This is a genomic window from Achromobacter dolens (assembly GCF_902859745.1).
GTDB classification, from domain to species: Bacteria; Pseudomonadota; Gammaproteobacteria; order Burkholderiales; family Burkholderiaceae_B; genus Achromobacter; species Achromobacter dolens.
Window position 1 is genome coordinate 1 of the sequence record NZ_CADIJW010000015.1, and the last position, 113,476, is coordinate 113,476.

At 65.1% G+C, this 113,476-nt stretch carries 103 protein-coding genes and 1 riboswitch (1 of these 104 cut by a window edge); of the genes, 48 read left to right on the forward strand and 55 right to left on the reverse strand.

Annotated elements, in window-relative coordinates; translation table 11 throughout:
* Positions 1–94: 94 nt before the first annotated feature.
* From HV783_RS13290 to HV783_RS13315, 6 genes are all read right to left on the reverse strand, one after another.
* Complete coding sequence (locus HV783_RS13290) at positions 95–691, reverse strand: hypothetical protein (protein WP_175189288.1); 597 nt, start codon at positions 689–691, stop codon at positions 95–97.
* Between the two features lie 964 nt (positions 692–1,655).
* On the reverse strand, positions 1,656–2,339 hold the full coding sequence (locus HV783_RS13295; RefSeq protein ID WP_175189289.1) for a hypothetical protein: 684 nt from the start codon (positions 2,337–2,339) through the stop codon (positions 1,656–1,658).
* A 277-nt stretch (positions 2,340–2,616) separates the two neighbouring features.
* The gene (locus tag HV783_RS13300) at positions 2,617–2,898 is read right to left on the reverse strand and encodes a hypothetical protein (RefSeq protein WP_175189290.1); all 282 of its coding nucleotides are present in this window, start codon (positions 2,896–2,898) and stop codon (positions 2,617–2,619) included.
* A 666-nt stretch (positions 2,899–3,564) separates the two neighbouring features.
* Positions 3,565–3,864 carry a hypothetical protein gene (locus tag HV783_RS13305; RefSeq protein WP_175189291.1) on the reverse strand — a complete coding sequence of 100 codons (300 nt, stop codon included), beginning with the start codon at positions 3,862–3,864 and terminating at the stop codon, positions 3,565–3,567.
* Positions 3,854–11,677 carry a hemagglutinin repeat-containing protein gene (locus tag HV783_RS13310; protein WP_254603897.1) on the reverse strand — a complete coding sequence of 2,608 codons (7,824 nt, stop codon included), beginning with the start codon at positions 11,675–11,677 and terminating at the stop codon, positions 3,854–3,856. The genes HV783_RS13305 and HV783_RS13310 overlap by 11 nt, the downstream gene beginning before the upstream one ends.
* Positions 11,678–11,748: 71 nt before the next feature.
* Positions 11,749–13,497, reverse strand: coding sequence for a ShlB/FhaC/HecB family hemolysin secretion/activation protein (locus HV783_RS13315; RefSeq protein WP_054500350.1), 1,749 nt, complete (start codon positions 13,495–13,497; stop codon positions 11,749–11,751).
* 274 nt (positions 13,498–13,771) lie between these two features.
* Between HV783_RS13315 and HV783_RS13320 the strand changes: the two genes are divergently transcribed.
* The 3 genes from HV783_RS13320 to HV783_RS13330 all read left to right on the forward strand — a co-directional run bounded on the left by HV783_RS13320 (position 13,772) and on the right by HV783_RS13330 (position 17,863).
* Complete coding sequence (locus HV783_RS13320; protein WP_175189292.1) at positions 13,772–14,533, forward strand: uracil-DNA glycosylase; 762 nt, start codon at positions 13,772–13,774, stop codon at positions 14,531–14,533.
* Between the two features lie 278 nt (positions 14,534–14,811).
* On the forward strand, positions 14,812–16,593 hold the full coding sequence (locus HV783_RS13325; protein ID WP_054500348.1) for a DEAD/DEAH box helicase: 1,782 nt from the start codon (positions 14,812–14,814) through the stop codon (positions 16,591–16,593).
* 88 nt (positions 16,594–16,681) lie between these two features.
* Positions 16,682–17,863, forward strand: coding sequence for a class I SAM-dependent methyltransferase (locus tag HV783_RS13330; protein WP_175189293.1), 1,182 nt, complete (start codon positions 16,682–16,684; stop codon positions 17,861–17,863).
* 9 nt (positions 17,864–17,872) lie between these two features.
* On the opposite strand, the gene HV783_RS13335 is transcribed toward HV783_RS13330, so the two are convergent.
* From HV783_RS13335 to HV783_RS13345, 3 genes are read right to left on the reverse strand one after another with little or no spacing between them, the layout of a single operon-like run.
* Positions 17,873–18,976: a tRNA nucleotidyltransferase/poly(A) polymerase-related protein gene (locus HV783_RS13335; protein ID WP_175189294.1), complete on the reverse strand. Its 1,104-nt coding sequence runs from the start codon at positions 18,974–18,976 to the stop codon at positions 17,873–17,875.
* Positions 18,973–21,120 (reverse strand): lytic transglycosylase domain-containing protein, encoded by a 2,148-nt coding sequence (locus HV783_RS13340; protein ID WP_437341321.1) that lies wholly within the window; start codon positions 21,118–21,120, stop codon positions 18,973–18,975. Before HV783_RS13340 ends, HV783_RS13335 begins: the two co-directional genes overlap by 4 nt.
* Complete coding sequence (locus HV783_RS13345) at positions 21,117–21,278, reverse strand: hypothetical protein (protein WP_155755634.1); 162 nt, start codon at positions 21,276–21,278, stop codon at positions 21,117–21,119. Before HV783_RS13345 ends, HV783_RS13340 begins: the two co-directional genes overlap by 4 nt.
* A gap of 26 nt (positions 21,279–21,304) precedes the next feature.
* Here HV783_RS13345 and HV783_RS13350 point away from each other — a divergent pair, with 26 nt between their 5' ends.
* The 7 genes from HV783_RS13350 to HV783_RS13380 all read left to right on the forward strand — a co-directional run bounded on the left by HV783_RS13350 (position 21,305) and on the right by HV783_RS13380 (position 28,727).
* Positions 21,305–21,979 (forward strand): 5-formyltetrahydrofolate cyclo-ligase, encoded by a 675-nt coding sequence (locus HV783_RS13350; protein ID WP_064528699.1) that lies wholly within the window; start codon positions 21,305–21,307, stop codon positions 21,977–21,979.
* Between the two features lie 428 nt (positions 21,980–22,407).
* Positions 22,408–23,838, forward strand: coding sequence for a circularly permuted type 2 ATP-grasp protein (locus HV783_RS13355; RefSeq protein WP_054500344.1), 1,431 nt, complete (start codon positions 22,408–22,410; stop codon positions 23,836–23,838).
* 2 nt (positions 23,839–23,840) lie between these two features.
* Positions 23,841–24,827 carry an alpha-E domain-containing protein gene (locus HV783_RS13360; protein WP_054500343.1) on the forward strand — a complete coding sequence of 329 codons (987 nt, stop codon included), beginning with the start codon at positions 23,841–23,843 and terminating at the stop codon, positions 24,825–24,827.
* A gap of 13 nt (positions 24,828–24,840) precedes the next feature.
* Positions 24,841–25,644 carry a transglutaminase family protein gene (locus tag HV783_RS13365; protein ID WP_144655974.1) on the forward strand — a complete coding sequence of 268 codons (804 nt, stop codon included), beginning with the start codon at positions 24,841–24,843 and terminating at the stop codon, positions 25,642–25,644.
* A gap of 55 nt (positions 25,645–25,699) precedes the next feature.
* Positions 25,700–26,563: a proteasome-type protease gene (locus HV783_RS13370; RefSeq protein ID WP_064528036.1), complete on the forward strand. Its 864-nt coding sequence runs from the start codon at positions 25,700–25,702 to the stop codon at positions 26,561–26,563.
* A 240-nt stretch (positions 26,564–26,803) separates the two neighbouring features.
* Positions 26,804–27,580, forward strand: coding sequence for a DUF3800 domain-containing protein (locus HV783_RS13375; RefSeq protein ID WP_082401787.1), 777 nt, complete (start codon positions 26,804–26,806; stop codon positions 27,578–27,580).
* A gap of 148 nt (positions 27,581–27,728) precedes the next feature.
* Positions 27,729–28,727: a tripartite tricarboxylate transporter substrate-binding protein gene (locus tag HV783_RS13380; protein ID WP_064528034.1), complete on the forward strand. Its 999-nt coding sequence runs from the start codon at positions 27,729–27,731 to the stop codon at positions 28,725–28,727.
* A gap of 167 nt (positions 28,728–28,894) precedes the next feature.
* Here HV783_RS13380 and metF read toward each other — a convergent pair whose 3' ends face one another.
* From metF to HV783_RS13425, 9 genes are all read right to left on the reverse strand, one after another.
* Positions 28,895–29,737, reverse strand: a complete 843-nt coding sequence (metF, locus tag HV783_RS13385) for a methylenetetrahydrofolate reductase [NAD(P)H] (RefSeq protein WP_020925929.1) — start codon at positions 29,735–29,737, stop codon at positions 28,895–28,897.
* 137 nt (positions 29,738–29,874) lie between these two features.
* Positions 29,875–30,210, reverse strand: a complete 336-nt coding sequence (locus HV783_RS13390; protein WP_006389784.1) for a phage holin family protein — start codon at positions 30,208–30,210, stop codon at positions 29,875–29,877.
* Between the two features lie 120 nt (positions 30,211–30,330).
* A complete protein-coding gene (gene ahcY, locus HV783_RS13395) occupies positions 30,331–31,749 on the reverse strand; it encodes an adenosylhomocysteinase (protein WP_049077027.1) in 1,419 nt (472 codons plus the stop codon).
* Positions 31,750–31,850: 101 nt separating this feature from the next.
* Positions 31,851–31,998: riboswitch (S-adenosyl-L-homocysteine riboswitch) on the reverse strand.
* An 85-nt stretch (positions 31,999–32,083) separates the two neighbouring features.
* Positions 32,084–33,124, reverse strand: coding sequence for a glycosyltransferase family 4 protein (locus HV783_RS13400; RefSeq protein WP_175189295.1), 1,041 nt, complete (start codon positions 33,122–33,124; stop codon positions 32,084–32,086).
* Between the two features lie 79 nt (positions 33,125–33,203).
* A complete protein-coding gene (locus tag HV783_RS13405; protein WP_054500339.1) occupies positions 33,204–33,440 on the reverse strand; it encodes a DUF1289 domain-containing protein in 237 nt (78 codons plus the stop codon).
* A gap of 76 nt (positions 33,441–33,516) precedes the next feature.
* Positions 33,517–34,410, reverse strand: coding sequence for an alpha/beta fold hydrolase (locus HV783_RS13410; protein WP_054500338.1), 894 nt, complete (start codon positions 34,408–34,410; stop codon positions 33,517–33,519).
* Between the two features lie 29 nt (positions 34,411–34,439).
* Complete coding sequence (gene leuD, locus HV783_RS13415) at positions 34,440–35,078, reverse strand: 3-isopropylmalate dehydratase small subunit (RefSeq protein ID WP_175189296.1); 639 nt, start codon at positions 35,076–35,078, stop codon at positions 34,440–34,442.
* On the reverse strand, positions 35,075–36,496 hold the full coding sequence (gene leuC / locus HV783_RS13420; protein WP_175189297.1) for a 3-isopropylmalate dehydratase large subunit: 1,422 nt from the start codon (positions 36,494–36,496) through the stop codon (positions 35,075–35,077). Before leuC ends, leuD begins: the two co-directional genes overlap by 4 nt.
* 63 nt (positions 36,497–36,559) lie before the next feature.
* Complete coding sequence (locus tag HV783_RS13425) at positions 36,560–37,546, reverse strand: tripartite tricarboxylate transporter substrate binding protein (RefSeq protein WP_175189298.1); 987 nt, start codon at positions 37,544–37,546, stop codon at positions 36,560–36,562.
* Between the two features lie 130 nt (positions 37,547–37,676).
* Between HV783_RS13425 and HV783_RS13430 the strand changes: the two genes are divergently transcribed.
* Entirely contained in the window at positions 37,677–38,600 is a 924-nt protein-coding gene (locus tag HV783_RS13430) for a LysR family transcriptional regulator (RefSeq protein ID WP_020925922.1), read from the forward strand.
* An 18-nt stretch (positions 38,601–38,618) separates the two neighbouring features.
* Here the strand turns inward: HV783_RS13430 and HV783_RS13435 are convergent, their stop codons facing one another.
* Genes HV783_RS13435 through HV783_RS13445 form a run of 3 tightly spaced genes read right to left on the reverse strand, consistent with a single transcriptional unit; the run spans position 38,619 to position 41,002 of the window.
* A complete protein-coding gene (locus tag HV783_RS13435; protein ID WP_020925921.1) occupies positions 38,619–39,242 on the reverse strand; it encodes a flavin reductase family protein in 624 nt (207 codons plus the stop codon).
* Between the two features lies 1 nt (position 39,243).
* Positions 39,244–40,008, reverse strand: coding sequence for a GntR family transcriptional regulator (locus HV783_RS13440; RefSeq protein WP_006389774.1), 765 nt, complete (start codon positions 40,006–40,008; stop codon positions 39,244–39,246).
* Between the two features lie 34 nt (positions 40,009–40,042).
* Positions 40,043–41,002 carry a polysaccharide deacetylase family protein gene (locus tag HV783_RS13445; protein ID WP_054500333.1) on the reverse strand — a complete coding sequence of 320 codons (960 nt, stop codon included), beginning with the start codon at positions 41,000–41,002 and terminating at the stop codon, positions 40,043–40,045.
* A 197-nt stretch (positions 41,003–41,199) separates the two neighbouring features.
* Between HV783_RS13445 and HV783_RS13450 the strand changes: the two genes are divergently transcribed.
* From HV783_RS13450 to HV783_RS13460, 3 genes are read left to right on the forward strand one after another with little or no spacing between them, the layout of a single operon-like run.
* A complete protein-coding gene (locus tag HV783_RS13450) occupies positions 41,200–42,390 on the forward strand; it encodes an ABC transporter substrate-binding protein (RefSeq protein ID WP_047993169.1) in 1,191 nt (396 codons plus the stop codon).
* A gap of 18 nt (positions 42,391–42,408) precedes the next feature.
* Entirely contained in the window at positions 42,409–43,287 is an 879-nt protein-coding gene (locus HV783_RS13455; RefSeq protein WP_054500332.1) for a branched-chain amino acid ABC transporter permease, read from the forward strand.
* A complete protein-coding gene (locus HV783_RS13460) occupies positions 43,287–45,776 on the forward strand; it encodes a branched-chain amino acid ABC transporter ATP-binding protein/permease (protein ID WP_175189299.1) in 2,490 nt (829 codons plus the stop codon). The genes HV783_RS13455 and HV783_RS13460 overlap by 1 nt, the downstream gene beginning before the upstream one ends.
* Positions 45,777–45,830: 54 nt before the next feature.
* Here the strand turns inward: HV783_RS13460 and HV783_RS13465 are convergent, their stop codons facing one another.
* Positions 45,831–46,805: an Lrp/AsnC family transcriptional regulator gene (locus HV783_RS13465; RefSeq protein ID WP_254603899.1), complete on the reverse strand. Its 975-nt coding sequence runs from the start codon at positions 46,803–46,805 to the stop codon at positions 45,831–45,833.
* 111 nt (positions 46,806–46,916) lie between these two features.
* Here HV783_RS13465 and HV783_RS13470 point away from each other — a divergent pair, with 111 nt between their 5' ends.
* Both HV783_RS13470 and HV783_RS13475 read left to right on the forward strand, forming a co-directional pair.
* Complete coding sequence (locus tag HV783_RS13470; protein ID WP_054501176.1) at positions 46,917–48,221, forward strand: MFS transporter; 1,305 nt, start codon at positions 46,917–46,919, stop codon at positions 48,219–48,221.
* A gap of 97 nt (positions 48,222–48,318) precedes the next feature.
* Complete coding sequence (locus HV783_RS13475; protein WP_054500329.1) at positions 48,319–49,746, forward strand: amidase; 1,428 nt, start codon at positions 48,319–48,321, stop codon at positions 49,744–49,746.
* A gap of 65 nt (positions 49,747–49,811) precedes the next feature.
* On the opposite strand, the gene metK is transcribed toward HV783_RS13475, so the two are convergent.
* Positions 49,812–50,975, reverse strand: a complete 1,164-nt coding sequence (gene metK, locus HV783_RS13480; RefSeq protein ID WP_049077057.1) for a methionine adenosyltransferase — start codon at positions 50,973–50,975, stop codon at positions 49,812–49,814.
* A gap of 276 nt (positions 50,976–51,251) precedes the next feature.
* Between metK and HV783_RS13485 the strand changes: the two genes are divergently transcribed.
* From HV783_RS13485 to xerC, 5 genes are read left to right on the forward strand one after another with little or no spacing between them, the layout of a single operon-like run.
* The gene (locus HV783_RS13485) at positions 51,252–52,118 is read left to right on the forward strand and encodes a lysophospholipid acyltransferase family protein (RefSeq protein ID WP_054500328.1); all 867 of its coding nucleotides are present in this window, start codon (positions 51,252–51,254) and stop codon (positions 52,116–52,118) included.
* Positions 52,119–52,167: 49 nt separating this feature from the next.
* Positions 52,168–53,058: a lysophospholipid acyltransferase family protein gene (locus HV783_RS13490; RefSeq protein ID WP_054500327.1), complete on the forward strand. Its 891-nt coding sequence runs from the start codon at positions 52,168–52,170 to the stop codon at positions 53,056–53,058.
* A gap of 54 nt (positions 53,059–53,112) precedes the next feature.
* On the forward strand, positions 53,113–54,024 hold the full coding sequence (gene dapF, locus HV783_RS13495) for a diaminopimelate epimerase (protein ID WP_116793400.1): 912 nt from the start codon (positions 53,113–53,115) through the stop codon (positions 54,022–54,024).
* A 4-nt stretch (positions 54,025–54,028) separates the two neighbouring features.
* A complete protein-coding gene (locus HV783_RS13500; protein ID WP_116793399.1) occupies positions 54,029–54,706 on the forward strand; it encodes a DUF484 family protein in 678 nt (225 codons plus the stop codon).
* A 34-nt stretch (positions 54,707–54,740) separates the two neighbouring features.
* Entirely contained in the window at positions 54,741–55,715 is a 975-nt protein-coding gene (gene xerC, locus HV783_RS13505; RefSeq protein ID WP_054500324.1) for a tyrosine recombinase XerC, read from the forward strand.
* Between the two features lie 13 nt (positions 55,716–55,728).
* Here xerC and HV783_RS13510 read toward each other — a convergent pair whose 3' ends face one another.
* Genes HV783_RS13510 through HV783_RS13535 form a run of 6 tightly spaced genes read right to left on the reverse strand, consistent with a single transcriptional unit; the run spans position 55,729 to position 60,225 of the window.
* Positions 55,729–56,832 carry a nickel/cobalt transporter gene (locus HV783_RS13510; protein WP_175189301.1) on the reverse strand — a complete coding sequence of 368 codons (1,104 nt, stop codon included), beginning with the start codon at positions 56,830–56,832 and terminating at the stop codon, positions 55,729–55,731.
* Complete coding sequence (locus HV783_RS13515) at positions 56,823–57,506, reverse strand: DUF1007 family protein (protein WP_054500322.1); 684 nt, start codon at positions 57,504–57,506, stop codon at positions 56,823–56,825. Before HV783_RS13515 ends, HV783_RS13510 begins: the two co-directional genes overlap by 10 nt.
* Positions 57,467–58,414, reverse strand: a complete 948-nt coding sequence (locus tag HV783_RS13520; RefSeq protein ID WP_162876746.1) for a metal ABC transporter substrate-binding protein — start codon at positions 58,412–58,414, stop codon at positions 57,467–57,469. Before HV783_RS13520 ends, HV783_RS13515 begins: the two co-directional genes overlap by 40 nt.
* A gap of 58 nt (positions 58,415–58,472) precedes the next feature.
* Entirely contained in the window at positions 58,473–59,339 is an 867-nt protein-coding gene (locus tag HV783_RS13525) for a metal ABC transporter permease (RefSeq protein WP_054500320.1), read from the reverse strand.
* Positions 59,336–60,058 carry a metal ABC transporter ATP-binding protein gene (locus tag HV783_RS13530; RefSeq protein ID WP_081273351.1) on the reverse strand — a complete coding sequence of 241 codons (723 nt, stop codon included), beginning with the start codon at positions 60,056–60,058 and terminating at the stop codon, positions 59,336–59,338. The genes HV783_RS13525 and HV783_RS13530 overlap by 4 nt, the downstream gene beginning before the upstream one ends.
* Positions 60,055–60,225: a hypothetical protein gene (locus HV783_RS13535; RefSeq protein ID WP_167517671.1), complete on the reverse strand. Its 171-nt coding sequence runs from the start codon at positions 60,223–60,225 to the stop codon at positions 60,055–60,057. The genes HV783_RS13530 and HV783_RS13535 overlap by 4 nt, the downstream gene beginning before the upstream one ends.
* Positions 60,226–60,373: 148 nt before the next feature.
* On the opposite strand from HV783_RS13535, the gene HV783_RS13540 reads away from it, so the two are divergent.
* The 5 genes from HV783_RS13540 to hslU all read left to right on the forward strand — a co-directional run bounded on the left by HV783_RS13540 (position 60,374) and on the right by hslU (position 65,106).
* The gene (locus HV783_RS13540) at positions 60,374–60,877 is read left to right on the forward strand and encodes a Fur family transcriptional regulator (protein ID WP_054501175.1); all 504 of its coding nucleotides are present in this window, start codon (positions 60,374–60,376) and stop codon (positions 60,875–60,877) included.
* Between the two features lie 351 nt (positions 60,878–61,228).
* Positions 61,229–62,359: a CobW family GTP-binding protein gene (locus HV783_RS13545; protein WP_144656004.1), complete on the forward strand. Its 1,131-nt coding sequence runs from the start codon at positions 61,229–61,231 to the stop codon at positions 62,357–62,359.
* A gap of 127 nt (positions 62,360–62,486) precedes the next feature.
* The gene (gene dksA, locus HV783_RS13550; protein ID WP_006389752.1) at positions 62,487–62,951 is read left to right on the forward strand and encodes an RNA polymerase-binding protein DksA; all 465 of its coding nucleotides are present in this window, start codon (positions 62,487–62,489) and stop codon (positions 62,949–62,951) included.
* A 208-nt stretch (positions 62,952–63,159) separates the two neighbouring features.
* Positions 63,160–63,699 carry an ATP-dependent protease subunit HslV gene (hslV, locus tag HV783_RS13555; protein ID WP_006391917.1) on the forward strand — a complete coding sequence of 180 codons (540 nt, stop codon included), beginning with the start codon at positions 63,160–63,162 and terminating at the stop codon, positions 63,697–63,699.
* 72 nt (positions 63,700–63,771) lie between these two features.
* Positions 63,772–65,106 (forward strand): ATP-dependent protease ATPase subunit HslU, encoded by a 1,335-nt coding sequence (gene hslU, locus HV783_RS13560; protein ID WP_144656007.1) that lies wholly within the window; start codon positions 63,772–63,774, stop codon positions 65,104–65,106.
* Positions 65,107–65,261: 155 nt separating this feature from the next.
* Here the strand turns inward: hslU and HV783_RS13565 are convergent, their stop codons facing one another.
* Positions 65,262–65,567 carry a copper-binding protein gene (locus tag HV783_RS13565; protein ID WP_054500316.1) on the reverse strand — a complete coding sequence of 102 codons (306 nt, stop codon included), beginning with the start codon at positions 65,565–65,567 and terminating at the stop codon, positions 65,262–65,264.
* 143 nt (positions 65,568–65,710) lie between these two features.
* Between HV783_RS13565 and HV783_RS13570 the strand changes: the two genes are divergently transcribed.
* The gene (locus HV783_RS13570) at positions 65,711–66,274 is read left to right on the forward strand and encodes a cob(I)yrinic acid a,c-diamide adenosyltransferase (protein WP_064522641.1); all 564 of its coding nucleotides are present in this window, start codon (positions 65,711–65,713) and stop codon (positions 66,272–66,274) included.
* A gap of 134 nt (positions 66,275–66,408) precedes the next feature.
* On the opposite strand, the gene lipA is transcribed toward HV783_RS13570, so the two are convergent.
* Complete coding sequence (gene lipA, locus HV783_RS13575) at positions 66,409–67,416, reverse strand: lipoyl synthase (protein WP_054418514.1); 1,008 nt, start codon at positions 67,414–67,416, stop codon at positions 66,409–66,411.
* Between the two features lie 150 nt (positions 67,417–67,566).
* Here lipA and HV783_RS13580 point away from each other — a divergent pair, with 150 nt between their 5' ends.
* Complete coding sequence (locus tag HV783_RS13580; RefSeq protein ID WP_068981393.1) at positions 67,567–68,379, forward strand: substrate-binding domain-containing protein; 813 nt, start codon at positions 67,567–67,569, stop codon at positions 68,377–68,379.
* 94 nt (positions 68,380–68,473) lie between these two features.
* On the opposite strand, the gene HV783_RS13585 is transcribed toward HV783_RS13580, so the two are convergent.
* From HV783_RS13585 to HV783_RS13630, 10 genes are all read right to left on the reverse strand, one after another.
* Positions 68,474–69,202 (reverse strand): tetratricopeptide repeat protein, encoded by a 729-nt coding sequence (locus HV783_RS13585; protein WP_175189302.1) that lies wholly within the window; start codon positions 69,200–69,202, stop codon positions 68,474–68,476.
* A complete protein-coding gene (gene lipB / locus HV783_RS13590; RefSeq protein WP_175189303.1) occupies positions 69,199–69,837 on the reverse strand; it encodes a lipoyl(octanoyl) transferase LipB in 639 nt (212 codons plus the stop codon). The genes HV783_RS13585 and lipB overlap by 4 nt, the downstream gene beginning before the upstream one ends.
* Before the next feature lie 11 nt (positions 69,838–69,848).
* The gene (locus HV783_RS13595; RefSeq protein ID WP_047993153.1) at positions 69,849–70,121 is read right to left on the reverse strand and encodes a YbeD family protein; all 273 of its coding nucleotides are present in this window, start codon (positions 70,119–70,121) and stop codon (positions 69,849–69,851) included.
* Positions 70,122–70,226: 105 nt separating this feature from the next.
* Positions 70,227–71,093 (reverse strand): D-amino acid aminotransferase, encoded by an 867-nt coding sequence (locus tag HV783_RS13600; protein ID WP_064526746.1) that lies wholly within the window; start codon positions 71,091–71,093, stop codon positions 70,227–70,229.
* A 97-nt stretch (positions 71,094–71,190) separates the two neighbouring features.
* Complete coding sequence (locus HV783_RS13605) at positions 71,191–72,453, reverse strand: D-alanyl-D-alanine carboxypeptidase family protein (RefSeq protein ID WP_144656013.1); 1,263 nt, start codon at positions 72,451–72,453, stop codon at positions 71,191–71,193.
* Positions 72,454–72,606: 153 nt separating this feature from the next.
* Positions 72,607–73,260: an alpha/beta hydrolase gene (locus HV783_RS13610; RefSeq protein WP_054500309.1), complete on the reverse strand. Its 654-nt coding sequence runs from the start codon at positions 73,258–73,260 to the stop codon at positions 72,607–72,609.
* A gap of 34 nt (positions 73,261–73,294) precedes the next feature.
* Positions 73,295–73,894: an ABC-type transport auxiliary lipoprotein family protein gene (locus HV783_RS13615; RefSeq protein WP_175189304.1), complete on the reverse strand. Its 600-nt coding sequence runs from the start codon at positions 73,892–73,894 to the stop codon at positions 73,295–73,297.
* The gene (locus HV783_RS13620) at positions 73,891–74,847 is read right to left on the reverse strand and encodes an MlaD family protein (RefSeq protein ID WP_064526750.1); all 957 of its coding nucleotides are present in this window, start codon (positions 74,845–74,847) and stop codon (positions 73,891–73,893) included. The genes HV783_RS13615 and HV783_RS13620 overlap by 4 nt, the downstream gene beginning before the upstream one ends.
* A complete protein-coding gene (locus tag HV783_RS13625) occupies positions 74,834–75,673 on the reverse strand; it encodes an ABC transporter ATP-binding protein (protein WP_175189305.1) in 840 nt (279 codons plus the stop codon). Before HV783_RS13625 ends, HV783_RS13620 begins: the two co-directional genes overlap by 14 nt.
* Positions 75,673–76,806, reverse strand: coding sequence for an MlaE family ABC transporter permease (locus HV783_RS13630; protein WP_175189306.1), 1,134 nt, complete (start codon positions 76,804–76,806; stop codon positions 75,673–75,675). Before HV783_RS13630 ends, HV783_RS13625 begins: the two co-directional genes overlap by 1 nt.
* A 95-nt stretch (positions 76,807–76,901) precedes the next feature.
* On the opposite strand from HV783_RS13630, the gene HV783_RS13635 reads away from it, so the two are divergent.
* From HV783_RS13635 to HV783_RS13645, 3 genes are read left to right on the forward strand one after another with little or no spacing between them, the layout of a single operon-like run.
* A complete protein-coding gene (locus HV783_RS13635; RefSeq protein WP_054500304.1) occupies positions 76,902–77,756 on the forward strand; it encodes a biotin--[acetyl-CoA-carboxylase] ligase in 855 nt (284 codons plus the stop codon).
* A complete protein-coding gene (locus HV783_RS13640) occupies positions 77,753–78,559 on the forward strand; it encodes a type III pantothenate kinase (RefSeq protein WP_054500303.1) in 807 nt (268 codons plus the stop codon). Before HV783_RS13635 ends, HV783_RS13640 begins: the two co-directional genes overlap by 4 nt.
* Positions 78,560–78,571: 12 nt before the next feature.
* Positions 78,572–78,736: a hypothetical protein gene (locus HV783_RS13645; RefSeq protein ID WP_175189307.1), complete on the forward strand. Its 165-nt coding sequence runs from the start codon at positions 78,572–78,574 to the stop codon at positions 78,734–78,736.
* A 21-nt stretch (positions 78,737–78,757) separates the two neighbouring features.
* Here the strand turns inward: HV783_RS13645 and HV783_RS13650 are convergent, their stop codons facing one another.
* Positions 78,758–80,059: a 3-deoxy-D-manno-octulosonic acid transferase gene (locus HV783_RS13650; RefSeq protein ID WP_175167936.1), complete on the reverse strand. Its 1,302-nt coding sequence runs from the start codon at positions 80,057–80,059 to the stop codon at positions 78,758–78,760.
* Positions 80,059–81,108: a lipopolysaccharide heptosyltransferase I gene (gene waaC / locus HV783_RS13655; protein WP_054500301.1), complete on the reverse strand. Its 1,050-nt coding sequence runs from the start codon at positions 81,106–81,108 to the stop codon at positions 80,059–80,061. Before waaC ends, HV783_RS13650 begins: the two co-directional genes overlap by 1 nt.
* A 123-nt stretch (positions 81,109–81,231) precedes the next feature.
* Between waaC and HV783_RS13660 the strand changes: the two genes are divergently transcribed.
* The 14 genes from HV783_RS13660 to HV783_RS13725 all read left to right on the forward strand — a co-directional run bounded on the left by HV783_RS13660 (position 81,232) and on the right by HV783_RS13725 (position 97,949).
* A complete protein-coding gene (locus tag HV783_RS13660; RefSeq protein ID WP_175133694.1) occupies positions 81,232–82,284 on the forward strand; it encodes a Gfo/Idh/MocA family protein in 1,053 nt (350 codons plus the stop codon).
* A gap of 5 nt (positions 82,285–82,289) precedes the next feature.
* Complete coding sequence (locus HV783_RS13665) at positions 82,290–82,859, forward strand: acyltransferase (protein ID WP_054500299.1); 570 nt, start codon at positions 82,290–82,292, stop codon at positions 82,857–82,859.
* Positions 82,860–82,865: 6 nt separating this feature from the next.
* Positions 82,866–83,966, forward strand: a complete 1,101-nt coding sequence (locus HV783_RS13670; protein WP_175189308.1) for a DegT/DnrJ/EryC1/StrS family aminotransferase — start codon at positions 82,866–82,868, stop codon at positions 83,964–83,966.
* A gap of 82 nt (positions 83,967–84,048) precedes the next feature.
* The gene (locus HV783_RS13675; RefSeq protein WP_175189309.1) at positions 84,049–85,308 is read left to right on the forward strand and encodes a glycosyltransferase family 4 protein; all 1,260 of its coding nucleotides are present in this window, start codon (positions 84,049–84,051) and stop codon (positions 85,306–85,308) included.
* 16 nt (positions 85,309–85,324) lie between these two features.
* Positions 85,325–86,503, forward strand: a complete 1,179-nt coding sequence (locus HV783_RS13680) for a DegT/DnrJ/EryC1/StrS family aminotransferase (protein WP_175189310.1) — start codon at positions 85,325–85,327, stop codon at positions 86,501–86,503.
* Entirely contained in the window at positions 86,500–87,093 is a 594-nt protein-coding gene (locus HV783_RS13685; protein ID WP_175189311.1) for a sugar transferase, read from the forward strand. Before HV783_RS13680 ends, HV783_RS13685 begins: the two co-directional genes overlap by 4 nt.
* 213 nt (positions 87,094–87,306) lie before the next feature.
* Positions 87,307–88,416 (forward strand): glycosyltransferase family 4 protein, encoded by a 1,110-nt coding sequence (locus tag HV783_RS13690; protein WP_175189312.1) that lies wholly within the window; start codon positions 87,307–87,309, stop codon positions 88,414–88,416.
* On the forward strand, positions 88,413–89,114 hold the full coding sequence (locus HV783_RS13695; RefSeq protein ID WP_175189313.1) for a lipid II flippase family protein: 702 nt from the start codon (positions 88,413–88,415) through the stop codon (positions 89,112–89,114). The genes HV783_RS13690 and HV783_RS13695 overlap by 4 nt, the downstream gene beginning before the upstream one ends.
* Positions 89,101–90,510, forward strand: coding sequence for a hypothetical protein (locus HV783_RS13700; protein WP_175189314.1), 1,410 nt, complete (start codon positions 89,101–89,103; stop codon positions 90,508–90,510). The genes HV783_RS13695 and HV783_RS13700 overlap by 14 nt, the downstream gene beginning before the upstream one ends.
* A 92-nt stretch (positions 90,511–90,602) precedes the next feature.
* On the forward strand, positions 90,603–92,507 hold the full coding sequence (locus HV783_RS13705; RefSeq protein WP_175189315.1) for a polysaccharide biosynthesis protein: 1,905 nt from the start codon (positions 90,603–90,605) through the stop codon (positions 92,505–92,507).
* Positions 92,507–93,634 carry a glycosyltransferase gene (locus HV783_RS13710; RefSeq protein WP_254603900.1) on the forward strand — a complete coding sequence of 376 codons (1,128 nt, stop codon included), beginning with the start codon at positions 92,507–92,509 and terminating at the stop codon, positions 93,632–93,634. Before HV783_RS13705 ends, HV783_RS13710 begins: the two co-directional genes overlap by 1 nt.
* Before the next feature lie 170 nt (positions 93,635–93,804).
* Positions 93,805–94,890: a non-hydrolyzing UDP-N-acetylglucosamine 2-epimerase gene (gene wecB, locus HV783_RS13715; RefSeq protein WP_175189316.1), complete on the forward strand. Its 1,086-nt coding sequence runs from the start codon at positions 93,805–93,807 to the stop codon at positions 94,888–94,890.
* Positions 94,891–94,895: 5 nt separating this feature from the next.
* Positions 94,896–96,791, forward strand: a complete 1,896-nt coding sequence (gene asnB / locus HV783_RS13720; protein ID WP_175189317.1) for an asparagine synthase (glutamine-hydrolyzing) — start codon at positions 94,896–94,898, stop codon at positions 96,789–96,791.
* A gap of 12 nt (positions 96,792–96,803) precedes the next feature.
* Positions 96,804–97,949, forward strand: coding sequence for a glycosyltransferase family 4 protein (locus HV783_RS13725; protein ID WP_175189318.1), 1,146 nt, complete (start codon positions 96,804–96,806; stop codon positions 97,947–97,949).
* 97 nt (positions 97,950–98,046) lie between these two features.
* Here the strand turns inward: HV783_RS13725 and asnB (HV783_RS13730) are convergent, their stop codons facing one another.
* The 7 genes from asnB (HV783_RS13730) to HV783_RS13760 are packed head-to-tail and all read right to left on the reverse strand — an operon-like array spanning position 98,047 to position 105,755.
* A complete protein-coding gene (asnB, locus tag HV783_RS13730; protein ID WP_175189319.1) occupies positions 98,047–99,960 on the reverse strand; it encodes an asparagine synthase (glutamine-hydrolyzing) in 1,914 nt (637 codons plus the stop codon).
* 1 nt (position 99,961) lies between these two features.
* Positions 99,962–100,741, reverse strand: a complete 780-nt coding sequence (locus tag HV783_RS13735) for a polysaccharide deacetylase WbmS family protein (RefSeq protein WP_175189320.1) — start codon at positions 100,739–100,741, stop codon at positions 99,962–99,964.
* The gene (locus tag HV783_RS13740) at positions 100,741–102,324 is read right to left on the reverse strand and encodes a glycosyltransferase family 4 protein (protein WP_175189321.1); all 1,584 of its coding nucleotides are present in this window, start codon (positions 102,322–102,324) and stop codon (positions 100,741–100,743) included. The genes HV783_RS13735 and HV783_RS13740 overlap by 1 nt, the downstream gene beginning before the upstream one ends.
* Positions 102,325–102,333: 9 nt before the next feature.
* Complete coding sequence (locus HV783_RS13745; RefSeq protein ID WP_175189322.1) at positions 102,334–103,125, reverse strand: hypothetical protein; 792 nt, start codon at positions 103,123–103,125, stop codon at positions 102,334–102,336.
* A 20-nt stretch (positions 103,126–103,145) separates the two neighbouring features.
* Positions 103,146–104,216, reverse strand: coding sequence for a non-hydrolyzing UDP-N-acetylglucosamine 2-epimerase (gene wecB, locus HV783_RS13750; protein ID WP_302477800.1), 1,071 nt, complete (start codon positions 104,214–104,216; stop codon positions 103,146–103,148).
* A gap of 5 nt (positions 104,217–104,221) precedes the next feature.
* On the reverse strand, positions 104,222–104,974 hold the full coding sequence (locus tag HV783_RS13755; RefSeq protein WP_175189324.1) for an ABC transporter ATP-binding protein: 753 nt from the start codon (positions 104,972–104,974) through the stop codon (positions 104,222–104,224).
* A gap of 1 nt (position 104,975) precedes the next feature.
* Positions 104,976–105,755 carry an ABC transporter permease gene (locus HV783_RS13760; RefSeq protein WP_302477801.1) on the reverse strand — a complete coding sequence of 260 codons (780 nt, stop codon included), beginning with the start codon at positions 105,753–105,755 and terminating at the stop codon, positions 104,976–104,978.
* Positions 105,756–106,398: 643 nt separating this feature from the next.
* On the opposite strand from HV783_RS13760, the gene HV783_RS13765 reads away from it, so the two are divergent.
* From HV783_RS13765 to HV783_RS13775, 3 genes are all read left to right on the forward strand, one after another.
* Positions 106,399–106,968: an SRPBCC family protein gene (locus HV783_RS13765; protein ID WP_054500281.1), complete on the forward strand. Its 570-nt coding sequence runs from the start codon at positions 106,399–106,401 to the stop codon at positions 106,966–106,968.
* Between the two features lie 96 nt (positions 106,969–107,064).
* The gene (locus tag HV783_RS13770; protein WP_175189331.1) at positions 107,065–108,423 is read left to right on the forward strand and encodes an MFS transporter; all 1,359 of its coding nucleotides are present in this window, start codon (positions 107,065–107,067) and stop codon (positions 108,421–108,423) included.
* A 13-nt stretch (positions 108,424–108,436) separates the two neighbouring features.
* Complete coding sequence (locus tag HV783_RS13775) at positions 108,437–109,330, forward strand: DMT family transporter (protein ID WP_175189326.1); 894 nt, start codon at positions 108,437–108,439, stop codon at positions 109,328–109,330.
* 27 nt (positions 109,331–109,357) lie between these two features.
* Here HV783_RS13775 and rfbC read toward each other — a convergent pair whose 3' ends face one another.
* The 5 genes from rfbC to HV783_RS13800 all read right to left on the reverse strand — a co-directional run.
* Complete coding sequence (gene rfbC, locus HV783_RS13780; RefSeq protein ID WP_054500278.1) at positions 109,358–109,912, reverse strand: dTDP-4-dehydrorhamnose 3,5-epimerase; 555 nt, start codon at positions 109,910–109,912, stop codon at positions 109,358–109,360.
* Complete coding sequence (gene rfbA / locus HV783_RS13785; protein ID WP_054500277.1) at positions 109,912–110,805, reverse strand: glucose-1-phosphate thymidylyltransferase RfbA; 894 nt, start codon at positions 110,803–110,805, stop codon at positions 109,912–109,914. The genes rfbC and rfbA overlap by 1 nt, the downstream gene beginning before the upstream one ends.
* A complete protein-coding gene (gene rfbB / locus HV783_RS13790; protein WP_175189327.1) occupies positions 110,802–111,854 on the reverse strand; it encodes a dTDP-glucose 4,6-dehydratase in 1,053 nt (350 codons plus the stop codon). The genes rfbA and rfbB overlap by 4 nt, the downstream gene beginning before the upstream one ends.
* Positions 111,855–111,917: 63 nt before the next feature.
* A complete protein-coding gene (gene clsB / locus HV783_RS13795) occupies positions 111,918–113,129 on the reverse strand; it encodes a cardiolipin synthase ClsB (RefSeq protein WP_054500275.1) in 1,212 nt (403 codons plus the stop codon).
* Positions 113,126–113,476, reverse strand: partial view of an endonuclease/exonuclease/phosphatase family protein gene (locus HV783_RS13800; RefSeq protein ID WP_054500274.1) — the 3' end only. The gene runs 516 nt beyond the window's last position; the window shows 351 of its 867 coding nt (coding positions 517–867); the start codon falls outside the window, past its right edge; its stop codon occupies positions 113,126–113,128. The genes clsB and HV783_RS13800 overlap by 4 nt, the downstream gene beginning before the upstream one ends.

The window sequence follows — 113,476 nt, forward strand, 5'->3', positions numbered from 1 at the left end:
TAGCGCGCTCTTGCGCTTGGCCGTCCAGCGTTTGATGTCGTCTTCCATCTTCATGCTCATCGTCAATTCCCTCGATTATGACGTGAGCAGGTTTTCACTGGGTCATTACAGCTTTTCCTTCCGCGTCCTTCAACGCATATTCGATGATGGTCATCGGCATGTAGGAGGCCGTCGCGGAAGTCGCACCGTACCCCACGCTCAAGCGCAATAGCAGTTGCATGTAACCGGGCGTGGGAACCAAGTCATCCGACGTGCTCAATGCCAGGTCATCGCTACCGTGGGGTCGCGCCACACGGGTGATCCTCACCTGTCGGCCATCCTTCTCGAGCTGTTCACCAAGAAGCATGGCAAAGGCCCGGTTGATGCTTTCGTTGGGCAGATTATCGGCAATCAATTTGGAGAACTCTTCGGAACGTCGCTCGGTGCGCGAACCGGCATCCAGTTTGTGCGCCGCATCGGCGGCCATACCCACCAACAAGCCTACTGGCCCCAGAATTCCAAGCAGACCGACCGACTTGGAGCCACCAAGATCTACCACGGCGAATTCGTCCGGGTGATAGAAGATCTCCACCTTCTTACCCGACTGGATTGCCGCCCGATTGGCCTGTTTATCGAGTTCATACTTCGGCGTGGGCTGTTGAACCGCGCATCCGCTAAGAACTAGTACTGCAATAAGAACTGACTTCTTCATCTCTGATTCCCAACCCGGCCACACCCTCACCTACCCGGCGCCACAACGCCAATAACTTACCGGGTATTAGGAATCAATCGATATAGGAAGCGTCTTAGAAAACCTGAGACATTACTAATAAGAATAGCGGAACATAGCGCTAGGTTTTTTTGGTCACCAGCGCCTTAATTTCAAGGGCGCGCAATGGTTTTATGCGGCGACAAGGTCATTAGCAGCGCACCCGCCGAAACTCTAAAGAGTGGCCGCCGATCCTTTTGCACATATTAATTACTTGAAAACATCAGGTATCCGTTCTTTCTGTCTTTCCCAAGACCAACCTTTTGGCTTCTTGTCTGTACGAAACCATTCCTTCCCTCTTGCTATCCAAGCGCTTCTAAACCCTACGATCCCTGCAATGGCGATGTCTTCATAGCCAAATTCCACCCCACAGCAGGAGCATATTTCAAACGTTGGCACATGCCCATCCTCCCCATATTGAGGATAGGGCTGCTCCAAACCACAAACACGGCAAAAATTAGTCGGTTCATTGAGCATTGAAATAATTCAGATTGGTTGGGTAACGAAGTGATCGCATCGGTGGACCTGGCGGCAGACAAGGCGTCCTTGCCCTAAAAATAAATCTCCAAGCTAAAAATTTTTACCTTAGATTTATCTTTTATTATTTTTATATTCTTCTTTGAATGGCCTGACATTTACCATAGCTGCCTTCGCCGCGTACATGCCTACAGATCCAATAATTACTCCAATCAGAGCGAGAAGATAGATATCAAATCTCAGCCCGAGCACGATCAAGACAACTCCCACCCATATCAATAACGCTCGAAACCAACGTCTGAAATTCCCGTCAGCGATGACTGCGTCATAAAGGCTCATCTCGAGACCTTTCTAAATGGAATTAATTTGCATATCCCAACGGGCGGCACGGCGGCCCTCGTAGTACCTTCAAGTTCAGGATAGAAGAAATTCATCTTCCGTAGGCATCGTGAGGCTCTGCCAGTCGCAGCAAGCCGGACTGAGTGCACTGGTAGGGGTAGGCCTCCACGCACCGCTGGCGCATCGTGCGGGCCAATCGATTGGCAAAGTCCGCCGCGATACGCAGCCCATCCTTGGCCGGCCCACGGTTGGAATAGTCACGTAAGGAAATCGGATAGGTATCATCCGCCCAGCCCCGGTACTCGCCTGAAACGGCGTCATACAACCGCACCTTGATGCCGACGGAAGGGCCGTACTGTTGATAGCCGCCGAAACCATTGGGTTCGCCCAATGCAATCACGTACTTTGCACCGATCGTCGCAGCCTCTTCTTTCAAGGTCGATGGACGAGCGGACTTCGGATCAACCTTGCGCAGCCTGAACGTCGCTTTGATACCCGCGGCGTCCATGGCGCCAGGTAGCTCGGCATTCAGCGCATTGCAGACGGCCTCGGCCGCGTATGACGCTGGCAATGCTGTGCCGGCACCAATCCAACCCGTGTCGTCGATTTCCTTCTGATAATTGCAATCGGAGGTGTAGATCAGCACGGGAGTGATGACTTCGCCAGGCTCAGGGTTGGAGGCGAGAGCCTTCGGAGGCGAACCCATGATGAAGGAGCAGCCTGACGTCAACGACAGTGTAGCGAAAGCAACAATCTTTTTTAAATAGGACATCATGGAAACTTTTAATCCAAAACAAGATGGAGAAAATTATTCGTAGCGAAAAATCTAGAGCTTGCACAATTAACATCCAGATCATCCACTCAATCCAGATCCTATTTTTCCAACCGAGGCGTAAATTTTTGAAACCACACCGAGAGTAATTTAAGGAAACCTAATAACACTACTCTCGTTTTTTTAGGCATGCACTTTCACTGACTATTACCGCACTTTCAGCCGACAGCTTCGGCTATCGCAACGGTAGATTCCTCCAGACGCAAAGGCGATAGGCATATCACTCCTCATCCGCCGGTCGCTTCTTCCTCCTCGACTTTAGCCATCCTCGCGGATAGGGTGCAGGGGAGAAAGGGCGAATCTTCAATTGCGCCGCCCGAGCGGAATATCCACCCACCAAGGCCACAACAAAGCCGATGCACCAAACCCAGCCTGTATTCCAAATTTTTATATCTGCAAAAAAAAGAGCGGCACCACATATTGAAAATAAATATATGTATAAGGGCTTAATATTGTCATCACGCATAAAAATTCGACGCATCATTTCCGTAAATTTATTCATAGCTTAATCTGCATATACAGACCCCGGGTACTTCATGAATATGGAATACGTCGCAAACCCATTATTTTTGGGCGACTTGATTTCGTACTGCTCGCGCCCGCGACAGAAGATATTTTTACCCGGTATGGACATATCGACCGCGCCAGTGCTTTCGAAAATTCTCTCATTTCTAGCTTTGACATCAGTAGACCAGTCGGCTGCCGAGAACTTCAAAACCATTTGCACCACCGCCCCCCCGGCTTAACAAATTTATCTTCTGACAAAACTATCCCGTTCTTTAATTTCACTAAATTAGCTAGATCACTCATTTTTTTCGAGATGGCGCTACATCTCTAGGAGCCCTACAGATCAAATAAACCATCAACATCGACCAAAAGATAATCCAAAGGAACATCACGCTGCGCGATATTTTTATTTTCACGGAATCTCCATCTAAACGAAGGTAACCCAACGCCTGTGTCATTCCCATATCCAACACCTGCGCAACACCCAAGAGCAATCGCTCCAGTTTCGACAGATGCCCCCCAAAAAACTCGACTTTCTTCAAGCACAAGAGGGGCAGACGTATCAGCCTTTATCGATCGATCGTTACTTCAGTCGATTTAAGCACTACCAACCGCTCTCTTGCTTAACAACAATGCCATAAAGGATTATCGCCACATACTTCTAATTATCCCCCTCGTCATCCATCCGCTCTTTTTTTCTGGATTTAAGCCATCCCGACGGATAAGGCGCTCGATCAAAGGGACGAATATTCAACTGAGCCGCACGTGCGGAATACCCTCCAATCGAAGCAAAAATAAGACCAAATAAAAAAAACCAACCTGTATTCCACACCTCAAAATCAAGAAAAATAATCGCCACTCCAATCGCTAATAATGAATATCGATAAACGGGAGCAATATTTCCCTCTTTAATAAAACTTCTATAAAGTGCATCAACAATCGAATTGGAATTAATTCGCATATCTCGTTTTCAGGTATTCACCAATTTCATTAAACAGAATAGCTCCATTTGGCGCAATTGCACCAGCTCCTCTCACGGCCAGATCGACGCCCCCCCCAACTGCCGAAGCTTTGAGATTCGGCCTAATCATCTGCTCCAATCCGCCCAATAGCAATCCGCTGATATCGGATCCCTTCGCTGCCCCTTGAAATATCGCAGCGTATGGGCTTGGCACATTCCCGAGCGTACCCGCCATAGCGCCAAACCGGCCATTTGCTTTGGCCAAGTATGCAATTACATCCGCATTCTGGTTGCGACGATCTTCATAGTCAGCGGCGCTCATTACCCTTGCCAAGCCCGCAGCGCATTCAGCGGTTACGCAGTATCGCGAGACGCCAGATGAGGACTTCACCGTGGATCCAGGCGATGCAAAGTTATCCCAGTGGTTCGTGCGATCCGGTTCGAGCCTGTAGTTCAGCCCCGTAGGGATGTCCCGCCCGTTAGCATTGGCCACGATGAATTCCTGTAGCTGCCTGTCAGCTGGCGACGGGACTTCCATCCAGATGTTCCTGCCGTCCTCAGCACGACCGACCAGAACAAAATTGGTGGCCTTGTCGAATATCCCATCGTCGCCTATCACAACAGCTGCAGTTCCTGCATGAGTCTCCCCATCCAGTAACGTCACATCCATCCTGCGCAACTGCGTTTCAATCTGCTCGACAGTCACGTCATATCCTACATTCTTTGCCTCTAGCGCCAATTTCTTAGCAAGTTCTTTTTCGTCGGGATGAAGCTGACGATTGAACATATCCGCAGACAGGGCCGCACCGGCACCGCTGACGCCACCCGCCAAACCACCGGCCGCACCCGCCAGGGCATTCAGGGCGATATTAGCCACCTCCCTCTGAATGGCAGGGGGCAAACCACTCATCGCTTCATCTATTGCATCCTTGAACGCAGCCGAGGCTAAATCACCTGCAATTGTCCCGCTAATCGCGCCTGCAACATTTCCCCCGCCCAGTGCAGCTCCCGCCGCCGCGACAATGGAGTGAACGGCGATTTTTCCAACTTTTCCTTCGCCCCAGATTTCGGGATTGTCCTTCGCGAGTTTTTTGGTTACGTCGCCCGCAATCTGCATCCCCAGCTGCCCAAACGCCTGCTGGAACTCCAGTTGCTCGCGAACCTTGTCCTTATCGAAGATCTTCCCAATACTGCCGTTCGCCCCCTCGGTGTCACGGCTCAGCCCGGCCGTGCTATCCCTACCTGTGTCCTTATCCAAGCGCACCTCGATCGTACCCGCCGACACAGCCGCGCGTGTCGTACCTGATTCACTACCGCTTGTGCTTCCGAAGCTCAAACCCGACGGACCGCCACCCAAGGCATCGCCCTTGTTCGGTTTGTCGAACGCGCCAGACATGCCCAGGTTGATACCGACCGTGGTCGACTTGTAGTCCGCCTTGTTATGCAGGTTGCTGAACCCCAAGGTCTCGGTGGACAGCCAGTTTTTCGTGGCATCCGCGTCGCTAGCGATGACGGCACCGTTCAACTGCGTGTGCTTTCCAACGTAGATGTCGTAACCTCCGGAGCCCGCAAATAGGCCTGTCTGCTCGACCACGCTGTCATAGTTGGACTTGGTCTTGCCAATACTCGCACCAAGATACGCATTGCCCGTCATCGACCCAAAACTGAAACTTGCCCCCGCATTGGCCTGCTTCTGCTTGGCGTCATAACGGTCCGAATCCTGCTGGCTCGCCAAAATCAGGTTGCGACCGATATCGGCGCGGATGCTGTCCGCGCGCGCCTGGGCACCCTCCAGCACGGTGTCCCGGCCAGAAATCAGCGTCAGGTTGTCGCGCGCGCTGACCTGGGTCTCGCGATACGTCGTGCCATTACCTTTGGCGTTGCCGCTTCCGACATAGCCGCTGGCAAAGATATTGATGCCGCCACCGCTACCACTATCAGAGACACCGATGCCGACACCCACCTTCCAGCCGCTGTTCTTGTTGGTGGAGACTTCCGTGGATGTCTGAGCCTGACTTTGCAGCATCAGGTCATTGGTGGCCGCCAGCAGTACATTCTTGCCGGCCAAGTCGCTGCCGATGATGGAGAGATTGCCCGAGCCGGCAACGCCCTTTTCGCCCAAAGCGATGATGGAGATATTCCCGCCCGCCATGACGGAAGAGCCGAAGGCGGTTTCCTGAGTACGCTTCGTTTCGCTGACAGACTTGCTGGAACCAAGGCTGATCTGGATCTGGGCGCTGGCGGCTTCCTTCTGCGCTACCGACGCCTTGTCCGCCTTTGCCGCATCCATCATCCGATTGGCCTGCACTGCCTGATAGGCCGCCTGCCCTACCTTGACCGCGGCCAGCCTGCCGCTCTTGGCGTCGCCCGCTTGCTGCAGGGTGCCCTGAATCTGCTGGGCCGCGCCCAACATGCCGCCTGCCACGCCAATGGTCAGGCCGGACTGCTTGAACTCGTGATACTCATGCTGGCGCGCTTCACCCACGCCGGCAATGATGGCGACGTTGCTGCCGACAATGGAGATATTGCCGTCCTGGGCAAGCAGGTTGCTCGCCATGATGCCGACATCGCGTCCTGCGTCGATGGTGAGGTTGCCGCCGGCACTGCCGATCGTGCTCGCCGAATAGCCACCGCTGGCTCCTTTCATCCAGTCGGTGCGTTCCTGCTTGTTGTAGCCGATGCTGAATCCACCGCCCCCACCAAAACCCGACTTCTTGATCTTCTCGTACTGGTAGTCCTTGTAGGTTTCGTCCTTCGCCAGAACCTGCAGATCTCTGCCAACCGCGATCTCGACATCGCGGTCACCGACGATGTTCGAACCGACGACAGTCATGTCGCGCCCTGCCAGCATCGCGACCGTGTCGCCGCCAAAAGTCGAACTTACGCCTTTGGTCCACTCCGTTTCGCGGATGCGATGCGTCGTCTTGCTGGAAAGGAAGCCTTTGGTCTTGTAGTAGATCTCGTTGTACGTGTATCCGCTGGCATCCCCCGCCAGCACATTGATGTCGCGCCCCGCGCCAACGGCCAATTGCTTTTCCGACGAGACCTGCGCGGCGATGGCGTTGATATCCTGCACAGCCATCAGCGTGAGGTTGCCACCAGCGGCAATCTGCGTACCGATATCTTCCGTCGTACGCATCTCCGACCGGTTCTTCTTGCCGAAGTTGAACGACTCCCCGTAACTCGTGCCGGCGGCAGTCAGGTTGATGTCGTTGCCGGCGCGGATGCTGGCGTCGCCGGTGGCGGCGATGGCCGCGGCCTGCGCGTTGACGTCGCGGCCCGCCTGCACGTTCAACGTGCCGGCATCGACTCGCGCCACCCCGTCAATGATGGTGTTGCTGATGCCGCCGCGAACATTCGATTGCGTGCTGGAAGTCAGGTTGACGTCGCGGCCCGCCGTCAGCGCGACCGCATCGCCCTTGAGCAGCCCCGCCAGGTTGTCGATGTCGTTACGCGCATTCAGGTTGACGGTCTTGCCCTGGATCGTGCCCACGGTGTTGCGCACGTTCTGCGCATCGACCACCAACGCGTTGCGCGCGCCGATCGTGCCGCTGTTGTCCACATCGCCCGTCGCGCTGATCTGCGTGTCACGGCCGGCGATCAGCGTGCCGTCGCCGCGCAGGTCGCCCGGTTTGACGGCCAGGTAGACCTGCGGGGCCAGCACCTTCTGCTGCGTGCCGTCGGGCAGCGTCACGGTCTGCTCCACCATCCAGACGATGTCGCTGGTCAGGTGACGCATCTGCTCTTCGGTCAGCGCGGTGCCCACCGCCAGGCCGAACTTGTTGGCGAAGTCGGCGCCGGCAGACAGCAGCGCCTTGTACTGGGTTTCGTTGTCGGTGTAGTCGCCGACGAAGCGCTGGCCGCTGGCCAGCATGACCTGCTCGGCGACCTGCTTCTGTTCATAAAAGCCGTCGCCCAGGCGCTTGAGGATATGGCCGGGGTCCTGGTTCAGTTTCTCCAGCAGGAAGTCGCTGGACACCACGCTGCGCGAGCCGATGAACTGGCTGTCGGTGGCGATCAGGTAGGGCGCGTTGGGCGCCGTGATGACCTGGTACAGCTTGCTGGTCGGAATGGTCGGCGGCAGCACCACGACGGCGATGGTCTGGTTGCCCGGCAGCGTGATGCGCGTCAGGGTCGCCGGCGGCAGCGCCTGGACGACGGTGCTGGCGCCGGGCGTCTGGCCGGACGGCGCGACCGCGGCGCCGCCCTTCGCGTCGCCCAGGCCGGTCTCGATGCGTTCGGCCAGGACGGTGGCGTTGTAGTCGGAGCGGTTGTACTTGCGGGAGTCGTTCTTCTCGTAGGTGTAGGCCATGGTGCCGACACGATCGACCGTGCGCAGTCCCTCGGCGCCGACGTTGCTCAGCGTGCCGCCCTCGGTCTTCAAGGTACCGCCGGCGAGGATGCGGCTCTTGTCGTTGACGATGTTGCCCGACAGGCGGGCATTGCCGCCGACGATGATCTTGCCCGGATCGCTCTGCGTGATGCGGGTCTCGCGCGTGATCTCGGTCACCTGATAGAAGGTGAAGTCCTTGATCATGCGGCTGTTGCGGAAGTCGGCGTTGAAGGCCTTGATCTTGTCGTTCAGCGTTTCGTACAGCTCCAGGTCGTGATCGTACTGGGCCTGTTGCTGGGCCAGGTCGTCGGGGCAGCGCCAGCCGCAACTGTCGGGCGACGGCGGCCGTCGGATGCCGCTGGGGCGTTCCACTTCGAATACGGACCAGATCTTGGCGTCCGGCTTGTAGAGGAACTGAGCGGGGGTGGTATAGCAATTGCCAGCGTCACCGCCGCCGCAGTCATAGCTCTCGGGAAAGTATGCCGGGCCGATCGGCGCGCTGACACCCGCTCGTCCCTGCTGGTCCTCCTGGATGTTGCTGTAGTCGAACGGCGGCCCATACTGGCTCTCGGGATAGCGTGCCGACGGCATCAGCAGGCGCCGTTCGTCATACTGTCCCATCCAGCTCGGGTCGCGGCCGCAGATGGACTTGACGGTGTTGCAGAACCACATGCCTTCGCCGTCGACGATGTCGGTGGTGCCGTCCAGGCGATAGAACCACTTGGCTTCGCGGCTGACCTCGACGGTTTCGCTGGCGAAGTGCAGGTTACGGTTCTGGATGCTGGCCGCGGCGATGTCGGCGTTGCGCTCGACTTCGATGGTGGCGGACTCGTTGGACAACAGCGCAGCCTGGCCGGCGGCCTTGCCGGTGGCGTCCAGCGTGCCGCCCAGCCGCAGGTCGCCCGCGGCGTAGATCAACGCGTGCTCGCGATTGGTCAGCGTGCCCACGCCCAGGTCCATGTCGCCGCGCGAGGCGATGACGGCATTGGGTTCGTTCTGCAGCAACGGCGTCTTGATGCCGATGCGATCGCCGTAGATGCGGCCGGTGTTGAGAAGATTGCCGGCGTTGATGAGTGTGTAGCCGCCGTCGATCAGGCCGGCGTTGCTCAGCAGGCCGCCGATGATCAGTTCGTTGTTGCGCACCGCGATCAATTCGCCGCCGGCGCGGTTGGTCAGCGTATTGGCGGTGATCTTCAGGTCCTGGCCAGAGTGGATCTTGCCGTCGTTGTCGAGGTTGCCGGTGACCAGCTCCAGCGAGGTGCCGGCGGTCAGGGCGCCGCCGGTGTTGGTGATGCTGCTGAAGGCGAGCTTCGCATTGGCGTCGGACGAGACGTTGCCGCGCGCATTGTCGAGCGCGCCGGTGGACAGGGCCAGGTCCTGGCCAGCGCCGATGCGGCCGGACTGGTTGTCGATGGATCCGGTGTCCAGCATGACCTGCTTGCCCATCACGCCCAGGGCGCCCGCGGCCGTGCTGCCGGCGCCGGCGATGCCGTTGGCGAGGGTGTCGCGGTTCTTCAAGCTGCCGGCGGTCAGCGCCAGCGCGTTGTCGGCCTGGATCAGGCCGGCGCTGTTGTCCAGCGTGCCTTGCGTCTTGAGCGTGAGGCCGCTGGCCGCGACGATGCCGCGAGTGTTGGACAGGCTTTGTGCGCTCAGCGCGGCCTGCCCTTGCGCGGCGATGGTGCCGCCGGCATTGTCGATCGCGCCGACGGTCTTCAGGTCCAATTCGCCACCGCTGGCGACCTTGCCGCCGCTGTTGGCGAGACTTGCCGCGTCGATGCCGACCGTGCCGCCATACAGGCCGCCTGACTGGTTCTGAATCGCGCCGCCGCTGCTGACCGCGAGCTTGGCGTCGGCCTGGGCGATGCCATTGCGATTGTCGAGGCTGGCCGCCTGGATGTCGGTGGCGCCGCCGAGCAGTTTGCCGCCACGGTTGTCGAGCGCGCCGGCCGTCTCGACGCGCAAAGCGTCGTTGGCCTGCACCGATCCCCCCTGGTTGTCGATGCCGTCGGCGCCGCGCAGCGCCACGCTCTGGCCCGAGATCACGCCACCGGCCGCGTTGACCACGGACTTGCCGCGCAGGTCCACCGCGCCGGCGCCGGCCAGCGTGCCGCCGGTGTTGTCGATGGCGCCCGTCACCTGGCCGTCGAGCGCGGCGCCGCTGGTGAGTTTGCCGCCCGTATTGTCCAGGCCGGCCGCGCGCAAGGCCACGGAGCCGCCATAGACCGAGCCGCCGCGATTGGTGACCGCGCCCGTGGCGTCCACGCGCAATGCGCCCCCGGCGACGAACTTGCCGCCCGACAGCCCCAGCGCGTTCGCGGTGATGGTGGCGTCCCCACCGGCCACCAGGGTGCCGGGGTTGAGCAGTTGGTCCACCTGCGCGCTCAAGGCGCCGAGCGGACTGATGGAGCCGTCCGCCTGCAAGCCCGCCGTGAGCGCGCCGCGGTTCTCCAGCCGGCGCGCCACGATGCTGGCGTTGCCAGCCGAGGACATTGCCTGGTTGTTGATGACCTTGGCGGCGTTCAAGCCCAGCGCGCCGCCCGCGGCGACCGTGCCGTCGTTGACGATGTCGCCGGCGCTTTGCACCGCGAGGTTCGTGGCGGCCTGCAGTCGGCCCGAGGGCTGGATCCGGACGTCGCCGTTGGCGCTGACCGTCAGTGTGCCCGTCAGCGCCGCCAGGTTGCCGCCGATGTTCACGCCGACCCCGGCTTCCGTGCCGATCAGGCGAATGCTGTTGGCATACATGCCGCCCAGCGCCGCGACGTCCAGCGCCACGCCGGTGCCCGCGCCGGCGCCGGTGAGGGCCGACACGTCGATGCCGTCATAGCCGACGCGCGCCGCTCCCGCGACCACGTTCAGATTGTTGGCCCAGACTTGGGCATTCAGTTCCAGCGTGCGCGCCATCAGGTCTAGCTGGCTGAGGTTGGCGCCGTACAGGCCCGCGCCTTCGATGCCCAGGCGGCCGCCCGTGATGTCGAAGCCCAGTGCGCCATCCGGACCGATGACCGGCTTGCCGGTGGTCAGCGTGGCGCGGTTGGCGTTCAGGAAGCCGCAGCCGTTGCAGGTGATGCCGGCGGGGTTGGCGACGATCACGTTGGCGCGGTTGCCCGCGACTTCCAGCATGCCCATCAGTTGCGACGGATTGGGCGCCGTCACCTGGTTCAGGATGGTGGCGGCGCGCTGGTTGCCCAGCATCGGGTTGCCCGCGACCTGCCCGGCCAGTTGCGTCTGGCTGGCCGCGCCGCTGTTGTTCAGCACCACCCCCGAGGGGCCGACGTTGAACTGGGTGAAGCGGTTGTTCGAGACGCCGCCGGCCGACGGCGGCGCGATATTGACCACCGGTACGCCGTTGGCCACGCCCACGACGGGCTTCTGGCCCGTCACGCTCTTGTCGACGGAGATGGGCAGGGTCTGCGCCAGGACGGGCGTCCAGATCTGCGTGTACAGGACCAACCAGACAACTGCGGAGCGAAGCTTGGACATGGCGAGGCAACTCTCGGTAAGCGTGAAGCAACTTGTCGGACGGCGGCCGGGGCGCACGGGCCCCGCCCGGTCTAGAACTCGAACATCAGCGTGGCGGCGAAGACCGTGCTTTGGGTCTTCAGGTTGTCGGGCTTTTTCAGCGGCCAGCCGGCCGACAGGTCGTAGCTGGCGTTGACCGCATTGGCGACCCCGGGCACGGCGATGCGGCCGCGCAGGCCCGCGACCGCGCCGACGAGGGTGCGGCTGGTCAGGTACTGCGCCGCCGGGCCGCCAACGCGGCCGGCATCCAGGCCCGTGTAAAGTTGCTGCCCCAGGTTGCCCAGGTTCAGCGACAGGTCATTGCGCAGCGTCCAGCCGTCTTCCGCGGCGAGCGTCATCTGGCCATCGAAGCCGCGCACCGCATAGCGGTTGCCGATGGTGAAGTAATCCGCGGGCACGATGGGCGTCTTGGCGTGCTGGATCTGCCAATTGGCCTGGTAGGCCAGTTGCTGGCCGGCCACCTTGAAGGGCAGGTAGAGGCCGGCGTTGGCCGTCAGGATGGTGCTGCGGCCGTTCCAGTCGGGATCGCCGTAGACGTAGCCGGGCTGGTCGGAGAACTGCGGCAGCGTGCCGCGCACGCCGCCGCCGAGGTCCAGCACCATCTGGTCGATGTATTGGCGGTGGCCGTAGCTGAACTCGTAGCCGACCACGTCGCGCCGCTGCACCTCGATGTCGATGTCGTTGAGGGTGCTGTTGGCACGCTTGCGCAGGAACTTCAGCATGGCGGTGCCCTTGTAGCTGGCGCCGCGGTAGGGCACCACCGACACGCCCGCTTCCACCTGCTTGCTGGTGCCGCCGTAGACGATGGGCTCATCGAAGCCGGCCACGGTCTGGCGGTAGCGCGACTTGCTGGCGCCAGCGAACAGGGTCCAGTAGCCGAACGGGATGCTGTAGTTGATGGAAGCGGCGCGCGAGCCGGCGTCGCTGTTGCGCAGGTCGGCGTTGCTGTTCCAGGAGACCGACAACTGGTCATACAGGAACAGCGGCGAATCCAGCGTGAGACCGGCGTTGACCTGGTTCTTGCCGGTGGACTCCATGCCGGCGTTGTCCCCGCCCACATAGGCGTGCCAGCGCTTGCCCGTGCCGGGCTTGATGATGATGTCGGAGTCGCCCAGTTCAGGGCCGGGCGCGACGTCGATGGAAGCGTCGGCCTGGCCGGCCAGCCGGCGGATGTTTTCCAGCGCCTGGTCGAGGTCGCGCTGGTTGACCTCGCCGCCCGGCCAGGTGGGCAGCGCGGTGCGCCACCAGCCGGGCGCGCCCTCGCTCTTGACCCCGGAGATGCGGCCGGGCACGTAGCGCAGGGTCAGGGTGCCGCTGGCCAGCGATTGCTCCGGCACCAGCACGCGGGCGGTGATCAGGCCGCGGTCGATCAGGCGCGCCATCAGGTGTTCCTGGAGGACGCGCAGGCCCTGCCCGCCGATGCATTGCCCAAGCGTGGTGTCGGCGGCGCGGCGCAAAGCGGTCGGCGGACCGGCGCCATCCCAGACCACCTGGGCGATCGTGAAGCAGGGTGATTCCTCGGGGAAGACGAGCGGCCCCTCGCCGGGAACGGCGGGCGGCGCCGACAGCACGTCCGGCCGTTCGGCGGCGCGGGCCCGCTGGGCATCCAGCTCCTGCTCCTGGCGGCGTTGGATGTCGTTGGCGCGAGAGGCCGCCTCCGCGGGCAAGGACTGGGCCGCCAGGCGAGGCAGGAAGGTCAGGGAGGCGATGGATGAAACGCACAGCGCCAGGCAGGGAAGCAGCCTCTGCCGGAGGCGGCTTCGCGATACGATGGTATGCACTTGTTTCTTATTGAAATTGCCGGTTTCCTTCCATAACGGAGGGAAATCGAATTAATTAAGCGCACATTTCAATTTATGCCAGCTTTTTCACGGATTTTCTGGCGACAATCGAAAATATGCAGCGGCGGAAATGGCGGCCAGACGGTTACATGCCATTACGCTCACAACTTAGCGGGTCCTGCCGCCACTGGCGATGGGAACGGTCTGAAATCGCACGGAAGCCATGCCTTGCCGGCCGGGCTGATGCTGCCCCCGCTGTGCCAAAATCGCGCCCATGCCGATCGATAACCGCCTGATTCCCTCCGCCCTCGCCACCCAGACGGCGCAATTGCCCGCCGCCTGGCAGGCCGCCTTGCAGGCCCCGCGCGTCGCCGCCGCACTGCAGGCCGTGACCGACCATGTGGAAAAGCGCCTGGCCGAAGGCGCGGTGGTGTATCCGGCCGAGCCGTTTCGTGCGCTGCACGGGCTGGCGCCGTCGGATGTGCGGGTGGTGATCCTGGGACAGGATCCCTATCACGGCCCCGGCCAGGCGCAGGGCCTGGCGTTTTCCGTGCCGGACGACTGCAAGCGTCCACCCAGCCTGCGCAACATCTTCAATGAGATCGCCCAGGAATATCCAGGCACGCCGCTGCCGGCGGGCAACGATCTCAGTCCGTGGGCCGACCAGGGCGTACTGCTGCTGAACACCGCGCTGACGGTGGAAGACGGCCAACCGGCGTCGCATGCCAAACGGGGCTGGGAAACGGTGACGGACGCCCTGATCGCGCGGGTCGCGCAGGACCCCTCGCCCAAGGTTTTCATGCTGTGGGGCGCGCATGCCCAGGCCAAGCAGGCGTTGCTCCCGGACAACAGCGGTCATCTGGTCCTGATGTCCAATCACCCCTCTCCGCTGTCGGCCCGGCGTCCGCCCGTGCCATTCCTGGGCTGTGGCCACTTCCTGGCGACCAACCGCTGGCTGGCCGACCAAGGGAAAAACCCTATTGATTGGAGACTGGACAAAAAAATAATTCCCGCACAAGGCGAATTCGGGTTATGATCACCGCACTGCACCAAACGAGTTCGGCATTTACCGCCTTGATTTAGCGGAAATTTCAGCAGTCTGCCGGGCAACCAAGCCCAGCCCCATGCCGAACATCATCGATTCCTGACCTCCTTTCCTTTCGCCCTGCGTTCCAAGCAGCATTACGGGAACGCGCCACGCGCACGGTTGATTCGGTCGGCACGATGCTCCATCAACCGTCGCCTGGATCCGGCCGCCTAATCCCCTGGCCCGACCAAGCACTGCGCCGCATTTGATCGCGGCAAGGGAAAGTAATGTCTTTCGAAACCCTGGGCCTGGCGCCCGCCCTGTTGTCGGCCCTGCAAGACGCTGGCTTCACCACCCCCACCACCGTCCAAGCCTCGGCCATTCCGCAGGCGCTGGCCGGCCACGACCTGATGGTCTCGTCGCAGACCGGTAGCGGCAAGACCGCCGCGTTCATGCTGCCGGCGCTGCACCGCATCGCCCAGACGCCCGCCAACAAGGGCGTCGGCGTGCAGGTGCTGGTGCTGGCCCCGACGCGCGAACTGGCCCTGCAGGTCACCGAGGCCACCGCCACCTATGGCCGCAAGCTGGCCGATCTGCGCACTGCCACCGTCGTCGGCGGCATGCCCTATGGCGCCCAACTGAAGGCGCTGTCGCGCCGCGTCGATGTGCTGGTGGCCACCCCCGGCCGCCTGATCGACCACCTGAATTCGGGTCGCGTCAAACTGAACACCGTGCACACCCTGGTGCTGGACGAAGCCGATCGCATGCTGGACATGGGCTTCATCGAGGACATCGAAACCATCGTTGGCCGCCTGCCCGCCGACCGCCAGACGCTGCTGTTCTCGGCCACGCTGGACGGCACCGTTGCCAAGCTGGCCGCGCGCATGATGCGCGACCCGCAGCGTATCGAAGTCGCCGGCGCCAAGGAAAAGCACACCAACATCACGCAGAGCCTGCTGTACGCGGACGACGCCAGCCACAAGATGCAGTTGCTGGACCACGTCCTGCGCGACGCTTCGCTGGACCAGGCCATCGTCTTCACGTCGACCAAGCGCGGCGCCGACGATCTGGCCGACCACCTGGCCGACCAGGGCTTTGCCGCCGCCGCCCTGCACGGCGACATGAACCAGCGCCAACGCACCCGCACGCTGTCGCAACTGCAACGCGGCCAACTGCGCATCCTGGTCGCCACCGACGTGGCCGCCCGCGGCATCGACGTGCAAGGCATCAGCCACGCCGTCAACTTCGACCTGCCGATGCAGGCCGAGGACTACGTGCACCGTATCGGCCGCACCGGCCGCGCCGGCCGCAACGGCCTGGCGTTCACGCTGGCCACGCATTCCGAGCGCCACAAGGTGCGCCGCATCGAGCACTACATCGGCCAGTCCATCACGCCCGAAGTGATCGCCGGCCTGGAACCCAAGCGCACCCCGCGTCCCTCGACCGGCGGCGCGCCGCGCGGCGGCAAGCCTTTCGGCAAGCGTCCGGGCGGCTTCGGCGGCGGCTACCAGGGTCATCGTGACGGCGGTTCGCGTGAAGGCCGTTCGTTCGGCGGCCCGCGTGGTGAATTCAAGCCGCGCGAAGGCGGTTACCAGGGCGCCCGTGAAGGCGGCGCCGGTGGTTACCAAGGCAACCGCCCGTTCGGCGACCGCCCGGCCCGTTCGTTCGGTGATCGTCCCAGCTTCGGTGATCGTCCCCAGCGCGAAGGCGGCTACCAGGGCAATCGTCCCTTCGGCGACCGCCCCCCGCGTGAAGGCGGTTTCCGTGGCGGCGACCGTGATTCGCGCCCGAGCTTCAGCGACCGCCCCAGCTTCGGCGATCGCCCGCAGCGCGATCCGCGTCCGTTCAACGAGCGCGGCCCGCGTGAAGGCGGCTTCCGTGGCGGCGACCGCGACTCGCGCCCGAGCTTCAGCGATCGCCCCAGCTTCGGCGACCGTCCGCAGCGCGAAGGCGGCTTCCGCGGCGGCGACCGCTCGGAAGGCGGTTTCCGTGACCGTCCCAGCTTCGACAAGCGCCCCGGCGGCCCCGCCAAGCGCTTCAACAAGCCGGCCGGCGCCCGCCGCGGCTAAGCCCTGATCGGCACCCAACAAACCCCGCGCCTGTCGCGGGGTTTGTTTTTTGGGAAAATGCCCTATTCAAGACGCCTTTCCTTCCGCCATGCAACGCCCCGCTCCCGCCAACCTGCCCCCGCTGTCTCCCGCCGCCCAGGCCCATAGCGAAGCCGCCGCCGCGCACCTGCGCGCCGCCATCGCCGCCGCTTCGGGCTGGCTGCCGTTCGATCACTGGATGGCCGAGGCGCTGTATGCGCCGGGGCTGGGTTATTACGCAGCGGGCAACGTCAAGCTGGCCGATCCCGATGCCCAGGCGCCTGCCGGCGACTTCGTCACCGCGCCGCAACTGACTCCGCTGTTCGCCCGCACCCTGGCACGCCAGGCAGCCCAGGTGCTGCGGCAGACCGATACCCAGGCGGTGCTGGAGTTCGGCGCCGGCACCGGCGCGCTGGCCGAAGGCGTGCTGCGCGAATTGGACGCGCTGGGACTGCAGGACACGCAGTACCTGATCCTCGAAGTATCGGCCGACCTGCGCGCGCGCCAGGCCGAGCGGCTGGCGCCATTCGGCGAGCGGGTGCGCTGGCTGGATGCCCTGCCCGACCGTTTCCGCGGCTGCGTGCTGGCCAACGAGGTGCTGGACGCCATGCCGGTGTCGCTGTTCCGCTGGAGCGACGACGACACGGTGCTGGAACGCGGCGTGGCGTGGGACGCCACGCAGGGTTTCGTCTGGGAAGACAGGCCAGCCCCGCCGCGCCTGGCCGAGGCGGTCGCGGCGCGCATGCCGGCGCTGGCCGGCTATGTGTCCGAGATCAACCCGCAGGCCGAAGCGTGGATCGACGCCATGGGCCGCTGGCTGGAACAGGGCGCGGCGCTGCTGATCGACTACGGCTTTCCGCAGGGCGAGTACTACCACCCGCAGCGCGCCGGCGGCACGCTGATGTGCCATCTGCGCCACCACGCGCATGGCGACCCGTTTACCGCGCCGGGGCTGCAGGACATCACGGCGCACGTCGACTTCACCGCCATGGCGGATGCGGCGCAGGCGGCCGGCCTGCAGGTGCTGGGCTATACGTCGCAGGCGCGCTTCCTGATGAACGCTGGCTTGATGGAACTGCTGGCGCAACTGGACCCGAGCGATGCGCGCGCTTACGCGCAGGCGGTGGCGCCGGTGCAGAAGCTGCTGTCGGAAGCCGAGATGGGCGAACTCTTCAAGGTGCTGGCGGTGGGCCGCGGCATCACGCAGCCGCTGATCGGCTTTGCGCGCGGCGACCGGCTCGGCAAACTGTAGGTCTCGGCGTCAGGCGGCGCGCAGCCGCTGCAGGCGCGCCTCGCGCACGCTCTGCTTGATGCGCGCCGGATCGCCGGCGCAGGCGCGGGCGATGGCGCCGGCATCCACGCCCCGCACCGCTTCGGCGCGTTCGCGCCAGGCGTCGATAGCCACCGGGCGCAGCACCGCCACTGTTTCCAACAGATCGAAAAAGCGCTCGGGTTTACGCAGCGCGTCGACGCGCTCCATCAGCGCGAGCTGCGCGTCGGCTTCGTCGGCGCCGGGCGCCTGCGTAGCGTCCAACCCCGTCAACATCTCGGGCAGGAGACGCGCGTAGTCGTTGCATTCGGTGGGCACGCGCAGCCGCCGGCCCAGCGCTTCCCGCTCGGGCGACAGGCGGCACAGCAAGGCATAGCGGCCCGGCAGCGACAGGTTGCGCGCGGCCGCGCGATCGACGTCATCGCCGGTCTCCTCGGAGCCCTGCAACTCGGGCATGACGCGTTCCAGCGCGCCGGACTGCCGCAGCACGTCGAACATGCGCGACGGCGCGGCGGCCATCAGGCCACGCGACACCTCTTTCCAGACGCGCTCGGCCACCAGGGCGTCGGCTTCGCCGGCCTCGACCATGCGGCGGCACAGCGCCAGGGTTTCGGGCGCGACGCTGAAGTCGGCAAAGCGCGCGGCGAAGCGCGCCAGGCGCAGGATGCGCACCGGATCTTCCTCGAAGGCCTCGCCCACGTGGCGGAACACGCGCGCGCACACGTCTGCCGCGCCGCCGAGCGGGTCGACCAGCTCGCCGTCCTGCTTCTGCGCGATGGCGTTGACGGTCAGATCGCGGCGGCGCAGGTCCTCTTCGAGCGTGACGTCGGCGCCGGTGTAGAAGGTGAAGCCCTTGTAGCCGCGGCCCGACTTGCGCTCGGTGCGCGCCAGCGCGTATTCCTCTTTGGTGACCGGGTGCAGGAACACCGGGAAATCGCCACCCACCGGAATGAAGCCGCGCCGCGCCATGTCTTCGGGCGTGGCGCCGACCACCACCCAGTCGTGATCGCCGGGCGTCAGGCCGAGTAGCGCGTCGCGCACCGCGCCGCCCACGATGTAGGCCTGCAAGCCCTGCGTCGCCACATCCCCCGTCATGGCAGGGTGGTGCTTTCCGCGCCCAGCGGCACGACGTTGCCCAGCCGCTCTTTCAGCGACTGCGGCTGGCCGCTGAACATAGCGGCGTAGTAGACCGAGTTGGACATCACGTTCTTGACGTAGGTGCGCGTCTCGTTGAACGGAATGGTCTCGGCGAAGATCGCGCCTTCGACGGGATGGTTGAAGGTGGAACGCCAGTTGTGCGGACGGCGCGGTCCGGCGTTGTAGCCGGCGCTGGCCAGCATCTGCGAGCCGTTCAGGTCGCGCAGCACCATGTTCAGGTAGTTGGTGCCCAGCTCGGTGTTGGTGTCGAAGTCGTTGACGCTGTCGGGCGTGAAGTTGCTCATGCCGATCTTGCCCGCGACCCACTTGGCGGTGGCCGGCATCAGCTGCATCAGGCCGGAGGCGCCGACGTGCGAGCGCGCGTCCATGATGAAGCGCGATTCCTGGCGGATCAGGCCGTAGACCCAGGCGGGGTCGAGCGCGATGGCGTTGGCCTTGGCCGTGACGCGGCCTTCGAACGGCGCGATGAAGCGCTGGCTGAAGTCGAATTCCTTCTCGGTGCGGTCGGATGTGTTGACCACGCGATCGTAGATGTTCTCGGCGCGCGCCAGTTCGGCGGCGGCGAGCAGTTGGCGGTCGGTCATGCCGCGCAGCGCGAAGTTCCATTCGGGCACGGCCTCCTGGCGCCAGCCCAGGCGGAACAACTGTACCGCGCGGCGCAGGCCCGGGTTGGCACGGGCCTCGGCGATCTCGCTGTCCGTGATGGGGGCCGGACGCGGCGGCACGGTGATGCGGCGGCCCAGTTCCTCGGCGGCCAACTGGCCGTAGAAGTCGAAGCGATCGGCGATGGAGGCGTAGGCCGCATTGGCCTGGTCGCGGCGTCCGGTGGCGGCCATGCCGCGCGCCTTCCAGTAGATCCAGGATGGATCCTGCTGTTGCGCGGCAGGCATCTGGTCGATGGACTCGATGACCCACTTCCAGTCGATCTTGGGTTGACGCAGCGCCGCCCGCACCTTCCAGCCGGCGTTGTATTCCGTCATGCGGATATGGCCGGCCTCGTGGTACCAGTCGTCGGCGCGGCTGTCCAGGTTGAGCGCGGCCACCAGCGCGTACTGGCCGCGGATCCAGGCCAGGTTCGACTTGGCCATGGACTTGGCCCACTCGCGCCGCAGGTAGGAATCGGCCACGTTGATATCGGAACGGGCCAGCCGCGCCAGCGCGATGGTGACCAGTTCTTTTTCGTTGCGGCCCACCGGCAGGCGGTCCTGCCGCGTCAGCCAGCGCATCGGGTCCTTGATGAGGACGTCGTAGGTCTTCTGGTCGCGCGGCTCGAACATGTACTGCACGAACTTGCGCGCGTCGGCGGTCTTGTTGGCCTCGATGGCGTCGCGCAACTGCGGTTCGAGTTGATCCCAGCCCAGGACGTTGTCCGCGACCAACTGGTCGTACAGCGACCAGCAGGCGCCGCCTGGCGCGAACACCGCCACGGCCTGCGCGGCCGTGGCGCGCTGGCCGGTCATGTGCTTGGCGTTGAGAATGGCGCACTCGATCTGGGCGTTGCTGTTCTTGACCGGCGCGAGCTTGCGCACCAGGTCGAAATCGCCGCTGCGCGCGGCAGCCAGCAGCCAGTCAGCACGCAAGCGGTCGGCCAGGTAGGCGTCGCCGTTGCCGTTGATGAATTTCTGCAGATCGGTGTTGGGACGCCCGCCCGCGGGCGGGCTCCACAATTGGTAGCGCAACAGCCAGTATTCCGGGTACATGCCGAGCGGATCGGACTTGGCCTGGGGCACCAGGGCTCCCAGCACCGACCACTGCTTGCGGTTCATGGCTTCGCGCGCGGCCACCACGGCGGCGAGCGCCGGCGTATCGGCGGTGGGCGGCAGGCCGGCCAGCACGGCCGGCGGCACGGCGATGGCCGGCTGCGGCGCCTGCGCGGCGGGTTGCGGCTGGGGACTGACGGACGCGGTGCGTTGCTGGGCGTCGACAGGCGCGCAGGCGGCCGTGAACAGCGCCAGCAACGGCAGCCAGCGGCGCAAGCCTGCACGGGTGTCGACCGCGCGCAGGGATTTCCCACCGGTTTTCTGATACCGTCCAGATTGCGGGGCCCGGACCGCCGTCATGGGATTGCGCGCGGCCTTCATGCGCGGACCTTGGCGACGGCTTGCGGATCGGCGCAGTGATAGGCGCAGCGACAGGCGTGGCAATACGCGCGGTTGTCGGCGAGGCCGCCGACGCGGTTGCCCGCGCGCAGGTTCGCGCCGTTATACGTGTTATCGCTGACCCGCATTGTCGCCTTCATTTTTTCACCCCTGTTACAGCTACCGCATGACTACGCAAAATACTCCAGAGGATACCGCAAGCCAGCTACGCACGCGATTGCGGAAACTGCGTGCCGAACTGCCCGAAGATCAGCGCAGCCGCGGCGGCCTGCTGATGCGCGCGCGCCTGTTCACCTGGCTCAACGTGGCCCGCGACGAAGCCGTCCGCGCCGGCCGCGCCGCGCCGCGCACCGTGGCCGCCTTCTGGCCCATGGAAGACGAGCCCGATCTGCGTCCGCTGCTGGAGCAATGGACCGAAAACGGCGTCACGGTGGCGCTGCCGGTGGTGCGTGAACGCAACGCGCCCCTGGCCTTCCTGCCCTGGACGCCGGACGCGGAACTGCGCGCCGGCCCCTACGGCATCCAGGAACCGGTGCACGGCGCCGAGGTGCTGCCCGACGTGCTGCTGGTGCCCACCCTGGGTTACACCGAATCCGCCGACCGCCTGGGGTACGGTGGCGGCTACTACGACCGCACCCTGGCGGCGCTGCGCGACCGCGGCCATGCCTTCACGGCCATCGGCGTCGCCTGGAGCTGTGGCGAGCTGGACGCCGACTACGCGCCGGCCGCGCATGACTTCCGCCTGGACGCCGTCATTACGCCGGATGGCTGGGTGCCACATGTGCCCAATGAGCAACCGGGCCCGGGCGGCACCACGCTGCACCACTACACCCTGCGCTGACGCACCAGTCTCGCCCAAGGGCTTGCACCAAAATAGTGCAAGCCCTATGATCTGCCCCTGATATTGTCGATTGCCGCCGTGCGCGGCGCCCCCGGCAGGCGCCCCCCCCTTCATCGCCTGCCCCCCCCGACGCGGCCCGTCCACCTTGTCATCGTCGGCCCGCAACGCCTGCATTCCGACCCGTTTCACCCCGCGTTACCGCCATTCCCGTCCAAGCGGGGCTTGCCGTCCCGCTTGCGCCCTCGAGCCCGCCGCTCATTCGGAGGGTAGCCATCCGCCGCCGACGAGAGGATATTTACCTCCAGGCGGTATCCCGACAGCGCCAGCGCAAGCTGGCACACGGGTTGCTTATTCATTCAGACCGGCCGCGCAAGGGCCGGCCAACGGCCGCGCGCTAGGGGGCCGTCAGCATCTGCAACGGAGGAGCCATGAAGGACAGATCATCCCGTCCCGCCGCCTACGACGAAATGCGCGACAGCGCCGGCGGCATACGCTCCCACTACCAGGCCTTCGAGCGCTGGCACCAGGAGCAATCGGCGGAAGCCATGGCGGCGCGCCGCCTGGAGGCCGACCTGAGTTTCCGGCGGGTCGGCATCACTTTTTCAGTGGCCGGCGACGCGGCCGGCACCGAACGCCTGATCCCGTTCGACATGATTCCGCGCGTCATCCCCGCCGACGAATGGCGCCGCCTGGAGGCCGGCCTGAAGCAGCGCGTGCGGGCGCTGAACATGTTCATCCACGACATCTACCATGGCCATGACATCGTGCGCGCCGGCGTGGTGCCGGCCGAGCAGGTGTTCCTGAACGCCCAGTACCGCCCCGAGATGCAGGACGTGGACGTGGCCGAGGACATCTACTGCCACATCGCCGGGGTCGACATCGTGCGCGCCGGCGCCGGCGAGTTCTACGTGCTGGAGGACAACCTGCGGGTGCCGTCCGGCGTGTCCTACATGCTGGAGAACCGCAAGATGTCGATGCGGCTGATGCCCGACGCGTTCAGCCGCATCAAGGTCGAACCGGTGGCGCACTACCCCGACCTGCTGCTGGACAACCTGCGCGAAGTGGCGCCGCACGGCGGCGATGATCCCACGGTGGTGGTGCTGACGCCCGGCATGTACAACTCGGCCTACTTCGAGCATGCCTTCCTGGCGCAGCAGATGGGCGTGGAGCTGGTGGAGGGCCAGGATCTTTTTGTCGAACAGAACACGGTCTACATGCGCACCACGCAGGGGCCGCGCAAGGTGGACGTGATCTACCGCCGGCTGGACGACGACTTCCTCGACCCGCTGTCGTTCCGCGCAGACTCGGCGCTCGGCGTGCCCGGCCTGTTGTCGGTGTATCGCGCCGGCCGCGTGACGCTGGCCAATGCCATCGGCACCGGCATCGCCGACGACAAGTCCACCTACCTCTACGTGCCCGACATGATCCGCTTTTATCTGAGCGAGGAGCCGATCCTGTCGAACGTGCCGACCTGGCGCTGCGGCCGTCCCGACGAGCTGTCGCACGTGCTGGCCAACATGCACGAGCTGGTGGTCAAGGAGGTGCATGGCGCCGGCGGCTACGGCATGCTGGTGGGACCATCCGCGACCCACGCCGAGGTCGAGTCGTTCAAGGATCGCGTGCGCGCCAATCCCGCCAACTACATCGCGCAGCCCACGCTGGCCCTGTCCACGGTGCCGACCTACGTTGAATCCGGCGTCGCGCCGCGCCACGTCGACCTGCGCCCCTACGTGCTGTGCGGCAAGGACATCCGTACCGTGCCCGGCGGGCTGTGCCGCGTGGCGCTGACCGAAGGCTCGCTGGTGGTCAACAGCAGCCAGGGCGGCGGCACCAAGGACACCTGGGTTCTGGAGGAATAACGATGCTGAGCCGAACCGCCGACAACCTGTTCTGGATGTGCCGCTACACCGAGCGCGCCGAGAACACCGCCCGCATGCTGGACGTGAACCTGCAGATGTCGCTGCTGCCGCAGGACGCGCAGACCCGCGAGGGCTCGTGGAATGCCGTGCTGCGCATCTCCGAATTGCACCGCCTCTATCACGCCAAGCACGCCGCGATATCACCGCAGGACGTACTGCAGTACATGGTGCGCGATGCAGAGAACCCCTCGTCCATCTACAGTTGCATGCGCGCCGCGCGCGAGAACGCCCGCGCGGTGCGCGGCAGCCTCACCACCGAAGTCTGGGAGACCTACAACACCACCTGGCTGGAACTGCTCAAGCACCTGCACACCGGCCTGCTGGAACGCAACCCGGGCGAGTTCTTCGAGTGGGTCAAGTTCCGCTCGCACCTGGCGCGCGGCGTCACCATCGGCACCATGCTGGAGGACGAGGCGCTGTACTTCCTGCGCATCGGCATGCACCTGGAGCGGGCGGACAACACCGCGCGGATGCTGGATGTGAAGTTCCACGAGCGCGACGGCGACGGCGCGCAGCAACAGCAACAGGAAGGCCGCGGCGAAGGCGGCCCTTCGGGCGCGCTGCAAAGCGAGTTCTACCGCTGGTCTGCGCTGCTCAGCTCGGTGTCCGGGCTGGAGATCTATCGCAAGGTGTACCGCGACGTCATCACGCCGGACCGCGTGGCCGAGCTGCTGATCCTGCATCCCGACATGCCGCGCTCGCTGCTGGCGGCCATGCGGGCGGTATCCGAGGATCTGGCCCGTGTGTCCAACCAGCGCTCGACCGAAACCCAGCGACGCGCCGGCATGCTGTGCGCCGAACTGCAATTCGGCCGCGTCGAGGACATCCTGCGCAGCGGCCTGCACCAGTACCTGGAGCACTTCCTGGACCGCATCAACGACCTGGGCAACCGGATCAGCCAGGACTTCCTGGTGCCGTTGTCGGCATGACAAGGAGACAGGCATGAAACAGATCATCACGCACGTCACGCACTACCGCTATACCGCGCCCGTCACCTACAGCATCCAGACGCTGCGGCTGACGCCGCGCGACGACGAACACCAGCGCGTGCTGCGCTGGCACATCGAGGCGCCCGGCGCGCTCGAACAGCAGGTGGACGCCTACGGCAACATCACCCACACGCTGACGCTGAACCGGCCGCACACGGAAATCGAACTGCGCGTGGTCGGGCAGGTGCTGGTCGACCCGTTGGCGCAAGGCGCGCTGGGCGGTGAGGACAGCCGCCTGCCGGTGCACGCCTATTGCGTGCAGACGCCGCTGACGCAGGCTGACGACACCATCCTCGCCTTCGCCCACGCCGTGCTGCCTGACGGCCTGAACACGCCCGCCGACGTGCTGACACTGGCCACCGCGATCCACGACCGGGTCGCCTACGAGCCCGGCACCACCGACGTCACCACCGCCGCCGGCCAGGTGCTGGCGCTGGGCCATGGCGTCTGCCAGGACCATGCCCACCTGTTCCTGGCCTGCGTGCGCGGCCTGGGCGTGCCGGCCCGCTACGTCAGCGGCTATCTGTACACCACCAACGAACACGCGGCCAGCCACGCCTGGGCCGATGTCTGGCTGGCGGGCACCGGCTGGACCAGCGTGGACGTCACCAACCGCCAATTCGCGTCCGATTGCCACTGCCGCCTGGCGGTGGGGCGCGATTATGATTCCGCCTCGCCCGTGCGCGGCGTGCGCACCGGCGGCGGCGAGGAATCCATGGAGGTCTCGGTGCAGGTGCAGACGGCATTGCAGCAATAGCCCCGCCCGGCCACGCCGCAATACAATGCGGTGTGGTTTTTTCCTTTTTTCGATCATGACCTACTGCGTAGCCGCCCGCCTCGACGCCGGCCTGGTTTTCCTGTCCGACTCCCGCACCAATGCCGGGGTCGACCAGATCAGCGTCTTCCGCAAGATGACCGTCTTCGAACGTCCCGGCGAGCGCATGATGGTGCTGATGACCTCGGGCAATCTGGCCGTCAGCCAGGCCGTGCTGAACGCGCTGGCGCGCCAGCAGGACGAGGGCGGCGAAACCGTCTGGAACGCGCCCGACATGTTCGAGGCCACCCGCCGCGTCGGCGCGGCGGTGCGCGCGGTCTACCACCGTGAAGCGGCGGCCCTGCATGAACAGGGCGTGGACTTCAATGTCAGCCTCATCTTCGGCGGCCAGATCGGCGCCGAGCGCTGCCGGCTGTTCCAGGTGTATTCGGCTGGCAACTTCATCGAGGCCGGCTCCGAATGCCCGTACTTCCAGATCGGTGAAGCCAAGTACGGCAAGCCCATCCTGGACCGCGTGCTGCGCCCTGATACCTCGCTGGACGAAGCCGCCAAGTGCGCGCTGATCTCCATGGATTCGACGCTGCGCTCGAACATCTCGGTCGGCCTGCCGCTGGACCTGCTGGTCTATGACGCCGACGCGCTGCGCGTCACGCACTTCGCCAGCATCGACGAGCACAACGAATATTTCCGCATGATCCGCGGCACCTGGGGCGAACGCTTGCGCCAGGTGTTCGCCGAAATCCCGGATCCGCTCTGGACCCGTCCGGAAGACCCGGGCTCGCTGGTGCCCGCCAGCCGGGAGCACCAGCCGTTGCGTGCCGAACCGGTGGACGTGACACCGCCGGCCTATCCGGCGCCGCAGGTGCTGGCGGAGGATCCGGGGAAGGACCAACCGAACTAGGCGCCTGACAACGCTTTATCAGACCCTGGAGGATGAGTCCTGCTTTTTCGAGGAGCCACGCCTGCAATCGCAGTTTTCCGCCATGATGCTTGCGGGCGCTCTCGAGCCGACTTACACTGATTCCAACGCATGTGAATTCTCATATGCCCACCTTCCGAGGCCCGCACGCAAACCATTGCTGCGGGCTTTCGTGTTTCTGCGGACGAGGGTCTTGGACACCATCCCCCGAGGGCTCGGAACGTGCATTACGTTGTCTATCTCGATGAATTCGGCCATGTTGGCCCTTTCCTTGCCCGCGACCACGCGCACTACAAGACAAGCCCGGTTTTCGGGTTCGGCGGCTTTCTGTTACCGGTCGATGCCGTGCGCGAATTCGCCATCTACTTCTACAGACTCAAATGCCATCTGCTGAGATTTGAACTGGATCGGCAGGATCAACCCGCCCATCGCTGGGAAAAAAAGGGCGCACAGCTCTACACCGTCAAGAACGTGCTCACATACAAGGCGCTGCGGGTATCGACGGGGCGATTACTGAACCAGATTCGCAAGGTGGGAGGCTACGTCATTTATGCAGGGGAATGTAAATCGGCCGATGCGCACGCGGATCGGGCCGCGGATCTTTTCAAGCGCCAACTGCTGCGCTTGATCCGAATCGCAGACCAATTCTGCAGTGCTCGAAACGCCACCTTCCTGGTGATGCTAGACGAACAACAAGCCGGCAATGACTGGCGTGAGCGCAACATGGAAGCGTGCACCCAGGCAATGTTCGAGGACCCGTACGAGAAATGCAGAGCGTTGATCGAGCCCCCCATTCAAGGTGAGAGCTATTTGTTCCAGACTCTGCAATGCGCGGACTGGATCTGCGGCTTGATCGGCCGATTGTGCGCCTACCAGACCACCCCGGATCAATACGAAGACTGGGCGATTTTTCACCGATATTTTGACGGCCGGATACGCAATTCCACGTTTCCCGCCTGCGGCCTCAGCTACCCTGGCGCTGCGACAGGGCGCGACTGACACCGGCTTACCGTACAAACCCGGCTTTCCGCTTCCCTAAACCCGGCTTGTAAAACCACAAATTCTCATCTCGCGGCTGGCGCGCCACACTGGCGCCAGCCCGCCATGCTTCGTCTTGCGGGTTGCCATAACACCATAAGGACGAGACATGACCCCGAATTTCCCGCGCGCCCTGCGGCGCCTGGCCGCGCCACTGCTGGCGCTGGGCTGCCTGGCAGGCGGCCCGGCCACGGCCCAGGACAACTATCCCAACCACGCCATATCGCTGGTCGTGCCGTTCGCGGCGGGCGGCCCCACCGATGTCGTGGCCCGCAGCCTGGGGGCCGCCATGTCCAAGACCCTCGGCCAGAGCATCATCGTCGAGAACCGGCCCGGGGCGGGCGGCACGCTGGCGGCCACGCATGTGGCGCGCGCCGCGCCCGACGGCTACACCTTCCTGATCCACCACAACGGCATGGCGACTGCCCCGGCACTGTACCGCAAGCTGCCATTCAATCCGCTGACCGACTTCGCCTATGTCGGCCAGGTGGCCGACGTGCCCATGACGCTGCTGGGCCGCAAGGATCTGCCGCCCGCCGACATGGTGGAATTCATCAAGTACGCGCGCGCCAACGGCAACAAGATCAACCTGGCCAACGCCGGCCTGGGCGCGGTGTCGCAGCTATGCGGCATGCTGTTGCAGGAAGCGCTGGGCACGCAGTTCACCACCATCCCGTATGCCGGCACCGCCCCCGCGCTGACGGCGCTGCTGGGCGGCCAGGTGGATGTGCTGTGCGACCAGACCACGCAGACCATTCCGCACATCAAGGCGCAGCGGGTCAAGCTATACGGCGTGACCACGCTGGATCGCATCAAGACGCTGCCCGATGCTTCGACGCTGCAGGAAAGCGGGCTGAAGGGCTTCGAGGTCAAGGTCTGGCACGGCGTGTACGCGCCCAAGGGCACCCCGCCGGAAGTGGTGGCGAAGTTCAATGCATCCCTGCGCGCGGCGCTCAAGGACCCCGCCTTCACGCAGAAGATGGCCGAGCTGGGCGCGGAAATCGTGCCCGAGGCCAAGCAGACGCCGGCCGGCCTGCAAAGCTGGCTGCAGTCGGAAGTGGACAAGTGGGGGCCGATCATCCGCAAGGCGGGTGTGTACGCGGACTGAAGCGTCATGCGGGCCGTTGAGGCGTGCTTGCCGTCGCCCCCAAGCCGGCCCGTCGCTGCAACGAGGCGCGCGTGCCGGTCAGGCGCGATGAGACCCTGACGCGCCCGAGAAAAAGGCCGGCAATAGCTGCCGGCCTTTGCGTTACTGCGCGCTGCGCGCCGCGGGGATCACACGCTCAATTCCTTCCACACCGCCAACGGCGCTTCGGCGTGGTTGAGGGTGTAGAAGTGCAGGCCCGGCGCGCCATTGTCCAGCAGGTTCTGGCACAGCTCTGTGACCACATCCACGCCAAAGGCGCGGATCGAGGCCTTGTCGTCGCCGAGTTCGGCCAGGCGCAGGCGGATCCAGCGCGGCACTTCGGCGCCGCACATTTCCGAAAAGCGCAGCAGTTGGGTGTGGTTGGTGATGGGCATGATGCCCGGCACGATCGGCACCCGCACACCCTTGGCCTGGGCGCGGTCGACAAAGTCGAAGTAGGCGTCGGCGTTGAAGAAGTACTGGGTGATGGCGGCATTGGCGCCCGCCTTGACCTTGGCCACGAAGTGATCCAGGTCCGCCGACGGATTGGCGGCCTGCGGGTGCATTTCGGGATAGGCCGCCACTTCGATGTGGAACCAGTCGCCCGTTTCCTCGCGGATGAACGACACCAGCTCGTTGGCATAGCGCAGTTCGCCGGCGTCGCCGCCCATGCCCGAGGGCAGGTCGCCGCGCAAGGCCACCACGCGCCGCACGCCTTCGTTCTTGTAGGCCTGCAGGATGTCCCGCAGGTCCTGGCGCGAGGCGCCGACGCACGACAGGTGCGGCGCCGCGTCGCAGCCCAGGTTACGCAGCGTGCGCACCGCGTCGGCGGTGCCGGCGCGGGTGGAGCCGCCGGCGCCGAACGTCACGCTGACGTACTTGGGCTGGATCGCCAGCATCTGCTTGGCCGCGCGGACCAGCCGCTCCTGGCCAGCCAGGTCGCGAGGCGGAAAGAATTCCAGGCTGAACGCCGGAGAAGTCGAGTCGGACATATCGGATCAGTTATCCATAGCGCCATGCGCATTGCATGAAACAGGTGCCGCCCCCCTCGGGGTGCCGCGGAGCCGGCTTGGCCGGTCCGCTGGCACGCCCCCTTGAGGGGGAGCGCGTAGCGCTCGGGGGTGGGAATTCAGGGGATCAGTTTGGTAAGCAGGCCCGAGATGATGCTGTACAGGATCGCACCGCCCACGGCCCACCAGAACCCGTTGACCTGGAAGCCCTTCAGCACGGAGCCGACGAACCAGAACAACAAGGCGTTGATGACGATGAGGAAGAGACCGAGCGTGACGATCGTGATGGGCAGTGTCAGCAGCACCAGCACCGGCTTGACCAGCATGTTGACCAGGCCCAGCACCAGCGCGGCGATGAGCGCCGAACCGAAGCTGGCCACGGTGATGCCGGGCAGCAAGTAGGCAACGGCCAACAGGGCCACCGCGTTCAGGATCCAGACGAGTATCAATGCCATTGTTCGACCTCCTGTATTGACGCTCCGCGGTCCCGCCATCGCCAGGCGAGACGGGCAAGCCCCGCGGACCGGAAAGCCCGCGCCGACATGGCGCGGCACTTTCCTATTTTGCTACAAGCATCAGTAGCGGTAGTGATTCGGCTTGTAAGGACCTTCGACCGGAACGCTGATGTAGTCGGCCTGGTCCTTGCGCAGCGTGGTCAGGTTCACGCCCAGCTTCTTCAGGTGCAGGCGCGCGACCTTCTCGTCCAGGTGCTTGGGCAGCACGTAGACTTCGCCCGACTTGTAGGCTTCGTTGCGCGTGAACAGTTCGATCTGGGCGATGGTCTGGTTGGCGAACGACGACGACATCACGAACGAGGGGTGGCCGGTGGCGCAACCCAGGTTCACCAGGCGGCCCTGGGCCAGCAGGATGATGCGCTTGCCGTCCGGGAAGATGACGTGGTCGACTTGCGGCTTGATCTCTTCCCACTTGCAGTCGGCCAGGCTGGCGACGTCGATTTCGTTGTCGAAGTGGCCGATGTTGCAGACGATCGCCTGGTCCTTCATGGCGTTCATGTGCTCACGCGTGATGACGTGGAAGTTGCCGGTGGCGGTGACGAAGATGTCGCCGTGGGCGGCGGCTTCTTCCATGGTCACGACCTTGAAGCCTTCCATGGCGGCCTGCAGGGCGCAGATCGGGTCGATTTCGGTGACCCACACCTGGGCGCGCAGGGCGACCAGCGCCTGGGCGCAGCCCTTGCCCACGTCGCCATAGCCAGCGACAACGGCGATCTTGCCGGCGACCATCACGTCGGTGGCGCGCTTGATGCCGTCGACGAGCGATTCGCGGCAGCCGTACAGGTTGTCGAACTTGGACTTGGTGACCGAGTCGTTGACGTTGATGGCGGCGAAGGCCAGCTCGCCCTTCTGCGACATCTGGTACAGGCGGTGCACGCCGGTGGTGGTTTCCTCGGTCACGCCCTTGATCAGGGCAAGGCGCGTCGAGTACCACTTCGGATCACGCTCGAGCGTTTTCTTGATGGCGGCGTACAGCACGCGCTCTTCCTCGCTGCCGGGGTTGGCCAGCACCGAGATGTCCTTCTCGGCCTTGGTGCCCAGGTGCAGCATCAGCGTGGCGTCGCCGCCATCGTCGAGGATCATGTTGGCGTTCTGGCCATTGGGCCATTCGAAGATCTTGTGGGTGTACTGCCAGTATTCTTCCAGCGTTTCGCCCTTGACGGCGAAGACCGGCGTGCCCGACGCGGCGATGGCGGCGGCGGCGTGGTCCTGCGTGGAGAAGATGTTGCACGAGGCCCAGCGCACTTCGGCGCCCAGGGCCACCAGCGTCTCGATCAGCACGCCGGTCTGGATGGTCATGTGCAGGCTGCCGGCGATGCGGGCGCCCTTGAGCGGCTGCTTGGCGGCGAACTCTTCGCGGATGGCCATCAGGCCGGGCATTTCGGTTTCGGCGATGGCCAGCTCGCGGCGGCCCCAGCCTGCCAGCGACAGGTCGGCGACGATGTAGTCGGAGAAGGATTTATCGGTTACAGCGTTCATGGTGTTGTAGGCTCCACGTGAAAAACGAACGGCGCACGATACGGCCGGACAACGCGAAACCACCACGACAATCGAGTGCTCGCCTTTTCCGCCATACGCGACAAAGGTGAGCGCCGTTGCTGTAACGCCACGCATGACGCGACGTTTGAACAAGGATTCCTGAGCCTGGCGAACCGGGTTCCGCGGGTCATGGGCCAGGGCATGGTCCGTGACGGGAACAGCAGGGTCGTCGCAACGCTCCTCAGGATTGCCCAGCATTGTACCGGTTTGGCCTGCCAGGGGAAATGCCCGGCGGGCGGGAGCGGCGGCGGGCCGCGCCGTCCCTGGACACGCCTCAGCCAGTCTGGATCAGCGCTTTGGCCAGTTCCGCGCCGGGCGTCAGCGGCACCAGCGAGGCCAGCAGGTCCGAGGCCACCGCGTCCCAACTGCGCGTCAGGGCGTGCTCGCGCAACGCGTGCCGGTCCAGCGTCGCCGCGCTGCGGCAGGCGTGCGCCAGGTCCTCGTCGAGGATGCCGGTGACACCCTGCGCCACCACCGCGAGCGGCGCCTCGCTGCGGAACGCGGCCACCGGCGTGCCGCAGGCCATGGCCTCCAGCATTACCAGACCAAAGGTATCCGTCCGGCTGGGAAAGACGAACACGTCGGCCCCGCTATAAATGGCCGGTAGCGCGCCATCGCTCTGCATGCCGAGGAACAGGGCTTCGGGAAAGCGCTTTTTCAGCCGCGCCTCGTCGGGGCCTGCGCCGACCACCACCTTGGTGCCGGGCAGGTCCAGCGACAGGAAGGCGTCCAGGTTCTTCTCGCGCGCCACGCGGCCAACCGACAGGAAGACGGGCCGTGGCAGGTCCTGGAACGCCCTCTCGCGGACAGGCTGGAACTTGCGCGGATCGACGCCGCGCGACCACACGCGCAGGTTGGCGAATTCGCGCCGCGCCAGGATGTCGCGCACCGTCGGCGTGGGCACCAGCACGCATTGCGACGGCCGGTGGAACCAGCGCAGGAAGCGCCACGGCAACGCGGCCGGAATACCCATGCGCGCCTGCAGGTAGTCGGGGAACATGGTGTGAAACGAGGTGGTGAAGCGCCAGCCACGCGACAGCGCCATGCGCCGCGCCGCCAGGCCCAGCGGGCCTTCGGTGGCGATATGGAGCGCGTCGGGCACGGTATCGCCCAGGATGCGGCGCAGTTGCCGCCCGGGCTGCAGGCAGAGCCGCAAATCAGGCTCGGAGGGGGCCGGCACGGTGCGGCTGCCCTGGGGATTCACCACGATCAGTTCGTGGCCCCATTCGGTGAGGATCTGCTGCATGGTCGTCCAGGTGCGGACGACGCCATTGACTTGCGGATGCCAGGCATCCGTAACCAGGACGATGCGCATGATGGGGCCGGAAGTGGGCGACAGCGCGATTTAGCCCGCGCCATGTGACACCCTCAAGACCGCGCCCGGCGCGGCCGGCCTAGTTGTTGCGGCGGGGATACCCCTGCGCCTTGATGCGGATCCAGACTTCGCGCTTTTCCTCTTCCGTCATGAAGACCCAGTTGGCCACTTCCATGGCCGTGCGGCCGCAGCCCCGGCAGATATCGTCGAACAGCGTGGAACAAACGGCAACGCAGGGGGAATCCGAGGCCCGGAAGGCGCGCTGGGCGTCCTCCGGTTCAGGCAATTCGGTCAGATCGGCAAAGGAAGCATTCATGGCCGAAGAGTACCACCAGGGTTGCGTCCCCTTTTGGATTTCCCCACCCCCCGCCGTGGCTTGATTGACAGCCTGGCTAGCGCGCGTCCCAGCCAAAAAAATCGGACACCTCGCGCAACAACGCGTCTGGCGTCTCCTCGGCCAGGTAGTGGGCGCCGGGCAGCGATCCGCCGGAGACGTCGTCCGCCACCGCGCGCCACAGTCCCAGTACGTCGAAATTGCGCCCGACCGCGCCGCGCTCGCCCCACAGCACGCGCAGCGGCAGGCGCAGGCGCTCGCCCGCCGCGCGCCCCTGACGGTCGTGCTCCAGGTCGAGCGTGGCCGAGGCGCGGTAGTCCTCGCAGATGCCGGTGGCCCAGCCCGGCAGGCGCGCCGTGCGCTCGTACTCGGCCATCGCCTCGTCGGAAAAATGCGCCAGCCCGCCGGGGCGGCCGCCCATCACCGAACGCAGGTAGAACACCGGATCGCGTTCGATCATGGTCTCGGGCATGGGCGCAGGCTGGATCAGCCAGAACCAGTGGTAGTAGGCCTGGGCGAAAGCGCGGGTGGTGTTCTCGTACATGTCCAGCGTTGGCGCGATGTCCAGCAGCATCATGCGTCCGACCGCCTCCGCGTGGTCCAGGCCCAGTCGGTGCGCTACGCGGGCGCCGCGGTCGTGGGCCAGGATGTCGAAGCGCTCGTGCCCCAGGGCGCGCATCAGCGCCACCATGTCGGCGGCCATGGTGCGCTTGGAATGCGCGGCATGGTCCGGCGTGGCGGCCGGCTTGTCGCTGTCGCCGTAGCCGCGCAGGTCGGCCGCCACGCACGTGTGGCGGCGCGTCAGCTCGGGCCACACCCGGTGCCAGATGGCGTGGGTCTGCGGATGGCCGTGCAGCAACAGCAGTGGCGGCCCCTGGCCGTCGATGCGGGCGGCGATGTGAATACCGTTGACCTCGTGGCGGCGCACGGGAAGATCGAAGAAAGCGGTCATTGCGGTCGGTGCCTCTCAGTCTGTGGCGTTCATTGGCCGAGCCGGTCGCGCACGCGGCGCGCCACGTCTTTCATCCAGGGATGCCGCGCCCAGTGGCCGGCCTCGAAGTGTTCCACATCCGCCAACTGCTGTAACGAGACGCCCACCATGTCCTGTCCCTGCGAGAACATGCGGCGGTGCCGCGCCGGCAAGTCGAAATGCCCGGTCCAGCCGTCGGCGGCCCGCACCGTGCCCGCCAGCGCGTCGATCTCGACGCGGTTGGCGCCGGGGTCGGACACCCGCGCCAAGAGCGCGTCGACATTGGCCGGCGGCAGGCTCACCAGCAGCAGGCCATTATTGAGCGCGTTGAAGTAGAAGATCTCGCCGAAGCTGGCGGCCACGACCGCGCGGATACCGTACTGCATCAGTCCCCAGACGGCATGTTCGCGGCTGGAGCCACAGCCGAAATTGGGCCCGGCCACCAGCACCGAGGCGCCGGCGTAGGCGGGCTGGTTCAGCACGCAGTCCGGACGCGGCGCGCCGTCGGCGTCAAAGCGCAGGTCATAGAGCAGGCCGCGGTCCAGCCCGGCCTTGTCGATGATGCGCAGAAACTGCTTGGGCATGATCTGGTCGGTGTCCAGATTGGAGTACGGCAGGGGCGCGGCGACGCCGCTGATGATCTGGTTCATGACAGGTTCTCCAGGTCGCGCACGTCGACGATGCGGCCGGCCAGCGCCGCCGCGGCGGCCATGGCGGGACTCATCAAGTGGGTACGGCCGGCTCGCCCCTGGCGGCCTTCGAAGTTGCGGTTGGTGGTGGATGCGCAGCGCTCGCCCGGCCGCAGCACGTCGTCGTTCATGGCCAGGCACATGGAACAGCCCGGCTGGCGCCATTCGAAGCCGGCATCGACCAGCGTGGCCGCGATGCCTTCGGCCTCGGCCTGGGCGCGCACCGCGCCCGAGCCCGGCACCACCATGGCGCGGACCCCATCGGCCACCCTGCGGCCGCGCACGACGTCGGCGACCACGCGCAGGTCCTCGATGCGCCCATTGGTGCACGAACCGATGAAGACCCGCTCGATCGGCACCCCGGCGATCGGCGCACCGGGTTGCAGGCCGATGTATTCCACGGCCTTTTCCAGCGCCAGGCGCGCCAGTGCATCCGGCTCGGCCTGGGGATCGGGGACCGTGCCGGTGATCGGCATGGCCTGGTCGGGACTGGTGCCCCAGGTCACGAACGGCGCGATCCGCGCCGCGTCGAAGACATGCTCGGCGTCGAACGCCGCGTCAGCATCCGTGCGCAGGGTGGCCCAATAGGCGCGCGCCTGCGCCAGTTCGCTGGCGTCCAGGTGTCGCGCGCGGGCAGCGACATAGGCGTCGGTGGTGGCGTCCGGCGCGATCAGCGCGGCACGCGCGCCGGCCTCGACGGTCATGTTGCACAGGGTCATGCGGGCTTCGGCCGACAGGCCTTCGATGGCGCTGCCGCAGAATTCCACGGCATGGCCGCGCGCGCCCTGCGCGCCGATGCGGTGGACCACGTAGATCACCAGGTCCTTGGCCGACACGCCCGCGGGCAGGCGGCCGTCGACGCGGATGCGCATGTTGCGCGCGACCCGGTAGACCAGCGTCTGCGTCGCCAGGATGTGCTCGACTTCCGAGGTGCCGATGCCGAAACCCAACGCTCCCAGCGCGCCGTAGGTGGTAGTGTGGCTGTCGCCGCACAGCACCACCATGCCCGGCAGGATCATGCCGTGCTCGGGCGCGATCACGTGTTCGATGCCCTGCAGCGGATCGGTGGTGTCGAACAGCGCGATGTCCTGCTCGTCGCAATTGCGCTTGAGATTGCGGGCCTGGCGCGATGAAGCGTCGTCCGCAATCACGCGCAGCGCGGCCGGCACCGGATGGGTGGGAATGATGTGGTCCACCACCGCCATCTGCTGCGCGGGCCGCAGGACGCGGCGGCCACGAGCGGCCAGGCCGCTGAAGGCCTGCGGACTGGTGTACTCGTTCATGATGTGCAGATCGACGTACAGCAGGATGTGCTCGTCGTCGATGCGGGCCACCTCATGGCCGGCCACCAGTTTGTCGTATAGCGTCATGCCGGGCATGTCGGTGCTTCCTTGCAAAAAGAGACGCGCCCGCGCGGGGCGCGATGAAACCGGTGCAGCCGCTCAGTTGGCCTCGATGCCGGCGTCCTTGACGATGCCGGCCCAGCGCGTGATCTCGCCCTTGACCATGGCATCGGTCTCGGCGGGCGTGGAGACCAGCGGATCGAAGCCCTCGCGGCGCATGCGTTCGGACAGCTCGGGCGATTGCAGCGCCTGCGCCAGCCTGGCGTTGAGTGTGTCCACCACCGCCTGCGGCGTGCCGGCGGGCGCGCTGATCACGAACCAGGTGGTGAAGGCGTAGCCGGGCAGGCCGGACTCGGCGATGGTGGGCACGTCCGGCAGCAGCGGCGAACGCGTGGTGCCGGTGACGCCCAGCGCCTTGAGCTTCTTGCCGTCGACCTGCGGCTTGGCCGCGGACAGCACGGGGAAGCTCATCTGCACCTGGCCGCTGATGGTGTCCACCATGGCCGGACCGCCGCCCTTATAGGGCACGTGCAGCATCTGCGTGCCCGACACCGACTTGAACAGCTCGGCAGCCATGTGGAAGGTGCTGCCGGTGCCGGCCGAGCCGAAGCTCAGCTCATTGGCGGGACGCGCGCGGATGTAGTCGAGCAGTTCCTTGACATTGTTCACCGGCAGCGACGGCGATACCGTCAGCACGTGCTGCGAGGTGCCCACCGTGCCGACCGAGCGCAGGTCGCGCGCGGTGTCGAACGGCATGGAACGGAACAACGCCGGGTTGATCGCCAGCGACATGGTGTTGATGGCCAGCGTGTAGCCGTTCGGCTCGGCGCGGGCCACCGCGGCCATGCCGATATTGCCGGATGCGCCGGCGCGGTTCTCGACGATCACGCTCTGGCCCAGGGTCTTGCCCCAGGCCTCGGAGATCAGGCGGGCGGCGATGTCCACGCTGCCGCCGGGCGCGAACGGCACCATCAGGGTGACGGGCCGCTGGGGAAAGGCGTCGGCCGCGAGGGCCGGCGCCATCCAACAGGAAGCGGCGGCGGCAAGCGCGAGCAGGCTGCGCAATAGATGATGAAGGGTCTTCATGGGTCGGGTCTCCTCTTGGTCGGCCGCCTGAGGCGGCTCTGTATCGGTCAACCCAGTGTATAAGCCCACTCCATTCTTATAATTAGTTAAATACCTAAATCTTTATTAAATCCAATTTATAAATCTGCCCATGGATGCGCTCTCCGACCTGGCCTTCTTCTCGCTGCTGGTCAAGCACGGCAACCTGTCCGCGGCCGCGCGCGAGCTGGGGCTGACGCCGCCAGCGGTCAGCACGCGGCTGGCCAAGCTGGAACAGCGCCTGGGCGTGCGCCTGCTCAATCGCAGCACCCGCCGCGTCAGCGTCACGCAAGAGGGCGAGCTGTATCTGGCGGAAGGCAGCCGCATCCTGGCCGACCTGCAGGCGCTGGAGCGCTCGGTCTCCAGCAGCCGGGCGCAGCCCCAGGGGCTGCTGCGCCTGAACGCCACCTTCGGCTTCGGCCGCGCCTACGTGGCGCCGGCCGTGTCGGATTTCGCCCGTCAGTATCCGGAAGTGGAGGTGCAGTTGCGCCTGACCGACCGGCCCTTGAACCTGATCGAGGAAGGCTTCGACGTGGCGGTGCGTTTCGGCGACCTGCCCGACGCGCGCCTGACGGCCCGCAAGATCGCCTCCAACCGGCGCCTGCTGTGCGCCTCGCCGCGCTACCTGGAGACCTTCGGCGAGCCGCGCGCGCCGGGCGAGCTGCAGCGCCACCGCTGCATCGTGGTGCGCGAGAATGACGTGGCCTACGGCACCTGGCGGCTCGAATCCGGCCAGCGCGCCGAGACCGTGAAGGTGCGCGGCCCGGTCAGCTCCAACGACGGCCAGAGCGCGCTGGAATGGGCCCTGGACGGCCACGGCATCGTGATGAGATCGGAATGGGAGACCGCCGAGCACCTGCGGGCCGGCCGCTTGCGGCAGATCCTGCCGGAATGGTCGACGCCGCCGGCCGACATCCACGTGCTGTATCCAGAGCGCCTGAACCTGCCCGCCAAGACCCTGGCGTTCGTCGATTTCCTGGCGCAGCGCTTCGCCCGCCATCTGCGCGCGCCGGGTTCGCAGGCCGCCGTTTGGTGACGAACGTCCCGCGCGCTGTCAGATCTCGTCGATGGCGGTGCTGGCCGGCATGTCGCCGATGGCATAGCGGTCGCGCGTGGTGACGTAGAAGCTGGCGCCAAAGCGGCCCACCGGAAAATAATCCTGCAGCCGCACGCGCCAGGTGTCCGTGTCGATCAGCCCATCGCGCGCATGCAGCCAGCGCACCTGGCCGATGAAGATCTGGCGGCTGGCGGTTTCCAGGGTCTCGAACAGGGTGCATTCGAACGCCACCGGCGCCTGCACGATGCGCGGCGGCGCCACCCGCTGGCTCGGCGCGGCGTCCAGGCCGGCGTGCGCCAGCTCGCTGACGTCGGCCGGCAGGCGGTCGCCGCAGCGGTGCATTTTCTCGGCCATGGCCTCGTCGGTCAGGTGCACCACGAATTCGCGATCGCGCGCGATGTTGCGCGCGGTGTCCTTCAGGTTGCCGTCCTCGAGCCGGTTGATGCTGACCATGACGATGGGCGGATCCTCGCCCAGCATGTTGAACATGCTGAAGGGCGCGGCATTGACCACGCCGGTTTCGGACAGGGTGGTGATCAGCGCGATCGGCCTTGGCACGATCAGGCTGGCCATCAGCTTGTAACGCTGGTATTCGGTGATTGAATCGAAGTCGATGTCCATGTCAGGCCATTCCCAGCATCTGGGCCAGGGTTTGTGCGGGCTGCGGGCGCTCCAGGCTGATGCGCCGCTCCAGGTCCGCGAGATGGTTGTCGTTGATCTTGACCGCCTCGGCCACCTGCCCCTGCTCCATCAGGTCGACGATCTGCACGTGTTCGCCATGCTCGCAGGCGGCGTTGCCGGGCGGTTCATACAGCGCCACGATCAGCGAGCAGCGCGACACCAGTTCGGCCAGGTAGCCGTGCAGGATGGCGTTGCCCGACAGCTCGCCCAGGCGCACATGGAAGGCGCTGGCCTGGCGCGCCCAGGCTGGCTGGCCGGCGCGGTGCAGCAAGGCATGCTCGTCGCGCAACTGCTTGCGCAGCGAGGCGTAATCGGCCTTGGTCGCGCGCGCGGCCGCCAGCGGCAACAGGGCCGCTTCCAGCGCGCGCCGCGCCTCGAAGATCTGGCGCGTGTCCTCGGGGGTGGGCTCGGCCACCACCGCGCCGCGATTGTGGTGCAGGTCGACCACATGCTCGTGGGCCAGGCGTTGCAGCGCCTTGCGCGCGACCGAGCGCGAAACGCCGAAGATGTCGCACAGCGCCGCCTCGGGCAGCTTGGTGCCGGGCGTCAGCCGCTGGCTCATGACACTTTCATAGACCGCCTCGCAGATGCGGCGCTCCATGTCGGCATCGGGGGCCGTGTCCTCCAGGTGTTCGGACACGGCGGCGGCGGCCCGGCGAGAAGGCGTCGCCCTGGGACGGGATTTGGCGGGATCGCGGGTAGGCATGGCGGACTCGGTGGCAACGAAGGCAAAGGGTCGATCAACGGGAAGATAGTCCGGGCGCCGGTGGCAGCCCATCGACGTGCGCGCAGATCTGGCCCGGCGTGGCGAACCAGATCTCGCCCCGGTCGCGCGCGGCCGCCAGCGGGGCCAGCGCCCGGCGCAGGTGCCGCAGGCGGTAGGGCTGCCCCACGATATACGGATGCAGCGCGATGCCCATCACCAGGGGCTGGCGCTGCGCCTGGAGCCGCATTTCCTCGAACTGGTCGAGAATCATATCGGCAAAATCGCGCGCGTCCATCTTGCGGCCCATGATCATGGGGATGTCGTTCAGCTCCTGCGGGTAAGGAATCGCCCACAGATCGCCGGCGCGCGTGCGCATGCGCGTGGGCTGGTCGTCGTGGCACCAGTTCAAGGTGTAGCGGTAGCCGGTCTCGGCCAGCAGGTCCGGGGTGGCGCGGCTTTCCGAAATCCACGGCGACAGCCAGCCGGCCGGGGCGCTGCCGGCGTGGCGGCCGATGCGATCGCGGCAGTGTTCCAGCAACGCCCGTTCCTCGGTTTCGCCCAGCCCCCCCTGGCGATGCGCGTTGCTGTAGCCGTGGCCGATCAGCTCGTCGCCGCGCGCCAGGCAGGCATCCACCAGCTCAGGACAATGGTCATACAGCGCGGTGTTGATCAGCGCCCCTGCTGGCAGTCCCAACGCGTCGAACAGTTCCAGGCAGCGCCAGGCGCCCACCCGGTTGCCGTACTCGCGCCAGGCGTAATTGAGCACATCCGGATGCGGCGAGGCCGGCCCCAGCTCGGCGCCCAGCCCCTCGCCGAAGGCGAAATGCTCGATGTTGAACCCCAGGTAAACGGCCAGCCGCGCGCCGTTGGGCCAGGCGTAGTCCGCGCGGCCGGTGATGGGCTGGTAGGCGAAACGGTCGTGGCCGGCCAGCGGCGCGGGGGACCAGGGCGCGGCAGGCCCCGTATTAGTGCCTTGAAGCAGGGATGGATTCATTTTGGTGCAAATCCTGATGCATGATTGTGAACAAAAACCCTGTTCTTTTGAAAACAAAAACAGGATCCAACGTCGACAAACCACCGTTTTCCCCCTGGGGCACGCCACCGAAGCGCGGGTGGCATGGATCTTGCATCGGGAACGGCAGCAGCACCTCTCCCATGCAAGATCCATTCCACTTTTCCAGGAGTGCCCCGATGCGCCCGACCCGCCGTTCCTTCATGCTCCGCGCCACTGCCGCCGCCCTGTTCGCGGCCGGCCTGGCCGCGCAACCCGCGCTGGCCGCCGATCCCATCAAGATCGGCCTGATCACCGCCCTGTCGGGTGAATCGGCGCGTGCCGGCGAAGCCTTGACGCGCGGCATGACCATCGCCATCGACGAGATCAACGCCAAGGGCGGCCTGCTGGGCGGGCGCCAGGTGGTGCTGGTGCGGCGCGACGACGAAGGCAACCCCGCCAAGGGCATGGCCGCCGCGCGCGAGCTGATCTACAAGGAAAAGGTTGCCGTGCTGTTCGGCGGCCTGGATACCCCGGTGTCGATGGCGATCGTACCCATCGTCAACCAGGAGAAGGTGCCATTCATGGGCCCTTGGGCCGCCGGCACCGCTATCACGCACAACAAGGGCAACCCCAACTTCGTGTTCCGCGTCTCGGCGATGGACGAGATCGTCGACAGCGCCATGGTGCAGTACGCCCGCAAGACGTTCCAGAGCGCCAAGCCGGGCATGATCCTGGTGAACAACCCCTGGGGCGAATCGAATGAAAAGGGGCTGGACGCCGCGCTCGCCGCCGCCAAGATCACGCCGGCCGGCGTCGAGAAATTCCAGCCCGCCGACCTCGACGTCACGCCGCAACTGAGCCGCCTGAAGGCGGCCGGCGCCGACACGCTGTTCCTGGTGGGCAATGTCGGGCCCTCGGCGCAGGTGGTGAAGTCGCTGGACCGCATGGGCTGGAAAGTGCCAGTGGTATCGCACTGGGGCCCGGCCGGCGGCCGCTTCACCGAATTGGCCGGCCCCAACGCCAAGAACGTGCACTTCGTGCAGACCTACAGCTTCTTCGGCAAACAGGGCCCGGTGGGCGAGAAAGTGATGCAGGCGCTCAAGGCCAAGTATTCCGACATCAAGGGCCCGCAGGACATCACCCCGGCCGTGGGCGTGGCCAATGCCTACGACGGCATGCAACTGGCGGCGCTGGCGATCGCGCAGGCCGGTTCCACCGACGGCGATGCGGTGCGCCAGGGCTTCTACAAGATCGGCAAATACGAAGGCCTGATCAAGACCTACGAGCAGCCCTTCACGCCGGCCTCGCACGACGCCCTGCGCGAAGACGACTACGTGTGGACGCACTTCGTCGACAACCGCATCCTGCCCGTCAAGGGCGCGCAGTAAGCGCGAGGGGAGAGACGCATGCTGTGGATGTCCGCCATCGTCAGCGGCCTGGGCCTGGGTAGCATGTATGGGCTGATGGCCCTGGGCTTCTACCTGACCTACGCCGTATCCGGCACGGTCAACTTCGCCCAGGGCAGCTCCATGATGCTGGGCGCGGTGCTGACCTTTACCTTTGCGCAGACGCTGGGCTGGCCGCTGCTTGCCGCCTTGCCGCTGGCGCTGGCCTTGTGTGCGTTGTATGGCCTGGTGGTCGAGCGGCTGGCGGTCCGACCGTTCGCCAGCCGCGGCTCGAACGCCTGGCTCATGTCGACGGTGGCCTTGGGCATCGTGCTGGACAACCTGGTGATGTTCACCTTCGGCAAGGAGCCGCGCAGCCTGCCGTCTCCGCTGGCGCAAGCGCCGCTGGAAATCGGCGGCCTGGGGTTGGGCGTGTATCCGCTGCAACTGCTGATCCCGCTGGTCGGACTGGCATTGGCCGCCGCCCTGCACGCCTTGTCGCGACGCACGCGCTGGGGCGTGGCACTGTTGGCCGTGGTACAGAATCCCAACGCCGCGCGGCTGATGGGCATCCCGGTGCGGCGCGCCATCATGGCCGCCTTTGCCGTCTCGACGCTGTTCGCGGGCGTGGCCGGCGCGCTGGTCGCGCCGCTGTTCAACGTGCAGGCCGACATGGGCACCCTGTTCGGACTGAAGGCCTTCGTGGTCGCCATCCTGGGCGGCATCACCAGCGCCTGGGGCGTCATGCTCGCCGGCCTGCTGTTCGGCGTGGCCGAAGGGTTGATCACCGTCGCCCTGGGTTCCGGCTATACCCAGATCATCAGCTTTGCGCTGGTCATCGCCATTCTGGCCATGCGGCCCAACGGATTGTTCGGCCGCGCGGCCGTGAGGAAAGTCTGATGGCCCGGCAATCTGCATTCTCTTGGCCGGCGCTGGCCGCATACGCCCTGCTGGCGGTCGTCAGCCTGGCCCTGGCGGCCAGCGTCAACGGCTATTACGTTTTCGTGATCGGCAACGTGGCCTTGCTGGCGCTCGCCGGCATCGGCCTGAACGTGCTGCTGGGCCTGACTGGCCAGATGTCGTTCGGCCATGCCGCGTTCTACGCCATCGGGGCGTACACGGTGGCAATCCTCACCGGCCAGGCGGGCTGGAATTTCTGGCTGGCATGGCCCGTTGCCGCGGCGGTGGCGGGGGTGTTCGGGCTGCTGCTGGCGCTCCCGGCGCTGCGAGTCCAAGGGCCCTACCTGGCGATGATCACGATCGCCTTCGGCTTCATCGTGGAACACACCCTGGTCGAGGGCGGCGATCTCACCGGCGGCCAGAACGGGTTGATGGGCATTGCCCAGCCCGCGCTCGGCGCGCTGGGCGGAGACCGCGGGGTGGCAATGCTCGCGATCGTGACGGTGTTCGCCGCGCTGGCCGGTTATGCGCTGCTGGCGCGCGGCAGTTGGGGCGCGGCCATGCGCGCGGTCAAGGACAGTGAAACGGCCAGTGAATCCATCGGCATCAACCCGCTGGTGGTGAAGGCCGTGGCCTTCATGGTGTCGGCGGCCGTGGTCGGCCTGGCGGGAGGCCTGTATGCGCCGCAGGCCGGCATGATCACGCCGCACAACTTCAACTTCATGCAGTCGATCCTGTTCGTGCTGGCCGTCACCATCGGCGGCGCCGGTTCGCTGGCGGGGCCCCTGCTGGGCGCGGTGGTAGTCGGACTGCTGCCCGAACTGCTGTCGAGCCTGGAGGAATATCGCCTGTTGTTCTTCGGCGCCTTCCTGCTCGTGGTGCTGTGGGCGGCGCCCGAAGGCGCGGCGGGACTGCTGGCCCGCCGGCGGCGACGCGGCCTGACACCGCGTCTGGCCCAACGCCAGGGCGGCCTGGCCGCCAATGGCCGGGCCCGCCGCGCCCTGCGCGCCGACACGCTGACCATGACGTTCGGCGGGGTGCGCGCGGTACAGGGCGTATCGTTTCACGTCGCGCCCGCCGCCATCACTGCGTTGATCGGCCCCAACGGCGCGGGCAAGTCCACCGTCATCAACATGCTCAGCGGCTATTACCAGCCCACCAGCGGCAGCGTCGCGCTGGGCGCCGCGCCGCTGGCCGGCCTGCCGGCCCACCGCGTGGCGCGCGAGGGCATCGCTCGCACCTATCAGACCTCGCAGTTGTTCGACACTTTGAGTGTCGAGGACAACGTCGCACTGGGCCTGTTGCGCGGCCGGCTGGGCGGCCTGCTGGCCGCGCGCCGTTATCTGTCGTCCGATGCGCGCGAGCGGGCCCGCGCCCTGCTGGCCTTTTGCGGATACGAAGGCGACCTGGACACGCCGGCCGCCGATCTTGCGCACGTGGATCGCAGGCTGGTGGAGATTGCCCGCGCGCTGGCCACCGACCCCGACGTCCTGTTGATGGACGAGCCCGCGGCGGGCCTGTCCCGCGAGGACAAGACACGCCTGGCCGCCCTGCTGCGGCGCATTGCCGAGGCCGGCGCCGGCGTACTGCTGGTCGAGCACGACATGGCATTGGTGATGGGCGTCTCGGATCACGTTGTCGCCATCGACGCGGGGCGCGAGTTGGCGCAGGGATCCACGGGCGAGATCCAGCAGTCCGAAGCCGTGCGGCAAGCCTACCTGGGCGACGATGCGGCGCGCCAGGCGCCCACGGCGCGTGCGCGTCCGGTTACCGGCGGCGTCGCGCCGGAAGTGCTGGGCGTGGGCAACCTGACCACCGGCTACGGCGCCAACCCGGTGCTGCATGGCATCGACCTGCAGGTGCGCGAGGGCGAAATGGTCGCGCTGCTGGGCGCCAACGGCGCCGGCAAGTCGACGCTGATGCGCACGCTGGCCGGGCTGCACCGGCCCGTCCAGGGCGGCATGCACCTGCAAGGGCAGGAATTGCAGGGGCTGAGCGCGGACCGCATCGTGGCGCGAGGTCTGGTCCTGGTGCCCGAGGGGCGGCAGGTGTTCCCGGACCTGAGCGTGCTCGACAACATCCGGCTGGGCGCCTTCCTGCATCCGGCCGATCGGGAAGCCCGCGTAGAGGAGATGCTGACGCGCTTTCCACGCCTGCGCGAGCGGCTGCACCAGCGGGCCGGCCTGCTATCCGGCGGCGAACAGCAGATGCTGGCGATCGCCCGAGGGTTGATGTCCAAGCCGGTGATCCTGTTGCTGGACGAGCCGTCCCTGGGCCTGGCGCCGAAGATCATCGACGAATTGTTCGAGGCGCTGGACAGGCTGCGGGCGGAATCGATGACGATCCTGCTGGTGGACCAGATGGCCGCGCTGGCGCTGTCGCTGGCCGACCGCGCCTACGTGCTGGAGTCCGGCCGCGTGGCGGCGCACGGCACGGCGCGGGAAATCGCCGCCGATGGAGCGCTGGCGCGCGCCTACCTCGGCGCGTGAGAATCGACCGGAGCCTGGCGCGGCGCGGGCGCGCCAGGCTCCGCGCCAGAACGCTCAGGCGGACTCGCCGCCCAGCCGCGCGCCCTCGCGCACGATGCCGCAGCGCTTGTAGGCGCGCATCACCACGCCCACTTCGCTGGCCAGCACGCCATCGAGTTCGCCAAGCCTGCGCGTGACCACGTCCCACAAGTTCAGGCTGTCGCGGCACAGCACATGCCAGAACAGTTGCGAAGCGCCGCTGGTGCCGAACAGGCAGCGCGTGTTCGGGTCCAACGCCAGGTGCGCGGCCAGGGCATCGACCGCCTGCGGCCGCACCTGCACGGAGATCACCGCCTCCACCGGAAAGCCCACCAGGGCCGGTTCGACCTCCACGCGGAAGCTCAGCGCGCGCCGCTCGACCAAGTGCTGCAACAGGCGCTGGGCGGTGGGCTCGCTGACGTCGGCATGGGCCGACAACTCAGCCAGGCTGGCGCGGCCGTCGCGCATCAGGTGGGCGACGATGCGCTGTTCAGATTCGGTCAACGCCGCCGGCGGCTGCGCCATCGCGGACTCCGGCCCCTCGGCGGCGGCATCGCCAGCCCGGATGCGCCACTGGCCGGCGCGGCGAAATGGCCGCAGCACCAACCGTGCCTCCACGTGCTCGACCCCGTCGATGGACGGCAGCACGCGCGTCACCACGTCGGGCATGTCGGCCGCGTCCGGCAGCGTCAGTTCCGCCATCAGGTCGGCCGTGCCGGCCAGCGTCACGACCAACTGGGTAATGCCGAGACTCGCCAGGGCCTCGGCCGCTTCGGCCACGCGCCCAGAACGGCAGCGCACCCAGGCGTGCAACACCACGCCGCGGCCCGTGGCCAGCGGGTCGGCCTCCGCAATGACGCGCAGGGCGTCGGCATCCATCAGCCGCTTGATCCGGCGCGCCACCGTGCGCTCGGCGATGCCGGTGGCCGCGCCCAGCTCGCGCCAGGAGGCGCGCGGCTCGGCCTGCAGGGCGATCAGGCAGGCCAAATCGGTGTCATCGAGCGCCGGCATTAGGGGCTTACCCTTACTTGACGTGACTATATTCATTAATCTAACGTTCGCGCATTGATAAAAACACAAAATTAAATGGTCTATTTGACCAAAAATAAAATCGAGGACGTTATGAGCACCCCTTCCGCCACCCTGCGCGCCTCGCAGGGGGCAAACGCCGCGCCCGTGTCGCGCGCCCGCACGATTCTGGCCGGTAGTGTAGGCAATGCGGTGGAATGGTTCGACTGGACCATCTATGCGTCATTCGCCATCTTCTTCTCCAAGCAGTTCTTCCCCGAGGGCAACGAGACCGCCGCGCTGCTGGCGACCTTCGGCATTTTCGCCGTCGGCTTCTTCATGCGCCCGGTCGGCGGCTGGGTGCTTGGCATCTTCTCCGACCGCTACGGCCGCAAGGCCGCCCTGGGCCTGACCATCCTGATGATGGCCGGCGGTTCGCTGATCATCGCCATCACCCCGACCTATGCCACCATCGGCCTGGCCGCCCCGCTGCTGCTGACCGCCGCGCGCCTGCTGCAAGGCCTGTCGCTGGGCGGAGAGTATGCCTCGGCCACGACCTTCCTGGCGGAAATGGCGCCGCCCAACAAGCGCGGTTTTTACTCCAGCTTCGTCTTCTTCAGCGCCGCCGTGGGCATCCTGGCCGCGTCGGCGGTGGGCTGGCTGCTGACTTCGACCCTGACCAAGGCCGAGATGGCCGACTGGGGCTGGCGCATTCCGTTCTTCCTGGGCGCGCTGGGCGGCCTGGCCGGCATGTGGATCCGCCGCGCGGTCCCCGAAACCGAGGCGTTCTCGCACGCCAAGAAAGCCGGCGTCGAAAAACAGCCGCTGCGCACCCTGCTGCGCGAGCACCCGCGTGAGGTGCTGCGCATCGTCGGCTTCTCGATCCTGACGACGTTTGCCTTCTATATCTTCGTGGCGTATGTGCCGACCTACGCCATCCGCCAGGTCAAGGCCGATCCGCAGGTGGCGTTCGCCGCCAACACCGTCGCGCTGATCGTCTTCATGCTGGTGCAGCCCGTGTTCGGCATGCTCTCGGACCGCATCGGCCGCAAGCCGCAGCTGATCTTCTTCGCCGCCGGCTACCTGGTGTTCTTCTACCCGCTCATGACCACGCTGGGTCCGTCATTCGGCTCGATTCTTGCCGTGGAGCTGTTCGGCCTGGTGCTGTATGCCATGTACACGTCGATCGCGCCGGCCATCATGTCCGAGCAGTTTCCCACCAGCGTGCGCGCCGTCGGTATCGGCACGCCCTACAACCTGGTCGTGGCGCTGCTGGGCGGCACCACGCCCTACCTGCTGACCTGGCTGCAAAGCAAGGGCATGGAGCGCTGGTTCTTCTATTACGTGCTGGCCGGCGCCGTCATCACGCTGATCACGTTCATCCGCATGCCCGAGACCCGGGGCCAATCGCTCAAGTAAGACCGGCTGAAACAAGACCGTCCCAGGCGCTGACGCCCGATCTCAACGCTTTCCGGCTCCGCCAGGACCGGAGAGCTTTTCCTTTTTCGTGAGAGCCATGCCAACCCAAGACACCGCCCTGCATTTCCGAGAAGCCCGCGAACTCGCCCGCGCCATCCGCGCGGGAGAACTGAGTTCGCGCCAGGTCACCACCCATTTCCTGGATCGCATTGCCCGCGCGGCCGACCTGGCCGCATACAGCGAGGTGACGGCGGAACGCGCATTGGCCCAGGCCGACGCCGCCGATCGCCTGCTGGCGGCCGGCATTTCGATGGGCCCGCTGCACGGCGTGCCGGTGGCGGTGAAGGACAGCGTGCAATGGGCCGGCACCACCGCCAGCGGCGGCTCGCAGACCCGCCGCGGCGTGGTCAGCGATGAAACCGCCACCGCCGTGCGCGGCCTGGCGGCGCACGGCATGGTGGTCCTGGGCAAGACCCGCATGACTGAATTCGCGTTCGGCCTGTCGGGCCAGAACCCGACCCAGGGCACCGCCCGCAATCCCTGGGACGCGGCCACTCCGCGCGCGCCGGGCGGCTCGTCCAGCGGCGCCGGCGTCGCGGTGGCGGCCGGCCTGGCCCCGCTGGCGCTGGGCGGCGACACGGGCGGCTCGGTGCGCGCCCCCGCGGCGCTCAACGGGGTGGTTGGCTACAAGCCGTCCTCGGGCCTCATCAGCCGCGCCGGCTGCCTGCCGCTGTCCGAGACTCTGGATGTGCTGGGCCCCATCGCCCGCAGCGTGGCCGATGCACGCCTGTTGACGCAGGTGCTGGCCGGTCCGGATATCGACGATGTCGCCACGCTGGACGTCTCCGCCGCCAGCATCGCCGCGCTGCGACGCCCGGCTCCGCGCCGCGGCGGCGCCATCGCGGTGCTGGCGCCTCAGGCCTGGCCCGCGGCATTGGCCGACGAGGGCCTGCGGATCTGGCACGAGGCGCAGGAACGGCTGGACCAGGCCGGCGTCACGCCCTCGACCTGGCATCCGCCGGCGTCGCTGTCGTTCGCGCGCATGGCGGACGACAACTCGCTGGTGCTGGCCTACGAGGCCTACCGCCATTTCGGCCACCTGGCCGAGGACCCGGCGCAGCCGCTCTGGGAAGTCGTGCGCGCGCGCATCGCCGCCGGCGGCCGCATCGCGCCGGCCGACTACGCTGCCGCGCTGCAACGGCGGCAGGCCGACATGGCCACGTTCGCCGCCGCCATGCAGGGGATCGACGCCTTGCTGATGCCGGCCTGCGACCAGGCCGCACAGGCCTTGGACGCTGCCGACGTGCGCCACGCAGGCCTGGGCAGACTGTTGCGTCCCGCCAACTTCCTGGGCGCGGCGGCCATCGCGCTGCCGGCCGGGTTCGACGCCGACGGCATGCCGATGGCGGTGCAATTGCTGGCGCCCGCCGGCGCCGATGCCGCGCTATTGGACTGCGCCGCGGCGCTGGAACGCATCCTGGCGCCAGTCATGCGCACCCCCGACCTCTCGGCCTGGGACCTCTGACCCGGCCAGCGCCGTCCAAAAGAAAACGCCCCTGCATGCAGGGGCGTCTTGCCAGGCGGGGAGGATCAGGCCGACTTCTTCAGGGCCTGGACCTTGTCCGTGGCCTCCCACGAGAACTCCGGCTCGGAACGGCCGAAGTGGCCATACGCGGCGGTCTTGGTGTAGATCGGGCGCAGCAGGTCCAGCATGTTGACGATGCCCTTCGGACGCAGGTCGAAGTGCTCGCGCACCAGCTTGGCGATCTGGTCGTCGGGAATGACGCCGGTGCCTTCGGTGTAGACGGTGATGTTGATGGGCTCGGCCACACCGATGGCGTAGCTGACCTGCACCTGGCACTGGCGCGCCAGGCCGGCGGCCACGATGTTCTTGGCCACGTAGCGGGCAGCGTAGGCGGCCGAACGGTCGACCTTGGACGGATCCTTGCCCGAGAACGCGCCGCCACCGTGCGGGCAAGCGCCGCCGTAGGTGTCGACGATGATCTTGCGGCCGGTCAGGCCGCAGTCACCTTGCGGACCGCCGATGACGAAGCGGCCGGTCGGGTTGACCAGGAACTTGGTCTTGGGCGTGATCAGGCCTTCGGGGAAGCTGGGCTTGATGATGTCTTCGATGACCGCTTCGCGGATCGTCTCTTGCGTGACGTCCGGCGCGTGCTGGGTCGACAGCACCACCGTGTCGACTTCCGCCGGGCGGCCGTCGATATAGCGGAAGGTGACTTGCGACTTGGCGTCGGGACGCAGCCACGGCAGGCGGCCGTCCTTGCGCAGTTCGCTCTGGCGCTGCACCAGGCGGTGCGCGTACCAGATCGGGGCCGGCATCAGATCGGGCGTTTCGTCGCAGGCATAGCCGAACATCAGGCCCTGGTCGCCCGCGCCCTGGTTCAGATAGTCTTCCGAGCTGCGGTCCACGCCCTGGGCGATGTCGGGCGACTGCTTGTCGTAGGCGACCAGCACCGCGCAACCCTTGTAGTCGATGCCGTACTCGGTGTTGTCGTAGCCGATGCGGCGGATCGTGTCGCGCGCGACCTGGATGTAATCGACGTTGGCGGTGGTGGTGATTTCACCTGCCAGCACGACCAGGCCGGTGTTGCACAGGGTTTCCGCCGCCACGCGGGCGTTGGGGTCCTGGGTGAAGATGGCGTCCAGAATCGCGTCGGAAACCTGGTCGGCTACCTTGTCGGGATGGCCTTCGGAAACGGATTCGGAGGTGAAGAGAAAGTCGTTGTTGGCCACAGATGCGTCCTTTGATGTCCGGTACAGCCGGAGCATAGGTTCACGAGGCGCGTTGCACCCCGGACTGCATGGAATACGCTGATCTGGGCGCGACGCTTTAGCGGATTTGGCAAGCGACGCATGACGCGCCGGGATCCTGCCGTCGCCCCGCAAGTTGTCGGTTAACTCGGCGACTGACCGATTTTAAGCGAAAATGCGGTTCTTATGCTTGTGCCGCGGGTGGGGTCTTTCACCCGAGTACCGGCACCACCATGCCCGTAATCACTCATTTGCCGCATGCTGCTCGTCCTGTTTCGCCTGTTCGCTTCCCTGCCCTTGCCCGCCGCGCACGCGCTGGGGCGCCTGCTCGGGCGCATCGCGTATGCGTTTCCCGGCAAGTACCGGCGCCGCCTGCGGGCCAACGCGACGCAGGCCGGCTACCCCGACGCGGCCTTCGCCCGGCGCGCGGCCGGCGAGGCCGGCGCCATGATCCTGGAAATGCCGCGGGTCTGGTTCCGCAATGAACAAAGCCTGGCCAAGGTCGTGTCCGACGACAACGCCGTGGTGGACGCGGCCCGCGCCGAAAACCGCGGCATCCTGTTCCTGACCCCCCACCTGGGCTGTTTCGAGATCACCGCCCGCTACCTGGCGCGCCTGATGCCAATGACGGTGATGTTCCGTCCGCCGCGCAAGGACATCCTGGCGCCGCTGCTGGAAACCGCGCGCAACGGGTCCGCGGTCAACGCCGTGCCGGCCACCATGCAGGGCGTACGGGAATTCGTGCGGGCCCTGCGGCGCGGCGAGTCGGTCGGCATGCTCCCCGACCAGGCCCCGGGCGTCGGCGATGGCGTGTGGGCGCCATTTTTCGGACGCATGGCCTACACCATGACCCTGCCCGGCAAGCTGGCCACCCAGACCGGCGTCCCCATCATCCTCACCGCCGGCGAACGACTGCCGGGCGGCCGCGGCTGGCGCATCCATTATGTGCGGGTGCCCGAGCCGCTGCCGACCGACCCCCAGGCCCAGGCCGCGCTGCTCAACGCCGCCATGGAAACCCTGATCCGCCGCTGCCCGCAGCAGTATCTCTGGAGCTACAACCGCTACAAGACCCCGCGCGGCGCCCCGCCCGCCCCCGTTGACGACGCGGCCCCCGCGCCCCAATGAAGCCGACGCCCGCCCCCGCGCCGCCCTGGTCCAAAGCTCCCACCTGTCCATGAAAGAATCCAAAACGCGCACGCTGGTCAATCTGCTGAAATGGTTCGGCCGCATGCGGCCATCCACGCGGCTACGCATCGGCGCCGCGCTCGGCTGGCTGGCCATGCGCCTGGCCAAATCGCGCACCCGCATCGTGCGCCGCAATCTCGAACTGTGCTTTCCCGAGCAACCCGAGCAAGTGCGCGAGCGCTGGGTGCGCGAACATTTCCGGGCGCTGGCGCAATCCATCGTCGACCGGGGCGTGCTGTGGTACGGCACGCCCGAAGCCATCAAGGACATGGTCACGCAGAGCGGCGCCGAGCGCATCAATGAACTGACCGCGCAGGGCCGAGCGGTGATCCTGCTGGCGCCGCACTTCATCGGCCTGGACGCGGCCGCCACCCGCCTCACCATGGAAGTGCCGAGCGCGGCCACCATGTACACGCCGCAGAGCGACCCGCACATCGACGCGGTGGTGGCCGCCGGCCGCGCCCGCTTCAACGAGGTGTTCCTGGTCAGCCGCAAGGATGGCGTGCGTGAACTGATCCGCCACCTGCGCGCGCCGCGGCCGGTGTACTACCTGCCCGACATGGACTTCGGCCGCCAGGGCGCAGTGTTCGCGCCGTTTTTCGGCGTGCAGGCGGCGACGCTGCTGGCCACCGCGCAACTGGCCAAGAAATGGGACGCGGCGGTATTGCCGATCCTGGACTTCTGGAACCCGGAAACCGGGCGCTATCACGCGGAAGTCCTGCCGCCGCTGGAGAATTTCCCCGGCGACGACTCGCTGGAAGAGGCCACCGCGCGCCTGAACCGCGAACTGGAAGCCTGGGTGCGCCGCTGCCCCAGCCAATACTACTGGGTGCACCGCCGCTTCAAGACCCGGCCGCCGGGCGAACCCAAGATCTACTGACGCGCATCCAGGATCTCCCCCCGGGGCCGCGCCAAGGCGGTTTCCCCGGCCAGAATGGGCGATAATCCCCCCATGAACTGGAACTTCACCAAAATGCATGGCGCGGGCAACGATTTCGTCGTCCTGGACGGGGTCCGCCAGGCCATCGAGATGACGCCCGAGCGCGCCCGCGCGCTGGGCGATCGCCACTTCGGCATCGGCGCCGACCAGATCCTGCTGGTCGAACGCGCCACCCGGCCCGACGCCGACTTCCGCTACCGCATCTTCAACTCCGACGGCAGCGAAGTCGAACACTGCGGCAACGGCGCCCGCTGCTTCGTGCGCTTCGTGCACGAACAGGGCCTGTCCGACCGCAACCCGCTGCGCGCAGAGATCGCCACCGGCATCCTGGTGCTGGACGAGGGTGACGACGAGCAGGTCACGGTCGACATGGGCAGCACCCGCTTCGACCCGGCCGCCTTGCCGTTCGACACCTCCGGGCTCGCCTCCCGCACCGAAGGCCAGGATACCCTGTGGGAGCTGGAACTCGACGTGCCCGCCGGCCTGCCGCGCAGCGTGGCCCTGTCGGCCGTGGCCATCTCCAACCCGCACGCCGTGCAGGTGGTGGACGACGTCGACACCGCGCCCGTCGCCCTCGTCGGTCCGCTGATCGAAAACCACCCGCGCTTCGCCCGCCGCGTCAACGCCGGCTTCATGCAGATCGTCGATCGCCACAACATTCGCCTGCGCGTGCACGAACGCGGCGCCGGCGAGACGCTGGCCTGCGGCACCGGCGCCTGCGCCGCCGTGGCGGCCGGCATCCGCCGCGGCCTGCTCGATTCCCCGGTGCGCGTGCAGACGCGCGGCGGCGTGCTGACCATCGCCTGGAATGGCGATCAGTTGCGCATGACCGGCCCGGCCGAATCCGTCTTCACGGGCCAGGTCGATATCGACAAGCTCGTCTTCTCCATGGCGCTGAACCGATAACCCCATGACCGATACCGCTTTCACCGCCCAGGACATCGCTGCCTTCCTGCAGGAACACCCCGGCTTCTTCGACCAGCACGCCGACGTCTTCGCCACGCTGCAGGTGCCGCATCCGCACGGCTCGCGCGCCATCTCGCTGGGCGAGCGCCAGATCCTCACGCTGCGCGAACGCAATCGCGAACTCGAATGGCGCCTGAACGAGCTGGTGCGCAACGCCACCGCCAACGAAACCATCGGCGGCCACATCTCCAAGTGGTGCTGCCGCCTGCTGTCCGAACCGGATCCGCAATTGGTGCCTGGCGAGATCGCCCTCGGCCTGGCCGAACAATTCGACCTGAACCACGTGGCGTTGCGCCTGTGGAACCTGCCGGAACTGCCCGACACCGGCTACGGCGAACCCGTCAGCCAGGACGTGCGCACCTTCACCGACAGTCTGAAGACGCCTTATTGCGGCACCGACACGGCCTTCGAGGCGGTCGCCTGGCTGGACGCCAAGCCCAAGTCGCTGGCGCTGGTGCCGCTACGCCTGGAAGCCGACGGCGCCAGCGTCGGCCTGCTGGTGCTGGGTTCCGACGACCCCGAACGCTTCACTCCCGAGATGGGCACCGCGTTCCTCGAATCCATCGGCCAGTTGGCCTCGGCCGCGCTGCACCGGTTGAACCCGGCCGCGCCCAAGGCCTGAGCCGACCATGACGGCAGGGGCCCCGGAACTCGCCATGCCAACGCAAGCGCCGGACGCCCCCCTGCCCGATCCGATGGCCGCCTGGCTGCGCCATCTGGAAAGCAATCGCCGCTATTCGCCCCACACGCTGGACGGCTACCGGCGCGAGCTGCGTTTCCTGATCGAACTGGCCGAACGCGCCAAGCTGCCGCTCGACAAGCTCGGCAATGGCCATATCCGCCAGTTCGTTGCCCGGCTGCATGCGCAGGGCCGCGGCCCGCGCAGCCTGGCGCGCACGCTGGCGGCCTGGCGCGGCTTCTATCAATGGTGGGCCCCAGCGATCGGCCTGGCCGGCAACCCGGTGGCTGGCGTGCGCGCGCCCAAGGCGCCGCGCGGCCTGCCCAAGGCCCTGTCGGTGGACCAGACCCAGGCCTTGCTCGACCGCGCTCCGGCCAAGGTGGCCACCGAGCCGGCCGACCTGCGCGACCAGGCCATGTTCGAGCTGCTGTATTCCAGCGGCCTGCGCCTGTCGGAGCTGGTCGGACTGGACCTGCGCTACACGCGCTCGGCCGACCATGAATCGCGCGGCTGGCTCAGCCTGGAAGAGGCCGAGGTGATCGTGCTGGGCAAGGGCGGCAAGCGCCGCTCGGTGCCGGTGGGCCAGGCCGCCCTGGCGGCGCTGCGGCGCTGGATCGACGTACGCGGGCAGTTGGCGCCGCCGGCCGCATCCGCCGACGATGCCGCCGCGCTGTTCCTTGGCGCCCGTGGCCGGCGTATTTCGCCGCGCGTGGTGCAACTGCAACTTGCCCGGATCGCGCAGGCCGCCGGCCTGCCGACCCACGTGCACCCGCACGTGCTGCGCCACAGCTTCGCCAGCCACGTGCTGCAATCGGCGCAGGACCTGCGCGCCGTGCAGGAAATGCTGGGCCACGCCAACATCTCGACCACCCAGATCTATACCCGGCTGGACTTCCAACACCTGGCGCGAGCCTACGACCAGGCCCATCCGCGCGCGGGCCGCAAATCCTGAACGCGGCGGCGCTTCAGCCGCCGCCGGCCAGCATGCCGCCCAACAGCAGCACGCCCAGCGCCAGCACCGCCAGCGCCGCCAAGGCTTCCACCCCGTAACGCAAGCGCGCCGCCGCGACGCCCGACAGGCGCGCGCCCAGCGCATTGGCCGCGCCGCCGGCCGCGACCGCCAGGCAGGCCAGCGCCGCCACCGTCAGGCCCGTGCCCAGGCCCATCGCCAGGGCCGAGGCCACCCCGGCGAGAAAGAATCCCTGAGACAGCGCGAACACCAGCACGATCAGCGCGCCGCTGCAGGGCCGCAGGCCCACCGCGAAGATCGCCGACCAGGCGCGGCGCCAGTTCAACGGTCCCGTCACCTGCTCAGGCGGCGGCACATGGGCATGGCCGCAGCCGCAATCGTCGTGATGGTCATGCGGATGAACGTGCGCGTGGCCACGGACCCCGCCCCGAGAAATCGGCGCCGGCGCCTGGATCGCAATGGCGCGCAAGGCCGCGGCCCCCTTCAGGGCCGGCGCCGCCGCGGCGGGCGACGCGGCCACCGCGGCCACGCGGGCCGGACGCCGCCGCAACAACGGCCGGATCGCCTTGACCCAGACCAGCCACGCGCCCAGCAGGGTCACCAGGCCATACGAGGCCAGCTCCAGCCAGCGCGTGGCCTGGTTCATCGCCGCGGCCGTGGCGTTGAACGCCAACGCCAGCACCGCCACCATGGCGATCGCCACCAGCGCCTGCACCAGCGACGACACCAACGCCAGCAGCGCGCCGTTGCGCGCGGTCTGGCGGTTGGCCAGCACATAGGAGGAAATCACCGCCTTGCCATGGCCCGGGCCGAGCGCATGGAACACGCCGTAGGCGAACGACAGCCCGATCAGCAGCCAGGCGCCGCCATCGGCCTGCCAGGCGCGCACGGCCGCCGTCAACTGCCGGTAGAAATGGGTCTGCCACACCGAGACCTGGCCGAAGAAACCCGCCAGCCAGCCCGGACCGGCAAGGCCGGCGCCGCTCTCCGGCACGCCGAAAGGATGCGCGCCCTGCGCGTCGGCCAGGCCGGCCCATGCCATCGCGGCCAGCGCCACCAGCCACGCCAGCGCGGCCGCGGGACGCCGCCCTACGAGCATTGCACCTCGATGCGATGCGTCAGGCCCTTGGTGATGGCGAAAAGCTCTTCCGGCAGCGCGTCCGGATCGGCCGGGATCGCGGCCAGTTGCTGCATGGTGTTCCAATCCAGTTCCTTGGGCTTGCGGTAAGCCTGCTTGCACGCCGCCGCGCCGGGTCCGTCCAGTGCGACCGCCCCCTTGTCGTCGAAGGCGTAGGCCACGAAGTAGGTCGGGTCGTAGATGTCCACCTGCGCGCCCGCGGCGTCCAGCGCGGCGGGCTCGGCCAGCGGCAGCGTAAACGCCAGTGACAGCCGGCCGGTCTTGGCGTTCCAGGTCACGCGCGCGTCGCGCGGCGCGGCGAACACCGCGCTCTTGCCCGCCACGGTGACCCGCGTGAAGTAATGCGACACCGGTTCGCCCAGCGCCTTCATCCAATCCTGCGCCATGCCTTTCAGGGTGTCCTCGGGCAAGGCCCCGCCCTTGCCCTTCTTGAGACCTTGCGTGGCATAGGCGCCAAACATCTCGTCGAACAGCCAGACCTGCCGCACCGCCGTCACGCGATGCTGCTCGTCCAGGTCGATGACGGCGCGGGCGTCGATCCACATATGCGGGTGCGCGGCGGCGGCGTTGGCCGCCAGCGCTCCCGCCACTGCGATCAGGGCTGCAAGGCCGCGGCGAGTTGACGAACGTTCCATTCAAACATTTCCAGGTAGGTGGCGCCAGGCTGCCCGGGCTTGGACAGGGCGTCGGAATACAGCGTACCACCCACCTTCGCGCCCGTTTCGCGCGCGATCTGCTGCACCAGCCGCGGGCTGGTAATGTTCTCGATGAACACCGCCGGGACCTTCTCGCGCTTGACCTGCTCGATGATGCGGGCCACGTCGCCCGCGGAGGGCTCGGCCTCGGTCGAGACGCCCATCGCCGCGATGAAGCTCACGCCATAGGCATCGCCGAAATAACCGAAGGCGTCATGCGAAGTGACCACCTTGCGGCGCTCCTGCGGAATCGCCGCGAAGGTCTTGCGCACGGCCGCGTCCGCCGCCTGCACGCGGGCGATATAGGCGTCGGCGCGCTTGCGATAGGCGTCGGCACGGGCCGGGTCGGCGGCCGCCAGGCCGTCGGCCACGTTGCGCGCGTAGATGACGCCGTTGGCCAGGTTCTGCCAGGCATGCGGATCGGCGTCGTGGTGGTGATGGCCGCCCCCGTCGTGGGCATGGCCATGATCGTGGTCCTTGTCGCCATGCTGGTCACCGTGCCCGTCGCCATGGCCGGCGAACTTGCGCGGCGTCACGCCCTTTGACGCGACCACGGTCGGCCCGGCGAAGCCGGAGGCCTTGACCAGGCGCGGCAGCCAGGCCTCGAAGTCCAGGCCGTTGACGAACAGCACCTTGGCGGCCGCCAGCTTCTTGGCGTCGGCGGGCGTGGGTTCGTATTCGTGGGCATCGCCGTCCGGGCCCACCAGCGTGCTCACCTGAACGTCGGCGCCGCCGACTTCCTGCACGATGTCGCCCAGGATCGAAAAGCTGGCCACGACCGGCAACGGCTCGGCCGCCTGCGCCGAGCCGAAAGCGGCGGACAGCCACAGGCCGGCCGCGGCCAGCATGACACGGCGGCGCGCCAGCGCCGGGAAGAGGGAAGGCATGGTGAATCTCCTTGAGGGTTCAGGCCCGGCGCGAAACGCGCGGCGCCCGCAGCAGCCCGCCATGCGGACCGCAGACGATGGAAAACAGGTAACAGACGCCGGCGGCCAGGATGATGGCGGGCGAGGCCGGCACATTGAAGTGGTAGGACACCAGCAGGCCGGCGACCGAGGCGGCCACGCCGATGCCGGCGGCCAGCGGCAATTGGCCGGCGGCGGACCGCAACCAGAAGCGGGCCGCGGCGGCCGGCAGCATCATGATGCCGACCACCATCAAGGTGCCCAGCACCTGGAAGCCGGCCACCAGGTTCACCACCACCAGCACCAGGAAGATCATGTGGACCCAGCCGCCGCGGCCGCCGCTGGCGCGCAGGAAAGCCGGATCCAGGCACTCCGCCACCAGCAGGCGGTAGAGCGCGGCCAGCGCCAGCAGCGAAACGCTGGCCGTGATGGAGACCAGCAGCAACGACGCGTCGTCCAGCCCGAGCACCGTGCCGAACAGCACGTGCAGCAGGTCCATGTTCGAGCCGCGCAGCGATACCAGCAACACCCCCAGCCCCAGCGAGATCAGGTAGAAGGCGGCGAAGCTGGCGTCCTCGCGCAGCGGCGTCAGGCGCGCCACCAGTCCGGCCAGCAGGGCCACCACCAGGCCGGTGGCGATGCCGCCCAGCATCATGGCCCACAGCGACAGGCCCGACAGCAGAAAGCCGGCCGCCACGCCCGGCAGGATGGCGTGCGACATGGCATCGCCCATCAGGCTCATACGCCGCAGCACCAGGAACACGCCCAGCGGCGCCGCGCCGAGCGACAGCGAGCACGCGCCGGCCAGCGCGCGCCGCATGAAGCCGTAATCGATGAAGGGCGACACGACCCACTGCAACGCGCTCATGCGTAGGCCCTCGCGTGCCATTGACGCGCCGTCTTCAGGTGGGCGTCGGTCAGGACCGACTGCGTGTCGCCCCAGGCCACCACGGATCCCGACAGCAGCAGGCACTGCGGGAAGTGCTCGCGCACCATGTCCATGTCGTGCAGCACCGCGATCACCGAGCGGCCCTGGCCGTGCAGGCCGCACAGCAACGCCATCAGGTCGTCCGCGGTATGGCTGTCGACGGCGGTGAACGGTTCGTCCAGCAGCAGCACCGGCGCGTCCTGCACCAGCATGCGGGCGAACAGGGTACGCTGCATCTGGCCGCCCGACAGCGTATCCACGCCGCGGCCGGCCATGTCCGCCAGGCCCACGGTTTCCAGCGCCTGCATGCAACGGTCGAGTTCGTCACCACCGTAGCGCCGCCACCCGCCAACCCGGCGCCAGGCGCCCAGGGCCACCAGGTCGAGCACCGTCACGGGAAAGGCGCGGTCCAGTTCGGCGGCCTGCGGCAGCCAGGCCAGCTCGGCGCGGCCGGCGCCGCCGATGCTGACGCGGCCCGACATCGGCCGCAGTACGCCCATGATGCCCTTGACCAGGGTCGATTTGCCCGCGCCATTGGGCCCGATCACGGCGGTCATGGCGCCCGGCTCGAAGCGGCCCGAGACGCCGCGCAGCGCCGCGTGCCCGTGCCACCCGAAGGAGGCGTTGTGCAGCTCGATGGCGACCGGGGCGGCGCTCACCGCGGCCACCAGTCCAGCGCCCAGCCGGTCAGCGCCCACAGCGCGGCGACCGCCACCAGGGCGAAGGCCATCCGGCGCCAGGCGGATACGAGGAAGGCGGAACGGAACGACGCGCGGAGCCGCGGCGCGGCGCCGGGCCGCGGAGGCAGGAGCGAAAAATGGGACATGACGGCGGCAAACGGTAAAACAGCATTATGTTATATCATATCTAAATCGGCTTGAATCGACGGCTTTTGCCCGCACCTGGATGTTTTCTGCTACCTTCCAGGCATCTCGCGCGCGTCGCGCGCGTTCCCTATTCAGATGAAGCCCGCCATGCCCGCTCCGCCCCGTTCCCCCCGCAGTGACACCGTAGGCGCCCAACTCAGCGTCGCCGAGGCGCTGTGCGAACAACGCGGCAGCCGCCTGACCCCCATCCGCCGCAAGGTGCTGGAACTGCTGCTGCGCCATGGCCGCAGCCTCAAGGCCTACGAGCTGCTCGAGGCGATGCGCGAAGTGCATCCGGGCGCCGCGCCTCCCACGGTGTACCGTGCGCTGGACTTCCTGATGGACGAAGGCCTGATCCACCGCCTGGACGCGGTCAACGCCTGGAGCGCCTGCCACGACGTCGGCGGCGCGCCCCATGACCTGCTGGTGGTCTGTACTGGCTGCGGCGCGGTGGCCGAAGTGTCCGACCCCGCCATGAGCCGCCAACTGGCCGAGCGCGTCGCCCAGACGGGCTACGTGCTGGCCACCCACGAGACCGAGATCCGGGCCCTCTGCCCGCAGTGCCAGAAGCAGCAACCGGCCGACGCCGGGCATCACCACCATCATCATTGAGACGCGCGGCTCGGCCCGTCGGATCGGGCCCTGCCCGGCCGCCCTCCACCCGCCCTCATCCGGACCCTTGAAATCCGGAAAATCGCCCCAAAATAGCGATATCGCCCGATACTTGACGGCGTACAGCCGCGATCTGGGCGGCTACGGCCCCCGGGTTGGCCCGGGGTTTGCCCCCTGCCCCCGACTGTGCTGTAATCCTGCGTCCGGCCGCAATCGGCGGCCCTCGCAGCCTGTGGCAGTAACATCGGTCGAGCGATGTCAGGCAGGCAATCGGCACCCGCTGCCGTCCGCCAGCATCCCGCGCTTGACCGCCGTGTCTAACCGCCTTTACTTCACGCAAGCAGCTTCGCCATGAACACCCCGCGCAGTTTGGACAAAATGGTTCCCGTCACCATCCTCACCGGCTTTCTCGGTGCGGGCAAGACCACCCTGCTCAAACGCATCCTGACCGAATTCCACGGCCGCCGCGTCGCCGTGATCGAAAACGAATTCGGACCCGAAAGCATCGACAACGACCTGCTGGTGCAGGACAGCGACGAGGAAATCATCGAGCTGTCCAACGGTTGCGTCTGCTGCACGGTGCGTGGCGACCTGATGCGCACGCTGTCCGACCTGCGCGCCAAGCGCGAGGCCGGCACCTTGAATTTCGAACGCGTCATCCTGGAAACCACCGGCATGGCCAACCCCGGCCCGGTGTGCCAGACGTTCTTCATGGACGACGACATCGCCGAGTACTACCGCCTGGACGCGGTGGTCACGGTGGTCGACGCCAAGCACGGCATGGCGACGCTGGACGAACAACCCGAAGCCCAGAAGCAGGTCGGCTTCGCGGACCGCATCCTGATCTCCAAGAAGGACCTGGTCAACGACGTCGACTACGAAGCGCTGCGCAACCGCCTGCTGCGGATGAATCCGCGCGCGCCCATCACGCCGGTCAACTTCGGCGACGCCGACCTGAAGTCGATCATCGACATCAGCGGCTTCAACCTGAATTCCATCCTGGACATCGACCCGGACTTCCTGGCCGATGAGCATCCCGACGCCGCCCACAGCCATGCCCACGGGCACGGCCACGATCATGACCACGGCCATGACCATCACGGTCACGACCACGACCATGACCACGAGGGCGAATGCGGGGCGCACTGCAATCACGCGCATCATCACCACCCCAAGCACGACGACGAGATCGGCGCCTTCGTGTTCCGTTCGAACAAGCCGTTCGATCCCGCCCGGCTGGAGGAATTCCTGGGCGGCGTGGTGCAGGTCTATGGTCCCGATCTGCTGCGCTACAAGGGCATCCTGTACATGAAGGGCATCAATCGCCGCATGTTGTTCCAGGGTGTGCACATGATGATGGGCGCCGAACCCGGCAAACCGTGGACCGCGGCCGAAAAGCCGTCCACCAAGATGGTCTTCATCGGCCGCAAGCTGCCCCAGGAGATTTTCACCCGGGGCTTGGAGCAGTGCCTGGCGGGGTGATCCCCTTTTTGGATACGTGACGCGGTGCGACGAAGGCAGTACTGTGAGGTACGAATAGCGTAGGCAGCAAGCACACGGACCGGGAAGACAAGCCCGCGCCAGGATCGATTCATAGTGGAGTGTTTTCATGGCTACCAAGGCAGCAACCAAAAAATCAAGCAAGTCGACGAGCGATACGGCGATTGATCTGCCCAGCGAGAAGGAATTGCTGGCCATGCCCGAGTCCGACTACATGAACGAACGCCAACTGGCGTTCTTCAAGGAACGGCTCAAACAACTCGAACAGGACATCCTGGCCAACGCCGGCGAGACCACCGAGCACCTGCGTGAAACGCAGTTCGTGCCCGACCCCGCCGACCGCGCCACCATCGAGGAAGAACACGCTCTCGAGCTGCGCACCCGCGATCGCGAACGCAAGCTGCTCAAGAAGGTGCAACAGTCCATCGCCCGCATCGACAGCGGCGAGTACGGCTGGTGCGAGGAAACCGGCGAACCCATCGGCATCCCGCGCCTGCTGGCCCGCCCCACCGCCACCCTGTCGCTGGAAGCGCAGGAACGGCGCGAAATGCGGCAGAAGCTGTACGGCGACTGATCCGTCCCGTTATTCAAACGCCACATCGAAAGGCTATGCTGGTTTCCGGCATGGCCTTTTTTCATTGCCGGGCCGTCCCAACCTGACGACGCCTCCGAGGAGGCTGATGGCCGAAGATGCCGGGGGGAGGCCGTGGTTTCTTCGTTGGCCGGCAAGCCTTGATTTCGTCCGCATCGCCCCCAGCTAGTCCTTTCAAAGGAAGGAACGCATGGAACAATTTCACGCCACCACCATCGTGTGCGTGCGTCGCGGCAACCGCGTCGCACTGGGCGGCGATGGCCAGGTCACCCTGGGCAACATCGTCATCAAGGGCACGGCGCGCAAGATCCGCCGCCTGTACCACGACAAGATCCTGGCCGGCTTCGCCGGCGCCACCGCCGACGCGTTCACGCTGCAGGAGCGTTTCGAAGCCAAGCTCGAAAAGCACCAGGGCAACCTGATGCGCGCGGCGGTCGAACTGACCCGCGACTGGCGCACCGACCGCGTCCTGCGCCGGCTCGAGGCCATGCTGATCGTGGCTGACGCCGAGCACACGCTGGTGCTGACCGGCAACGGCGACGTGCTCGAGCCCGAGCACGGCCTGGCCGCCATCGGCTCGGGCGGGGCCTATGCCCAGTCCGCCGCCCTGGCGCTGCTGCGCAACACCGACCTGGCGCCCGAGACCATCGTAAAGCAATCGCTCGAGATCGCCGGCGACCTCTGCATCTACACCAACCAGAACCACGTCATCGAGACGCTGGGCGACTGACGCGCCCTCGCGGCGCCAGTCCGGCGCCGCGGCCCGTCCCCCAGCATCGCCCCGCTTCAAGGATCCGCCCTCATGTCCGCCTCCAACATGACGCCCGGAGAGATCGTCTCCGAACTCGACAAGTACATCGTCGGCCAGAACCGCGCCAAGCGCGCGGTGGCGGTGGCCCTGCGCAACCGCTGGCGCCGCCAGCAGGTGGCCGAGCCGCTGCGCCACGAGATCCACCCCAAGAACATCCTGATGATCGGCCCCACCGGCGTGGGCAAGACCGAGATCGCGCGCCGCCTGGCCAAGCTGGCCAACGCGCCGTTCATCAAGATCGAAGCCACCAAGTTCACGGAGGTGGGCTACGTCGGCCGCGACGTCGACACCATCATCCGCGACCTGACCGAATACTCCATCAAGCAGACCCGCGAGCTGGAGATGCGCCGCGTGCGCACCCAGGCCGAGGACGCCGCCGAGGACCGCATCCTCGACGCCCTGGTGCCGCCGCCCCGCGGCGCAACGGGCGAGCCCGAGCGCGGTGAAGACAACAGCGCCCGCCAGACCTTCCGCAAGCGCCTGCGCGAAGGCAAGATCGACGATCTGGAGATCGAAATCGAAGTGGCCCAGGCCGCGCCGCAGATGGACGTCATGACGCCTCCCGGCATGGAGGAAATGGCCGAGCAACTGCGCGGCATGTTCGCCGGCCTGGCGCGCGACAAGAAGAAGTCCAAGAAGATGAAGGTGCGCGAAGCCTTCAAGCTGATCGTCGACGAGGAAGCCGCCAAGCGCATCAACGAGGAAGACCTGCGCACCGTCGCCATCAACAACGTCGAGCAGAACGGCATCGTGTTCCTGGACGAGATCGACAAGATCGCGGCGCGCCAGGAAAGCGGCGGCGCCGACGTCTCGCGCCAGGGCGTGCAGCGCGACCTGCTACCGCTGGTCGAGGGCACCACCGTCAACACGCGCTACGGCATGGTCCGCACCGACCATATCCTGTTCATCGCCTCGGGCGCCTTCCACCTGGCGCGCCCGTCCGACCTGATCCCCGAGCTGCAGGGCCGCTTCCCGATCCGCGTCGAACTGGAATCGCTGACGGCCGAGGACTTCGTGCGCATCCTGGGTGACACCGACGCCTCGCTGACCAAGCAATACACGGCGCTGCTGGCCACCGAGGACGTGCAACTGGAATTCACCGACGAAGGCGTGCGCCGCCTGGCCGAGCTGGCCTACGAGGTCAACGAGACCACCGAGAACATCGGCGCCCGCCGCCTCTATACCGTGATGGAAAAGCTGCTGGACGAACTGTCGTTCGACGCCACCGCCTCCAGCAACAAGACAGTGAAGATCGACGCCGCCTACGTCAACGCGCAGTTGGCCGAAGCCGCCAGCAGCCAGGACCTGGCCCGCTACGTGCTGTGAGGCCCGTGCCCCGGCTCCTGCCGGCGGCATGAACACGAAGGCCCGCCGCGAGCGATCGCGGCGGGCCTTTTTCCGGGACGGCGGCGTCCGCGCCGGACCTGCCGCGGCGGTGCCGGTGGCCATGCGGGCGTCGTATCGACGCCCGCGGCGCGCGTTCAGTTGGTGATCGCGGTCACCACATACTTGCCATCCTTGCGCTCGGCGGTGAAACGCACCTTGTCGCCGGCCTTGATCTTGGCCAGCAGCGCCGGATCGGCGTCGTACACCAGCGTCATGGCCGGCAGGTCAAGCGCCTTGATGGCGTCGTGCTTGATGGTGACCTTGCCCGCGCCCGGGTCCACCCGCCGCACCTCGCCGCTGGCGTCGGCCTGCTGCGCGAACGCCAGCGGCGTGGCCAGCGACACGACGGCCATCGCGGTGGCGACGGCCAGGGGCGTGGTGTATTTGCGGTTGAAAGCCATGCTCTATCCTCCGATTGCCATGAAAGCGCCGCGCCGGTCTTGCCGCGCGCGCCCGCTTTCCACAATGCTAGGATACCGCCCTTGTGCAATAGTTTCCCCGTAATAACGCAACAATCCTGACGGTTGTTTGCAAAGGACATCTCATGGCCAACCGCCTTTCAGTCATCGCTACCCGCACCGGCGACGACGGCAGCACCGGACTGGGGGACGGGTCGCGCGTGCCCAAGGACGCGGCCCGCATCGCCGCGCTGGGCGATGTGGACGAATTGAACAGCGTCATCGGCCTGCTGCTGACCGAGCCCCTGCCGGCCGACGTGGCCGCCGATCTGCTGACGATCCAACACGATTTGTTCGATATGGGCGCCGAATTGTGCATTCCCGGCCATGTCGCGTTGGAAGATGCCCAGGTGGCGCACCTGGACGCGCGGCTGGCGCATTACAACGCGACCCTGCCGCCCTTGCGCGAGTTCATCCTCCCGGGCGGCTCGCGCGCGGCCGCGCAGGCCCATCTGGCGCGCACCGCGTGTCGCCGCGCCGAACGCGCGGTGGTGGCGCTGGCGCGCGAGGAGGCGGTGAATGCGCCGGTGCGGCAATACCTGAACCGGCTGTCGGACCTGATGTTCGTGCTGGCGCGCTACCTGAACCGCGAAGCGGGCCGGCCCGACGTGTTCTGGACCAGCCGCGTGTCGCGGCAGGCCACGGAATGAGAGATGCTCCCCAGCCGCGCCTGCGGCTTGCTGCCTCCAAGGGGACGCTTTCATCTTGAGGATGCCTCGGCGCTGAAAAGAAAAATGCCCCTTCGCGGGGCATTTTCCTTGTTGGCGTTGAGACGGCAGGAGCCTTAGTTGGGCACGCCAGCCGCATGCGCCTGCTCATCGGCGTGGTACGACGAACGCACCATCGCGCCGACCGCGGCATGCGAGAAGCCCATCGCATAGGCTTCGCGCTCGAACATCGCGAAGGTGTCGGGATGCACGTAGCGCAGCACCGGCAGGTGGTGTTCCGACGGCTGCAGGTACTGGCCGATGGTGAGCATGTCGACGTTGTGTTCGCGCATGTCGCGCATCACCTGCAGGATTTCCTCGTCGGTCTCGCCCAGGCCGAGCATCAGGCCCGACTTGGTCGGCACGTTCGGATGCAGCTTCTTGAACTCGGCCAGCAGCTTGAGCGAGTGCATGTAGTCCGAACCCGGGCGGGCCTGCTTGTACAGGCGCGGCACGGTTTCCAGGTTGTGGTTCATCACGTCGGGGGGACCGGCGTTCAGGATGGTCAGGGCGCGGTCCAGGCGGCCGCGGAAGTCCGGCACCAGCACCTCGATGCGGGTGGTGGGCGACAGTTCGCGGATGTGGGTGATGCAGTCGACGAAGTGGCCGGCGCCGCCGTCGCGCAGGTCGTCGCGGTCGACCGAAGTGATCACCACATACGACAGCTTCATCGCGGCGATGGTGCGCGCGAGGTTTTCCGGTTCCTTGGTGTCGAGCGGGTCGGGGCGGCCATGGCCCACATCACAGAACGGGCAGCGGCGGGTGCACTTGTCGCCCATGATCATGAATGTGGCCGTGCCCTTGCCGAAGCATTCGCCGATGTTCGGGCAGGACGCTTCCTCGCACACCGTGTGCAGGTTGTGCTCGCGCAGGATGCGCTTGATGTCGTAGAAGCGCGAACCCGGCTGGGCCGCCTTGACGCGGATCCATTCCGGCTTCTTCAGGCGTTCGGCCGGGATGATCTTGATCGGGATGCGCGCCGTCTTGGCCTGGGATTTCTGTTTCTGCGTCGGATCGTACGCCGTTTCCGCGGGCGCGGCGGCGGCTTCGTTCGAGGGCACAGACGACTCGGCAAGCGTGGACATGGAACACCTTCACGACCGGCGCGCGCGGCGTTGCGGTCTGAGACAAAAGAGGACATTTTACCCCCTGCGCCCAAATCCGCCCCGAATGGCCCGGCGCCGGGCCGCGCCGGGTTATCGTCACGCCTGATGAATCCGTGCCGCCTGCCCCCCATGTCGACCCAGCCGCTCCCCCGCCCCATCGCCCTGATCGCCCCCCGGCTGGACGCCGGGCCGGCCGCCCGCGCCGTGCAAGCCTGCGCCGAACGGCTGGCGCCTGCCGGCTACTACCTGGCCGCCGCTCCGTGGCGTGACGCGGCCCTGCTACCGCTGCTGACCCCGTTGGCGCCGGCCGCCGCGCTGGTGATCGGCCCGCTGGACGATCCGCAGCTACGCGCCGCCGTGGCGGCGCTGGAAATCCCGGTGGTGGAAACCTGGAGTCCGCCGGCCGCCCCGCTGGACAGCCTGATCACGGTCGACAATGCCGAAGCCGGCCGGCAGGCGGCCCGCCATTTCGCCGAAAAGGGCCACGCGCGCATCGCCTGCGTCAGCGCCGACACCCCGTGGGAGCGCGCCCGCCGCGAGGGCTTCATCGGCAGCGCGGCCGCGCTCGGGCTGGATCTGGTCGCCGACATCGTGCAACCCGAGGCGCAGCAACTGAACGATGGCCGCATGGCGTTTCTGCGCCTGCTGGCCACCAATACGATCTTCGATGCGGTGTTCTGCACGTCGGACGTGCTGGCCGCCGCCACGGTGTCGGAGGCCCACAACCGCGACTTGCAGGTGCCACAGGACCTGGCGGTGCTGGGATTCACCGAGGACGGCAGCGCACCGCAATGGGTACAGGGCCTGACGACGCTGGGACTGGACGCGGCCGAGCTGGGCCGCCGCGCGGGCCAGTTGCTGCTGGACCGGCTCGATGGCGAACAGCCGGCCGGCACGCGCCTGACGCTGGACATCGTGTTCGATGCGCGCCTGAGCACATAGCGCGAGCAGACCGGGTGACGGGCGAAGACGCGCTGACGCCAGCGGGAGCGCCTCGCGCGGGCCCTGGCGCCGAGGGCGGGGCATCGCCCGCCTTTCAGGCGCCGGTTTCGTACAGTGCGGGAAAGCCGCAGTCGCGCAACATCGCGTCGGCTTCACGCAGGAAGGCCGGCGTGGAGGTCTCGGGCACGCGCGCCAGCCACTGCACCGCCTCTTCCTTGCGGCCGCGCAACAGCAGCATGCGGCCCAGGTGGAACATGCCGCGGAAGTCGCCGCCCTCGGCGCAGCGCTGGTAGCAGTCGAACGCGCGCTCCAGGTCCTGCTCGACCACGTCGCCCGCTTCGTAGAAGCGGCCCACCACGCCGATGGATTTGACGTGTCCGGCCTGCGCGGCCTGCTGGTACAGCGCCAGCGCCGCGGCGCGGTTTTGCGCCACGCCGCCGCGGCCGCTCTTGAGCATGTGGGCGTAGTTGTACATGCCCCAGTCCAGTCCGCGATCGGCGGCCAGCCGGAACCAGTACGCCGCCACGGTATCGTCCGGCGCGATGCCCCAGCCGTTTTCGTAGCAGCGGCCGATCATGTTGATGGCCATCACGTGATCGGCGTTGGCGGCGCGCTTGAACCAGGCCAATCCTTCGGCCTGGTCCTGGGGCACCCCCACGCCATCGAGCAGCATCTGGCCGAAAATGGTCTGGGCCTCGACCAGGCCCATTTCGGCCGCCGCGCGGATCCAGGCGGCGTACTGCGGCGCCGGCCCGGCGCGCAGGCCGGCAAGCGCTTCAGGGGTGGTCGCGGCCACCTCGGCAGGGGTAAAGCTAGTCTTCATGCGGGCGTCCTTGCCTGGCGCCACAAGCGGGCCAGATTGCGCGCCAGCGCGTCGCCCACTTCCGTGGGCTCGCGCCGCACGCTACAGGAGGCCATGTCGACCGTGCGCAGGCCGGCGTAACCGCAAGGGTTGATGCCCAGGAACGGCGCCAGGTCCATCGCCACGTTCAGCGACACGCCGTGATAGGCGCGGCCGTTGCGAATCTTGATGCCCAGCGCGGCGATCTTGGCCAGGTCGCCGCCCTGGGGATGCGCCACGTACACGCCCGGCGCGCCGGGCTTGCGGCACGCGCCGGGCAGGCCCATTTCATCGAGGGTGTCGATCACCGCCGATTCCAGCAGCGCCACGTACTCCTTCACGTACATGTCGACGCGGCGCAGGTCGAACAAGGCGTAGGCCATCACCTGGCCGGGGCCATGGTACGTGACCTGGCCGCCGCGGTCGCAATGGACGATGGGGATGGCGCCGGGGTTGAGCACGTGCTCGGGCAGGCCCGCCTGGCCCAGCGTGTAGACCGGGGCGTGCTCGCACAGCCAGATCTCATCGGGCGTTTCGGCCGACCGCTGGTCGGTGTACGCCTGCATGTCCCGCCACACGGACAGATAGTCCGCGGGCCGCGCGAGCCACTTGATCACAACCGCCGGCCTTACAGGACGATCGACACCATCGGGTGGCCGTGCAAGGCCTGGTACAGGCTGTCGAGCTGCTCGCGCGAGGTGGCGCGCACCGTGAAGGTCAGGCCCATGTAGTTGCCGCCCTTGCTGGGCCGCATCTCGACCGTGGCGGCATCGAAGCCCGGGTCGAAGCGCAGCACGACCTCGGTCAGCGTCTGCGCGAAGTCGGGATGGTGCTTGCCCATGACCTTGATGGGAAAGTCACTGGGGTACTCGATGAGGGATTCTTCGGGCGGAATATGCATGATGGATGGCCTGGGGCGTCAATCTGTCTATATGGGGGCAGGCATCGTGCAGGCAAGGCCCGCCGCCGGCGCGGGGGGCCGCCGGGGCCGCCCCGCGTGGCCGTTCTAGAGCGCGGCGATGCGGGCATCATAACCCGCGCGCAATTGCGCAAAAACGGGGCCAGGCTTGCCCGAACCCACCGGCCGGCCGTCCAGCGACACGATAGCCAGCACTTCCTTGGTGGCCGAAGACAGCATCAGTTCATCGGCCTGGGCGACCTCGTCCTGGGTGATGCGGCGCGCCTCGAACGGGATACCGGCTTCGGCGGCCAGCTCGCCCATCAGGCCGTAGCGGATGCCTTCCAGGATCAGGTTGTTCTTGGGCGGGGCCAACAGCTTGCCGCCGGAGACCACCCAGATGTTGGTGGACGATCCCTCCGTGAGGAAACCGTCGCGGAACTGCAGCACCTCGTCGACGTGGGCATCGACCGCCTGCTGCTTGGCCAGCACGTTGCCCAGCAGCGACACCGACTTGATCTCGCAGTGCAGCCAGCGCTCGTCGGGGATGGTGATGGCGGACAGCCCCTGCGCGCGGGCCGCGGCCGACGGCGGCGCCCAGGCCGAGACCATGCCGAACACCGTCGGCTTGACCGGCTCGGCCGGGAACTGGTGGTCGCGCTTGGCCACGCCGCGCGTGACCTGCAGGTAGACGATGCAGGTCTCCAGGTTCGAGCGCGCCAGCAACTGCTCGATCAGGTCGATCCAGCCCGCGCGGTCGAACGGCTGGGCGATGCGCAGGGCCGCCAGGCTGCGGTCCAGGCGGTCCAGGTGCTCGGCCATGCGGAACGCATTGCCGCGGTAGACGGGCACCACTTCGTAGATGCCGTCGCCGAAAATGAAGCCGCGATCGAGCACGGAGACCTTGGCCTCGTCGATACGCACAAACTCGCCATTGAGAAACACCTGGCTTTCGCCCGGCACGCCCGGAATCATGAGCCGCTCCTGAGAATCAAATGGATAGGGACGGGCCACCCGGCCCGCCCCTTCTAGGTAAAGCTTACACCCGCGACCGCGCCCGCGGCGCGTCCGCTTACTGGAACCAGCGCTTGACGGTGTCGACCATGCGACCGAAGAAGCCTGCGCGTTCGACGGCGTCCTGCACCACCAGCGGCTCGGTGCGCAGCACCTTGCCGTCCAGCGTGAACTGCAGCGTGCCGACCTGCTGGCCCTTGGTCAGCGGCGCGATCAGGGGATCGGTGCGCTGCGCCACGGGCTTGAGGTCGCCGGCCTTGCCGCGCGGGACCGCGATCGAGACCGGGTTGGGCGGGCCGAGCTTGACGTTCTCGGCCGTGCCTTCCCAGACGCGGGCGTCAATGCCGGGCTGGCTCTTGTCGAACAGCTTGACCGTGTCGAAGTTCTGGAAGCTCCAGTTCAGCAGCTTCAGGCTTTCCTCGGCGCGCGTGGCTTCGCTGTCGGTGCCCACCACCACCACCAGGATGCGGCGGTCGCCGCGCACCGCGGTCGACACCAGGCAGTAGCCGGCCGAATCGGTGTGGCCGGTCTTCATGCCGTCGACCGACGGGTCGGCCCACAGCAGGCGGTTGCGGTTGGGCTGGGTGATCTTGTTGTAGGTGAAGCTCTTTTGCTTGTAGTAGTGGAAGAACTGCGGATGATCGGTGATCAGGTGCGCCGACAACGTGGCCAGGTCGCGCGTGGACGTCATGTGCTGCGGATCGGGCAGCCCGGTGGCGTTCATGAAGTGGGTGTTGCGCATGCCCAGGCGCTCGGCCTCCTGGTTCATGAGCGTGGCGAACGCGGCTTCGCTGCCGCCGACCGCTTCGGCCAGCGCCACCGAGGCGTCGTTGCCGGACTGCACGATCATGCCCTGGTTCAGCTCATCGACAGTGACCGGCTTGCGCGGCTCGATGAACATGCGCGAACCGCCGGTGCGCCAGGCGTGCTCGGACACGGGCACGGTCTGCTCCAGCGTCAGGCGCTTTTCCTCGAGCGCATTGAACACGACGTAGGCCGTCATGATCTTGGTGAGCGAGGCCGGCTCGACCTTCATGTCGGGGTTCGACGCCGCCAGGGTCTGGCCGCTGTTCACGTCGATCACGATCCAGGCCTTGGCCGCGATGGTGGGCGCGGGCACCGCCGACACGTCGCCCACCGGCACCACGCCCGTCGCCGTCGGCGCGGGGGCCGTGGCGCCCGCGGCCGCCGGCGTCGCGGCGGGCGCCTGCTGGGCCCACGCCGGCAGCGACGTCGCGAGCATCGCCGACAACACCGCGCCGGCCAGGGCACGACGCGCAAAGACAACGGGGGAAGGGGTGGAGTGAGACAAATTCTTCATCGGCAACGTGGGTCCAGGAAAGACGCCCGCCGGCGCGGGGCAAGTGGCTGACAATTATAGGCAGTCGATGAGACCCGTCCGGCCCGGGATGGGTTCCTTGGCCATTTAAAACATGCAACTTGATGCAACGCGCCGCCTTGCGCGGCGCGCCGTTCAATCGAGTTTGACCTTCAAGTGGGCCTGCACGAGTTGGCGCAACACGAGCAGCTTGCCGTGGAAAAAGTGCGAGGCGCCAGGAATCACCACCACGGGGATCGAACGCGGGCGGGCCCAGTCCATGGCTTCCGACAGGGGCACGACCTCGTCCTCTTCGCCATGCACCATCAGCGTGTCGCCAGGCACCTGGACCTCGTGCGACTGGAAGCGGTTGACGGCGGGGCCCATCAGCATCAGCGCGCTCGGCAGCACGGCATCGCCCTGCTCGACCAGCGCGGCGTAGGTCTGCGCGGCCACGGCCGTGCCGAACGAAAAGCCGGCCAGCACCCAGGGCGCCTGCGCCAGCTCCGGGTGCAGCTCGCGCATCTGCGCCACGACGGCCAGCATGTCCTGCGTTTCGCCAACGGACTTGTCGAACGCGCCTTCCGACAGGCCGACGCCGCGGAAATTGGGCCGCACCGCCACCAGGCCGTGCTGGACGCAGGCGCGCGACAGCGTGGTCACCACCTTGTTCTCGCGCGCCCCGCCCTGCAGCGGATGCGGATGCAGCACCAGGGCCCAGCCCCGCGGCGGGCCGTCGGGCCAGTCCACCGCGCAGTCGATGCGGCCGGCGGCGCCGGCGAAGGCGTGGGTTTGAGTGCTTGCGGGCATAGGAGAAACTCGTGCTGCGTGGAAAAGAAGGATGTTAACCGGCGGGTCGGGCTGCGGCCTTCGGTTGCGCGGCCAGCCATTGCGCCAGTTGATCGGCGGCGTCGTCGGTGGCCTGGCGCAAGGCGGCCACGCCGCCCGCGGCATCCTGCGTGGGCGCGGGCGCCTGCGTCGTGATACGCAACTGGCCGACCACGGCGCGGCCGTTCAACAGCACCGCCTGCAGCAGCAGACGGCCCTCGCTGGCCGATCCATCGGGCGTGAAGACCTGTTCGAACTGCGACAGATAGACCTGTACCTGCGGCGTCTGGCCGTTGGCGCGCTCGGCCAGCACCGGTCCCTGGCGCGACAGGCGCTCGATCAGGCGCTGGCGCACCAGGTCCGACGGCGACGACGCCCAGCGATAGGTGGCGTAGGCCTGCGGCGCGGCGCTGTCGCCGACTCGCCAGATCACGCCGGTGCTGGACAGCGCCGGCACGGCCGAGAACACCAACGCGATGGGATCGCGCGCCGGCAGTTGGGGCGCCGGGCGGGCGTCCAGGCCCAGATCGAATAGGGCTGGCGGCGCGCCGACGCGGCCCACGCCGCAACCGGCCAGCGCCAGGGTCAGGATCAGAATCGCGCTACGCATCTTCATTTCGGCTGTCTCCCAAAACCGGCGAAGCCGGCCTCGCCCGGCCCGGGCGCCGCCGGCGCCGGTCCGAACAATAACGATTGCGGCGTGTTGTCCACGCGGCGCAAGGTGAAGGTGGCGCCGCGCGCGGCCTCGGTGACACTGGCCGCCATGCCGGTGATGGCCGGCAGCGTCTCGTTGTCCAGGCGCGAGGCGGCATAAGCGATGTCGCTGAGACTGCGCGTCGCCATGGCCAGCGCGCCGTCGGGCGCGTTCAGGCGCGCCAGCGACTGCCGCGCCTGTTGCGCCAGGTCCGCCACTTCGCGCGCGGCGCGGTCGGCCTGGCGCGAGGTGCTGCCCAGCGAATCGACCAGCGGGCCCAGCTTGGCCAGGGCCGGCGCGAGGTCGCGGCTGGCCTCTTTCAGCGACTGGGTGATGTCGGTGGCGTTCTGCAGACTGGCCGTCAGCGCCTGCACATTCTGTTCGCTCAACAGGCGGCGCAGTTGTTCGGTGGCGTCTTCGACATTGGAAATGAGCCGTCCGCCGCGCTGCTCGATGCGATCCAGGAAGCCCGGGCGCAGTGGAATCGCCGCCGGGTTGGCTTCGGTCGACGCCAGGCGCTTGAACGAGCTGCCGTCGTCGCGCAGCTCGACGTTGGCCATGCCGGTCACGCCCTGCACGCCCAGTTCGGCCCAGGTCGATTCGGTGATCGGCGTGTTCGGCGCCACGCCGATGCGGATGCGCACCTGGCCGGGCTTGTCGGGGTTGAGCGCGAGCGACTGCACCTTGCCCACCGGCACCCCTTGATAGCGCACGGTCGACTGCGGATTGAGCCCGCTGACGGCCGTGGCAGAGATGATTTCATAGGTTTGCAGTTTGGTCCGGTCGCGGCCGATCCAGACGGCCACCAGCGCAGCGGCGGCCAGCAGGACCAGCGTGAAGATGCCGGCCATGAGCGCGTGACTACGGTTTTCCATGATGCGTTCCCTTCGGCGCCATGTCCCCGAGCGCGCGCAAGCCACGCTCGCCCAGGAAGAATGTGTGTATGAACGGGTGGTCGACCTTCAGCACTTCCGGCACCGTGTCGCATACGATCACCCGCTTGTCCGCCAGCACGGCGACACGGGTGGCCAGCGCGAGCAGCGTGTCCAGGTCGTGCGTCACCATGACGACGGTAAAGCCCAACTGCCGGTGCAGGCTGCGCACCAGGTCCACGAATTCGTCCGAACGCAGCGGATCCAGGCCCGCCGTGGGTTCGTCCAGGAACACCAGTTCCGGGTCCAGCGACAGCGCGCGCGCCAGGGCCACGCGCTTGACCATGCCGCCGGACAGGTCGGACGGCCGCTTGCCGGCATCCTGCGCCGACAGGCCGACCATCGCCAGGCGGCACATCACCACATCGTGCACCAGGTCCTCCGGCACCGTGCGCAGCTCGCGCAGCGGCAGCGCGACATTGTCGAACACCGACAGCGCCGAGAACAGCGCGCCTGCCTGGAACAGCATGCCCCACCGGTACGACAGGCGCCGGCGCTCGCTCGGCGTCAGCTCCGACAGGGTATTGCCCAGCACCTGGATGGTGCCGGCCGCCGGCCGGTCAAGCCCGATGATCTGCCGCAGCAGCACGGTCTTTCCCGTTCCCGACCCGCCCACCAGCACCAGGATCTCGCCGGGGAAGACGGTGAGGTCCAGATTGTCGTGCACCACATGGTCGCCGAAAGCGGTGCGCAACCCGCGCACGGTAATGACCGGGGCGACCGTGACGTGCTCTTCGGTGAACAGGCGTTGTTGCTCGGCGCCGGCCATCAGATGCCCACCGAACTGAAAATGACCGCGTACAGCGCATCCAGCAGGATCACCCCGGTGATCGAGGTGACCACCGAGGTGGTGGTGCCGCGCCCCAGGCTTTCCGTATTGGGCTGAATGCGCAGGCCGAAATGGCAGGCGATCAGCGCGATCAGGATGCCGAAGGTCACGCCCTTCAGGATGCCGATCCAGTAATTGGTCAGGGAAATGGCATCGGGCAGCGACTGCAGGAACCATTGCGCCGAGACCCCCAACTGCACCTGCGCCGCCAGCATCCCGCCCAGGATCGCCATGGCGTCGGTCCACAGCACCAGCAGCGGCATGGTGATGGCCAGCGCCACCACCCGCGGCAGGATCAGCCGCTGGCCGTGCGAAATGCCCATCACCAGCATCGCGTCCAGCTCCTGCGTGACCCGCATGACCCCGATCTGCGCGGTGATGGCCGAACCGGAACGGCCCGCCACCAGGATGGCCGCCAGCACCGGCCCCAGCTCGCGCACGATCGACACGCCCAGCAGCCGCACGATGAAGCGGTCGGCGCCGATCATCTGCAATTGCTGGGCCGACAGGTATGACAGCACCACGCCGATCAGAAAGCCCACCAGCGCGGTGATCCCCAGCGCCTGCGCCCCCGTGCGGTAGACCTGGGCCGAGATCTCGCGCCATGGGCCGCGCGACGGGCGCCGCAGCATGCCGAACAGGTCCAGGATGAGCTGCCCCAGCATGATCAGCAGCGCGCGGCCGTTCTCGGCCGCCTGCAGCACGGCATCGCCCACGGCGCGCAGCCAGCCCCACGAGGGCTCCGGACGCGGCGGCGCCTGCTTGCCGCCCTTGTTCGTCGCCAGGGCGGTGAACACATCCTGCTGGCCAGCCGACCAGCGCACCCGCTCGGGCAGCTTTTCGCCCCAGGCCTGCCAGATCAGCAGCGCGCCAATGGTGTCGAGCCGGCTGATGCCATGCAGGTCCCAGCGCGCACCCGCGTCGGCTGCATTGGCCATGGCGGCGCGGCGGCGTTCAACCTCGCCAGGCTCGGCCAGCGCCAGCACGCTCCAGTCGCCGCCGACGTGGCACACACCCGCTTCCTGGCGGAAGGGCGCGGCGGCGGCGGACGCGGACGGGGCGGAATGCGGCATGAACGCTGGATCGCAATGCAAAATGTATCGCTCATCATATACGCTGCGGACGGCAGGGCGCGAACCGGGCCCGCGCGTGCCCTACAATCGGCGCCATGTCCGCTCAAGTCCGCCCCACCGACCTGCCCGCGCCCGACGATCTGGCCCGGCTGCTGGGTTCACGCCTGCCCGCTTTCCAAGATGTCGCCTGGACCGCCAGCACCGGCTCCACCAACGCCGACCTGCTGGCGCGCGCCCGCACCGGCAGTGGCGCTGGCAAGCCCTGGCTGCTGGGCACCCATCTGCAGGAAACAGGCCGCGGCCGCGCCGGCCGCCCCTGGCAGAACCGCGTGGGCGCAGCGCTGATGTTCTCGTGCGCCTTCGACGTGCACCTGCCGGCCGCGCAATTGCCGGCGCTATCGCCACTGGCCGGCCTGGCCGCGTGCGAGGCGCTGCGCGCCGTGGCAGGCCCTGCCGCCGAGGGCCTCTGCATGAAATGGCCCAACGACGTGCAATGGCACGACGCCAAACTGGCCGGGGTGCTGGTCGAGACCACCCGCAATCCGGGCGGACGCGAGACCGGCTACACCGTCGTCATCGGCATGGGTGTCAACCTGGTCGACGCCGGCGCGCTGTCGCAGGCGCTGGGCCGGCAGGTCGCCGACTGGACCTGTGTCACCGAGCACACGCCAGGCCATGCCGCCACCGCCGCGGACCTGGTCTGTGCGGCGGCGGCCGCCTGGCACGAGGCCGTGCGGACGCTGGAACGCGAAGGTTTCGCCGCCTTTTCCCAGCGCTTCGACCAGGTCGACGCGCTGGGCGGCCGTCCGGTCAACGTGCTGGACAAGGGCGAGGTGGTCCTCAGCGGCACCGCTTGCGGCGTCGACGGCCAGGGCCGCCTGCTGGTGCAAACGCCCCAGGGCGCCATGCCGATCTCGGTCGGTGAAATCTCGATTCGACGCCAAGCATGATCATCCTCATCGACTCCGGCAACAGCCGTCTCAAAGTCGGCTGGCTGGACCCCAGCAGCCCGGACATGCCGCGCGAGCCGGCCGCCGTCGCCTTCGATGGCCTGGACCTGGACGCCCTGGACCGCTGGCTCGCCGCCCTGCCGCAACGGCCGTCGCGTGCGCTGGGCGTGAACGTGGCCGGCGCCGAGCGCGGCGCCGCCATCGCGGCCATCCTGCAGCGCCATGGCTGCGCGGTGACCTGGGCCTCCTCGCAGGCCACCACCCTGGGGCTGGTCAACCGCTACAAGACGCCCTCGCAACTGGGCGCGGACCGCTGGGCCTCGCTGCTGGGCGTGCTGTCGCGCCTGCCCGGCGCCCATCCGCCCTTCCTGCTGGCCAGCTTCGGCACCGCCACCACCATCGATACCGTGGGGCCGGACAACGTCTTCGCTGGCGGCCTGATCCTGCCCGGCCCGGCCATGATGCGCAACGCGCTGGCGCACGGCACCGCCAACCTGCCGATCGCGGAAGGCCAGGTAGTGCCCTACCCCACCGACACGCATGAAGCCATCGCCTCCGGCATCGCCGCGGCGCAGGCCGGCGCGGTGGTGCGCCAGTGGCTCGCCGGCCGCCAGCGCTACGGGCAGACACCGCAGATCTTCGCCGCCGGCGGCGGCTGGCCCGAGGTGCACTCGGAAATCGAACGCCTGCTGGCCGATGCCGGCGGCGCGTTCGGCGCCGCGCCGGTGCCGATCTACCTGAACCACCCCGTTCTGGACGGACTGGCCGCCATCGCGCGCGCCAATCCGGCAGCGAACGCCTGACGAGGCCGCGGCATGCGAGTGCTCTTCATCCTGATCCTGTTGGCCAACCTGGGCGTCTACGCGCTCGGCCAGGGCTGGCTGGGCGTACGCCCGGAAGACGAGGGGCGCGATCCGCGCCGCTTCAGCCAGGAACTGAATCCGGGCGCGGTCACGCTGGAGCCGCGCAAGCCCGCCTGACGGCCTGAAAGACCGTCCCGCTCAGCGCAACCAGGGCGCCAGCGCGTCCATCGTCCGCGCCGTGGCGCCGGCGTGGCTGGCGAACCAGGCGCGCGCCGCGTCCCCGGCCGCCCGCCTGGCCGCAGGGTCGGCCACCAGCGCCAGCGCGGCCCGCACGGCCTGCTCCGGGTCCGGCTGGCGCTGCGCGGCGCCGGCCTCGATGGCATCGCTGGCCGCCTGCTGGAAATTGAATGTGTGCGGCCCGACGATCACCGGCACGCCCGCGGCGCAGGCCTCGATCAGGTTCTGGCCGCCCAGCGGGGCAAAGCTGCCCGCCACCACCGCCACGTCCGCGGCGGCGTAGTAGAAAGCCATTTCCCCCAGCGTGTCGCCCAACAGCACCGCCGTCTCCGGACCGGGCGCCTGCCCCGACGACCGCCGCACGTGGGCTAGGCCGGCCTGCGCCAGCAGCGCGGCGGCCTCGTCGAAACGCTGCGGATGGCGCGGAATCAACAGGAACAGCGGCCCGCCGGGCATGGCGGCATGGCGCTTGACCGCCTCGATGAACGGCGCATCCTCACCTTCGCGTGTGCTCGCCAGGGCGATCACCGGCCGGCCCAAACGGGCGCGCCAGGCCTGTCCCGCCTCGACCTGCGCCGCAGGCAAGGACAGATCGAACTTCAGATTGCCGGTCACGGTAGGGTGCGGCGCGCCGGCCTCGGCCAGCCGCCGGGCATCCGGCGCCGTCTGCGCCAGCACCCGATCCAGCCCCGCCAGCGCCTCGCGCATGACCCTGCCCAGGCGACCTGCCTGTCGCAGCGACGATTCCGAAAACCGCGCGCTCACCAGCGCCATCGGCAGCTCCGCGCGCCGCGCCGCGGCCAGCAGGTTGGGCCAGATCTCGCGCTCGATCAAAATGCCGCAGCGGGGCGCGGCGGCGGCCAGGAACCGCCGCGTGGCGCCCGGAAAATCGTAGGGCAGCCAGGCCTGGCGCAATTGCCCGCGGGCGATGGCGTCCGCGAACAGGCGCGCGCCCTCGGCCCGACCCGTGGCGGTGATATGGGTCAGCAGCACAGGCAGGCCGCGATCCAGCAGGGCTTGCAACAGCGGCTGCGCGGCGCGCGTCTCTCCCAGGCTGACGGCGTGGACCCAGACCGGCGCTTGCGTCGTTCCGGCGGCCGCGGTCGCGCCACCAGCCTCGGCCCGGCCCGACGCGGCCCGACCAAACCGCTCCGGCGAGAAGATCTGCCATTCACCGCCGGCGCGCTTGGCGCGGCGGGCCATCCATAGCCAGACCAGGGGGGCCAGCGCCCGCAGCCCCAGCGTGTAGACGGTGCGGTTCATCAGCGCGCGGCCAGCGCCTGCTCCACCGACGCCATGACCGCCTCGCGCGAGGGCGAGGCGCCGCGATCGCCGAGACTGGCCGTGTAATTCGAGCCGACCAGGGGCGTGCGCACGGGGGTGGACGCGCGATAGATGCCGATGGTGGGACGGCCGAGCGCCGCCGACAGATGGGTCAGGCCGCTGTCCAGCCCGACCATCAGGCGCGCGCCTGCCAGCAGCCGCGCCACCGACGTCAGGTCCATGCGCGGCATGACTTCGACGTCTTCCATGCCCGCGACCAGTAGCCGGGCACGCTCGGCTTCCTGGTCGTTGCCCGCCAGCAGCTTGAGCGCACAGCCGGCGTCACGCAGGCGCCGGAACACGGCGCGCCAATCGTCCTCGGGCCAGAGCTTGTCGTCACGGCTGGCCGACGGCATGATCACGGCGTAGCCGCGGTCGTTGTCCAGGTGATGCAGGCGAGGCAATTCGGTGGCATCCAACCCGCCGGCGGACACCTCGTGCACTGAATCGGCGGCGCCGTCGCGGCCCTGGGCCGCCTGCCGCGAAAACGCCTGCAGGCCGAAATCCGGCTGGCCGCCGTACTGGTAACCAAATGTCAATGACGCCAGTTTGCGCTGGCGAATCACCGCCGGCTGCCAGAATTCGACGCGGTGGCGCACGTTATAGAACAGCGATGCCAGGGGCTCGCGGGCCGATCGCCAATCCAGCCCATGCCGCACCCCCCGCGCCTGGCGCACCAGCCACGCGGACTTCAGCAGCGCCTGCATGTCCAGCACGATGTCGTATTGCTTGGACCGCAACCGCTCCCGCAGCGCCTTGCGCTCGGCGCGTACCTGGCCCGACCACCAGGCCTTGCGCCAGCGCCGGTGGGCCACCTTGATGACCTCCTTGACCGCGGGATGCCAGGCGGGGATTTCGGCGAAAGCTTCTTCGGCGATCCAGTCGATCTCGGCGTCCGGCACGTGGCGGGCGATGTCGGAAATGGCGGGCAGCATGTGCACCAGATCGCCTAATGAGGACGTACGGACAATGAGAATGCGAGTTGGCATCGATTGGAAATGGCGGATTATGCGCTCGTGCCCCCGTCCGGTCTTCAAGTATTATTACGCTCTATTCCGGGAGGGGCTGTCGAATTATCCCGGCAATTTACAACAAAACAACCTCTTCTCCCGATGACCGCTAATCCAGTTACCGACCGCAAGGTCCGTTTCGCCCTGGTAGGGTGTGGGCGCATTTCCAAGAACCATATCGGTGCGATTGCGCAGCACAGCGACCGCGCCGAGCTCGTGGATGTCTGTGACACCAATCCCGCGGCCCTCAAAGCCGCCGCGGAAGCTACCGGCGCCCGTCCATTTTCGTCCCTGACAGAAATGCTGGCGCATACCACCGCCGATGCGGTCATCCTGGCCACCCCGTCAGGCCTGCACCCGTGGCAGGCGATCGAAGTGGCGCAGTCCGGCCGTCACGTCGTCAGTGAAAAACCCATGGCAACCCGCTGGGAAGATGGCAAGCGCATGGTCAAGGCATGCGATGAAGCTGGCGTGCGCCTCTTTGTCGTCAAGCAGAACCGCCGCAATGCCACGCTGCAACTGCTCAAGAAGGCCATCGAGAATGGCCGCTTCGGCCGTATCTATATGGTGACGGTCAACGTTTTCTGGACCCGCCCCCAAGACTATTACGATGCCGCCCGCTGGCGCGGCAAGTGGGAGTGGGATGGCGGCGCCTTCATGAACCAGGCAAGCCATTACGTCGACCTGCTCGATTGGCTGGTGGGTCCCGTTGAAAGCGTGTACGCCTACACCGCCACGCTGGCTCGCCGCATCGAAGCCGAAGACACCGGCGTGGCCGCGATCCGCTGGCGCCATGGCGCCATGGGCTCGATCAACGTCACCATGCTGACCTACCCGCAGAACCTGGAAGGCTCTATCACGATCCTGGGCGAGAAGGGCACCGTGCGGGTCGGCGGCGTGGCCGTCAACCGCATCGACGAGTGGAAGTTCGCCGACGAGCATCCCGACGACGCCAAGATCCGCGAAGCCAATTACGAGACCACCTCGGTCTACGGTTTTGGTCACCCGCTGTACTACGATAACGTCATCCGCGTGCTGCGCGGTGAATGCGAACCCGAAACCGACGGACGCGAAGGCCTGCAATCGCTCGCGCTGCTGACCGCCATCTACCGTTCCGCGCGCGATGGCCTGCGCGTGCCGCTACCGCTGGATTGAGCATCATGAGCATCCATTCCACCGCCATCGTTGACGACGGCGCACAGATCGGCGCCGGCACCCGCGTCTGGCACTGGGTCCACGTATCGGGCGGCGCCGTCATCGGCGACGCCTGTTCGCTGGGCCAGAACGTCTACGTCGGCAACCGCGTCAAGATCGGCAACCGCGTCAAGATCCAGAACAACGTCTCGGTCTACGACAACGTGACGCTCGAAGATGACGTGTTCTGCGGCCCCAGCATGGTGTTCACGAACGTGTACAACCCGCGCGCAGCCATCGAACGCAAGAACGAATACCGCGATACGGTCGTGCGCCAAGGCGCCACGCTGGGCGCAAACTGCACCATCGTGTGCGGCTCGACAGTCGGTCGCTACGCCTTCGTCGGCGCCGGCGCCGTGGTCAACCGCGACGTACCCGACTTTGCCCTGGTCGTGGGCGTGCCCGCCCGCCAGATCGGCTGGATGAGCCGCCACGGCGAACAACTGGACTTGCCGCTGACTGGCGACGGGCAGACCACCTGCCCGGCGACCGGCGACCAATACGTACTCAAAGACGGCGTCTGCCAACTGGTGTGAGACAACATGCAATTCATTGACCTGAAGAAGCAATACCAAGTCCTGCGCGACCCGATCAATGCACGTATCCAGGCCGTGCTGGATCATGGCCAGTACATCATGGGTCCCGAGGTCAAGGAGCTGGAAACCGCGCTGTGCGGCTATACGGGCGCCAAGCATTGCATCACGGTCGCCTCCGGCACCGAAGCGCTGCTGATCGCGCTGATGGCCCTGGGCGTGAAGGCCGGCGACGAAGTCATCACCACCTCGTTCACGTTCGTGGCGACGGCGGAAGTCATTGTGCTGCTGGGCGCCGTGCCGGTGTTCGTGGACGTCGAACCCGACACGTGCAACATCAAGGTTTCGGAAATCGAGGCCAAGATCACACCCCGCACCAAGGCCATCATCCCGGTATCGCTGTACGGCCAGTGCGGCGACATGGACGAGGTCAATGCCATCGCCGACAAGCACGGCATCACCGTCATCGAAGACGCCGCGCAAAGCTTCGGCGCCACCTACAAAGGCAAGAAAAGCTGTAATTTGTCCAAGATCGGCTGCACCAGTTTCTTCCCGAGCAAGCCCCTGGGCTGCTACGGCGACGGGGGTGCGCTGTTCACCAACGACGACGCGCTGGCCCAGGCCATGCGCGAAATCCGCGTGCATGGCCAGTCGGCCCGCTATTACCACACCCGCATCGGGGTGGGTGGCCGCATGGACACGCTGCAATGCGCCGTGGTGCTGGGCAAGCTGGAACGCTTCGAATGGGAAGTGGAACAGCGCATCAAGATCGGCGCGCGCTACCAGCAGTTGCTGGCCGACCTGCCGGGCGGTGCCCGCACGGTCACGGTGCGTCCGGATCGCGACAGTGTCTGGGCCCAGTTCACGGTCATGGTGCCCAATCGCGAAGCCGTGATCGCGCACCTGAAGGAAGCCGGCATCCCGACTGCAATCCACTACCCGCGGCCCATCCACGCTCAACCGGCCTATGCCGCATTCGCCGCGGCCGAAGGCGCCACGCCGGTGTCCGACACCCTCGCCGCCACCGTCATGAGCCTGCCGATGCACCCGGACCTGGATGAAGCGACCCAGGATCAGATCGTCGCCGCGCTGCGCGCAGCACTGGGCTGATGTCCTGCTGGCACGGTGCCCACCGCGGCGCCGTGCCAGACACACCGCCACATCCCTGGCGGCGACACGCTACGATGTCGGCATGAATATCCTGCTTATCAACCATTACGCCGGTTCGCCCCGGCACGGAATGGAATTCCGGCCGTATTATCTGGCCCGCGAATGGGTGCGACAAGGCCATCGCGTCACCATCGTCGCCAGCAGCGTCTCGCACCTGCGCCAGCAGAATCCCGCCGTTTCATCCCCCGTCACACGTGAACAGATCGACGGCGTCGATTATCTCTGGTTGCGCACCCGCCCCTACGCCGGCAATGGCGCCAAGCGCCTGCTCAATATGCTGCAGTTCACGGCAAAGGTCCGCGGCATGGCTCGCGAACTGGCCGCGGACCTTCCCGATGTCGTCATCGCCTCGTCGACCTATCCCTATGACATCTGGCCCGCCGCGAAAATCGCCCGCATCGCCGGGGCCAAACTCGTCTACGAAGTCCATGACCTCTGGCCATTGACGCCGCGGCTGCTGGGCGGCTTTTCCGAACGGCATCCCATGATCTTCTCCATGCAGTTGGCGGAGGACTACGCCTGCCGGCATGCCGACAAGGTCATCTCCCTGTTGCCTGGCACCGCGCCGCATCTGCAAGGCCGCGGCATGGCCCCGGACAAGTTCGGCTACATCCCCAACGGATTCGATCCCGCCGAAACTGCTCGTGCGCTGCCTCCCCCCGTCGAAGCGCGCATCACCGAATTCACGCGCCAGTTCAAGGCCACCTGCGTCTATGCCGGGGGCCACGCGGTATCGAATGCGCTGGGTCCGATGATCGAGGCCGCGGCAAGACCGGAATCCGCGGACGTGGGATACCTGCTGGTCGGCAAAGGCGTAGAGAAGGCACGCTTGATGCAGCGGGCTCAATCATTGGGCCTGAAGAACATCCTGTTCCTGGATCCGGTGGAAAAACCCACGATCCCGACCCTGCTGTCCCTCGCTGACATTGCCTACATCGGTTGGCACGACAGCCCGCTCTACCAGTTCGGGACCAGCCCCAACAAATTGTTCGACTACATGCTGGCGGGACTGCCCGTCGTTCACGCCACGAGTTCCCCTTACGACCTGGTGAGCGACGCGGATTGCGGTATCAGCGTCCCCGCGGATGACGTGCCGGCCATCGCCGGCGCAATCAGCGACCTGGCCAACTTACCAAAAACTGAACGTCAAGCATTGGGGGCACGTGGAAAGGCCTTTGTGCAGCAACGCCACAGCTACCCCTTCCTGGCCCGCCAATTCCTCGAGTCGCTTGGCGATGCCGTGCATGGCTCCACTACAATCCCGGCTTCGCAACGTCCTTAGCCGCCAGGCCACGAACATGTCTTTCATTCCCTTCGCACTACCTGACATTGGCGACGCCGAAATCACGGCCGTCACTGAAGCCATGAAGTCGGGGTGGCTCACTACGGGGCCCAACGCCCGAGCGTTCGAGCAGGAATTCGCGGCCTTCATCGGCAGTGGCGTGGAAGCCGTGGCGGTGAACTCGGCAACCGCCGGCCTGCACCTGGCCCTGGAAGCCATCGGCGTGGGCGAGGGCGACGAAGTCATCACCACCACCCACACCTTTACCGCCAGCGCCGAAGTTGCCCGGTACCTGGGGGCTGAACCCATACTGGTGGATATCGATCCTGATACCTTTTGTGTCAGCCCTGAGGCCGTGGAACGCGCCATCACGCCGCGCACCAAGGCGATCATCCCGGTGCACTACGGCGGCCTGTCCTGTGACATGACCGCCATCCTCGACATCGCCCGCCGGCACGGACTGCGCGTCATCGAAGACGCGGCACACGCCCTGCCCTGCACGTGGAAAGGCGAACTGATCGGTAGCCTGGCCAGCGACATCACTGTCTACAGTTTCTACGCCACCAAGACCCTTGCCACCGGCGAGGGCGGCATGGTGGTCACGCGCGATCCCGCGCTGGCCAAGCGCTGCCGTGTCATGCGGCTGCATGGCATCGATCGCGATGCCTTCGACCGCTTCACTTCGAAGAAGCCGGCGTGGTACTACGAGATCGTGGCTCCTGGGTTCAAGTACAACCTGCCGGACACCGCCGCCGCGATGGGCCGCGTGCAGCTGGCGCGGGTGCGAGAAATGCGCGACCGCCGCGCCGACATCGCTGCACGATACGACAACGCATTCGCCGATCTGCCGCTTACCTTGCCGCCAAGTCCCGAACGGCTGGCCGCCCGCGGCTACGACGTCAACGACACACACGCTTGGCATCTGTATGTATTGCGCCTGTCTGCGGATGCGCCGATCGGCCGGGACGATTTCATCCTGAACATGACGGAAGCCGGCGTCGGTTGCAGCGTGCACTACGTACCGTTGCATCTGCAGCCCTATTGGCGTGACCGCTACGGCCTTCAGCCCGGCATGTTTCCGCATTCGCAGCAGGCCTACGAATGCATGGTGAGCCTGCCGATCTATTCACGCATGACCGATGATGAAGTCGAGCGTGTCGTCAGTGCCGTCGAGACGCTGCTTCGCCGCCGATGAAACGGTTGTTCGACTTCGTCGTTTCACTGCTGGGCCTGATCGTCCTGTCGCCCCTGTTCCTGATCATCGCGGCGGCCATCAAGCGCGACTCGCCCGGTCCGGTGTTTTTCCGCCAGGTGCGTGTGGGCAAGGACGGCCGGACCTTCCGGATACACAAGTTTCGCAGCATGGCGGTCAACACCGCCGGCAATTCGAAAGAGATCACCGTTGGGGGTGACGCGCGCATCACGCGCACGGGAGCCTGGATCCGCCACTGGAAGCTGGATGAACTGCCCCAGCTCATCGACGTACTGGCCGGCAGCATGAGCGTGGTGGGCCCACGTCCTGAAGTGCCCCGGTATGTCGAGCTCTATCCCGAGGAGCAACGGCGCATCGTGCTGTCAGTGAAACCAGGCATTACCGACTTGGCATCCATCCAGTTCCGGCATGAGAACGAGCTGCTGGCGCAAGCCAGCGATCCGGAACAGGCTTACCGCGAACAGATCCTGCCCGAAAAGCTGCGGCTCCAGAGCGAATATGTGCGCACGCGCTCCTTCATCGGCGACATGAAAATCCTGGTCGCGACTTTCGCCGCCATTCTCAGGCGGTGAATATGTGTCCGAACACGTGTGCCCATCACGAAATCGGACGCATTGATACACATTGATTCAGTCCGAGAAACGCGGTCGAAATAATGGCTGTGTTAGGCTGTTGCTAGACTGCCGTCTGACTCAATATATATAAAAACCGGCATCAGATTGACTATCCATTCCGAACCCCCGTCCGCGGTAACTACTGCAGTCCAGACCGGCATCGCTTCACCTATGAGAGTCGCGCTTTTGGGTGCGACGCGAAGCATACATACCGTACGATGGGCCAATGGCCTGAGCGCACGCGGCCACGAGGTGCACCTGCTGTCGCTTGACGCCCCTTCCTCGGACATCGCGCCGGCAGTCCATCAGCACAAATTACCCTGCGGTGCCCCCTGGGGATACTTCCTGGCTGTTTTCAAGCTGCGACAACTGCTCTGCCGGATCAAGCCCGACCTGCTCAACACCCACTATGCGACCGGCTACGGCCTGCTGGCTCGACTGTCGGGCTTCCTGCCTAACCTGCTGTCGGCCTGGGGCAGCGATATCTACGACTTCCCGAACAAGAGCCGCTGGCACCATGCCGTACTGGGCAAGACCCTGGACCGCGCAACGGCGCTCGGTGCGACCAGCCACGCCATGGCGATTAAAATGCGTGAGCTGTCCAGCACCCCCATTTTTGTCACGCCCTTCGGCATCGACGAGCACCAATTCACACCCAAGCTTGTAAGAAATCCGTCAGACCATATTGTCATCGGCACGGTGAAGACACTGGAGGCGATTTATGGGATCGACACCTTGATCCAGGCGTTCGCAAAGCTCAAGGGCAGGCTTGCCATGGCGCACCCCGATCTGGCTGATCGGCTGATGCTGAGGATCTATGGCGGTGGGAGCCAGTTCCACATGCTTGCAAAGATGGCTGAAAGCCTCGGGCTCACGGACTGCGTCGAACTCAAGGGGCAGATTCCGCATGCCGACGTACCGTCCGCGCTGGACCAACTGGACATTTATGTCGCGTTGAGCCGCCGCGATAGTTTCGGGGTAGCAATTCTGGAAGCCTGCTCGAGCGGACTGCCTGTCGTCGTGTCCGACGCGGATGGCCCCGCCGAGGTCGTGCTCGATGGCGTGACGGGTTTCGTCGTGCCGATCGAAGATGCCGATGCCGCCGCCTACAAACTCGAAACCCTCGTACTGGATGCGCCATTGCGGGCACGGATGGGGGCGGCCGGCCGCGAGCGCGTGCGCGGCCGCTACAGTTGGGATCATAGCCTCGACCTGATGCAGCAGGCCTACCGGGAAACCTTGCGCATCCATCACGGCTCCACGGCGCACGGCGCGTCATGACGCTGCTCATCGTCCTCGTCATCCTGAGCTTCTCGACCATCCACCTGCTCGAGTACCTCAGCTATTACGCCCGCATCGCCGGCCGGCTTGCGGGCAAGCCGGTCACGGGGTACGCCGTTCAGAACGCCACAACCACGATCACGCGATTCTTCTATCTGGCGCTGATGCCCCTGCTGGGATTCCTGATAGACAAGCAGATCCCGGTTGTCACCTACCAGATGATGGGACTGGGCGCGCTGGCCGGCGCCACGGCACTCTCGCTGCTCGCATTCTTCATCCGTTTCCACTGGATCACCTTGCTGGCGAACTTCATCCAGCGGCGCAGCCGAAAACCTAAGCTGCGCAGCATAGACGTACGCAAGCAACTGGAAACACCCTCCAGGTTCCCTCGCAAGCGCATCATCGTACTGGCGGCGGCAGTATTCCTCTGTTATGCGGTTGGCGTGCTCGTGTCGTATTACTTTGCGCTGGTGTTCCACGACTACCGCAGCACCATTTCGCAACTCTCCGGCATCGTGAACGGATTCGCCACCGTGCTGCTCACGTTCGTGCTCGAGCCGCGCATCGCCACGATCGTGGACGACCATCCCACCCACGACGTCTACCATGCGGTGCAGGCCATGCTGACGGGCCGCCTGCTGGCAGTCGGCATCTTGGCGCCAACGCTGTTCTGGAGCCTGGGCAATGCGCTGGGCTGACACCAGGACAACTCGTCTGGCCGACCGGCTCATGCTGGCCGCCTTCGCGTTGTGCCTGGCCGGCTCGTCGATCTATGTGCCCTATCCCCTGCGCCCATTCCATTGGGGGTTGGCGTTTTTCGTCGTGGCCCTGGCCATCGCTCCATCCTGGCGCATTGCGGCGTGGAATACCCGCCTGAAGCTGCCGGTGCTCATCCTCGTGCTTCTCCTGGCACTTCAATCGCTTTGGGTCATGGCGGACGACCGCTACACCCGATACACCATCTACCTCCTGATTGGCGCGGCTTCCGCCATACTGGGCGAAACGATCGCACGCCGACCCAAACCGTTCCTGTTCCTGTTCCCCGGGTTGTTGGCTTACTGGTTCATCACCGCCTACTTTCCTGCATTCGACGCCTGGACCGAAGCACAGCGGTTCCGGCCCCGCTATCTGCTGACCGGCGGGGTGTGGAACAACATCAACGACATGGCCACTACGCTGGTGTTAGCCAACCTCATCTGGTTGCTTTGTCGCCGGCGCCTTTCGCTACCGTTGTTCGGCGCGTGCTGGTTCTACGCACTGTTGCTCAATCGACGGGCGGACATGGCCGCCGCCCTGGTGCTGGGCATCATGTACCTGGTGTGGCTCGTGGACGGCGACCGGCTGCGGGAACGCCTGAAATTCCTGGCCACCTGTACGCTGGCGACGCTGGCCGCACTTCCGCTGCAGAGCGAACCCCTGCATCTGGTTTCCCTGCCAACCATCCAGGCGACGGCCCCACCTGACGTCCCGCCCCCCGGCGGAATCCCGCCAACCCATGTTGCCCCCCCGGTCGTGGCGGAGCAGCCCGCCATGACGGAGACGCCACCGGCGCCTGCCTCCGGCATCGGGCAAGCCCAGTCCCCGGCCCCGGCGATGGGGCCCCCGCCGAGCACCGGCATTCATGTCGCACCGGTGCCACTGGCCGAGACCCACCATGAGCCGCCGCCGGCGCCGACCGCAAACGTACGCATCAAAGCACAGGATGGAGATGAATCTTCCGCCTTCCGCGCCAGGCTCACCATGGATATGCTGGCGGAATGGCGGGCAATGCCGTGGTGGCAATGGTTCACAGGGCTGGGCGCGGGACAATTGAACCTGACCTGGCCTGGCAACAAGGCTCCATGGGCGTCGCCCCATTTCTTCTGGCTCGAAATGTTCTTTCATGTCGGGCTGGGCTGGTTCCTGCTGCTGGGCTGGCTGATGTGGCGGCTGGACTGGCGAGGCCGGATCAGCCTGCTGGTCGCCGGCATTGCCGGTCTCGCCCCCAGTTCCATGGTCTATTTCCAGCCCTTCTGGATATTCCTCGGTGTACTGGCTGGAACCATTCCGCGCGGAGACTCTGCGCGTAATCGATCGCCCCAACTTCAGTCCTGACTGTGAGATTTAGCAGAATGATCTGCGGTCAGCGCGAACAACTGTAAAATTTCGCGCACAGATAACAAGGCACATACGGTATTGACGCCCCCATGATTCTTCCTCTAGCCATCCGGCGTCTTTTTGTGGATTTACCCCGGCCAGCCAAGCAGGCCCTTGCGGTTCTGCTCGACGCGATCATCCTGCTGATTTCGTTCTATCTGGCGCTGTGGCTGCGTTTCGAGTTATTTTTCCTGAACAATTCTTATTTCGCCCTTTCCTTGCTTGCCTGTGCCGGCGGCGTGCTCGCAATGGCTGGATTCGGGGTCTACAACTACATCCTGCGCTACATGAATGAGCGGGTGATCCTGGGCATTACCGGGGGAATCGCCGTCTCGGTCATGGTCGTCACAGCCGCCAATACCTTTCTGCATCTGGTGGGTTTGTCGCGGGCCGTTCTTGTTATCTATGGCTCACTCGCCATCGCGGGCCTGGTCGCCACGCGCTGGGTCGCCCGCCGCGCGCTGTTCACAGATACCAAGGATGTCGGCGATCTTCGCATTCCCGTCGTCATTTACGGCGCAGGCGGTGCCGGCTCCCAACTCGCCACGGCCCTGCGAGCCGGCCCTCACTATCACCCTGTCGCCATGCTGGATGATGACCGTCGCAAGCACGGTCTGATGGTCGCGGGACTTCGGATACACCCCCCCGAGCATCTGCCCTCCCTGGTGGAGCGGCATGGGGTGCGGCAACTCCTGATCGCGATGCCGACCGCTGGCCGCGCTCGCCTGCGCGAAATCGTTGATTCCGCTGAGCAGTACCGTTTGCGCATCCGGCTGGTTCCCAGCCTGCGCGAGCTTGTGGATTCCAACGGCTTGCGTTTGCGTGATGTTCAGGTCGAAGACCTGCTTGGCCGCGATCCCGTGGCTCCCATACCGGATCTGCTAGGTCGCTGCGTCACTGGTCGCAGTGTCATGGTGACCGGCGCGGGAGGTTCCATCGGATCGGAACTTTGCCGCCAGATCGTCGCACTGAATCCGACACGGCTCGTCCTGTACGAAATGTCGGAACCCGCACTTTATGCGATCGAGCAGGAACTGGTGCAACTGATAGGACACCGCCCTATCGAACTGGTGGCCGTGCTCGGTTCGGTTCGCGATTACGATCACAGCCTGCATCGCATTAGACAATATCAAATCCAGACGATCTACCATGCCGCCGCATACAAGCACGTGCCGATGGTCGAGCAAAATGTCTCGGAGGGCGTCGCCACCAATGCGCTGGGAACGCTATCGCTGGCCAAGGCGGCAATCACCGCGAATGTCAGCGATTTCGTGCTAATTTCGACGGACAAGGCCGTCCGGCCCACCAATGTCATGGGCGCATCCAAACGGTTGGCCGAGCTGATCCTGCAGTCGCTGTCCCAACGCCAGAACGTAACCCGGTTTTCCATGGTGCGATTCGGTAATGTTCTCGGCAGTTCCGGTAGCGTCGTGCCGCTATTCCATCGGCAGATCCTGGCTGGTGGGCCGGTCACACTGACACACGCTGACATTACCCGGTATTTCATGACTATTCCTGAAGCCGCACAGCTCGTGCTCCAGGCCGGAGCCATGGGAGAATCGGGGTCGGTCTTTGTGCTGGACATGGGCGAACCGGTCCGCATCCGCGATCTGGCGGAACGCATGGTAAGACTTTGCGGCTTAACCGTACGTGACGCGTCGGACCCGGACGGCGATATTGAACTGCGTGTGGTGGGCCTGCGTCCGGGTGAAAAACTCTATGAAGAACTCCTTATCGGCGGCGACGTCAAACCCACTCTGCATCCTCGCATCATGCAGGCGCGAGAGAACGATCTGCCCTATGAACAATTGAAAGCCGGACTGGATCACATGGAGCAATCGCTGGCCTCCTGGAATCGTGACGAAATCGTGGCAACCCTGAAGACATTGGTCGCCGAATTCAGCCCACAAGCGGAAGACGTGGCGTCCCGCTGTATTGCAAACGCCTCGCAATAATGGTTCGGGTAGCGCATCTCACCACGGCGCATCCGCGCTTCGACGTCAGAATTTTCCACAAGGAATGCTGCAGCCTCGTAGACGCGGGCTACCAAGTTGATTTATATGTCGCCGACGGACAGGGCAATGCGCAGTGCAAAGGCGTATCCATCATTGATGTTGGCCGTCCGAACGGACGCATCCATCGCATGCTGGGCAAAACCTGGATCGTCTGGAACGCTGTGCGCAAGACGGATGCGAGCATCATCCACATCCATGACCCCGAACTGCTCCCCATTGCGCTCGCGTTCCGTTACATGGGCCGCAAGGTCATTTACGACGCCCATGAAGATGTACCTCGCCAACTCCTGAGCAAACCTTGGATCAATCCGTTGGTTCGGTACGCCATCGCGTGGCCATTCGAGCGCCTGGAGAATTTCATTGCCCGGCGCTGTGCGGTCGTGGTTGGCGCCACGCCGTATATTGCCAAACGCTACACATCCCAAGGCATACATAGTATCGCCGTTAACAATTATCCTATTCCGGGAGAACTTGGCGAAACGTCGGAAAAATCCGATCTCGCCGTATCTTCTCCTGACGCTACTCGCAACGTTTGCTACATAGGTGGTATCACGCGTATGCGCGGCGCAGTTGAGATGCTTAAAGCGCTAGAAAAAACCGATGCGCGGATGATTCTGGCCGGGCCAATGGAAAGCGAGGCGCTGCATGCCGAACTGGCTACCATGCCGGCGTGGAAAAACGTGGACTATCGCGGGGTCCTGGACCGGAGCGCCGTCCGCGACGTGCTCCACGAATCGCAGTTGGGCCTTGTCCTGCTGCATCCCATCCCCAATTATCTCGACGCCTTACCGGTCAAGATGTTCGAATATATGGCTGCGGGCTTGCCCGTATTGGCCTCGGACTTCCCGCTATGGCGAGGCATACTCGATTCCTCCGGAGCGGGCATCTGTGTCGATCCCCTCGACACGGACAGTGTCGCGCAGGCCATCGAGATGATGCTGAATCTGCCGGACGACCAAAAGCGGCTGATGCGTCGCGCAAGCCGCGCCGCCATTCGGGACACTTACAACTGGAAAAACGAAGAGGCCAAATTAGTCGCCGCGTACGCGGCAATCGCCCAACAGTAGCTCTTCCGCAACCCGAATCCCAAGAGCGCCCGCAGGGGATTCAAGTATCATTACGCTCTGCCTAAATCGGGGTTGCGACATGCTAGGCGCGCGCGGCAAATGCGCCCCGCGATCCATCAGACAAATCACCGCCGCACCGCGTACGGCGCCAGCCAGACTGATTGTCCAATATGACCACCAAAATTCTCACCGTCCTCGGCGCTCGACCGCAGTTCATCAAGGCCAGCGTCGTATCCGCCGCAATCGCCGCGGATGCGCGTCTGCAGGAAATCGTGGTTCATACGGGCCAACATTTCGACAGCAATATGTCGGATGTATTCTTCGACGAGCTTGGCATGGACAAACCGAAGCATCAGTTGGACATCCACGGTGGCGGCCACGGTGAGATGACAGGGCGTATGCTCGGAGCGGTCGAACAGGTACTACTGGCCGAGCGTCCCGACATCGTCATGGTCTATGGCGACACCAATTCCACGCTGGCGGGCGCCCTGGCGGCGGCCAAGCTGCATATTCCGGTCGCACACATCGAAGCGGGCTTGCGCTCGTTCAACATGCGCATGCCCGAGGAAATCAACCGCGTCCTGACCGATCGCGTATCCCGCTGGTTGTTCACGCCCACGCGCAGCGCAAGCGACAACCTCATCAAAGAAGGCGTAGCCGAGGGGGCGATCACGCAGGTTGGCGACGTGATGTTCGACGTGGCCCTACGGCATGGCGCCCGCGTCACCGAGCAAGGCGGCGCCCTCGAACGCCTCGGCCTGACGCCGCACGAATATGTCCTAATCACTGTGCATCGTGCCGAAAATACGGACGACCCCCAACGCCTTCGCGCCATCATGCAGGGCCTGGAACAAGTCGCGGCGACGAAAACCGTCGTCTGGCCAATCCATCCCCGCACACGCGCCACGTTGGCTCGCCTGGGCTTACTGGAAAACCTGCGCAACCGTTTCGTCATCACGGATCCCGTGGGCTACCTGGACATGGTGCAACTGGAGAAATACGCTGCGCTGATCGCCACGGATTCCGGCGGTGTACAAAAAGAAGCCTTCTTCCACCGCGTACCTTGCGTCACTCTGCGCGACGAGACCGAATGGGTCGAGCTCGTGGACGCCGGCTGGAATCTGCTGACGCCGCCTCAATCCGCCGACGCCATCGCTGCGGCCTGCCAGCACGCGCTGACCATTCGGCCCGCCGAGATTCAACCCTACGGCGCCGGTGACGCCGCCAGCATTATTGCCACCCATCTCGCGGGCTAGGCACCATGTGCGGCATTCTCGGCGGCTGGTGGCGAACGCCATTGCCCGATCTGCCTTCGCGGATCGAGCGGGGCATCCTTGCTCTCAAGCACCGTGGGCCGAATGACCATGGCGTGGAATCCGCGCATGCGCCTTGGGGGGAAACCGCATTGGGCCAGACGCGGCTTTCCATCATCGACCTCAGCGCGGGCGGACATCAGCCCATGCGCTCGTCCGATGGCCGCTATATATTGGTCTACAACGGCGAGATCTACAACTACACGGAACTGCGCCAGGAGTTGCGCCAGGCGGGCCATCACTTCCAATCGGACAGCGATACCGAAGTCCTGCTGACCTCCTGGATACACTGGGGCCCGTCCTGCCTGACCCGCTTCAAAGGCATGTTCGCATTCGCGATCGTGGACACGAAGGATGGGTCGCTCAGCCTCGTCCGTGATGCATTTGGCATCAAGCCGCTTTTCTATCGCTATACGGATGGCCAACTGGTCTTCGGATCGGAGCTTCCCGCCATTCTGGCGTTGACGCCCGAGGAACCGCGGCTTGATTGGCAGTCCGCCTATGACTATCTCGTGCACGGCCGCTACGACCATGGCGCGCGCACCTTCGTCGACGGCATCAGGCATGTTCCGGCCGGCAGCATCCTGACCTTGTCTCCCCAGACTGGGGCGCTGTCGGCACCCGCCGTCTGGTGGATCCCGTCCATCCACACCCGCGAGAAGATCAGCGTAGCCGACGCCGCCGTCCATCTACGCGAACGCTTCCTGCAGAACGTACGGCTGCACCTGCGCAGCGATGTTCCATTGGGAGCGGCGCTGTCGGGCGGTGTGGATTCCTCCGCCATCGTCTGCGCCATGCGGCACATCGAGCCGGACCTGCCCATCCACACCTTCAGTTTCATTGCCAGGGGATCGCAGAAATCTGAAGAGAAATGGGTAGATCTGGTCAACGCCCAGGTGGGCGCCCACGGCCACAAGGTCGTGGTCGAACCGAACGAACTGGCGGCGGATCTGGACGATATGATCCGCGCCCAGGGCGAGCCCTTCGGCAGCACCAGCATCTACGCACAATACCGCGTCTTCAAACTCGCCAAGGAAAACGGCATCACCGTGGCGCTGGAGGGCCAGGGTGCGGATGAACTGCTGGCAGGCTACCACGGTTATCCCGCACACCGTATCGTGAGCCTGTTGCAGGAGGGCCGGCTGACCGAAGCCTGGGCATTCCTTGGCCGTCAGCGGCAATGGCCCGGCCGGCCGTCCAGCCGGGCCATCCTGCAGGAAACCGTCGCGCTCATGCTGCCCGATGCGCTCTATCATCGCGCGCGCAATGCCAGCGGCCGCAAATCGGCCCCTGCCTGGCTGGACGTCGATCAGTGCATCGAAGCCGGTGTCGTCACCCAGTTTCCCCGTGACGGTTGGCCGTCACCAGCGCGCGGACGCCGCCTCATGGGTGAACTGGCACAGTCCCTGACGCGGCGCGGACTAGGCTGGCTGCTACGCCACGGCGATCGGAACTCGATGCGGTTTTCGATCGAAAGCCGAGTGCCTTTCCTGACCACCGACATGGCGGATTTTCTGCTGGGACTGCCAGAAAATCATCTTATTTCCTCCGGTGGAGAGACCAAGCACATTTTCCGCGCGGCCATGCGGGGTATTGTCCCGGACGCCATTCTGGATCGCAAGGACAAGATCGGCTTCGAGACCCCCGAGCTCGAATGGCTGCGGGCGCTCGCTCCTCAGATCCGCGGCTGGCTCTCCGAGAATACAGGCGCGACCTTTCTGGACAGGACACAGTTGGTCGCTGAATTCGATGCGGTCATTGCCGGCCGCAAACCCTTCGGCTGGCAGACGTGGCGCTGGATCAACTTCCAGCGCTGGATGCACGTCATGAATGTTCGGGCGTGAGCGCCGTATTTGATGAACAAGACCGTCGCCCTGTTGGTGCTAAACCCCTTCACCAACGATAGCCGCGTGCTCAAGGAAGCACAATCGCTCAAGCGTGCCGGCTACGAGCCATTTGTGGTTGCCCTGCATGAATCCGGTCTGCCGGAGCGTGAAACCGTGCATGGCATCGACGTCCGACGCGTGCGCCTGTTGAGCCGCGGCTGGCCTAAAGTGCTGCCGGTGCAGCTCTTCAAGTATGTCGAATGGCTGTGGCGGGCCTTTCTGCTGGCCCGCAAGGCGGCCATCGTCCACTGCAATGACCTGCCCACGTTGCCAGCCGGCGCCGTCGCTCGCATGCTCGGCCGCAAGCGCACACGTGTCGTTTACGATGCGCACGAATTCGAGATCAATGACGTCGCCAATGAACCGCGCTGGAAGATACGCGTCAAGAGCATGATGGAGCGCTTCTGGATCCGGCATGCGGACGCCACCATGACGGTCAGCGAATCCATTGCCGAAGAATACGTTCGCATGTACGGGATTGCAAAACCCGCGCTGGTACTGAACTGTCCGCCCCTCGCGCCCCCGCCCAAAGCAGATATTTTCCGTTCGACCCTAGGCATTGCCAAGGATGCCATTATTTTCCTCTATCAGGGGGGACTGGCTCCCGGACGCGGTATCGAACCTATCATCGACGCATTCAAGAGGATGCCTGACGACAAGCGAGTCGTGGTATTCATGGGTTACGGCCCCCTGGCGGGCTCTATCGCCCAGGCTGCGGCGGCGTCCGCAAACATTTATTATCACCCTGCGGTATCGCCGGATGACCTGCCCTCCTATACCGCCTCGGCAGATGTCGGACTGTGCCTGATCGAAAATCTGTGCCTGTCGTACTTTTATTGCCTGCCCAATAAGCTGTTCGAATACATAATGGCCAGTCTGCCTGTAGTAGTTTCCGATCTACCTGAACTGCGACGAATGGTCACCGATCATGCCATAGGCTGGATAGTCCCCGACGGCCAAGAAACCGCCATCACCAATGCGATCCAGCATATTGATCGGCAGGCTCTAGCGTCCTGCGAACAAGCAATGCGCCGTTGCCGCGAACTATATCACTGGGGCGAGCAAGAAAAAAAACTATTGCAAGTATATAAAAAATTAAATGCCAAATTATTCTGAACTCTCTAGTCCGTTGAGCTCCTACCACGCGTTGCAATAACTGTACGAAAATTTTCCAACACCGCCCGCATCTCCGCGAATATGCGAGCGGCGCTTATTAAGCGGCCAATCTATCAGTTGGGGACGCGTCAATAAATTGCTGGTGCCACAACTCTAAAGATAGGAACGCCCACATATTTCGGTTATAGGCGCCTTGCTTGGAAGTTTGATCTATCAGGTTCGCTCCCGGAGCAAGGTAGTCTCGGCTACGCGCTTTGGCAGATCCGAGCATATCGCACACGAATTCAGTAGTGCGTCCACCCGCCTTCATCCAGTGATTCAACGGCACTGGAAAGCCCATCTTATCCTTACGTTCCCTCACGGCACTGGGAAGGCGCTGTGAAAAGGCCACGCGCAATAAGCGCTTAAGCTCGCCACTTGCAAACTTGATATTTGCCGGGATCGTTGCAGCGAATTCCACTAGCGGATGATCCAGGAAAGGAACCCGTGACTCCACTCCATGCGCCATACTCATTCGATCTTCGACTCTGAGCAGGGCCGGCAATAGCGTTTTGAAATCGAAGTGAGTCATACGGTCGAAATAAGCTTCCGCACCGACATTGTCGCCCCAAAAAATTTCTTTGAAGGCGCGCATTACGGGTTCCGCTGCAATTGCTTCAGGGGCCACCACTCCATTCAATGTGTTCGCGCGATTGATTAATCTGAAATAGCGCTCATCACGAGGGCTGAATAGACCGCCGGACCAAAATTCCTGAAGCATTGGCTTGTACTCTTTAAGTGTAACCAAATTAGGAATGATAGACTCATAAGTAACCACATACTTTCCGTTATTAAGTGTCCCGTCAATCGCCCCTTTGATACACTGTTCAAAGTACGCTACCAGGTAGCGTGCATAGCCCCCAAAAATCTCATCCCCACCCTGTCCCCCCAAAACCACCTTTACCTTAGATGCAGCCAAACGCGATACCATGTATTGTGGAAAAGACCCTGGTCCGGCGACAGGTCCATCCAGGTGATAAATAACATCCTGGATATTATCCACAAAATCATCTTGCGTCATATCTTGAAAATAGCAGTTCATGCTATTTTCATCAGCCACAATCTGTGCATACCTAGACTCGTCAAAGGCCTGATTTTCAGAGAAGCGTCCGTTGAATATTTTGAATGGCCCTGTAGGGCGCGCCTCGCGTCCGAGGATCGCTAACAGGCTAGAATCAATTCCACCGCTCACATAAGCCCCGACTTCCACGTCGGCGCGCATATGTAAATCGATAGATTCTGCCATCAATTCTCTCAGCCGCTCAACAAAATATGCTTCAGTATGATAGGCATCAAGCTCGTAATGCACCTCCCAATAGCGTTCAATCCGCAGGCTACCGTCTTGCGGCATCCAACCACAATGAGCAGCAGGGACCTCATGCACGCCTTCAAGCAGCGTCGCGCCACTTAGGGTAAATTGAAATGAGAAATATTCTGACAGCGCCGACGCACATACTGTTCGAGTAGCCATAAACGGTGCGAGGGCTTTCATTTCCGAAGCAAAATACACTCGCTCACCTTGCTTCGTCCAATACAGCGGCTTTATACCGAAACGATCTCGCGCAAAAAAAGCCGCGTTGCATTTCGGATCCCATATCACGAAAGCAAACATGCCACGCAATTTCTTAACGCAGTCCGCCCCCCAGCGCAAATAGGCACGCAACACCACTTCAGTATCCGAAGTCGTGCGGAAGTCTCCGCCCAACTCTTTCCTGAGTTCGATGTAGTTATATATTTCACCGTTGTAGGTGATTACCATACCGGAATCGGGGTCTGTCATCGGCTGCGCCGCCTCAGTAGACAGATCGATAATGGACAACCGGACATGCGCCAGCCCAACTCGCCGATCCTGAGAGATCCAGGCGCCCTCACCGTCAGGGCCACGATGCCGCTGCATCGCGATTCCACGATTCAGTATGCTCTCGGCATCGCCTACCGGCGCGTGCGAAATGAATCCGAATACTCCGCACATATCATGCCCCCGTTTTCTTCAAGGCCGCGACATCCTTCGCCATTAAGGTTCGCACGCCTCGACGTTTCAACTCGACCAGAAGATCCCGATAAAAGCTCTTGAGGCCGTAACCGCTGTAAATTGCCTGGGAGAAGTGACTTGCAGGCACAGAAGTGAGGTCCGTGACCCCGCGAGTCAAATCGCGACGCAATTTATCATTGGGCGCATTCAAATATATGAGCATGGGATGGACGTTCAGGATTTTTAAACCTGGCTGATCCAACTTGACATGCTCGAGCTCCAGCGGTTTGTTTAGGTCAACGTGGATACCATCCTCCCAGACGTATGCCATACGAACCAGGCCATTGTAGTCGTAATAGCATTGCGCAAATGGCTGCCCCCAAAGAAATGTACTGATATCGTAAGAAAGACCGGCCGTTTTCGCAAGGTCACTTATATTCTGCCCAAAAAAATTCCGGTGGCAGCGCAAACCGACCGAATCAGGAAAAATTTCTTTCAGCTCAAGTATTTTTCGAGAGAAACGGAATTCTGGATGAGGACGGGTATTATCCGGATGCAGACCGATTTCGACAAACTCGCTCGATGCCTTAAGAAGCGGACTGTCGTGCGTGGCAAACGCCGTGATGTTGAAGCCCGCCTCTGCGACCAACTCAAGCACCGCCGCAGTTGCATAATCTGGAGCCCAATCAATGTCCGTGGTTAGAATTACCGTCTCCAGTCCATTCAGATTGTAGTACGGCGAAAAGGGATCATTTTTAAAATATTCGTTCAAATTTTCCATTATTTCACCGTGGCAATATCCCGTCGCTCATTGAGCACACGGTTATACATGGCCGAGAAAGCCTGAGCCTCTGCATCCCACAGGTATTTGTGGGCGTTTTTTATCAATGCGGGGCGGAATCGTTCTACTCCCCCAAGCTGGGGGTCAAGTGCAATATCGATCGCACGCGCATAATCCTCTGCAACATGGAACGGCACTAACACCCCGAACCCCTCTTTGCCCACCACTCGCTCCACGTTTGTCAATTCGCTCGAACCAATCATTGCAGTACCGGCGGCAATGAATTCGTACATTTTATTGGGCGACGAAATTGTCGTATTGAGATCTTCCGCTTGGTAGGGCATCACACCGATATCGACCGATGCTGCCCAATAGACGATTTCATTCCAAGGAATCGGAGGGAGAAAATGGACTCGATCGCCTATCCCCAGTTCTTTTGCCATTTCCTCAAACTCGGGAATTTCCATACCCCACGTGAGAAAAACGATATGCACCGGGTTCTTTGCTTTGGCAATGCCCTCGAGCAAAAAGTGAATTTTTCGCCCTCGGTTTATACCGCCCATAAACAGCATGACCTTGGCATCATCCGGCAATGCTATTTTATCTCGTACCTTAGAATACCGCCGAGTGATATCAAATCCTTCCGGCTGTTCGGTCGCATTGGTTAGCGGAGTGAAACGGTGGTAGTCATGATCCTTCGCCATGACTGCTGCCTGGTCCGAATTGATGACCACCACCTCATCGCAATACCCTATCAGGCGGTGCTCTGTATTAAACAGTCGGTCTTTTCTTTCGCCTTCAACCCCAGGTTGATAACTGTAGAGCTCGTGAGCATCATATATAAGAGGTATCTTCCTGGTCTGCGCCACAACCACTCCCACTCTGAGTGCTGGCAGATCATGCACATGAACCACGTCGATAACATCAATCGCTAACGCAAATTGAATGACGAAGTGCTCCCACATATCCAATGGCTCAGCGGAAAAGTACTCCTTCAATGTCGAATTCAGTGGGGTAATGAGAGCTGTCTGATCAGGAAGTTCTCGGACAGGAGCCACTACCTGTGAGGCAGTCGAGAGTTTCCCCGCTAATAATGCGAGCAGGGCAACTGCGGGGCGTCTGACCAGCGCTGGCAACTTGGAGCGCGCTACAACGCCCATGGAGAAATTCGGTGCCGATAGCGCTGCCAACCCCCCACCGACAGCTCGACCAAAATATCGGCGTAGAACGGGAAATACCCTTCTGAATCTCGCCTCGCTGGATGCAGCTTTTTCGCGGGCAAGGCGATCACGAGTCGTAGCTTCTGTTTCCGTCACCCCTTGAGGCAACGGTGGCTTCCATGTCTCAATATCGTCGAAGACACGGACATCGGGGATCCCCGCGGTCAGATCTACGTCTAGTTCGGGAAACCGCAGTATGGGCAAGCCATCAATATTTCGTTCGTTGGAGCCGTGCGTATTATATGTCGCCAATAAAGCAACTTTCTGTCCCGTCTTACGCAAAAGCTTGGCTTCGAGCACAATACGTCGATCGACCATAAAATTTCGGTCGATCATCATGATTTTCTTTTCTTTGGAATTCATCTCACATACTCATGCGGGCCGAAGTTTAGTCGACTCGGCTTGGGCCAAGCTATCTTCCAGCACCAAAATTGCTGCCTCTACCTCCTGATGCAGCGCTTTGATGCGCGCCTGCGCCTCTTCCGGATAAGCCGCAGCGAAGTGATTCATCCAAGGATGCTGTTTGCCGGAGGGACGGTGTTTTAGCTTCTTAATGCTGCCGATTACCTTCCCTTCTCCACCAACGACGAGCGCTCCTGCCGGTATGGCGCCACGAGCTCTTGCCATTGCGGCGACAAACGCGCCTGCCCCCACGTTCGCCCCTGGCAAGACCACTGCGCTGGTACATACCACCGACCCAGCACCAAGCGTGACGCCTTCCTTGAGGCCCGAGGGAGGGATCGGATCGTTTGTCAACACGACATATGGAAAAATCCAGACCAAATCGCCGATGTCCGCGCCGCGACCAATATGTACGTTACTGTGGAATCGAACCCAATCACCGATTTTTGCTTCACCCTCTAAGTCATTAAAGCTGCCGACCTGCAGATTGCAACCAGCCACTAGGCCTTCGCGGATCAAGGTGGAGTGCCCCACCCGTAAATCGGGTCCGAACTCACTACCTTCGTACAGAATCGAATGGGAACGAATAATCGCCCCTTCGCCGAGGGTCAGTGCTTTACCTTTGTAATCTCCTCCGGCCGGGTGCCCCAAAATGCAAAAATCACCAATTACCGCGTTATCACCGATCACAACATTATCGTAAACACGGACATTTGCGCCAAACGCGACATTTTTGCCAATTTTCGCCTTCTCGGAAATCATCACAATAGCGGTCCTTTATCTTAAAGTTTATCAATGGCCTCTACGATTCGCACTGCCGCCATACCACCTCCAAAGAACTCTCTTACAGCGTCGACCGGCGGTCGCGTCGCGTTGTGAAAAGCCGCTTCTATCGAAGCTTTATCGGTTTTACCGATGGTGGCCCATTCGCGTTCCAGCAAATCATGCCAAGTATCTTGCCGGAAGAGCATCACGCAGCGACATCCGCTCCATACAGCTTCACGTGGCAAACCACCCGAGTCGGTAATAACCATATCCGCCTGCTCGAGCAATCCCAGCATCTCGAAATAAGTGATCGGGTCGATGCACTGTATGTTACCCAGCGTGCCGCCGCCGTCCTGATAGGCGCGCAAAACGGCTCGCGTACGCGGATGGACAGGGAGAACCACGGGTTTGTCCAGCGCGGCCATGCAAGAGATGATGTCGGCAAAACGGTCGGCGTTCTCCGGATCGGTGTTCTCTGGACGATGAAGAGTCGACACATGGTACTGCCCAGGTCGCAGACCCAGCTTATCCCGGATCCGCTTGCTACGCTGAGGCCAATTGCGGACGTAACAATCAAGCAGGACATCGCCTACCAACCGCGACCGCCCCCCCAGACCCTCGCGCTCCAGATTCTCCAGAGCTCGGGGAATAGGGGCGCAATTCAGTGCCGCAATATGGTCGGTCACTATGCGATTGATCTCTTCCGGGCGTCGACGATCAAAATCCCGCAAGCCTGCCTCAACGTGTACTACGGGCACGTGTACCTTCGACGCGGCTAAAGCGGCAGCCATCGTGGAGTTGGTATCGCCATCCACTAGCACAACGTCTGGTCGTTCCGTCAATATCGCACGCTCGATGCCTTCCATCATGCGGCCAGTCATCGCTGCATGCGATAGACCAGCTACTGCCAGATTTATGTCGGGCTCGGGAATACCTAATTCACGGAAAAATACCGTACTCATACCTTCATCGTAATGTTGGCCGGTATGTAAGAGTACATGCTGATGGCCACGGGTAAGCAACGCCTGCCTCAAAACGGGAACCTGCATGAACTGAGGCCGGGCACCAACGACTCTAAGTATTTTCATAATTCTTACGCCACCTGAAGACGTTGATATTCAATCAAAGCATCTGCCGTATCGCCAAAGAAAACCATTTTCCCGTGTGACATCAGAATACACTTATCACAAAACCGCTTAACCAAATCCGGGGAATGGGATGCAAACATGAAAATATGCGAATCGAATATCTGCTTTTCTAGCCTCGCTTCTGCCCGAGATTGAAAAGCAGCATCCCCCGCGCCAAATACCTCATCGATCAGTAGAACTTCAGGATCAGAAAACAAAGCCATTGCGAAGTACAAGCGCATGGACATACCAGCAGAATAAGTTCTTACCGGCAAATCGATAAAATCGCCCAATTCCGTAAATTCGGTTACCTGAGGCACCAAGTCGCGAATATGTTCCTGCGACATTCCCATCATCGCGCCGATCCGGTAGATATTTTCCATTCCGGACAGATCGGGGTCAGCACCCACGCCAAGCTCAAAGATGGTGGACACTCGGCCCTCGATACTCGATGTTCCTCGCGTCGGATGATAAATCCCCGAAATAAGGCGCATAAGAGTGCTTTTACCTGACCCATTGTGCCCAATAAGGCCTATTCTTGCCCCATCGGTAATCGAAAGGCTAATATCCGTCAGCGCAGAAACAACTCGATGACCACTGGTATTCGCACCAATCAAACCGCCGGTTCCCAGCCGCAAAATTTGATGCCTCAGTGACGTGGCTCGGGCTGAGAATATAGGAAACTCCAACGATACGTTCTGAAGAGAAATAGACGCCATTTCATATCCACAGAGATATTTTCTTACGGCAGCGGGAAAAGATAACCAATGCCACCACCCATACAAGCGAGGTCAACCCGATAACGACCGAATAATTCACGACGGTCGGCATGTGCCCAAGCAAAGGCTCGCGCACCACGGCGATAAAGTGTGTAAACGGGTTTAGCTCGGCAATGAACGCACGAGGCCCGAGGGTCGATTGGAACCATAGCACCGGCGTCAGGAAAAAGATCAAAGGCATGACTGCCTCAACAATCGGGGTGAAATCCCGGAAGCGTGCCCCGATAATCCCCAGGAGTAGAGCAGTAGCAACTGCAAACAGAAACAGCAGCGCGAGCCCGGGCAACACTAGAAACGTAGCAAGATCCACCGGCGTCTTGAATATAAGCGCAACACCGACATACACCAAACTATTATGAGCTAGCGTAATAACCAGCTTCACCGCCAAGCGCAATGGGTGAATAAACATAGGCAACGGAGCTGCGCGGATAACCGGCGCCTGTTGCACAAAACAGACCGCCCCCTCGACCATAGTCGAAACGAGGAAGTTCCATATCAAGATACCGGCAGTCAGATAAGGAAAGAATACCGAAAGATCTACTTTCCAAATCAACGACCAAAACACACCGAGGCCGGTAATGGTTATAGCCATTCCGAGCGTTATCCAAAGCGGACCAAGGATACTTCGGCGGTACTTGGAGGCAGTATCCGAAAATCCAAGGCGTATCCACACCTCGGTTCTCGATAAACTACTCGCTATATCATTATACAAACCATTCATTAATCTGTGCCCTGATTACTAATAAAGAGGCGTGACGACCCGATAGAGAGCCCCACGTGTGCTTCCATTCGGCGTTCTTCGGATTGGAGCAAGCAGCGCCTATAATTAACGCCACTTGCCCTTACCTGCTAATGGCCTTGCCTGCGAATGGAAATGCGGCGGTCGGCGAGCGGGGCATAGTGTACCCCGCTAGCACATCAACATCTACAGGCAACATCAAGGAATTGCGGTGATATCCGGCTGTGATTGCCCCCCTACGGCGTCCAAGTCCAGCCCGCCATCCGCCGCGTTGCCCCTTTCCCGGCAGACAGACGCGAACACAGCACAACCACGCAAATGCGACGCTTTCTCATGCACGGTACTTAGGCGTGAGAAAATGTGGACTACAAAAATCGGGGGCACGAAAATAATCATTTCCATTATCTCCAAATATTTCCCCTTCGCCGGCATTGCCATTTTTGACGCTTTTTTCTTGAAAAGGTCGCGGGGATTATTAGATTAAGCTGTTTTTCACGAACGGAAGAAATCCAGGGAAAAATCACCAACCTTACGATGGAGGCAGCGCTACCTGCGTTGACACCTTGGCGTTTACTTGATTTGAGTCCACAATGAATCCATAACGACGCCTGACAAGGAGACAACCATGCGCATAGCCGATGCCCAGTGGATTCCTTCAACCCAGCACCAGACCTGGGATGCGTTGACCGATCCCGCGGTGCTGCAACGTTGCATCCCCGGTTGCGTCAACGTCACGCAGCGTAGCCCCACCGAGTACGCCGTCACGCTGCGAGCCAAGATCGCCGGGCTGGACACTGACTACGAGGGCGAGATCCTGCTTTCGGACGTCGATCCCCCCAACAGTTGCACCCTGGTGTTCGAAGGCAAGGGCCGCGCCGCCTGCCTCGCTATCGGCACCGCCCAGGTCAATCTGTCGACCAAGGACCAGGGCACTCGGATCGCGTACACGGTGGCCGGGATGACTGGCGGCAAGCTCGCCGAATGCGGCGAAGGGCTGGTGCTGAAGGCTGGCGAAAAAATCATCGAGAAGTTCTTTACCGCCTTCATCGATCACATGGCAGCCCAGCCGCGGCTGGCGCCGCCCCCGCCGCCGCCCGAGCCCGAACCGCGCGGCCTGTCCAACTCACGCTGGTCCTGGGCGCTGGTCGTGCTGGTGATCGCCGTGTTCTGGAGCTACCACGCGTTTTATAAGTAAAGACCCCGGGGCGCCGGTGATATCCTAGGCGGCATGACCGCCCCGCTCCCCCCAACGCCCGCTTCGGAGCCCGCCCACTCCCGCCGCGACCTGCTGATGGGCATGGCCGGGGTGGCCGCCACCGTCGTGCTGGCGGCCTTCGACTCAACCATCATCAGCACCACCCTGCCACGCGTGGCCGAGGCCCTGAACGGCATGGCCCTGTATGCCTGGGTCGGCACGGGCTACCTGCTTGCCACCGCCGCATCCATCATGATCTTCGGCCGCCTGGGCGACATGTTCGGCCGCAAGCCGCTGATGCTGGTTTCCGTGCTGATCATCGCGCTGGGTTCGATCGCCTGCGGCTTGTCCCAGACCATGGGGCAACTGATCCTCTTTCGTACATTACAAGGCATCGGCGGCGGCATGATGATCGCCACTGCCTTCGCGGCCCCGGCCGACCTGTTCCCGGATGCCAAACAACGGGTGAAGTGGATGGCGCTGGTCTCGGCCGCTTTTGCCATGGCGAGCGGCATCGGCCCGGTGCTCGGCGGCGCCGCTACCCAGGCGCTGGGCTGGCGCGCCGCATTTTTCATTTCGCCCATCGCGGCCGCGGTCGCCCTGTTCCTGCTGGCCAAGTATTTCCCGCGCATTAAGCCGGTGCACACGGGGGAACGGCGCATCGACTGGATTGGTGCCATCCTGTTGGTGCTGGCTGTGGGCGCGCCGCTCGCGGCGCTGGAGCTGGGCTTCGCCCGGGGCGAGCATGCGCATCCGATCATGGGCTTGGCGCTGGCCGTAATCGGCGTCGGCGCCATCGCCCTGCTGATCCCGATCGAGCGACGCGTCGCCTCGCCGATTTTTCCCCTGCGCGTGCTGGCCGGTCGCGAACCGCAGCTGCTGAACCTGGCCGCCATGACCGTCGGCGCCGTGATGTTCGTGCTGATCTTCTACAGCCCCCTGCTGTTGCAGCAGGTGCTGGGCTATACCCCGAGCGAGGCTGGCCTGCTGCTGACCCCGCTGGTGGCCGCGATCTCGGTGGGCAGCATCATCAATGGCCGCCTGTTTCCCCGGCAGACGGAACCGCAGCGCCTGATGGTGTTCGGCGCCGGCCTGCTGGCGGTGGGGACGCTGATGGTGCTGCTGATTTCGCCGGGGACGTCGGCCTGGTGGATCCTGGCCGCGTTCTTCGTCAACGGCTGCGCGCTGGGCTTCCTGCTGCCCAACCTCACGCTGTTCATGCAGATGCTGAGCGAACGCCGCGACGTGGGCGTGGCCTCCGCCCTGGTGCAGACCACCCGCGCCATCGGCAGCGCGCTGGGCACCGCGGTGGTGGGCATCCTGATTTCGCACGGCACGATACTAAACGGAGTGCGCACGGGGCTGGCGCTGTGTATCGTCCTGTGCCTGATCTGTGCGGTGCTCGCGCATCGGGTCAAGATGAAAAACCTGGTCACCACCCGGGCTCAATCCTGATTCACTGCCGATCATGCGTCGTCGCGACCTGCTGGACCTTTTGCTCCTCGCTGCCGTCTGGGGCGGCTCCTTTCTGTTCATGCGCCTGGCCGTGGGCGAATTCGGACCGGTCGCGCTGATCGAATTGCGCGTCGGCCTGGCGGCCCTGTTCCTGCTGCCGGCCGCGCTGTGGCGCGGCAAGCTGCCGATCATCGCCAGGCACTGGAAAGCCATTCTGGTGGTGGGCATCTTCAATGCCGCGCTGCCGTTCCTGCTCTACGCCTATGCCGCCCAATCGCTCGGCGCGGGGTTCCTGTCCGTGGCCAATGCGGTCACCCCGGTATGGGGCGCGGTGGTCGGCTGGCTGTGGCTGAAGGATCGACTGCCATGGTCGCGCTCGCTGGGCCTGGCGATCGGTCTGCTTGGCATCGTGGTGCTGGTGTGGGACAAGCTCGACTTCCAAGCCGGCGGCACCGGCCCCGCCGTGGTGGCGGCGGTATCGGCGCCGATCTTCTACGGCATCGCGGCCAACTGGACCAAGCGTTTCCTGACCGGGGTGGACGCGCTGTCCAACGCCACCGGCAGCATGCTCGCCGCCAGCCTGGTGCTGCTGCCGCTGGCGCTGGCCACCTGGCCGCAGGCGCCGGTTTCAGCCGGGGCGTGGGGCGCCACCATCCTGCTGGCCGTTGTCTGCACCGGCGCGGCATACATCATCTTCTTCCGGCTGATCGCCAATGTGGGGCCGACCGGCGCGGTCAGCGTCACCTTCCTGGTGCCGGTCTTCGGCGTGGTCTGGGGCGCCTGGTTTCTGGACGAGGCGATCACCGCGTCCATCCTGATTGGCGCCGGCATCATCGTGGTGGGGACGGCGCTGGCGCTGGGCCTGGTTGGCGGCAAGGCCCCCGCCACAGCCGGACAGGGTCGGTGACCCCACCGCGCCGGACCGCGGTAGGGCCTAGCCAATGCGGATGCCGGGCGTGCGCGCCAGGGGCAGGCCTCGCTGGTCGTTGACCGACAGCAGCGGCGCGACCGCCGCCAACGGCCAGGCTACCCCGAGGTCAGGATCATTCCACAGCAGGCACTGCTGATGCGCCGGCTGGTAGTACGCCGTCGCCTTGTATGACACGACGGCGCGCTCGGACAGCGCCAGGAAGCCATGCGCGAAGCCTTCCGGAATCCAGAGCTGCAGCCGGTTGTCGCTGGACAAGCGCTGGGCTACCCATTGCCCGAACGTCGGCGATCCCTGGCGCACGTCCACCGCGACGTCGTAGATCTCTCCTTCGGTCACACGCAGCAACTTGCCCTGGGGATCCACCGTCTGATAGTGCAAGCCGCGCAGCACATGGCGGCGCGACTCCGACTGGTTGTCCTGGACGAAGCGCAATGGCCGCCCCACCGCGGCATCCAGCTCCGCTTGACGATAGGTCTCGAAGAAACAGCCGCGCGCATCGCGGTGCACGGCGGGTTGTATCAGCAGCACGTCGGGCAGGGTCAGGGAAGTAATGAGCATCAGAATGGAAGCCGCTTGAGCAGGCTCATCAAATAATCGCCGTAGCCGCTTTTCTGTAGCGGACGGGCCAACGCTTCCAGTTGCGCGCCATCGATCCATTGCTTGCGAAAGGCGATCTCCTCGGGACACGCCACTTTCAGACCCTGGCGGCGCTCCAGCGTGGCGATGAACTGGCTGGCCTCGAGCAGGCTGTCATGGGTGCCGGTATCCAGCCAGGCATGGCCCCGGCCCATGATCTCGACGTGCAACCGCCCCTGGTCGAGATACGCCTGGTTCAGGTCGGTGATCTCCAGTTCATTGCGGGCCGATGGCCGGATGTCGCGCGCCAGTGCGACAACCTGGTTGTCGTAGAAATACAGGCCAGTCACGGCATAGCTGGACTGCGGCACCGCCGGCTTCTCTTCAATGCGCAGTGCCTGGCCGCGGGCATCGAACTGCACCACGCCATAACGCTGAGGGTCCTGTACGTGATAGGCGAACACGGTGGCGCCTTGCCGGCGCGCATCGGCCAGCCCCAGCAGTTGCGGCAGGTCATGGCCATAGAAGAGGTTGTCGCCCAACACCAGGGCGCAGGGTGCGTCGCCGATGAAATCTGCGCCGATCAGGAAGGCCTGCGCCAACCCGTCGGGCGAGGGCTGCACTGCGTAGCGCAGGTTCAGGCCCCATCGGCTGCCGTCTCCCAGCAGATGGGCAAAGCGCGGCGCGTCGTCCGGCGTGGCGATCACCAGGATGTCGCGTATGCCAGCCAGCATCAAAGTGCTGAGCGGATAATAGATCATCGGCTTGTCGTACACGGGCATCAGTTGCTTGCTGATGGCCAGCGTCGCCGGATGCAGCCGCGTTCCGGAGCCGCCGGCGAGGATGATGCCTTTGCGCGGCGCGGACGCGCTCATGGCAGCGCATCTCCGCGCCGATGGGCGCGCGCCACGATCTCGGCGACCCATTGCGGATTGTCCAGATACCAATGCAGGGTTTTCTCGAGCCCCGATTGAAAGGTCTCGACGGGGCGCCAACCCAGTTCCCGCTGGGCCCGCGAGCTATCAATGGCGTAGCGGCGGTCATGGCCTGCCCGGTCCGCCACCATCTTGATCTGCGTCTTGTACGATGCGCCATCGACACGCGGGCGCGCCTGATCCAGCAACGCGCAGACCGCCAGCACAACCTCGAGATTGGTGCGCTCGTTGTCGCCCCCCAGGTTATAGGTCTCGCCCGGACGCCCGTGCGTCAGCACCTTGCACAGTCCACGGCAATGATCCGTCACGTAAAGCCAGTCGCGCACATGCAGGCCATCGCCATAGACCGGCAGCGGTTTGCCGGCCAGCGCGTTGTGCAGCACCAGGGGAATCAACTTTTCCGGAAACTGGCGCGGCCCGAAATTGTTGGAACAATGCGTGGTCAGCACCGGCAGGCCGTGCGTCTTGCCACAGGCGCGCACCAGGTGATCGCTGGCCGCCTTGCTGGCGGAATAGGGATTATTGGGCTGAAACGGGCTGGATTCGGTGAAGGCGGAGGCATCCGGCGACAGCGAGCCGTAGACCTCGTCGGTCGAAACATGCAGAAAGCGGAAGCCGTCGCGGGCCGGGCCGGCCAGGCCCGCCCAATACGCGCGCGCCGCCTCCAGCAGGCCATGCGTGCCGCAGATATTGCTCTGGATGAAATCCCCCGCCCCGGCAATGGAGCGGTCCACGTGCGACTCCGCCGCGAAATGCAGGATCGCGCGCGGCTGGTGCGTTTGCAGCAGACGGGTCACCAACGCGATGTCGCCGACATCGCCCACCACGAACTCATGGCGCGTGTCGTCCTTCAACCCCTCCAGGTTGTGCAGGTTGCCGGCATAGGTCAGCTTGTCCAGATTGACCACGGGCTCGCCCCCCTGCGCCAGCCAATCCAGCACAAAGTTGGAACCGATGAATCCGGCGCCGCCGGTGACGAGAATGCTCATTGCATAGTGTTCGAATGAAGGCGACGCCTTCCGATCCGGCAGTTTACCGCCGCGGCCGCCAGCTCAATACTTATCCGACGTCCCCGTCAACGCCACCCCGATCCGCAGCAACGTATAAGACGCCGCATCCACCCACCGCCGCACCCATCCCCGCCGTTGATACTCCAGCGGACGGATGAAGCGCCCGCCTTCCTGGATCGCCGCTTCCAGCCGCTCCTGCAGGTCCCAGGCAAACGGCTGGTCATCGACCACCACATTCGCCTCGCGCGCCAGTAGCAGGCTGAACGGATCCAGGTTGGACGAGCCGACCGTGGCGACGTTGTCGATCACCGCCACCTTGGCATGCAGATAGCTCGGCATGTACTCATAGATCTCGATGCCATCGCGCAGCAACTGGTCATACAGCGAGCGCGTGGCGTGGTACTGCATGCGGTATTCAACCTTGCCCTGCAGCAGCAGCCGCACGCGCACGCCGCGCGCGGCGGCCTTGGCCAGGGCGCGGCGGAACTGGCGGCCGGGAAAGAAATAGGCGTTGGCGATGAGGATGTCGCGCCGCGCCTGGGTAATGCCGTAGAGATAGGCGCGTTCGAAGGTCTGGCGAAAGCGCAGGTTGTCCCGCAGCACCAGCGCGGCGCGCAGGGTGCCACAGGGCGCCACCGGCGCGTGGCTGGGCTTGGTCAGCCGCATGCGGCTCCAGTCGCGCGGATGGCGCCGCAAGCGGGCCCAGTTCAGGCGCACCCATAGCAGGTCCTGCGCGTAGGCCGCCTCGGTTACCAGCGGGCCGCGCACCTGGACCGCGAAATCGAAGCGCGGCGCCGAGATGCCATCGGTGGGATCGAGATCGTCGTAGTCGTCGATGATGTTGATGCCGCCGATGAAGGCAATGCTGCCATCGACGATGGTGACCTTGCGGTGCAGGCGCCGCAGGCGACTGCGCGAGGGAATGAACTTCGCGAACCAGCGCGGCTCGGGACGGAAGATGCGGCATTGCGCCCCCGCGCCGGTCAAGCGCTCACGCAGGGTATCCGCGGTCTCGGCCGCGCCGAAGCCGTCGAGCACCACGCGCACCTTGACGCCGCGCGCGGCCGCCGCCATCAGACAGTCCAGCACCTTCAGGCCGGTGCGATCCAGCATGAAGATGTAGGTTTCCAGATGCACGCTGGATTGCGCCGCGTCGATAGCCTGGCACAGCGCCGGGAAAAAGTCGGCGCCGTTCTGCAGCAGCCGGATGTCGTTGCCGTCGGTCCACTCCAGCCTGACCCCCTGGGCCTTCACGGGAGTTCCAGCTCGGCCAGCAAGGGGGAATGATCGGACAGCCGCGCCCATTCGCGGCCGCGCAGCACGCGCGCGCTGCGCACGGCGAAGCCGCGCTGGTAGATGCGGTCCAGGCGGAACCAGGGAAACACGGCGGGAAAGGTGCGCGGCGGCGGCAGCAACAGGGGGGAACTGCCGTCCATGCCCAGTTGGTTGGTGCGTTCCAGCACGGACACGCCGCTGTTGGGCAGGCCGCGCAGGGCATTGCCCAGGCGCCTGACCGAATCGCGCAGGCGCGGCAATTCGCCGCCATGGCTGCGCGGGGCGTGCGAAAACACCTCGTACAGGCCCAACTGCTGCACGAACAG

What these genes read in the sequence shown, in the direction of transcription:
- HV783_RS13290 (WP_175189288.1), bottom strand. Translation starts at nt 691, where the DNA reads ATGAAGAAGTCAGTTCTTATTGCAGTACTAGTTCTTAGCGGATGCGCG.
- HV783_RS13295 (WP_175189289.1), bottom strand. Translation starts at nt 2,339, where the DNA reads ATGATGTCCTATTTAAAAAAGATTGTTGCTTTCGCTACACTGTCGTTG.
- HV783_RS13300 (WP_175189290.1), bottom strand. Translation starts at nt 2,898, where the DNA reads ATGAATAAATTTACGGAAATGATGCGTCGAATTTTTATGCGTGATGAC.
- HV783_RS13305 (WP_175189291.1), bottom strand. Translation starts at nt 3,864, where the DNA reads ATGCGAATTAATTCCAATTCGATTGTTGATGCACTTTATAGAAGTTTT.
- HV783_RS13310 (WP_254603897.1), bottom strand. Translation starts at nt 11,677, where the DNA reads ATGTCCAAGCTTCGCTCCGCAGTTGTCTGGTTGGTCCTGTACACGCAG.
- HV783_RS13320 (WP_175189292.1), top strand. Translation starts at nt 13,772, where the DNA reads ATGCCGATCGATAACCGCCTGATTCCCTCCGCCCTCGCCACCCAGACG.
- HV783_RS13325 (WP_054500348.1), top strand. Translation starts at nt 14,812, where the DNA reads ATGTCTTTCGAAACCCTGGGCCTGGCGCCCGCCCTGTTGTCGGCCCTG.
- HV783_RS13330 (WP_175189293.1), top strand. Translation starts at nt 16,682, where the DNA reads ATGCAACGCCCCGCTCCCGCCAACCTGCCCCCGCTGTCTCCCGCCGCC.
- HV783_RS13335 (WP_175189294.1), bottom strand. Translation starts at nt 18,976, where the DNA reads ATGACGGGGGATGTGGCGACGCAGGGCTTGCAGGCCTACATCGTGGGC.
- HV783_RS13340 (WP_437341321.1), bottom strand. Translation starts at nt 21,120, where the DNA reads ATGAAGGCCGCGCGCAATCCCATGACGGCGGTCCGGGCCCCGCAATCT.
- HV783_RS13345 (WP_155755634.1), bottom strand. Translation starts at nt 21,278, where the DNA reads ATGAAGGCGACAATGCGGGTCAGCGATAACACGTATAACGGCGCGAAC.
- HV783_RS13350 (WP_064528699.1), top strand. Translation starts at nt 21,305, where the DNA reads ATGACTACGCAAAATACTCCAGAGGATACCGCAAGCCAGCTACGCACG.
- HV783_RS13355 (WP_054500344.1), top strand. Translation starts at nt 22,408, where the DNA reads ATGAAGGACAGATCATCCCGTCCCGCCGCCTACGACGAAATGCGCGAC.
- HV783_RS13360 (WP_054500343.1), top strand. Translation starts at nt 23,841, where the DNA reads ATGCTGAGCCGAACCGCCGACAACCTGTTCTGGATGTGCCGCTACACC.
- HV783_RS13365 (WP_144655974.1), top strand. Translation starts at nt 24,841, where the DNA reads ATGAAACAGATCATCACGCACGTCACGCACTACCGCTATACCGCGCCC.
- HV783_RS13370 (WP_064528036.1), top strand. Translation starts at nt 25,700, where the DNA reads ATGACCTACTGCGTAGCCGCCCGCCTCGACGCCGGCCTGGTTTTCCTG.
- HV783_RS13380 (WP_064528034.1), top strand. Translation starts at nt 27,729, where the DNA reads ATGACCCCGAATTTCCCGCGCGCCCTGCGGCGCCTGGCCGCGCCACTG.
- metF (WP_020925929.1), bottom strand. Translation starts at nt 29,737, where the DNA reads ATGTCCGACTCGACTTCTCCGGCGTTCAGCCTGGAATTCTTTCCGCCT.
- HV783_RS13390 (WP_006389784.1), bottom strand. Translation starts at nt 30,210, where the DNA reads ATGGCATTGATACTCGTCTGGATCCTGAACGCGGTGGCCCTGTTGGCC.
- ahcY (WP_049077027.1), bottom strand. Translation starts at nt 31,749, where the DNA reads ATGAACGCTGTAACCGATAAATCCTTCTCCGACTACATCGTCGCCGAC.
- HV783_RS13400 (WP_175189295.1), bottom strand. Translation starts at nt 33,124, where the DNA reads ATGCGCATCGTCCTGGTTACGGATGCCTGGCATCCGCAAGTCAATGGC.
- HV783_RS13405 (WP_054500339.1), bottom strand. Translation starts at nt 33,440, where the DNA reads ATGAATGCTTCCTTTGCCGATCTGACCGAATTGCCTGAACCGGAGGAC.
- HV783_RS13410 (WP_054500338.1), bottom strand. Translation starts at nt 34,410, where the DNA reads ATGACCGCTTTCTTCGATCTTCCCGTGCGCCGCCACGAGGTCAACGGT.
- leuD (WP_175189296.1), bottom strand. Translation starts at nt 35,078, where the DNA reads ATGAACCAGATCATCAGCGGCGTCGCCGCGCCCCTGCCGTACTCCAAT.
- leuC (WP_175189297.1), bottom strand. Translation starts at nt 36,496, where the DNA reads ATGCCCGGCATGACGCTATACGACAAACTGGTGGCCGGCCATGAGGTG.
- HV783_RS13425 (WP_175189298.1), bottom strand. Translation starts at nt 37,546, where the DNA reads ATGAAGACCCTTCATCATCTATTGCGCAGCCTGCTCGCGCTTGCCGCC.
- HV783_RS13430 (WP_020925922.1), top strand. Translation starts at nt 37,677, where the DNA reads ATGGATGCGCTCTCCGACCTGGCCTTCTTCTCGCTGCTGGTCAAGCAC.
- HV783_RS13435 (WP_020925921.1), bottom strand. Translation starts at nt 39,242, where the DNA reads ATGGACATCGACTTCGATTCAATCACCGAATACCAGCGTTACAAGCTG.
- HV783_RS13440 (WP_006389774.1), bottom strand. Translation starts at nt 40,008, where the DNA reads ATGCCTACCCGCGATCCCGCCAAATCCCGTCCCAGGGCGACGCCTTCT.
- HV783_RS13445 (WP_054500333.1), bottom strand. Translation starts at nt 41,002, where the DNA reads ATGAATCCATCCCTGCTTCAAGGCACTAATACGGGGCCTGCCGCGCCC.
- HV783_RS13450 (WP_047993169.1), top strand. Translation starts at nt 41,200, where the DNA reads ATGCGCCCGACCCGCCGTTCCTTCATGCTCCGCGCCACTGCCGCCGCC.
- HV783_RS13455 (WP_054500332.1), top strand. Translation starts at nt 42,409, where the DNA reads ATGCTGTGGATGTCCGCCATCGTCAGCGGCCTGGGCCTGGGTAGCATG.
- HV783_RS13460 (WP_175189299.1), top strand. Translation starts at nt 43,287, where the DNA reads ATGGCCCGGCAATCTGCATTCTCTTGGCCGGCGCTGGCCGCATACGCC.
- HV783_RS13465 (WP_254603899.1), bottom strand. Translation starts at nt 46,805, where the DNA reads ATGCCGGCGCTCGATGACACCGATTTGGCCTGCCTGATCGCCCTGCAG.
- HV783_RS13470 (WP_054501176.1), top strand. Translation starts at nt 46,917, where the DNA reads ATGAGCACCCCTTCCGCCACCCTGCGCGCCTCGCAGGGGGCAAACGCC.
- HV783_RS13475 (WP_054500329.1), top strand. Translation starts at nt 48,319, where the DNA reads ATGCCAACCCAAGACACCGCCCTGCATTTCCGAGAAGCCCGCGAACTC.
- HV783_RS13485 (WP_054500328.1), top strand. Translation starts at nt 51,252, where the DNA reads ATGCTGCTCGTCCTGTTTCGCCTGTTCGCTTCCCTGCCCTTGCCCGCC.
- HV783_RS13490 (WP_054500327.1), top strand. Translation starts at nt 52,168, where the DNA reads ATGAAAGAATCCAAAACGCGCACGCTGGTCAATCTGCTGAAATGGTTC.
- dapF (WP_116793400.1), top strand. Translation starts at nt 53,113, where the DNA reads ATGGGCGATAATCCCCCCATGAACTGGAACTTCACCAAAATGCATGGC.
- HV783_RS13500 (WP_116793399.1), top strand. Translation starts at nt 54,029, where the DNA reads ATGACCGATACCGCTTTCACCGCCCAGGACATCGCTGCCTTCCTGCAG.
- xerC (WP_054500324.1), top strand. Translation starts at nt 54,741, where the DNA reads ATGCCAACGCAAGCGCCGGACGCCCCCCTGCCCGATCCGATGGCCGCC.
- HV783_RS13510 (WP_175189301.1), bottom strand. Translation starts at nt 56,832, where the DNA reads ATGCTCGTAGGGCGGCGTCCCGCGGCCGCGCTGGCGTGGCTGGTGGCG.
- HV783_RS13515 (WP_054500322.1), bottom strand. Translation starts at nt 57,506, where the DNA reads ATGGAACGTTCGTCAACTCGCCGCGGCCTTGCAGCCCTGATCGCAGTG.
- HV783_RS13520 (WP_162876746.1), bottom strand. Translation starts at nt 58,414, where the DNA reads ATGCTGGCCGCGGCCGGCCTGTGGCTGTCCGCCGCTTTCGGCTCGGCG.
- HV783_RS13525 (WP_054500320.1), bottom strand. Translation starts at nt 59,339, where the DNA reads ATGAGCGCGTTGCAGTGGGTCGTGTCGCCCTTCATCGATTACGGCTTC.
- HV783_RS13535 (WP_167517671.1), bottom strand. Translation starts at nt 60,225, where the DNA reads ATGTCCCATTTTTCGCTCCTGCCTCCGCGGCCCGGCGCCGCGCCGCGG.
- HV783_RS13540 (WP_054501175.1), top strand. Translation starts at nt 60,374, where the DNA reads ATGCCCGCTCCGCCCCGTTCCCCCCGCAGTGACACCGTAGGCGCCCAA.
- HV783_RS13545 (WP_144656004.1), top strand. Translation starts at nt 61,229, where the DNA reads ATGAACACCCCGCGCAGTTTGGACAAAATGGTTCCCGTCACCATCCTC.
- dksA (WP_006389752.1), top strand. Translation starts at nt 62,487, where the DNA reads ATGGCTACCAAGGCAGCAACCAAAAAATCAAGCAAGTCGACGAGCGAT.
- hslV (WP_006391917.1), top strand. Translation starts at nt 63,160, where the DNA reads ATGGAACAATTTCACGCCACCACCATCGTGTGCGTGCGTCGCGGCAAC.
- hslU (WP_144656007.1), top strand. Translation starts at nt 63,772, where the DNA reads ATGTCCGCCTCCAACATGACGCCCGGAGAGATCGTCTCCGAACTCGAC.
- HV783_RS13565 (WP_054500316.1), bottom strand. Translation starts at nt 65,567, where the DNA reads ATGGCTTTCAACCGCAAATACACCACGCCCCTGGCCGTCGCCACCGCG.
- HV783_RS13570 (WP_064522641.1), top strand. Translation starts at nt 65,711, where the DNA reads ATGGCCAACCGCCTTTCAGTCATCGCTACCCGCACCGGCGACGACGGC.
- lipA (WP_054418514.1), bottom strand. Translation starts at nt 67,416, where the DNA reads ATGTCCACGCTTGCCGAGTCGTCTGTGCCCTCGAACGAAGCCGCCGCC.
- HV783_RS13580 (WP_068981393.1), top strand. Translation starts at nt 67,567, where the DNA reads ATGTCGACCCAGCCGCTCCCCCGCCCCATCGCCCTGATCGCCCCCCGG.
- HV783_RS13585 (WP_175189302.1), bottom strand. Translation starts at nt 69,202, where the DNA reads ATGAAGACTAGCTTTACCCCTGCCGAGGTGGCCGCGACCACCCCTGAA.
- HV783_RS13595 (WP_047993153.1), bottom strand. Translation starts at nt 70,121, where the DNA reads ATGCATATTCCGCCCGAAGAATCCCTCATCGAGTACCCCAGTGACTTT.
- HV783_RS13600 (WP_064526746.1), bottom strand. Translation starts at nt 71,093, where the DNA reads ATGATTCCGGGCGTGCCGGGCGAAAGCCAGGTGTTTCTCAATGGCGAG.
- HV783_RS13605 (WP_144656013.1), bottom strand. Translation starts at nt 72,453, where the DNA reads ATGAAGAATTTGTCTCACTCCACCCCTTCCCCCGTTGTCTTTGCGCGT.
- HV783_RS13610 (WP_054500309.1), bottom strand. Translation starts at nt 73,260, where the DNA reads ATGCCCGCAAGCACTCAAACCCACGCCTTCGCCGGCGCCGCCGGCCGC.
- HV783_RS13615 (WP_175189304.1), bottom strand. Translation starts at nt 73,894, where the DNA reads ATGAAGATGCGTAGCGCGATTCTGATCCTGACCCTGGCGCTGGCCGGT.
- HV783_RS13620 (WP_064526750.1), bottom strand. Translation starts at nt 74,847, where the DNA reads ATGGAAAACCGTAGTCACGCGCTCATGGCCGGCATCTTCACGCTGGTC.
- HV783_RS13625 (WP_175189305.1), bottom strand. Translation starts at nt 75,673, where the DNA reads ATGGCCGGCGCCGAGCAACAACGCCTGTTCACCGAAGAGCACGTCACG.
- HV783_RS13630 (WP_175189306.1), bottom strand. Translation starts at nt 76,806, where the DNA reads ATGCCGCATTCCGCCCCGTCCGCGTCCGCCGCCGCCGCGCCCTTCCGC.
- HV783_RS13635 (WP_054500304.1), top strand. Translation starts at nt 76,902, where the DNA reads ATGTCCGCTCAAGTCCGCCCCACCGACCTGCCCGCGCCCGACGATCTG.
- HV783_RS13640 (WP_054500303.1), top strand. Translation starts at nt 77,753, where the DNA reads ATGATCATCCTCATCGACTCCGGCAACAGCCGTCTCAAAGTCGGCTGG.
- HV783_RS13645 (WP_175189307.1), top strand. Translation starts at nt 78,572, where the DNA reads ATGCGAGTGCTCTTCATCCTGATCCTGTTGGCCAACCTGGGCGTCTAC.
- HV783_RS13650 (WP_175167936.1), bottom strand. Translation starts at nt 80,059, where the DNA reads ATGAACCGCACCGTCTACACGCTGGGGCTGCGGGCGCTGGCCCCCCTG.
- waaC (WP_054500301.1), bottom strand. Translation starts at nt 81,108, where the DNA reads ATGCCAACTCGCATTCTCATTGTCCGTACGTCCTCATTAGGCGATCTG.
- HV783_RS13660 (WP_175133694.1), top strand. Translation starts at nt 81,232, where the DNA reads ATGACCGCTAATCCAGTTACCGACCGCAAGGTCCGTTTCGCCCTGGTA.
- HV783_RS13665 (WP_054500299.1), top strand. Translation starts at nt 82,290, where the DNA reads ATGAGCATCCATTCCACCGCCATCGTTGACGACGGCGCACAGATCGGC.
- HV783_RS13670 (WP_175189308.1), top strand. Translation starts at nt 82,866, where the DNA reads ATGCAATTCATTGACCTGAAGAAGCAATACCAAGTCCTGCGCGACCCG.
- HV783_RS13675 (WP_175189309.1), top strand. Translation starts at nt 84,049, where the DNA reads ATGAATATCCTGCTTATCAACCATTACGCCGGTTCGCCCCGGCACGGA.
- HV783_RS13680 (WP_175189310.1), top strand. Translation starts at nt 85,325, where the DNA reads ATGTCTTTCATTCCCTTCGCACTACCTGACATTGGCGACGCCGAAATC.
- HV783_RS13685 (WP_175189311.1), top strand. Translation starts at nt 86,500, where the DNA reads ATGAAACGGTTGTTCGACTTCGTCGTTTCACTGCTGGGCCTGATCGTC.
- HV783_RS13690 (WP_175189312.1), top strand. Translation starts at nt 87,307, where the DNA reads ATGAGAGTCGCGCTTTTGGGTGCGACGCGAAGCATACATACCGTACGA.
- HV783_RS13695 (WP_175189313.1), top strand. Translation starts at nt 88,413, where the DNA reads ATGACGCTGCTCATCGTCCTCGTCATCCTGAGCTTCTCGACCATCCAC.
- HV783_RS13700 (WP_175189314.1), top strand. Translation starts at nt 89,101, where the DNA reads ATGCGCTGGGCTGACACCAGGACAACTCGTCTGGCCGACCGGCTCATG.
- HV783_RS13705 (WP_175189315.1), top strand. Translation starts at nt 90,603, where the DNA reads ATGATTCTTCCTCTAGCCATCCGGCGTCTTTTTGTGGATTTACCCCGG.
- HV783_RS13710 (WP_254603900.1), top strand. Translation starts at nt 92,507, where the DNA reads ATGGTTCGGGTAGCGCATCTCACCACGGCGCATCCGCGCTTCGACGTC.
- wecB (WP_175189316.1), top strand. Translation starts at nt 93,805, where the DNA reads ATGACCACCAAAATTCTCACCGTCCTCGGCGCTCGACCGCAGTTCATC.
- asnB (WP_175189317.1), top strand. Translation starts at nt 94,896, where the DNA reads ATGTGCGGCATTCTCGGCGGCTGGTGGCGAACGCCATTGCCCGATCTG.
- HV783_RS13725 (WP_175189318.1), top strand. Translation starts at nt 96,804, where the DNA reads ATGAACAAGACCGTCGCCCTGTTGGTGCTAAACCCCTTCACCAACGAT.
- asnB (WP_175189319.1), bottom strand. Translation starts at nt 99,960, where the DNA reads ATGTGCGGAGTATTCGGATTCATTTCGCACGCGCCGGTAGGCGATGCC.
- HV783_RS13735 (WP_175189320.1), bottom strand. Translation starts at nt 100,741, where the DNA reads ATGGAAAATTTGAACGAATATTTTAAAAATGATCCCTTTTCGCCGTAC.
- HV783_RS13740 (WP_175189321.1), bottom strand. Translation starts at nt 102,324, where the DNA reads ATGAATTCCAAAGAAAAGAAAATCATGATGATCGACCGAAATTTTATG.
- HV783_RS13745 (WP_175189322.1), bottom strand. Translation starts at nt 103,125, where the DNA reads ATGATTTCCGAGAAGGCGAAAATTGGCAAAAATGTCGCGTTTGGCGCA.
- wecB (WP_302477800.1), bottom strand. Translation starts at nt 104,216, where the DNA reads ATGAAAATACTTAGAGTCGTTGGTGCCCGGCCTCAGTTCATGCAGGTT.
- HV783_RS13755 (WP_175189324.1), bottom strand. Translation starts at nt 104,974, where the DNA reads ATGGCGTCTATTTCTCTTCAGAACGTATCGTTGGAGTTTCCTATATTC.
- HV783_RS13760 (WP_302477801.1), bottom strand. Translation starts at nt 105,755, where the DNA reads ATGAATGGTTTGTATAATGATATAGCGAGTAGTTTATCGAGAACCGAG.
- HV783_RS13765 (WP_054500281.1), top strand. Translation starts at nt 106,399, where the DNA reads ATGCGCATAGCCGATGCCCAGTGGATTCCTTCAACCCAGCACCAGACC.
- HV783_RS13770 (WP_175189331.1), top strand. Translation starts at nt 107,065, where the DNA reads ATGGGCATGGCCGGGGTGGCCGCCACCGTCGTGCTGGCGGCCTTCGAC.
- HV783_RS13775 (WP_175189326.1), top strand. Translation starts at nt 108,437, where the DNA reads ATGCGTCGTCGCGACCTGCTGGACCTTTTGCTCCTCGCTGCCGTCTGG.
- rfbC (WP_054500278.1), bottom strand. Translation starts at nt 109,912, where the DNA reads ATGCTCATTACTTCCCTGACCCTGCCCGACGTGCTGCTGATACAACCC.
- rfbA (WP_054500277.1), bottom strand. Translation starts at nt 110,805, where the DNA reads ATGAGCGCGTCCGCGCCGCGCAAAGGCATCATCCTCGCCGGCGGCTCC.
- rfbB (WP_175189327.1), bottom strand. Translation starts at nt 111,854, where the DNA reads ATGAGCATTCTCGTCACCGGCGGCGCCGGATTCATCGGTTCCAACTTT.